Here is a 115,343-nt window from a genome sequence, read left to right as displayed (position 1 = left end):
AGCGTAATTTCTTTGTAACCTTTACTCCAAAGGTCATTAATTTCTTCTATAATACTTTGGTGATCTCTACTTCGTTCTCTTCCTCTTGTAAAAGGAACAACACAAAACGTGCACATATTGTCGCAACCACGAGTAATAGATACAAAAGCTGTAACACCATTGGTGTTTAAGCGTACAGGCGAAATATCTCCATAGGTTTCTTCTTTAGATAAGATCACATTTATAGCGTCTCTACCATCATCTACTTCTGCTAGTAGATTTGGTATATCTTTATAGGCGTCAGGACCAACAACTAGGTCTACGATTTTTTCTTCTTCTAAAAATTTGCTTTTTAAGCGTTCTGCCATACAGCCTAAAACACCTACCTTCATTTTTGGGTTAGTTGTTCTTTTTACTTTGTTATATTTTTCTAAGCGTTTTCTAACGGTTTGCTCTGCTTTATCACGAATAGAACATGTATTTACTAAAACCAAATCTGCATCTTCTAGATTTTGAGTAGTGTTAAAACCTTGGTTAGATAGAATAGAAGCTACAATTTCACTATCGCTAAAATTCATAGCGCAACCATAACTTTCAATAAAAAGTTTTCTTGTATTCCCTTCTTTATTTTCTATAACAAGGTTTTCTCCTTGTTTTTTTTCGTCTATTATTTTTTCCATCTTTAGTTTTCCGTGCAAACGGAATAATTCATTTCCCATAAAATTGGGAATCTGTTAATTGAAATAAATTTCTGTCAATAAGTATGCAAAGATACGATTATTTTAAGTAAAGTGACAAAGTGACAGTGTGTAATTTTTTTGAAATATTTATTAATAATTACCTATTTTTGAAACACTAACCAATACGATAAATAATGACATTTCAAGAATTTGAAAGTAAAGTGCAAAATGCCAAAGCGTTAGATTTTGGTGATATTTTTAATAAAAGTATAGAGCTTTTTAAAAAAGTTTGGGTACAAGGATTAATTATGATGCTTTTAACCATGTTAATTATGCTCCCGTTTTACTTTATTATGTATTTGCCTTTAATAGGAGCCGGAATAATGGACCCTACTTCTTTTGAGTCTGGAGATCCTAATTTCTTTATAATGATACCTTTCTTTCTATTAATGCTAGTTTTTGGTGTAGTAGCAGGTGTAATTGGTTTTGGTATGCGAGCTGGCTTTTATAGAATTTGTAAAATGAAAGACTTAAATGAACTAGGGAAAGAGGATTATTTCTATTATTTTAAAAGGCCTTATTTGGGAAAGCTAATAAAACTATCCCTTGCAATAGTTGGAATTTCTTTTGTTGCTATACTTTTATGTTATTTGCCATTTTTTTATGTAATAGTGCCAATAACATTAATGAATTTGATTTTTGCATTTAACCCAGAACAATCCGTTTCCGAAATTATTAAGTCTGGTTTTGCTTTAGGAAATAAAAAATGGTTCATTACTTTTGGACTCGTAATCGTGAGTTCTATTTTAGCTTCCATTGTAGGTATGATTATGTGTTTTGTTGGTATTTTTGTAACAACATCTTTTGCATATATCCCTGCGTATTATATATACAAAGATGTAATAGGGTTTGAGGAAATGGAAGAAATATCAAAAATTGGAAACGAATAGTAACTTTTCATTTAAATAAAATAGAATGACTTTTCAGGAATTTGAAACACGATTACTAAAAGCGAAAACTCTAGATTTTGGAGCAATCCTGGACTATTCTTTTCAATTGTTTAAAAAGATATGGTTGCAAGGTTTTTTAATGATTCTAATTACAATGATTTTTGGAGTGCTAATCGCTCTAGCATTCGTGTCCATCGGATTTATTCCAAATCCATATGATGTTGCAGATTTTCAAGGATTAAATTTCTTTACTATCTATGCAAATAGCGCTGTAAAGAACTTGCCACAAAGCTTAGTGTTATCTCCTGTTTTGTTAGGCTTGATGGCTGGTTTTTATAGGGTTTGTAGACAAGAGGATTTAATGCAAGAAAAAAAAGACGACCTTTTTTATTTTTTTAAAGGCGAGAATTCTAGAAAGGTTATGGTTCTAGGTGTGGTTTATGCGTTAATTACAGCCGTAGCTCAAGCTCTTTTTATAATACCATATATATATGCTTCTATTCCGTTGTTATATTTTGCTGTTGTTTTTGCGTTTAATGAAGAATTAAGTGAACTTGAAATTGTTAAACTGAGTTTTAAATTAGGAACAAAGAAATGGTTTTTAACCTTTGGATTGGTTTTTATTACTGGTATTATAGCTATGTTAGGTATTTTGGCTTGTGGTGTAGGAGTTCTATTTACGATGCCTCTTATTTATCTTCCAATTTATTTTATATATAAGGAAGTGGTTGGTTTTGATGATTTTGAAGAATTGGACCAAATAGGAAATATTTAACAACAATATTTTTTTAAATAAAAGCCTGTTAATTCAGGCTTTTTTCATTTTTCTTTCTAAAGAATTATAGACCCTAAAAATAATAAATTAGGAACGTGAATTTTTTTTCGCATACCTTTGCATTCTGAAAAAATAGAAATATGGCGAAGAATTTAGTTATAGTAGAGTCACCAGCAAAAGCAAAAACTATTGAAAAATTTCTTGGAAAAGATTTTAAAGTAGAGTCTAGTTTTGGGCATATTGCAGATTTACCTTCTAAAGAATTAGGAGTAGATGTAGAAGGTGATTTTGATCCTAAATATGAAGTATCTAAAGATAAAAAGGCAGTTGTAAAAAAACTGAAAGATTTAGCCAAAAAAGCAGAAATGATATGGCTAGCTAGTGATGAGGATCGAGAAGGAGAAGCAATTGCTTGGCATTTAGCCGAAACTCTAAAGCTGGATAAGGAAAAAACAAAACGTATTGTTTTTCATGAGATTACTAAAACAGCAATTAAAAATGCAATTGAGAATCCTAGAAGCATCGATTATCATTTGGTTGATGCACAACAGGCAAGAAGAGTTTTAGATAGAATTGTTGGTTATGAGCTTTCACCAGTTTTATGGCGAAAAGTAAAAGGAGGTCTTTCGGCAGGACGTGTACAATCGGTTTCTGTTCGATTAATTGTTGAAAAAGAAAGAGAAATTCAAAACTTTAAAGCAGAAGCATCTTATAGAATTGATGCCGAGTTTTCTAATGAAGCAGGGCAATCCTTTAAAGCAAAGCTTCCTAAGAATTTTGCAACAAAAAAAGAGGCTTACGCATTTTTAGAAAGTAATGCAGCAGCAGATTTTAAAGTTGCAGATCTTCAGAAAAAACCAGCGAAAAAAGCACCTGCAGCACCTTTTACTACTTCAACATTACAACAAGAAGCAGCAAGAAAGTTGTATTTTTCAGTAGGTAAAACCATGAATATGGCACAACGCCTTTATGAAGCAGGTTTAATTACCTACATGAGAACAGATAGTGTAAACTTATCGGATGAAGCAAAAAAAGGAGCGCAAGCAGAAATAGAATCTGCTTATGGCGAAAAATATAGTAAACCAAGAAATTACAAAGGGAAATCTAAAGGTGCTCAAGAAGCGCATGAGGCTATTCGTCCTACTAATTTTGCAACACACTCTGTAGCTATTGATAGAGATCAAGCAAGACTATACGATTTAATTTGGAAACGTGCGATTGCATCACAAATGAGTGAAGCACAATTAGAACGTACAAATGTTAGAATAGCATCTTCAAAAAATAGTGAAATATTTACTGCAAATGGGGAGGTTATTAAATTTGAAGGGTTCTTAAAAGTATATTTAGAAGGAACAGATGATGAAGATGTAGAGCAAGACGGTATGTTGCCTGCAATGAAAGTAAATGAAACACTTTTAAATAATTACATAACAGCAACAGAGCGTTACACAAGACCGCCAGCAAGATTTACCGAAGCATCTTTGGTGAAGAAATTAGAAGAACTTGGAATTGGTCGTCCTTCTACCTATGCGCCAACTATTTCTACCATACAAAATAGAAATTACGTTGAAAAAGGAGCTGTAGATGGCGTAGCACGTGATTATACACAGCTTACTTTAGAAAGCGGAAAGGTAAAAGATCTTGTGCTTACCGAAAAAGTTGGATCTGATAAAGGGAAATTAGTACCAACAGATATTGGTATGATTGTAACCGATTTTTTAGTAAACCATTTTGAAAGTATTTTAGATTACAACTTTACAGCTAAAGTAGAGAATCAGTTCGATGATATAGCAGAAGGCAAAAAAGATTGGAAAAAAATGATGAAGTCATTTTATAAGACTTTTCATCCTAAAGTAGAAGACGTTCAAGAAAATGCCGAAAGAGAATCTGGAGAACGTATTTTAGGGGAAGATCCAAAAACAGGAAAACGCGTAAGTGTTCGTTTAGGTAAATTTGGCCCAATGGTACAAATTGGTACTGTAGATGATGAAGAAAAACCAACTTTTGCAAGTCTTTCGCCAGACCAACAATTAACATCGATTACTTTTGAAGAAGCAATGGATTTATTTCAACTTCCTAAAGATTTAGGAACTTTTGAAGGCGAAGAAGTACAAGTAAATAATGGTCGTTTTGGTCCTTATGTAAAGTTTGGGAAAGCGTATGTGTCATTGCCAAAAGGAACAGATCCTTTAAGTGTAGAACTAGATGATGCTATTGTTTTAATAAAAGAAAAGCAAAAAGCAGATGCTCCAATTTATCATTATAAAGAATTGCCAGTGCAAAAAGGAAAAGGTCGTTTTGGTCCATTTATTAAGTGGAACAACATGTTTATTAACGTAAATAAAAAATACGATTGGGATAATCTATCCGATAATGATATTGTAACACTTATTGAGGAAAAAATTCAAAAAGAAATAGATAAAGTTATTCACCATTGGGAAGAAGAAGGAATTAAAGTAGAAAAAGCAAGATGGGGAAGACACAATATAATTAAAGGTAAAACTAAAATTGAATTACCAAAAACAGTCGATGTAACTAAGTTCACTTTAGAAGAAGTGCAAGCTATTATTGAAAAGAACGCACCAAAAAAGAAGGTCGCTAAGAAAAAAGCCCCTGCAAAGAAAAAAACAACAGCAAAAAAGAAATAAATAGTACATGAACTTTAATTTTCTATCACCAGTTTCAGATTCCGTTTTAGCCCATAATGAGTTATTACCAGAACAAGCTCTAGGTCGAAAATTAAAAATACATTCTAATCAAGAAGGGATTCCAGATTTAGAAGGTGTGCAATTGGCTATATTGGGTGTTTTAGAAACTAGAAACGATATTAACTATATTGGTGAAGATTTTAATTTAAATGAGATACGTAAATCTTTCTATGCCCTTTTTCCAGGGAGCTGGAACACAAGTATTGCCGATTTAGGAGATATTAATAAAGGAGAGTCTATAGAAGATACCTATTTCGCCTTAAAAACAACTATTGCTATTTTAGTGCAAAAAGGAGTTATTCCAATAATAATAGGAGGGAGTCAAGATTTAACCTATGCCAACTATCGTGCTTACGATAACATTATACCAATGGTAAATATTGTTAATGTAGATTCTAAATTTGATTTAGGGGATTCAGCTAAACCCATTAAGAATACAAGTTTTGTTGGGAAAATAATATTAGACCAACCGTTTAACTTATTTAATTATTCGGCAATTGGTTATCAAACCTATTTTAATTCGCAGGAAGAAATAGATTTAATGGAGAAATTATATTTTGATGCCTATCGCTTAGGAGAGGTGTCTAATGATATTACCATTGTAGAACCTATTATGCGAGATGCAAATATTGTAAGTATAGATTTAGGAGCTGTAAAATCTTCCGAAGTTAGTTTAAATCAAAAAGTATCACCTAATGGTTTAGATGGTAAAGAAGTATGTGCTATTTCGCGTTACGCAGGAATTAGTAATAAAGTAACTTCCTTTGGCCTTTGGGAATATAATCCATCTAAAGATGATGAAATTACTTCAATGCTTATATCCCAGATTATCTGGTACTTCATAGAAGGAGTAAATTATAGAGTAAAAGATGATGATTTTAAAGATGAAAATAATTATCAAAAATTCATAACATTAATAGAAGATCAAGATTTAGTCTTTTATAAAAGCATAAAAACAGGTAGATGGTGGATAGAAATACCTTTTTTAAATGAAGTGAATAATAAATTAAAAAGACATACGTTATTACCATGCATGCATCAAGATTATGTAGACGCTTGTAATAATATTATACCAGAACGTTGGTATAAAGCATTTCAAAAGAATTGTGTGTAAATATAAAAACACGTTGAAATAGTTGTTTTGTCGTTAAAATGTTTTATTTTTACGACGAAACGTATTTTTTTTATAAAAAAGTTGTTTTTTAAAAAATATATAAATATGTTTACGCTCTTAAATTTTGAGCATAGAATAATTAACCTCGAGTTTTCAATAAATATGAAGAATTTTCTTTTATTAACAGTAGTTTTAGCATTCCTTTCAAGTTGTGGTTCTGGAGACAGAGGCCAGTTAGTTGGTGTTAAAGGAAAAAAATGGCATCCAGAAAAACCTTATGGTATGGAATTAATTCCTGGAGGAGCATTTATTATGGGTAAATCGGATGATGATTTAGCTGGTATTCAAGATGCGCCAACTAAAACGGTTACAGTAAGATCGTTCTATATGGATGCAACGGAAATCACAAACAGTGAGTATCGTAAATTTGTACAATGGGTTAGAGATTCTACCATTAGAACAAAATTAGCAATATTAGCAGACGAAGTAGGAGCTACTCCTGGAGATGGTGGTATTGGAGATTATGCATTTAAAGATGCAGACCCAGAAAATATGAATGCATACGAACAATATATGTATGACAATTATAGTGGAATGGGAGAAACTGGTTACGAAGGAAGAAAATTAAATCACGATGTAGATTTACTTTTTGACACTTCAGAATATCCAGATGAATACTATGTAGAAGTAATGGATACTATGTATTTGCCAATAGAAGAGTCTTATAACGGGCAACGTACATGGGATGTGTCTAAATTTAAATTTCAATACACATACATGGATATTGAAAAAGCTGCTAAAGCTAAAAATAAAGGTCAGAAAAGATCAGAGTTTTTAATTACAGAAGCTGTAGAAATCTATCCAGACACAACAGCTTGGATTAGAGATTTTGCATATTCTTATAACGAACCAATGCACAACGATTATTTCTGGCATGACGCTTACGGAGAATATCCTGTAGTAGGAGTTTCTTGGAAACAAGCTAAAGCATTCTGTGAATGGAGAACTTTATATCACAACGCATACAGAAAAGAAAAAAATCAACATTTTGTAAACGAATATAGATTACCATCTGAAGCAGAATGGGAATACGCTGCAAGAGGAGGGTTACAAGGAGCAACTTTCCCTTGGGGAGGACCTTATGCTAAAAACGATAGAGGATGTTTTATGGCAAACTTTAAGCCTTTAAGAGGTGACTATGCTGCAGATCAAGCTTTATATACGGTAGAAGCTAAGTCATACGAACCTAATGACTTTAACTTATACAATATGGCAGGTAATGTTTCCGAATGGGTAAGTGCATCTTACGATCCTGGTTCTTATGAGTATGTATCTACAATTAACCCTAGTGTTAACGATGTAAATAATCAACGTAAAGTAGTAAGAGGTGGATCTTGGAAAGATGTAGCCTACTATTTACAAGTAAGCTCAAGAGATTATGAATATGCAGATTCTGCAAGAAGTTATATTGGCTTCAGAACTGTTCAGGATTATATGGGTACAGACGTTACAGCTAACGCAAGATAAAAAATAACCAAATTAATTATAAACAATAATAATCAACTTAAAAAGTAGCAATACTAAAAAAACTAAAAATTATGGCACAAAAAGGTAAAATCACAGTAACTAATATGATCTACGGATTAGGAGCAGCAATTGTAATCGTTGGAGCTTTATTTAAAATTCAGCACTGGCCTTATGGTTCTGAAATCTTAACATTAGGTATGATTGTGGAAGCATTAGTATTTACATATTCTGCATTTGAGAGACAAGCAAGTGATTTAGACTGGTCTTTAGTATATCCTGAATTATCAGGAGGAGCTTCATTAGGTGCTAAAAAAGTAAAGGAAGAGCCTAAAGATGCAGAAGGATTACTTTCTAAAAAATTAGATAACTTATTAAAAGAAGCTAAAATTGATGGCGAATTAATGGCAAGCTTAGGAGCAAGTATCAAAAACTTTGAAGGTGCTGCTAAAGGAATTTCTCCTACAGTAGATGGTATTGCTGCACAAAAGAAATACAGCGAAGAAATGTCTTTAGCTGCTGCTCAAATGGAATCTTTAAATAGTTTATATAAAGTGCAAATGGAATCTGCTAGTCGTCAAGCATCGATTAACGAAGAGTCTGTAGAAAATGCAAACAAATTAAAAGAGCAAATGCAATCTTTAGCTTCAAACTTATCTTCTTTAAATGGGGTATATGGAGGAATGCTTACTGCAATGAACAAAAACTAATTAGTTTTATTAACTAATATTTATTAACCAATAAAAACTAATTAACATGGCAGGAGGAAAAGCATCCGCAAGGCAGAAAATGATTAACTTGATGTATTTAGTATTCATCGCAATGATGGCTATGAATATGTCTAAAGAAGTACTTTCAGCATTTGGACTGATGGATCTTAAGTTCGCAGAATCTAATACTGTAGCTACTGAAAAAAATAGCGCATTATTAGCAGATTTAGAAACCAAAGCGGAAGAAAAGAAAGAAGAGTTCGCAGTACCTTTTAATAAAGCTACTCAAGTTAACGCTGTTTCAGATAAATTTTATAAATATATTGGTAGTTTAAAGGCCGATTTATTAAGAGAAGGAAAATATGCTGTTGTACCAGAAACTGGAAAGTTACCTTTCGAAGCAATGGATAAAACAGATATCCTTGACGAAATGTGGTTTACTGGAGATCGTTTAACAAAAAAAGGAGACGAAGTAATGGCTGCAATTGCAGCATACAAGAATGATATTAAAGAAATTCTTGGTGGTGATGTAAAGTATAATAAAGCTATAGAACGTTTTGAAAAACGTTTTTCTACAGCAGATGTTGAAACTAAAGACGGAATAAGTAAAGGATGGTTAGACTATAACTTTCAAGGTTTTCCAGCTATCGCATCATATACAAAGTTAACTGCAATGCAGAATGATGTAAAGATGACCGAAGCAAATATGTTCAACCTGTTTTTAGGAAACAGTTTAGATGAAGCGGTATCATTAAAAAAATATCAAGCTATTGTATTAGCAGATAAGTCAGCATTCTTTGCAGGAGAAAAATTTCAAGGTAAAGTTGTTTTAGGTAAATATGCTAATGTAACACCAACTAAATTATCTGTAAATGGTAAAGAAATTAACATAGCAGAAGCTATTGACTCTACAGGAGCAGCAAAACTAGATTTTACTGTAGGTAACGTTGGAGAACAAGATATTAAAGGGGTATTCACTTTTTTAGAAGATGGTAAGCCTTTAGAAATTCCTATCGTAGGAAACTACGTTGTAGTGCCAAGACCAAATTCGGCAACAATTTCAGCAGATAAAATGAATGTAGTGTATCGTGGTGTTACAAACCCAATGACTATTTCTTTCGCTGGTGTACCTGACAATAAAGTGTCAGCTAGTGGAGCAGGTTTAAGTAAAGGATCTGGAACTGGTAAATATAACATGGTACCAACTACAGGTAAAGAAGTAACTATTAACGTAAGTGCTAAGCTTGATGATGGTTCTTCTGCTTCCGATAGAAAAACATTTAGAATTAAAGATATTCCTAAACCTTCTGGTCAAATGGCTGGTAAAACAGGACAATTTAGTTTACCAAGAAACAATGTTGAGATTGGTAAAGTACAAGCTGTCTTAGAAGATTTTGATTTCGATTTACCTTTAAAAGTAACCTCATTTAAATTTAAAGTTCCTGGTTCACCTAGTGTAACTTGTCAAGGTAATAGACTTAACTCTCAAGCTAAATCAGCTTTACGTAAAGCGAAGCGTGGTTCTGATGTGCAAATATTTGATATCAAATCAAGTAGTAATGGACCAAGAATTAAACCAGCAGCACCAATTATTATTCAGTTGTCTAACTAACCAACTCAATAGTATTATTAATTAAAATTAATTATTGTAAGATGAATTATAAATCTTTTTTATTAACCATTTTTAGTGTAGCCCTAACAACTACAGGGTTTTCGCAAGCAAATATTTTAAATGCGAAAACACCTCAAGAAATAGGGGTTAGAACTGAAGCACAGAAAGCTGTAGATAATGATAAACCATTAGAATACGGTTATGTAGATGATAGAGACATTATGTACTCTAAAATGACTTGGGAGAAAGTGGTTTTAGATGAGCGTGTAAACTTTCCTTTATATTATCCTGTGGATACCAATAATATTGGAAGCAACAGACGTTCTTTATATGATGTTTTAACAAAAGCAATTCGTGAAGGAGATATAGAAAATGTATATGATGATTCTTATTTTACAGCAAAACGTAGTCTTAAAGATTTAAAAGATATAACTTCTAAAGTGGATACTTTAGATATTGGTTACGATCAATTAAATGCAGACGGTTACGTAGATGCAGAATATATTACTAAAAGAGAAATATCTTCTTACGATGTAAGTGCATATTTAATTAAAGGTCTTTGGTACTTTGATAAACGTCAGGGAGAACTTAAATATAGATTGTTAGGTCTTGCTCCAGCAGCAGCCGATGTAAACTTTATTGATAGTGATGACGAAGAGAATAAAGAACCAAACCCTTTATATTGGATATTCTTTCCAGACGCAAGAGATGTTTTACATGAAGCAAAAACATTTAATAATAAAAACAGTGCTGTGCCATTCACGTTCGACCATATTTTAAACTCTAGACGTTTTAACGGCTATGTGTATAAAGAAGAAAACGTTTTTGGAGATAGAACAGTAGATGAATATATTACCGAAAATGCTTTAATGCAATTATTAGAATCTGATAGAATTAAAGATAAAATCAGAAACTTTGAAATGGACATGTGGTCATACTAAGGCTTTCTTAAAATAAAAATAGCGCTCACTAGAAATAGTGGGCGTTTTTTTGTACAGTAAAAATAGTACTTTTGTTATTTATGAAAAATGTAGATTATATAATAGTTGGTAGTGGTTTAGCAGGAATACATTTTTGCGAACAGTTACAAGCAAATAATAAAACTTTTATGGTGTTCGATAATCAATCGCAACACTCTTCTGTAGTAGCAGCTGGATTATATAACCCTGTTGTTTTAAAGAGGTTCACTTCAGTATGGAAAAGTAAAGAGCAACTGCAACTTGCATTACCTATTTATAATAAATTAGAAAAAGATCTAAATATAACTTTAGATTATAAAACGCCAGTGTATAGGAGGTTCTCTTCTGTCGAAGAACAAAACGATTGGTTCACTGCTTCCGATAAAACAGCACTTTCCGAATATCTTTCTATAGAAATTATTAAAAATAATAATTCAGCTATTGATGCTAATTTTGGCTTCGGAAAAGTTTTAGAAACAGGAAGAATAGATACCAAACTATTAATTGAAAGTTATAAAAAACAACTATTAGAAAGAAATCAGTTAGTAGAAGAAGACTTTAATTATGAAGATTTAATTGTAAAGAAAGAACTTCAATATAAGGATATAACAGCAAGACATATCGTCTTTGCCGAAGGTTTCGGAGTGAAAAAAAACCCGTTTTTTAAAGATATTCCGTTAAAAGAAGTAAAAGGAGAATTACTAACCATTCATGCTCCAGATTTAAAAATGGACTATATATTAAAATCTAGTGTGTTTTTAATTCCTATTGGAAACGATTTGTACACCATTGGGGCTACCTATAACTGGAATGATAAAACGAACAACATAACAGCTAAGGGAAAAGAAGAGCTCTTAAAAAAGCTTAAAACGTTTTTAAAATGTGATTTTAAAGTGGTGAGTCAAGTTGCCGGAATACGACCAACTGTTACAGACAGAAGACCACTAGTTGGTAAACACGAAATACATAAAAATATGTACGTGCTCAATGGTTTAGGTACACGAGGTGTTATGATCGCTCCTTATGTAGCAAAACAACTATATCATTTTATTGAAAGTAATAAAGATTTAGAAACCGAAATTGATATTTCTAGATTTAAGTAATTTCGATTACATGTAGATGGGTCCCTATTTTTACTACATAAAAGAGAAAGCTGGTTGCGTTAGCGATTGCAATGGCATCCTTTTTTACGTTAGCTCGAGCGAAATTGCTTTTTTAGCAATTTGATATCGAGAATAAGAAAAAAAGATATAATGAAAAGCGCGACCCTTGTGGTAACGCCCCAAAAAAACTACTTTTTCTTAACCAAATTCTTATCGTAACTCATAAACATGTTTATCCATATATTTCTAGATAAACGCATGATTATTGGAGCAAAAACAACTAATGTTCCAATTATAGAAATAAAAACATAATGTAAAGTTGCATTAAAAACCAAACTACTTATTACAAAAGCAGCTACAGCAAAAGCAATACCAACAGCATAGCTAACATACATTGCTCCATAAAAAAAAGAAGGTTCTATCTTATATTTCGTATTGCAATGTGAACAATTATCATTCATTTTTAAAGTCTTAGATAAATGATACGGGTTTTTATCGCTATACATAGATTCTTGATGACATTTAGGACAAGAACCTGTTAAGATACTATATAATTTTGAGCCTTTGTTAAACATATTATTTATGTACTTTTGCAAATTAGTGGTTATAACAAAATTAGCCAATATTTATTTAATACCTGTAACAATTGTTACCAAACTATGCTTAATATACACAATCTATCTATATCTTTTCAAGGCGAATATTTATTCGAAGAAATTACTTTTAAATTAAATTCTGGCGATCGTGTAGGTTTAATTGGAAAAAATGGAGCTGGTAAATCTACCATGCTTAAAATTTTATCGAAAGAGTTTGAACCAGATTCTGGACAAATAGCATCGGATAAAGATTTAAAAATTGGTTTTTTAAAACAGGATATTGATTTTGTTTTAGGAAGAACAGTATTAGAAGAGTCTTACCAAGCTTTTACCGAAATAAAAAAAATAGAAGCTCAACTAGAAGAAATAAACACGCAACTTGTAGAACGTACCGATTACGAAAGTGAAGCATACCATCAAATAATGGTTGATCTTAACGATTTACAACACCAATACGAAATTATTGGTGGATATAATTACCAAGGCGAAACTGAAAAAATTCTTCAAGGTTTAGGGTTTAAAAGAGAAGATTTTAATAAACTTACCGATACTTTTTCGGGAGGTTGGAGAATGCGAATTGAATTGGCAAAACTACTTCTTCAAAATAATGATTTATTACTATTAGATGAGCCTACCAATCACTTAGATATTGAGTCTATTATTTGGTTAGAAGGCTTTTTAAAAAATTATGCTGGAGCAGTAGTAATTGTTTCACACGATAAAATGTTTTTAGATAATGTTACTAATAGAACTATTGAAATTTCTTTAGGAAGAATTTATGATTATCCGAAACCGTATACGAAATACTTAGTGCTTCGAAATGAAATTAAAGCACAACAATTAGCTTCTCAAAAAAATCAGCAAAAACAAATAGAACAAACCGAAAAGCTTATTGAAAAATTTAGAGCCAAAGCTAGTAAAGCTACTATGGCACAGTCTCTTATTAAAAAGTTAGATAGAATTGATCGAATTGAGGTAGATGAAGATGATAATAGTGTGATGACTCTTAATTTTCCAGTTTCTATAACACCAGGGAAAGTAGTTGTAGAAGCAGATAAAATATCTAAAAATTATGGCGATAATCAAGTGCTTTCTCAGGTTAGTATGATGATTGAACGCGATGAAAAAACGGCATTTGTTGGTCAAAATGGTCAAGGGAAGTCTACGCTAGCAAAAATTCTAGTTGGCGATTTGCAACATGATGGTCATTTAAAACTTGGGCATAATGTGCAAATTGGGTATTTTGCACAGAACCAAGCAGAGTATTTAGATGGTAGTAAAACCGTCTTAGATACTATGATTGATGCTGCAAACGAAACCAATAGAAGTAAGGTAAGAGATATTTTAGGTTCTTTTCTTTTTCGTGGAGACGAAGCAGAAAAATACGTAAGAGTGCTTTCTGGTGGTGAACGTAACCGTTTAGCTCTTGCCAAATTAATGTTACAGCCTTTTAATGTGCTTATCATGGATGAGCCAACCAATCACTTAGATATTAAGTCTAAAAATGTTTTAAAAGATGCTTTACAACGCTTTGAAGGAACCTTAATTCTGGTGTCTCACGATCGTGATTTCTTACAAGGTCTAACCGCAACAGTTTACGAGTTTAAAGACGAAAAAATTAAAAAATATTTAGGAGATGTAGATTATTACTTAGAACAACGTAATGTCGAGAATTTGCGTGAAGTAGAAAAGCGCACGGTAGTGAAATCTACTCCTAAAGAAAAGAAGACGCAGTCTTACGAAGATCAGAAAAAAGTAAAGTCTTTAAACAATAAACTTAGCAATACAGAGTCTAAAATAAATCAGTTAGAAAAAGAGATTAAAGAAATAGATGTCGAACTAGCAGTAAATTATGATGAAGTAGCAGCAAAGCCAGGGTTTTTTGATGTTTATCAAGCAAAAAAAGAGAAATTAACCCAACTTATGGAAACCTGGGAAGAAATTACTTTACAGTTAGAAGATTACGCTTAATTTTTTTAGGTTTTTTTTAACGTTTGAAGGTTAAACTAAAGCATAGTTTTGTAGTCTAATTACAAAACTAAACCAATGCGTAATATTATTTTATCTATTATTGGCATTCTGCTAATAGTTGGCTCTTTTTTCTTTGCTAAAAAACTAATTGCAGATAAAAATAAACCCAAACCAGTACAAGCAAAAATTGTTAAAACGGTATTTACAGATACTGTGCAAAATAGCACCATACCAATTGTTATTGCTGCCAATGGAAGTCTTGAAGCAAAACGTAGATTAGAAATCTATGCAGAAGTACAAGGGATCTTTAAACCAGGAAGCAAACTCTTTAAACCAGGACAGGAATATAGAGCAGGACAGACTTTAATAAAAATAGATGCTGCAGAATATTATGCAAGTGTACAATCTTCAAAAAGTAACTTGTATAATTCTATCGCTGCAATTATGCCAGATTTACGATTAGATTTTCCAGATATTTTTGACAAATGGCAAAACTATTTAAACAGTTTCGATTTAAATAAGACAACTCCGAAATTACCTGAAATGACTTCCGATAAGGAAAATTATTTCATTACAGGGAGAAGCATAGTTTCTAATTACTACAACGTAAAAAATTTAGAACAACGTTTAGCTAAGTACTATATTTCTGCTCCTTTTTCAGGAATTTTAACCGAAGCTTTAGTAACCGAAGGCACTTTAATTAGAAGCGGACAAAAATTAGGGGAGTTTATAGATACTTCTGTTTATGAAATGGAAGTCGCTATTAGTAAAGCTTATGCTAATTTGCTAAAAGTAGGAGAAAGTGTTGCATTAAATAATTTAGATAAAACCGAAACTTATACCGGTAAGGTATCTCGTGTAAACGGAAGCATTGATGCTACTACACAAACCATTACTGCCTTTATAGAAGTGAAGCATGAAAATTTAAAAGAAGGTATGTATCTGGAAGCAAATCTAAATGCAAAAGAAGAGAGTGATGCGATAGAAGTGGATAGAAATCTTTTATTAGAAACCCAACAAATATTTGTAGTTAAAGATACTTTATTAGATGTTATAGATGTAAAGCCAGTATACTTTTCGGATACAAAAGTGGTTTTAAAAAATGTGCCAAACGGAACCATTATACTTAAGAAATCGGTTCCAGGTGCTTATGCAGGAATGTTAGTTAAGCCTTTTGAAGAAAAAAGTAATACCAAAGACAAGCAATAAGCATGAGAAAACTTATAGAATATTTTATAAAGTATCACGTAGCAGTTAATATCTTTATTATTGCTTTTGTAATTTTTGGTTATTTAGGAGTAACTTCCTTAAAGTCTTCGTTTTTCCCTTTAACCGACTCGAAAATTATTAATATTAGTGTTACCTATCCTGGAGCTTCACCGCAAGAGATAGAAGAAGGTATTGTGCTTCAAATAGAAGATAACCTAAAAGGTTTAAAAGGTATTGATCGAGTAACTTCGGTTTCTAGAGAAAATAGCGGAACCATTACTGTAGAAATTGAAAAAGGAGAGAATATTGACTTCATGTTATTAGAGGTTAAAAATGCTGTAGACCGTGTGCCTTCTTTTCCATCAGGTATGGAACCTTTAATAGTAGCAAAACAAGAAGCTGTTAGAGAAACAATTTCCTTTGCTTTAAGTGGTGAAAATATTCCGCTAGTAACCTTAAAACAAATAGGTAGACAAGTAGAAAACGATTTAAGGGCTATCGATGGGATTTCACAAATAGCAATTTCTGGTTATCCTGATGAAGAAATAGAAATAGCTGTAAACGAAACGAGTTTACTAGCTTATGATTTAACCTTTAACGATGTTTCGCAAGCCGTTAGTACAGCTAATATTTTAACTACAGGAGGAACTATAAAAACAGATGCTGAAGAATACCTTATTCGTGCAAATAATCGTTCTTATTATGGTGACGAACTGTCTAATATAGTAGTTCGTGCTTCTAATGATGGCAAAGTGGTGCGTTTAAAAGATGTGGCTATCATACGTGATCGTTTTTCAGAAACTCCAAATGCTACCTATTTTAATCAGAAATTATCGGTAAACATTTCGATAACAAGTACCAATTCTGAAGACTTAATTTCTTCCGCAGATAAAGTAAAAGAATATATAGAATCATACAATCAAAAACATAATAATGTACAATTAGATGTGGTTCGTGATTTGTCTAAAACATTAAATCAACGTACCGATTTATTAACAGAAAATGCCATTGTAGGTATGTTATTAGTACTCTTGTTTTTATCGGTTTTCTTGAATACACGTTTGGCATTTTGGGTTGCTTTTGGCTTGCCAATTTCGTTTTTAGGAATGTTTATTTTTGCAGGACAGTTTGATGTAACCATTAATGTATTGTCACTTTTTGGAATGATTATCGTAATTGGAATATTAGTAGATGATGGAATTGTAATTGCCGAGAATATTTACCAACATTACGAAAAAGGAAAATCGCCAATTGATGCTGCAATAGATGGTACTATGGAAGTAATTCCACCAGTAGTTTCAGCCATCATAACAACGCTACTAGCATTTTCACTATTCTTGTTTTTAGATAGTAGAATTGGTGAGTTTTTTAGTGAAGTAGCAGTCATTGTAATACTTACTTTAGTTGTTTCTTTAGTTGAAGCTTTAATTATACTGCCTGCGCATTTAGCACATTCTAAAGCTTTAAAACCGCAAGTTGAAGTAGAGAATCCTTCAAAAATGAAGCAATTCTTTTCTAAGATGCGAGTAATAAATAAAGCAGGAGATAACTTTATGAACTTTCTTAGAGATAAATTATATACACCTACAATCACATTTGTATTAAATTTTAAATTACTTTCTCTTGGAATTTTTGTTTCCTTGTTAATTTTAACTTTTGGTTCTATTGGTGGCGGAATTATTGGAGTTACTATGTTTCCATCGGTTGCTAGTGATAGAGTATCTATAGAATTAGATATGCCAAATGGAACCAATGAGAAAATTACAGACTCTATTATTTCTATGATAGAAGAAAAGTCTTTTATTGTTAATCAAGAGTTAACCGAAAAATACTTAAAAGGAACCGATAAACAGCTTTTTGAAAATACTATATTAAACATTAGTAGTAGCTCTAGCGCAAGTTTAAGTATTAATTTATTACCAGGAGAAGAACGTCCAGATGCTATAAAATCCTCACTAGTGGCTAATCGATTGAGAGAACTTGTTGGACCAGTAATTGGTACAGAACGTTTGATCTTTGGTTCTGGAGGTAATTTTGGAGGAAGTCCGGTTTCGGTTTCTCTTTTAGGAAATAATATTGACGAACTTAAAGCAGCCAAAATAGAGCTAAAACAAGTTCTAGAATCTAATCCGTTATTAAAAGATATTGAAGATAATGATCCTGCAGGTATAAAAGAAATACGTATTGAACTTAAAGAAAGTGCTTACTTATTAGGCTTAAATTTAAGCACAGTAATGAGCCAAGTGCGTTCTGGTTTCTTTGGTACACAAGCACAACGTTTTCAAAGAGGACAAGACGAAATTCGTGTTTGGGTTCGTTACGATAGAACCAATAGAGCTTCTATTAATGATCTAGACGATATGCGAATTGTAACTCCAACAGGAGAACGAGTAACACTAAAAGATATCGCATCTTACACCATAGAAAGAGGTGACGTTGCTATTAATCATTTAGAAGGACAACGTGAAATACAAGTATCAGCAGATTTAAAAGATCCAAGTACAAGTACTACAGATATTTTGGCCGATTTAAAAAACATAACCATGGTGGAGCTAAAATCTAAATACCCAACCATATCTGCTTCTTTTGAAGGACAAAATAGAGAAAAGGAAAAATTAAATAGTTCTTTGGCAAAAGCAGGGATTCCAATTTTATTCCTAATTTATATTGTCATAGCCTTTACGTTTAGAAGTTATAGTCAGCCATTATTATTAATGCTTTTGGTTCCATTTAGTTTAACAGCAGTTGCTTGGGGACATTGGATGCTAGGTTTTTCTGTTAATATTTTATCCCTTTTAGGTATTATTGCCTTAATTGGTATTATGGTAAATGATGGCTTGGTGTTAATAGGTAAATTTAATACTAATTTAAGAGAAGGCTTAAATTTTGATGATGCGCTTTTAGATGCAGGTAAATCACGCTTTAGAGCTATTTTCTTAACCTCATTAACAACTATAGCAGGTTTAGCTCCTTTACTTTTAGAAAAAAGTAGACAAGCACAATTTTTAAAACCTATGGCCATTTCTATTTCTTTTGGTATTGCTTATGCAACTATTTTAACGCTTTTAGTTTTGCCATTATTCTTATCGTTTAGTAATACTATTAAACAAAAAGTAAAATGGTTAGCCACTGGAAACAAAGTAACAAAAGAAGAAGTAGAACGTGCTATTAAAGAACAAAATGAAGAAAATGAACATTAAAATAACCACATTATTTTGCTTTGTTGTAGGATGGAGTACTTGCTATGCACAACAGGAGTTAAGTCCAGAAGATGCTGTGAGCTATACTTTAGATAATAACTATGGTATTAAAGTGGCAAATAAGGAACTAGAAGTTTCAGAAAACAATACTAGTATCTATAATTCTGGATATTTACCATCTGTAACAGGGAGTGCAGGAGCAACGTATAATTTAGATAATAATGAATCTGAATTTTCAGATGGAAATATAACCAAATTAAATGGCGCGGAAAGTTCTAATTATAACGCCTCTTTAGATGTGAATTATACGTTGTTTGATGGTTTAGGAAGAAAGTATAATTACCAAAGTTTAAAAGAACAATACCAACTTTCCGAATTACAAGTTCGTGAAACTATTGAAAATACAATCATTGAGTTGTTTACCATTTATTATAATGTAGCACAGCTTTCAGAAAATGCAGATACTTTTCAACAAACTTTATCTATTTCTAAAGATCGTTTGGTACGTTCCGAATATCAATTTGAATATGGCCAGAACACAAAACTAGAAGTCTTGAATGCCGAGGTAGATATTAATAACGATAGTATTAATGTAATTAATACGAACCAGCAATTAAATAATACCAAGCGAGATTTAAACTTGGTAATGGGAAATGTTTTAAACGAAAATTTTAAAGTAAATACTGAAATTAATTTTCTTTTAGATATTAATAAAGAAGCGCTACTGCAAAAAGCAAAATCTAGAAATGTTGCATTAATGCAAGCCGATAAGTCGATACAAATAAGTGAATTAGATATTAAATCTGGAAAGTCTTCGTATTTACCAACTTTAGGTTTAACAGGTTCTTACGGATGGAATAAAAATAATAATAATGCGGCATCTTTTTTAGCAGGATCTACAAATACTGGTTTATCTGCAGGGCTTAATTTAAGCTGGAATATTTTTGATGGAGGAAGCACAAAAACATTAGTGAAGAATGCTGAAATAGCGCTACAAAGTCAAGAGATTCAAAAGGAAGAAATACTACTTTCTTTAGAGCGAGATTTTAATAATGCTTGGGATGATTATCAAAATAAGTTAACTATTTTTCGTGTACAGGAGAATAATATAGTAACTGCCCAAAATAATTTTGATCGTTCGCAAGAAAAATTCAAAATAGGTCAAGTAAATTCAATTGAATTTAGACAAGCACAACTAAATCTTCTTAATGCCGAATTAAGCAGGAATCAAGCGAAATATGAAGCGAAACTATCCGAATTACAGGTGTTACAGCTAAGTGGAGAATTGCTAAATATTGCTTATTAAAAGGAGGGATTTATTCTGACTGTGCATTTCATCGAATAAATTTGGATTTTATCTAGTTATCAATTAGTTTCGTAATAGAATTAATCCCAAATCTATTCATTATGAAGACTTTAAAGCTAACCACACTATGTCTTTTTATTAGTACTATTTTATTTGCTAATGTTTCACAAATTGAAAAAGAAGCACTAATAGCTTTGTATAATACTACCCAAGGAAGTCAATGGAATACTTCATGGGATTTAAATAAACCGGTTGCAACTTGGTATGGTGTTACTATTCAAAAGGATAAGGTTGTAGGTCTTAATTTACATAACAATAATTTACAAGGAACACTTCCTCAAGAAATAGGAAATCTTACCAATCTTCAAAATATAAATCTTGGTTTTAATAAAATAAAAGGTCATTTGCCTAAAGCATTCTTTAATTTAAAAGAATTAAGATCGGTAAAATTATTTGTAAATGCTTTTGAAGGAGATATACCTAGCGAAATAGGACAGCTAACTAAATTAGAGGTTTTAGAATTATTTAGTAATACTTTTACAGGAGAAATACCAACTACTATTGGAAACTTAACAAACTTAAAAACGTTAGTATTAGGAAGCAATTACTTAACAGGTAATATACCAACAGAAATTAGTTTATTAGCACAATTAGAAACATTAAGCGTAATAGATAATAAGTTAGTTGGCGAAATACCAGCAGAATTAGGCAATCTAATTCATCTTAAAGAGCTCGTTTTGGCAAGTAATGCACTAACAGGTAATCTACCAGTAGAACTAAATAAACTTACAGAGCTAAACACGATAATGGTTAGTGGTAATAAGTTAAATAAAGATATGGTTAGTATTATAGATCGAAGACCAGAAGACATACAAATGAAACTTCAGTTTATTACAGACTCTGCTTTAGCAACAGAAGAAGATTAATAAGCGTAATTTTATATTTATTAAATAGGCAAAATTTATTTTGCCTATTTTTATTTCATGGAAGAACACTTTTTTCAATGCCCATATTGTTGGCAAGATATATCGATGTTATTAGATAATAGTATTTCTAATCAAAGCTATATTGAAGATTGTGAGGTGTGTTGTAATCCTATTGAAATAAAAGCACAATTTATTAATTTAGAACTTGCTGGTTTTCAGGCAAAAAATATTGAGCAATAATTTTTTTTAAAATTATCCTTGTAATATCTAAAAAGCGTTGTATATTTGCAGTCCGAAACAATTTGGTCGCCATTATGAAGCGAAAGTTAAAAGCTAAGTAAATTGTTTTGATTTAAAATCGCGGGATAGAGCAGTAGGTAGCTCGTCGGGCTCATAACCCGAAGGTCACTGGTTCGAGTCCAGTTCCCGCTACTAGTAAAGCTTCACAGAAATGTGAGGCTTTTTTTATACCGTAAAATGTGAGGTATATCACTTTCTTTTATGTTATCCCTTTTGTTAAATGTTTATTAGTGTAGTTAAAAGATGTACAATTCGGCATACATCTTTTATAGGATGTTTATTTAGATCGTTTTTTTCCAGTAATTTTTTCGATTTTTATTAAAAATACAGCAGGAATTTCATCTTTATAAATTTTACTAGAAAAGTCACTAATAAAATTTGCTTTGGTATGTTCTTTTTCTATAATAATATCTTTAATTCCTAAAGAGAATTTGTGTAAATAGGCTTTTGCATCACTACCAAAATGTTGTTCAAATTTGCCATGCACTAGAACAGATTTCCAATTGGTTACGTCATCCACATCTGAAACGAGCAAAGAAATTGTTGGGTTTTGTCGCATCGCGTTCATTTTGTGTCCATCTCCAGAGTAACATATAATCGCATTGCTTACTTTGTCAAAAAAGTAAGTAATTGGTATCACATAAGGTGCTTTTTTAAAGATGTATCCTAATTGACCAATGTAGTTGTTTTCTAAAATGTATTCCGTTTCTTTTTCTTCTAAATTTTTAAACATGGCTTTTCGTGGTTTTAGTGTTTGAATTATCTATTTTTAAATCTGGTATTTTAATAAGCTCTATTGTTTCCGAAGCCAAAACAACTTTACCATTAGTAGTTTCAATTTCTCTTCTAATCAAATCATTTAATTGGTGTTTAGTATATCTTCTTTTTTTGTAATCTACAATATATCTTAAGTTAAATGAAATCCAGTTGTCTGTTAACGTAGTTGCGAGTGAAGGTTCTACCATAGCATCCTCTATATAATATTTTTTTACAACTTCCTGCCATTGTTCTTTAGACGCTTTAGTATATTCAGCAAGTGTGGTAGTCGCAGCTTTAATGATTATGGATTTTGCCAACGCAATATCAGAACCATAACGAATAGGTAAATTGAACTCGTCCCAAATAAAAGGGAAATCTTTGGAGTAGTTATAAACAGGACCTTTAAATACAAACGCATTACTTAGTTTTACAATTCTACCTGTATAATTATCACTTTCTACCCATTGTCCAATTTCCATCATGGTGGTATAAATACTATCTACGTCAATAACATCTCCTTTTATTCCATTAATTTCAATTCGATCTCCTGGTTCGTATACTTTTACAATAAAAATATATACAGAGCCTGCAATACTTAATATTAATTCTTGTAACGTAAAAGCTAATCCTGCGGAAAGCAACCCTAGTGTAATGGTAAAGTCTTTAATGCTTCCGGTGAAATATAAAATAGTAACAAAAGCAAGTATAAAATAGCCTAGTAATTCTACTCCTTTTTGCGATTTATACCTTACGGAAGTATTCGCTATATTTCGTTTTAAAAACCTTCTAATAAACTGAATACACAATAATACAAATCCAGCGATTATAAGGTATTTAAGTATGCTTTTCACAAGAGGATACTCTAGAAATAATTGCTGTATGGTTTCCATTTTTATATGTCTATAAATCTTCGTAAAGTCTTAATGTATTTTGAAGTGAGGTTATTTTGTTTTGCATGTTTTCTACGCGCTGTAATAAATGATAAACAGCATCTAAACCTTCTAAATTAATATGAAGATCAAAGTGTAAACGGATCAGTTTTTCAACCTCGATAATTTGTGTTGTTTTAATAAAATGATCATTATTTAAAACCACAATTTCAATTAGTTCATATTCCTTTAAATCATGGATAAACGTTGTAGGCACTTTGTAATGCGAGCAAAAGGTGTTGATCGAAATTAAATCTGTTACTTCCATAATTATCTTAGTTTTTGAAGTTCTGTAAATAACTCTTTCTCTTTATCCGTAAGCTTTGTAGGTGTTTTTAGTTGATATGTAATATATAAATCGCCAAATTGTCCTGCTTTTTTGTATTTCGGAAATCCTTTTCCTTTCAACTTCACTTTCGTTCCGTTTTGCGTCTCTGGTTTAATTGTTAATTTAACTTTGCTAGTAAACGTATCCACCATCAAATCGCCACCAAGCATTGCGGTATATAAATCTAAATTTACAGTAGTGTAAAGGTTGTCTTTATTTCTTTTGAATTTTGTGTGATTATGAATGGAAAACTGAATTAATAAATCACCATTTGGTCCACCATTAACTCCTTTTCCACCATGCCCTTTAATCTTAATGGTTTGCCCGTTTTCTACTCCAGCAGGAATAGTAATTCGTATGTTTTTATTATTTACAGTAAGCGTACGCTTGTGCTCTTCATAAACATCTTTAAGATCTAACTGAAGTTCTGCATTAAAATCTTGTCCTCTAAATCTAGAATTCCCTGAACCTCTTCTTCCTGAAGCTTGCCCGCCAAACATATTGCCAAAAATATCTTCGAAATCTCTTTCACTATAACCGCCAGAACCTCCTGCTTGCCCTTGGTACGCCCGTTGCTGTCTGCTTTGCTGTTGTTTTGCTTGTTCGTAGGCTTCCGAGTTTTGCCAATGCTCTCCATACTGATCGTATTTTTTGCGATTTTCAGGATTACTCAATACTTCATTAGCCTCATTGATTTCTTTAAACTTTTTTTCCGCTTCTTTATCATTCGGGTTTAAATCGGGATGATGTTTGCGAGCCAATTTTCTGTAGGCTTTTTTTATGTCTTTTTCAGATGCTGTTTTAGAAACTCCTAAAGCTTTATAATAATCTATAAATGCCATTTATTTCGTTTTATGATTTTCAATATGGTGTTTTAACTTTTGCTTTAACGTATTTAAGTAATCTTGCAAAACCGTAGGGTTTATATCTGGGTGTTCTATGGAGGGAATCGTACTTGGATCTTCCATTAAAAACGTATATAACTCTGGATAGTTAGTCTCAATGTTATAGGTTAGCTCTGTAATTTGCGTTAATAACTCCTGTTCTGTTTTCATGCCTAAACCTGTTTAATACCTATAAAATTACTAATAAAATTATAAGAATAATATGATTAAAATCAGTTTAAGGTGTTAATTATTAGCTAATTATTCTACCATCTTCCATAGTAATAATACGATCGGTACGATTAGCGAAATCTTCGTCATGTGTGACAATTAATAAGGATAGGTTATCCTCTACGCTCAATTTTTTAAATATATTAAAGACATTATCTGCATTATGGCTATCTAAGTTTCCGGTAGGTTCATCTCCCATAATAATTAATGGGTTATTTATAAGCGCTCTAGCAATTGCAACACGTTGTTTTTCTCCTCCAGAGACTTGAGATGCTCGCTTATGTGCTAAATGTTCGATGTTTAATATTTTAAGTTTTTCAAGTGCGTCTTTTTCAATTTCTTTAATACTTTTTTCGCCTAGTTTTTTAGCAGGAAGCATCACGTTTTCTAAAACTGTAAACTCGGAAAGCAAATAATGAAACTGAAATACAAAGCCTATATGTTTATTTCTAATAAACGTTAGTTTTTGTCTGCTTTCTCCGGTTATTAAATCGTTATTCAAATTTAATTCTCCTTCGTATTCTGTGTCCATAGTAGATAGGATGTAGAGTAAGGTAGATTTTCCACAACCAGATTTACCCATTATGGAAACGAATTCGCCTTTATTAATTTTAAAATTAATATCCTTAAGCACATGAAAAAGTACAGGTTTTTTAAAGTATTTATTTATGTTTTTTGCTTCTAGAACTGTTTCCATTATTGTCCTCTTATTATTTTTACTGGATCTATTTTTTTAGCTTTAAGCGATGGTAAATAACCTGCAAAAAAGGTAGAGATGATTGCAAAGGAGAAACCTATTATATAATACCAAACATTAAAATCAATAGGATAGGTATCTACTTTTGCTAATGCATCTGTTTTAAACGGAATAGTGCTAATTATATTCGTGAATATTAAGCCTATTAATAGTCCTAGAATACCACCTATGATACCAATTATCAATGCTTGACTCATAAAAATGTACTGCACATCATTCCCCGAAAAGCCGATTGCTTTTAAGATAGCAATATCATTCATCTTTTCATAAATAAGCATGCTTAAAATATTATAAACACCAAAACCAGCGACGATTAATAAGGCTATAGATACGGCGTAAGTAATAAGGTTTCTAACATTTGTTCCTGTTTCAAATTGTGCATTAGCAGTTTTAATATCTATTGCAGTTACATTAAATTGTTGCTCTGTTTTTTGAGATAAGAGTAGTGCTTTTTCGATATCATAAAGCTTTACATTAATATCTGTGATGTAATTTTGTGCTTCTCCTAAAATACGTTGTACAGTTTTTAAGTTTACAAAACTTTGAATGGCATCTATATCGGAAATGCCACTTTGATAAAATCCTACAATTTTTAAAGGAAATATATCTCCTTTTATCGTGCTTATTTGAACTCTGTCACCAACAGATAATGCCATTTTTTTTGCAATACCAGAGCCTAATAATATGCCGTTTTCTGTGTTTTTAAGTTTTTCGGGAGAACCCGCAATAATATAATCTCTAAAATTAAATAGTCTCGCTTCTTCAACTGGTTGTATTCCTGTTAGATTACCTGCAATTTCAATAGATCCAGCTATGTAAAATATTTGCATTTTTACTTGAGGAATGGCACCTTTTACTTCTTTGTTTTTATTTAAAAAATGAATAATTGGTGAAGCGTTATGAATTTTTTTTTGACTTAATTTAGGTTTAATGGAATGCACCACATTAAAGCTGTTTTTAAACGCATCATAGCCATCTACGGGTTGTTTTTTTGAAGGTTCAATTTCGTTATAAATATGAATGTGAGGGGTTTGGTTTAAAATTAAATCGTCTAGCATATTATTTAAACCTGTCATAAAGCTAACTAAAGTAATGTAAGCGCCAATACCAAAAGTAACACCTAAAGCAGCAATAGCAGTAGACTTAAATTTGGTTATTAGTTGCTTTTTTGCAATGTCTAATATGACGGTCCAGTTTACCATTATTCTGGTTTATATATATAGGTGTCTTTGGTAATCCCACTTAAGACTTCCGAGAATTCCATATTTTCTAAACCTGTTGTAATAGGCACTAAACCATCATCTGTGTTTACTTGGTTGTTATCTGTGATGTAACTTTTTGGAACCGTTAAAATCTTTTTCTTTTTAGATATTATAATATTTGCTTCGCCAGAAAGTCCTGGGTACAGTACTTTTGGGGGTTTTATAAATAGGGCTTCCACTTTAAAAGTTTGATTTCTCGCATCTTTTTTAGGATATATTTTTGAGACTTTGCCTTGTAATACTTTACCTGTATAAGCATCCAACGTTACTAAAACATCTTGGTTTTTTATAATTTTAACGATATCTACTTCATCTACCAACATTTCAATGATAAAGGTAGAAGCACTTCCAATAGAAGCAACAGGTTCCATGGTATTCACTAATTCTCCAGGTTCTTTATAGAGGGCATAAACTTTGCCATGAATAGCACTTCTTACAGTGAAATCTTTCGTGCTAATTAATGCGGTTTGGTAGTTGTTTTGTGCTTGCTTAACACTTATGTTTAAGTGGTTTTTAGTTTGGTTGTATTTGTTTTTAAGTACAGCTAAATTGTTTTTAGACAGTTGGTGGTTTAATTGTTTTGTGTCAAATTCAGCTTTAGATCCAATGTTTTGTTTCCAAAGATTTTGTTGTCTGAAAAAGGTAATCGAATCGTTTTTATACTTCAGAATAGCAGCTTCTATTTCCTCTTTAATTCCAAATAAAATAGCAGCGTTTCCGTTGTAATTTTCTTTTGCTAAATCTAAAGATAGCTTTGCGTTTTGCGTATTTAAAACTGGTGTGTTGTTTATTATTTGAGAGATGGCTTCGTCTTTTTTTATGTTATCACCTTCTTCAACAAAATTCTTCTCTAAAATACCTGCAACAATGGCATAAGCTTGGTATAAACTATCTGGTTGTATAGTGACAGAAGTGTAAACAGACTCTGTTAAATCTTGTTCTGAAGGAAGGATTTTGCCCTCCTTTTTAGAGCAGGAGAAACAAAAAAATAGTAAGGCTATTGCAAATAAATATCTCATTTGGTATTAGTCTATTTTTTTTATAATCCATTGTTTGTTTTTTGTCATAACAGCTACTAATTTTTCAGAAAGGAACTTGGATGATATCACTGGTGCTTTCTTTAAATTTGTAGTCGATAATTCTACAGGAGTAGCTTCTGTTAAATAAGTTATAACCTTTCCGGAAGAATCTATAACTACTTGAAAATAGTTGTATTTCACGATGTCCTTATTAAGCAGGTTGTTTTTACCTAAATCTACTTTAACTAATTCTAATGCGATAGCATAATTATTGGAAAAGGTAGTAGCATTTAAAAACTGAGGTTCAATAACAGTTTTTCCAGATGTATCAATAAATCCATAATAGTTTATACCATCTTTTTGTTGTTGGATTAAGCATCTTTCGTTATTAAAAACCGGAGAAGAGCCAGCTTCTGTTTTTGTTTCCGTTAAATCTTCTCGAAAATCTATAACAATGGAGCCTTCTTTATTTATAAAAGCCCATTGATTATCTTTTTTGATAGCTGCTAGGTCTTCTTTAAATGTTGAAATGTAGTCTATGTTTTCTAAGGTTTGTGTAAACCCAAAAAGAGGGATCAGTAATAGAGCGAATAGTAATATTGTTTTTTTCATGATCTTATTATTTATAATTATATATCTGTCTTTCTTAATTCCATTTCAAGCTTCGCAAGTAGTATTAGTTCGGATTTATTTTTTCCTGAAAAACTATTGGCAATCGCATTAGCAGTTTGTAATATTAATTGATTAACAGATGGAGAAAAAAAATGATTTTGTGCCTTTTTATAGTTTATAAAATCTGCGTAGCATTTTTCTACATCTAAATTGTTTTCACGATGCAGTATATCGAAAATAAATTCGATTTGGTAAGCGCTATCCGTGCCAAATGTATCTTTTAAAGTCTCTGTTTTTAGCCATTTCGATTTAATAATTTCTTTCAAAGTTATCACCTCTAAAGGCGTGATACTTTTATCTGCAGCAGCTATGGCGTAAAATAGATTTCCTAAGTTTTTATAGAAATTTAGAGTTGTTTTGTGCTTTTTTTTCATACTGTAGGTGTTTCCTAAGTATAAATATAATTACCTGTTAGCTATTAAATTATGATATTAATCAGTTATTAGAATTAAATAAGTGTGGTTTAGGACATATAGTTTTGTATTTTTAAAGCAGTATTAAAACATTATAATTATTTATGTTTAAAATAGACCAGGAGATTTTTAATGTACTTTTTGAAGCCGTTTCAGAAGGTGTAATTGTTGTAGATGAAAAACAGAATATTGTTTTTACAAACGCTTCAACAGATCTCATGTTTGGCTATAAAAAAGGCGAACTTATAAACCAAACGTTAAATGTACTTATTCCAAAAAATTATCATGCCGGTCATGGAGCACATTTTAATGGTTTTATGAAACACAAGGAAAGTAGACCAATGGGACGAGGTCGAGATTTGTTTGGAGCACATAAAGATGGAAGCAGCTTTCCTGTAGAGGCTGGATTAAATCCGTTTAAAATGGATGGCGAAGGATACATAATGGCTTTGGTAATTGATATTTCTGTACGTAAACAACAAGAACTAGAAATACAGCAGTTAAATGAAGATCTGGAAGAGAAAGTATTTCAAAGAACCAAAGAATTAAGCGCTACTATAGATGAATTAAAAGGCGTCAATATTAAGTTGGATGCAGAAAATAAAAAACGAATTGAAGCAGAGAACAAAATAAAAAATGCACTTAAAAAGGAAATCGAACTTAACGAACTCAAAACAAAATTCTTATCGCTAGTATCGCATGAGTTTAAAACACCATTAAGCGGTATTTTAACATCCACCATGTTGTTAAGTAAGTATAAATTAGAAGAACAACAAGCAAAGAGAGATAAGCATATTGAAACAATTACCAATAAAGTGCACTATCTAAATAATATATTAAATGATTTTTTATCTATTGAAAAATTAGAAACAGGTAATGTAAATTATAAGTTTAGTACTTTTAAATTAAGTAAAGTTGTAGACGAAGTAGTTTACAATGCAAATATGCTTTTAAAATTTGGACAAAAAATAAGTTATCCAGAAAATATTGATCATATTTCGTTAACACAAGACGAGAAAATTATGGAATTAGCTTTGTCAAACCTAGTGCATAATGCTATTAAATATTCACCAGAAAACTCAACGGTAAAAATAATTGTTCATCAAGATAAAGAAAATACAATCATTCAAATAATCGATAATGGTATTGGAATTCCTGAAAAAGACCAAAAAAATATATTTAACCGTTATTTTAGAGCAGAAAATGCATTGCTAACACAAGGAACAGGAATTGGACTAAACATAATAAAAACCCATTTTGAAAATTTAGGCGGAACCATATCGTTTACAAGTGAAGAAAATAAAGGATCCACATTTATAATTACAATTCCAAATATTGCCCAATAATGAAGAAAATTTTATTAATTGAAGATGATGTTGTTTTAAGAGAAAACACAGCCGAACTTTTAGAGCTTTCTAACTATAATGTCGTTACAGCTGCAAATGGAAAGTTGGGAGTAGAAGCAGCAATTAAAGAGCTTCCAGATATTATAGTTTGTGATGTCATGATGCCAGAATTAGATGGTTATGGAGTATTAGAAACTTTGTTTAAAAATGAAAATACACAAAACATTCCGTTTGTTTTTCTATCTGCAAAAACTGAACGAAAAGATGTAAGAAAAGGAATGGATCTTGGTGCAGATGATTATATAACAAAGCCTTTTGATGAAAATGAACTTATTAGTGCTATTGAAAGTAGAATTGCTAGAGCATCTATTTTAAAAGACATAAGAGATAAGGAGCATACAGAAATAGAAACAGAAGAAGAGGATGAAATAAGAACACTTAACGATCTTAAAAACTATTTTGATGACAATGGAAAACCTTTTCATTTTTTACAAGGCGATATAATTTATAAAGAAGGTCAAAACTCCAATTATATATTTTTAGTAATTCAAGGTATCGTAAAATGTTATAAGTTAGACGAGCAAGGCAAAGAGCTTACAACTGCTTTGTATAAAGAGGATGACTTGTTTGGTTACACCTCGTTTATTCAAAATATAGTGTATCAAGAATCTGCAGCAGCAATTAAAGAAACTAAATTAGTTGGTGTTTCTAAAGATCAACTAAAAGGTATTTTAAATACTAATCATAAAGTGACTTTAGAACTTATACAGTTGCTTACAGACGATTTAAAAGGAGTTAAAGATCAATTATTGGAAATGGCGTATAGCTCTGTAAGTAAAAAAACAGCAAGTACCATTTTAAAATTTTCCGAAAAATTAAATTGCAAACCTAACCAGCCTATAAAAATTTCGCGTAGTGATTTGTCTAGTGCTGCTGGTATTGCCACCGAAAGTCTAATACGAACCTTGTCTAGTTTTAAAAAGAAAGGTTTAATTGAAATTGAAGGTAGAAATATTAAGATTCTAGATATTGAAAAATTAGAACAAATAGTTTAATTTTTTAAAAATAGTATCAAAGTGATATTCGTCATATTTTAAAAAGACTGTTAAAATTAACTTTGTTTTTTTAAGTAGAATACCAATGTATAATATTTTATTACCAACAGACTTTTCTGAGAATTCATGGAATGCTATTAAATATGCTTTGCATTTTTACGAGTATTCCATATGTAATTTTTATTTGCTCCATGTAAATAAACTAAATAATATAGCTATGGATGATACCTCATATATAGCTACTTCGACTACGATACAAGACGAATATATTAAGCCTTCTAAAAAGAAGTTGGTAGCACTTTTAAAAAAAATCGCTAATCAAATACCTAATAATACCAATCATAAGTTTTATACCGTTTCAGATTATAATTTTTTTATTGAATCGATAAGAGAGCAAGTTCAAGAAAAAAAAATAAATACCATTGTAATGGGAACAAAAGGAGCTTCTGGTCTTAAAAAATATATTGTTGGGAGTAATACTGCAGATGTAATAACAAAAGTAAAATGCACCACTTTAGTTGTGCCAGAAAACGCAAAGTATCATAAAATTGAAGAAATAGCTTTTCCTACAGATTATTCTATAAATTATAACCTGCAAACCTTATTTCCGCTTTCCAAAATTTTAGACAGAACCACTTCGCAATTAAGAATTATACATATTAAAACAGAGGCTGAAAAATTAAATACTAATCAAGAAAAAAATAAAGAATTATTAGCAGATTATTTTAATAATTACAAGTATAGTTTTCATTATTTAACAAGTAAAAAAGTGGAAGATGCTGTGCAGTGCTTTATTGAAAGCAGAGATGTAGACTTAATAACTATGGTAGCTAAAAATCTTAATTATTTTCAGCAAATATTATTTCATAATAAAGTTGAAGAAATTAGTTACCATACAGATATTCCCTTTTTAGTAATGCATGAAATTTAAAAAAAAAATGGAACTATGACTTTAGTCATAGTTTCTCATTTTTTATAAAAGTATATTTATAGTGTAATTTAAGGGGTTTATGTTATACTACATGAATTAAATTACTTGCTATTAATCCATGAAAAAGCCAGATTAAAAAATCTGGCTTTTTTTATTTTATGAAACTCTTTTCTTCTTGGTTTACTGATATTTATCATAGTTTTTTTTAGTTTACTTTTTTAATTTTAATGTATTAAAAATAAACACTTTAGGTATGATGAAAATAATGATTCCAACCGATTTTTCCAATAATGCAATGAATGCTATTACCTATGCATTAGAGTTTTTTAAATATCAAAAAGTAGAGTTTTACTTCATGCATGCATATCAAGCTGAGGTATATAATCATGAAGCTTTATTAAGTAGAACAGATTTTAATGATATTTTGAAACGTGTTAAGTTGCAATCAGAAGAGAATTTAGCAGACTTATTGCGTACTGTTAAAGAAATTTCTCCAAATCCTAGATTTACCTATTATACGATATCTGCTTATAACTCTTTGCTTGACGAATCCGATTTAATCGTAGATGGTAAAAATATAGACCTCGTAGTGATGGGAACTAAAGGAAAGAGCAATACAAGAAATATAACCTTTGGAAGCAATACACTACAGGTTTTAAAATATGTACGATGCCCAATATTGGCGATTCCAGAAGATTATAAATATCAACAACCTAAACACGCGCTGTTTCCAACTAATTATTTAATTCCATATAAGAGAAGAGAGTTAAAATTAATATGTGATTTGCTTTCCCCGTTTAGAACAAAAATAGACATGCTATATGTATCTAAAAATGGCAAATTGTCTTTCAGACAGGAAGATAATAAAGCATTTATTGAAGAAACTATTTGTAAAAATAATATAAGCTATTACACTACAGATAATAAAAAGATAGATAGCGCTATTAATACGTATGTTTCCGATAATACTATAGATTTTTTAATTATGGTAAATACACAGCATTCTTATTTAGAGAATATATTATTTCAATCTACTATAGATAAAATAAGTTTAAAACTTGAAGTTCCATTGCTAGTGTTACAAAACTTAAGACGTGAATATTAAAAAAAATAAACACCATGAAAAGAATATTATTACCAACCGATTTTTCTAATAATGCATGGAATGCTATTCAATATGCACTACACTTATTTAAAAATGAAACATGTTTCTTTTACATTTTAAATACATATACTCCAGTTATTTATCAAATGGAATATATGCAAGTTAGCAATGCGCAATTCAGTGTGTTTGATGCTGCCAAAGAAAGCTCTTTAAAAGGTTTAGCTACTATTAAGACCAGAATTAATGAAAAATTTTCTAACCCTAAACATACTATTGAAACCATTTCTGCTTTCAATAATTTAATTCCAGAAATAAAAGAAATCGTAAATCGTGAAAATATAGATTTGGTGGTTATGGGTACGCAAGGAGCTTCCAATGTGCAAGGTGTGTTGTTTGGCTCTAATACGGTTCATGTTTTTAAAAGCATTAGAGTGCCAGTTTTAGCTATTCCTAGTAATTTTGAGTTTGAACCACTTCATGAAATTTTATTCCCAACAGATTATGAGGTAGCTTTTCAAGATAAACAAATGCTTCCATTGGTAGCGATGGCATCAGCATATACCTCTCGTGTTAATGTTTTACACGTTAATTATGGAGAATCACTTTCCGAAAAACAACAAATAAATAAACAAAAGCTAGAACTGTATTTTAAACATGTAGCACATTTATTTCATGATGTGAAAAATAATAATGTGGAAGACGCTATAAATGAATTTCAAAGAAAAGCTAGAATTAATTTTCTAGTAATGATAAATAATAAACACTCCTTTTTTGAAAACTTATTCTTTAAATCAACTATTAATCAAATAGGGTTTCATCTTAATATTCCATTTTTAGTTATTCCTTCAAAATTATAAATATTAAAAATGAAAAAGAATATATTAATACCAACAGATTTCTCTGATAATGCTTGGAGTGCTATAGTTTATGCCTTAAAATTATATGCAAAAGAATCTTGTACCTTTTATTTTTTTAATACTATAAATAATGAGGCTTTAGCGCAAAGAAGCCTTGTTACTGGGCATTTTTTAGAAGAACTAAAAACGAAGGCATGGCAAAAGTTACTCGATTTAAAAGAGCTGGCTATGGTTTCTAATGATACCGAAAATCATGATTTTGAAATTGTTTTAAGTACTGAAAAATTAACTTCAGCTATTTTAAATACGATTAAAGAATATCAAATTAGTCTGGTAGTTATGGGAACAAAAGGAGCATCTAATAAAGACACCATTTTCTTTGGTAGTAATACCATATCTGTTTTTAAAAATATAAAATCCTGCCCAGTTTTGATTGTGCCAGATGAGTATGATTTTGTAAAACCAAAAAAAGTTGCTTTTCCAACAGATTATAATCGTTTTTATAAAGATACAGAACTAGAAGCCTTAAGCGAAATAACCCAGTTATATAATGCTACGATTAAAATAATTCATATTCAAGAAAGAAAAGAGTTAAGTAAAGTACAACAGTATAACCTTAATCAGTTGGATAGATTTTTACAAGATTTTGAGCACAGTTTTCATTGGATGCCAAATTATGCTAAAAAAGCAACAGTAATTAATGATTTTATTGAAGAGTTAAGTATTGATTTACTTGCAATAGTAAACTATCAGCATAGTTTTATTGAAAACCTTATTAAAGAACCAGTAGTGAAAAATATAGGTTCTCATCCTATAATACCATTATTAGTAATTCCAGAATAAATAAAATGTAAACTTTTAAATATATAGCTATGATAACTACAAAAACGCAAAACAAATATTTGGAACTTATGAGTGCATCCGAAATGCACCAAGCATCTAAAAAATGGTATTCCGAATTAAGCTTTATAAAAGATGAACAATTATTTTTAGACGATTTAGTAACAACGTATACTTTACAGCTTATAAATAAAGAAGAATTTGCAGATACTACAGAAATAGTAGACGTTTTAAATAGATCTCAAAAACGAAATAATGAACTCTTAAATATTGTTAGAACGCATACCAATGATTTAGAAGTTTTAGTCGATAATATTAAGCAACCTAAAGAAGAAGTAGGTTATAAAAAAGAGCATAAAGAACTTATAAAAGTGATTAGTGAATTTTTTATCGATTATAAAAATCTAAAAACACAATTGTTTCAAATCTTTAAAAATATTTTAAAAGATGAAAAACAAATTCGTTTACTAAATAGAGAATAAGTGGAAAACAAATCATTTTTAATATTTCAATACGCTTAACTAGTCTTTTCTTTACTATTTATTAATAAATAAAGAGGATGTTTATAAAACGGTAATAACCTTAATAATTTATCCTAGATTAACTATTAATTTTATGAAATAATGAGCATCTTTGTAATGCTAATTTTTATTAGAAATTAAACAAGTTTATTAAACGTATCAAAATATTAAAAATGAACAAGCAAATTGACCAACAAGCAGCAGATAACATAAGAGCCTTGGCTGTAGCTATGGTAGAAAAAGCCAAGTCTGGACATCCAGGTGGGCCAATGGGAGGCGGAGATTTTATGCATATTCTGTATTCCGAATTCTTTAACTACGACCCATCAGATATGACGTGGCCGTTTAGAGATCGTTTTTTTATGGATGCTGGTCATTTATCTACTTTAATGTATGCGCAATATTATCTTTTAGGTAATTATAAAAAGGAGGATGTAGCAAACTTTAGACAATGGGGTTCTATTACTCCTGGCCACCCAGAAGTAGATGTTGCAAGAGGTGTAGAGAATACTTCAGGACCTCTAGGTCAAGGACACACTATGGGAGTTGGAGCTGCAATTGCCGCAAAATACTTACAAGCACGTTCTGGAGATTGGATGAATCATAAAGTATATGGTTTTATTTCTGATGGAGGAATTCAAGAAGAAATTTCACAAGGAGCTGGTCGAATTGCTGGTCATTTAGGTTTGAATAACTTTATTATGTTTTTCGATTCTAATGATATTCAATTATCCACTTCTACAGATGAGGTGACTTCTGAAGATACTGCCATGAAGTATGAAGCTTGGGGATGGAAAGTAATAACTATCGATGGTCATAATCATGACGAGATTAGAAAAGCTTTAACAGAAGCTAATAACGAAACAGAAAAACCTACTTTAATTATTGGTAAAACAATAATGGGTAAAGGTTGTGTTACTGCCGATGGAAGTAAATATGAAGGACATTGTGATTCTCACGGACAACCAATTAGTAAGACCGGTGCAGATTACGAAAAAACATTATTAAACCTAGGTGCAAACCCAGAAAGTCCTTTTGATATTTATGAAGAGGTGCAAGCATTTTATAAAAATATTATAGCTGAAAAAACGGCTCAAGCTGCCAAAAAGAAAGAAGAAATTGCTAGTTGGAGAAAAGCAAACGAAGCATTAGCAACTAAATTAGACTTTTTCTTATCTGGTGAATTACCAGAATTAGATTTTTCTTCAATAACTCATAAAGCTGGTTTAGCAACAAGAGCAGCTTCCTCTGGAGTATTAGGGTATTTAGCCGAAAATGTAGAGAACATGATTGTTTCCTCGGCAGATTTATCAAACTCCGATAAAACAGATGGTTTCCTTAAAAAAACACACGCTATACAAAAAGGCGACTTTACAGGTTCTTTCTTGCAAGCAGGAGTTGCAGAGTTAACGATGGCTTGTATTGCTAACGGATTAGCTTTACATGGAGGAGTTATTCCTGTTGTTGCGACATTTTTTGTGTTTTCCGATTATATGAAACCTGCAATTCGTTTAAGCGCATTACAAGAACTAGGTGTCAAATACGTTTGGACACATGATGCGTTTAGAGTAGGTGAAGATGGACCAACTCACCAACCAATCGAGCAGGAAGCACAAATACGTTTATTAGAAAAACTGAAAAACCATAGTGGGGACCCAAGTTTCTTAGCTTTACGCCCTGCAGATGCCGCAGAAACTAGTGTTGCTTGGAAAATGGCTTTAGAAAACAAAAGCAGACCTACTGGTTTAATTCTTTCGAGACAGGGAATTAAAGATGTAGAGCCACAAGGAGATTCAAGATACAACGAAGCTTTAGCTGCCGAAAAAGGTGGTTATTTAGTAAAAGAAGTAGCAAACCCAGATGTAGTTTTAATCGCAAACGGATCAGAAGTTGCAACCTTAGTTGCTGCCGCTGAAATATTAGAGAAAGAAAATAATCTAAAAGTAAATATAGCCTCTGTAATATCTGAAGGTGTTTTTAGATTACAATCTAAAGACTATCAAAATAGTGTGATTCCTAAAAACAAACCATTGTTTGGCTTAACAGCAGGTTTACCAGTAAACTTAGAAGGTTTAGTTGGTGATGCAGGTAAAGTTTTTGGTTTAGAACACTTTGGCTATTCTGCACCAGCTACCGTATTAGATGATAAATTTGGATTTACCGGAGAGAAAGTAAGCAAACAAGTATTAGAATATTTACAAACAGTATAAAAGAATAGATATGAAATTTTTTATTGACACAGCAAACCTAGAACAAATTAAAGAAGCTCAAGATTTAGGAGTTTTAGATGGTGTAACAACCAATCCGTCTTTAATGGCTAAAGAAGGAATTACTGGAGCAGAAAATATTTTAAACCATTACAAAAAGATTTGCGAACTTGTAGAAGGAGATGTTTCTGCCGAAGTTATATCTACAGATTTTGATGGTATGGTGAAAGAAGGGGAAGCTTTAGCTGCATTACATCCGCAAATAGTTGTAAAACTTCCAATGATTGCAGATGGTGTAAAAGCTTGTAAATATTTTTCAGATAAAGGAATAAAAACAAACGTAACCTTAGTTTTTTCAGCAGGACAAGCTTTATTAGCAGCCAAAGCTGGTGCAACTTATGTTTCTCCATTCTTAGGAAGATTAGATGATATATCTACAGATGGTTTAAATCTTATCGATGAGATTAGAATGATTTACGATAACTACGGATTTAGAACTGAAATTTTAGCTGCATCAATTCGTCACACAATGCATGTTATTAACTGTGCAAAATTAGGAGCAGATGTAATGACAGGACCTTTATCTTCTATTACAGGATTGTTAAAACACCCTTTAACAGATAGTGGCTTAGCTAAGTTTTTAGAAGACTATAACAAAGGAAACTAAAACAAATTCTGTTTCATTTAGAACAGTGTTTATTCAAATAAAAAAGTAGATTGTACCTTAAATACAATCTGCTTTTTTGTTTTAAAAAAATATGTAAATTAAAAATTTATTCTATTCGTAGTTTTTTCTCTTTCTTAAAATGTAGTAATTTTAGACTAATTAAAAAAAAATCATGATTTGGTATTTTATACTTTTCCATATTCTTTCATTTCCAAAGACAGAAGTAAATACAAAAACTACCATTTTAAATTTTGATATTATTTTAAAGGATAAAGTTGTTGGAGAGCTTCAAGCATCTAGAAGTAATAAAGATTCAGAAATTCATTACAAGAGTATAACCAACATAAAGACTAGATTTATTACCGAAATAAATGTAGACTATAAATACAATGTAGTTTTTAATGATAACAGTTTAAAAAAAGCAGATGTTATTATCACCGTAAACAACAAAACACATGCAGAAACTACCACTAAATGGCTGGGGAATCATTATTCTATTATAGAAAATGAAAAAGCGAAAGTATTTAATGCGTCTATTGATTATAGTACGATATTAATGTATTTTGAAGAACCTAAAGGGGTGTCTCATTGTTTTTCTGAAGAAGATGGAACCTTGAATATTATTAAATCTTTGGGGAATCATACTTACAAGAAAATAAATTCTAAAGGAAAAGAAAACATATATTATTATAAAAACGGAAAGCTTACCAAAGCAGAAATTGATGGCGGATTAATTAACTTTCAAATGATTGCTAAATAAGTAATAATATGTAAAACTCTAAATCATTAAAATAACTAAAAAATGAATATAGGATTAGTTTTGTCGGGAGGTGGAGTTAGAGGAGTTGCTCATATTGGAGCAATTAAAGCTTTAGAGGAAGCTGGAATATATCCTACACATATTTCTGGCACAAGTGCAGGCGCAATAGTTGGTTCTTTATATGCAGGCGGATTGACTTGGCAGGAAATTCTTCATTTTTTTAAAACCATTCCTATATTTAGAACCAATAAATTTACCTTTAAAAAACCAGGTTTTATTGATACAGAAAAACTTGCCGATGAATTTCATAGTTGTTTTCCAGAAGATAATTTTAGTAGTTTAAAAAAAAAGCTTTTTGTAGCAGCTACTAATATCGAAACCGGTAAATTAAAGATTTTTAGTTCTGGAGAATTAATAAAACCCATTTTAGCATCTGCTTCTTTTCCTGGTGTTTTTACTCCTGTAAAAATTGAAAATTCACATTATATTGATGGTGGAGTACTTAATAATTTTCCAACAGAACCTTTAAAAGGGATATGTCAATCCATGATTGGAGTGTATGTTAACCCTCTAAAACCAATTAAAGCAAGAAGTCTAAAACATTCGTATTCGGTGTTAGAAAGAGCATATAAAATTATGGCAGAATCTCATTCCATAGCTAAATTTTCAGACTGTGATCTGGTTATTTCTCCAGAAGAACTTGTTCGCTTTGGTACGTTTAATATGAAGAGTATGGATGCCATCTTTGACCTAGGATATACTAATACAAAAGAAAAAATCGCGAAAAATATTTTTAATTTAAAAGGATAGTCTTCTCCTATATTTATAAAATTATATTTTTGTAAAATGGTCGATAATTTTGAAAATGAATATTTCGGGATCGGAATTCAAAACGGAAAAACACCCGAAAACTTAGGAGTGCTTTGGCGTACAGCTCAAAACTTAGGAGCAAGTTATATTTTTACCATTGGAAATAGATACGCCAAACAAGCTTGCGATACACATAATGCAGTAAAGGCTATGCCATATTTTCACTATCCTACTTTTGAAGATTTTTATAACAACATTCCAAAAGGGGCAAGATTAGTTGGCGTAGAATTAGACGACACCGCTATAGCTTTAGAAACTTTTCATCACCCAAGACGTTGCGTGTATTTACTAGGTGCAGAAGATCATGGTTTGTCTAAACAAGCCATAGAAAAAAGCCACTTCTTAATTAAATTTAAATCCCAATTGAGCTTAAATGTATCAGTCGCTGGAAGTATTGTGATGTATGATAGAGGAATAAACAAACCAAGGTCGTAACTTTGCAATCTATTAAAAAGAAATAAAATGAAACATAAAGCAGGTTTTGTAAATATTATTGGAAATCCAAACGTGGGTAAATCTACGTTAATGAATGCCTTTGTAGGTGAGAAATTATCTATTATTACTTCTAAAGCGCAAACAACACGCCATAGAATTCTAGGTATTGTTAATGGTGATGATTTTCAAGTAGTTTTATCTGATACTCCAGGGATTATTAAACCAGCTTATGAGTTACAAGCTTCTATGATGGATTTTGTAAAATCTGCTTTCGAAGATGCAGATGTGTTGATCTACATGGTTGAAATTGGAGAAAAAGAACTTAAAGACGAAGCTTTTTTTAAAAAAATCACTAATTCTAAAATACCAGTTTTATTACTTCTTAATAAAATTGATAAATCCGATCAGGCACAATTAGAAGAACAAGTACAAACGTGGCAAGCAAATGTTCCTAATGCAGAGATTTTTCCAATTTCCGCTTTAGAAGGTTTCAACGTAAAAGAAGTTTTTAATAGAATTATTGATTTAATCCCAGAATCTCCAGCCTTTTATCCAAAAGATCAACTTACAGATAAACCAGAACGTTTTTTTATAAATGAAAACATTAGAGAGAAAATCTTGATGCATTATAAAAAAGAAATTCCGTATGCTGTTGAGGTAGATACCGAAGAGTTTTTTGAAGAAGAAAAAATCATTCGTATACGTTCTGTAATAATGGTAGAAAGAGAAACGCAAAAGGGAATTATAATTGGCCATAAAGGAACTGCTTTAAAACGAGTAGGTGTAGAAGCTAGAAAAGATTTAGAAAAATTCTTTGGCAAGCAAATTCACTTAGAACTTTATGTCAAGGTAAACAAAAACTGGAGAAGCAATCAAAGGCAACTAAAGCGTTTTGGATATAATAATTAATTAGTTTCGGCATGTATGCCTTTACTTCTTAGTGTATCTCGCATAAAAGTATGAAGTTCATACATTTGTGCTGTTCCTGTTTTTTTTCCAATTCTTCCGCCAAAATATAGCGCAAACCAAACAATAATCATAAACAAAGTTACTGCTAATTGTAGGGAATAATTGGTTTCTAAGGACCAGTTGGTGTAAGCCCAAACACCAAACCCAAAAAATAATCCTATAACTATAAAGTGAAAAAACATAAACATAGTCCAAACAGTAGGGTTTGGTCCAAATAAACCATAAATAGTACTGTTGGTATTGTTTTCATTTTTATTTATTTCTAAATGTAATTGTGGAGACCAAAAGTGTTGTTTTGCTTTTGGTATTTTAATAAATACATGATCATCTATCCTAGAAACTATAAAATCTTTTTGTGTTTTTTTAGTAGTTTCAAAATGGTTTAATAGTGATTCGTTATCTAGTTTTACATCAAATTTAAAACGAGGTCTTAGTACTATTTCGTTGCTTAATGACATTTTACAAATTTTTAATGTTTCAATGTACAGTTTTTTCTGTAACTAAACACTACCTTTGCAGGCGCTTACAGGATATGTAATGCAGATAAAATAAAAAATTATGAGTAATATAGTAGCTATTGTAGGAAGACCAAATGTTGGAAAGTCAACATTTTTTAACCGTTTAATTCAACGTAGAGAAGCCATTGTAGATGCAGTAAGTGGTGTAACAAGAGATAGACATTACGGGAAAAGTGATTGGAACGGAAAAGAATTTTCGTTAATCGATACAGGAGGATATGTAAAGGGAAGTGATGATATTTTTGAAACAGAAATAGATAAGCAAGTTGAATTAGCTATCTCTGAAGCAGATGCCATTATCTTTATGGTAGATGTAGAATCAGGAGTAACAGGAATGGATGAAGATGTTGCTAAATTACTTCGTAAAGTAACCAAACCAGTTTTTTTAGTAGTAAATAAAGTCGATAATGGTAAACGTGCAGAAGATGCTGTAGAGTTTTATTCATTAGGTTTAGGGGAATATTATACTGTTGCAAGTATTAATGGTAGTGGTACAGGAGATTTATTAGATGCTCTTGTTGAAGCTTTACCAGAAGTAGAAGAAACACAAGATGAAGTAGACGAACTACCTCGTTTTGCTGTAGTTGGTCGTCCAAATGCTGGGAAATCGTCCTTTATTAATGCATTAATAGGAGAAGATAGATACATTGTTACCGATATTGCAGGGACAACTAGAGATTCTATTGATACGAAATACAATCGTTTCGGATTCGAATTTAATCTAGTAGATACTGCTGGAATTCGTAAAAAATCTAAAGTTAAAGAAGATTTAGAGTTTTATTCTGTAATGCGAAGTGTTAGAGCCATTGAGCACTGTGATGTTTGTCTTGTTGTCTTAGATGCTACTCGTGGTTTTGACGGTCAAGTACAAAATATTTTTTGGTTAGCAGAACGTAATAGAAAAGGTATTGTTATTCTAGTTAATAAATGGGATTTAGTAGAAGATAAAGGAAATAACACTATTAAAGAGTTTGAACGCGCTATAAGAAAGCAGATGGAGCCTTTTACAGATGTACCAATTGTATTTATTTCGGTATTAAACAAGCAACGTATTTTTAAAGCTATAGAAACGGCAGTAGAGGTCTATCAAAACCGAAGCAAGCGTATTAAAACTAGTGAGCTTAATGAAGTAATGTTGCCAATTATAGAAAACTATCCTCCTCCAGCACTTAAGGCGAAATTTGTAAAGATTAAATACATCATGCAGTTGCCAACTCCGCAACCACAGTTTGCTTTTTTCTGTAATTTACCTCAATACGTGAAAGAACCTTATAAACGGTTTTTAGAAAATAAATTACGTGAGAAGTTTGATTTTCATGGGGTTCCTGTTAGTGTTTATATGCGAAAGAAATAACAAAATATAAATTATTAAAGAATAGGCATAATATAAAAGAAAAATCTTCTATGTTATGTCTTTTTTGTTTTTAAAGTTTCACTAAAAAATAAACAGTTCTTTTTTTTAGTAACTTACATTTTTCAATTATTCTTTATGTATAAAATTATTACATTTTTTCTCTTTATCTATTCCATTAATTGTTGGTCTCAAAATAATGGACTTCCAGTAAATCCACAGTTAGGAAAATGTTATGTGAAATGTCATGCAGAGGATATTTTAGATTGGAAAATAATTTCATGTGATTTATTATTAAAAGACAATAAGTTACCAATTAGTATTACTTCAAAAACAGAAGTGATTTCTAATAGAGATAAAAAAATAATAGATAAAAAAATTGTAAAACTTATCAAGAAAGAATTTGTGGTCTTAATTGAGGTTCATCATGATTCTCATGAAAATGAAGGTGTAAATATGAAAGCTTCAAATAAAAAAGCACAAATAATTTTAGAATATTTAGATGGGCTTGATATACCAAAAGAAATGGTTTGGGTTAATTATTTTGGCAATACTAAAGCCAAAAATAAATGTTTAAATAAAACATTTGATTGTGATAAACTTTATCAAGAGAATAGTAAAATTACATATAAAGTTGTTTCGGCAGGCAAGCCAAAAGAAGGGATGTTGTATAAATATGACGATAAAGAAGAAATATATTATTGGTCAGGTTCTAAGAAATAATTTTTTTTCTGAACTTATAACAGTCTTAGTCCGAAGTTTTAACACAGGGCTACCATCCTCCAGAAGCGCCTCCACCTCCAAAGCCGCCACCTCCGAAGCCACCACCAAAGCCACCTCCAGAACTTCCGCCACCAAAGCCACCGCCAAAACCACCAGAACCGCTTCTATACCCTCCACGACCAGAGTTGCTTAATATGATTGCTTCTAAAATACCTCGAGTGGTATTACTACCTCCTCCAAAATGATCAGTGCCATTACCGCCTCTAGGTCTATTTTTAGAAATAGAAATTAAAACAATAATAAAGATGATAAAAAGGAGTATAAAAAAACCAATCGGGAATTCCCCAGAACTAGACTGTCTTGAACCTTGATATTCGCCAGTTAAAATTTCAAAAATAGCATCGGCGCCTCTATTTAAACCACCGTAGTAATCGTTTTGTTTAAAATAAGGAATAATATCCCTTTCAATAATTCGTTTAGACATCGCATCTGTTAATAAATGCTCAACACCATAACCAGTTGCAATGGCAATCTTTCTATCATCTCTAGCTAGTAAAATAAAAACACCGTTATCTTTTTCTTTGCTACCACCAATACCCCATTTATGAGCCCATTGTGTGGCTAAATACATGATGTTTTCACCTTTGGTTGTTGGTATGATTCCAACTACTATTTGTGTCGATGTAGTGTCTGAATATTTAATTAATTTATTTTCTAAAGCAGTTTTTTCGTTAGAGGAAAGCATGCTAATGTAATCGTAAACACTAGTTTGAAATTCTGGTGTTTCAGGTATATCATATTGTGCAGCAATGTTTCCAAAAGAGAATAATGCAAAGCATAAAGCAAGAAAACTATATTTTCTATGTGTAAACTGAAAAAAACGAACTAAATACTTCATGTTTTTTTAACCTTTCGAAATTTCGTTAGAGAGCTCATTCGAATCTAAATTAGCGATAGGGAAATGTTTTTTTAATTGTTCCCCTGCATGTAAAATACCATCTACTAGTCCTTGCTTAAAGTTCCCAGATTTAAAATGATTAGCAATGGTTGTTTTGGTATGGTTCCAAAAGTCTGCTCCTACCAAATCATGAATGCCTTTATCTCCATAAATAGCAAATGCTTTGTTTTGTACAGCAACATAAATTAAAACCCCATTTTGTAATCTAGTATTATGCATTTTTAAAATAGAAAACACTTCTAAAGCACGATTTTCTATGTCGCCTTTAAAAGTGTTTTCAATATGTACACGTATTTCTCCAGAGGTGTTTTTTTCGGCTAAACGAATAGCTTCAACAACTTCTTGCTCTTCTATGGTGCTTAAAAAGTCTTCTACTTTGTTAGACATGATTTTTAGTTAAAATCTACTTCTGGTGCATTTTCACTACCTGGAGCAGATTTAAATAATCCTAGTCCTTGTTTGTTTATAAATCCAGCAACTAGATTTGTAGGGAATTTTTGAATAAAAATATTATAAGCTCCTGCAAGTTCATTAAATCTATTGCGCTCTACATTGATTCTATTTTCTGTTCCTTCTAACTGACTCTGTAATTCTAAAAAGCTCTGGTCTGCTTTTAATTCTGGGTAGCGTTCTACAGAAACTAAAAGTCTTGATAAAGCACCACTTAATCCTTGTTGTGCTTGTTGAAATTTAGCCATGTTTTCAGGGGTTAACGCACTTTCATCTAAATTAATAGTTGGTTTAGTAGCTTCCGCTCTAGCTTTTATTACAGCTTCTAAGGTTTCTTTCTCATGATCTGCATATCCTTTTACTGTAGATACTAGATTAGGAATTAAATCTGCTCTACGTTGGTAAGAGCTTTCTACATTTGCCCATTGCGCTAAAGCAAGACCTTCTTTTTCAATAATTTCATTATTAATTCCAACTCCCCATTTAAATATTGCAAAAGCAATTAAGCCTAATATTATTAACGGAATAAGTACTTTTTTCATAATTGTTCGTTTTAAAGTTGTTCTTTTATTTTAGTTAATTGATTTTTAATTCCTTCTAATTTACTGATTATATCGAAATTAGTTAGTGTTTTTTGTTTTTCTTCTTTTAAGTGTGTTTTGGCACCTTCAAGAGTAAATCCTCTTTCTTTTACTAAATGATATATAAGTTTTAGATTGTTTATGTCTTCTGGAGTAAATTTTCTGTTGCCTTTGGCATTTTTTTTTGGCTTTAAAACATCAAATTCTTTTTCCCAGAAACGAATTAATGAGGTGTTTACACCAAAAGCCTTGGCAACTTCGCCAATACCATAATATCGTTTTTCGGGTAGTTCTATAAACATTAATCTAGAGATTGATTTTCCAAACTTGCATGTTTTAATAACTCATTAAACTCTTCGGCAGTTAAACTGCCATAGTAAAAGTTTATAGGGTTTATGCGTTGTTCGTCTTTAAAAACTTCGTAGTGTAAATGCGGTGCTTCACTTCTTCCTGTACTGCCTACAAAACCAATTAAATCTCCACGTTTTACTTTTTGATTTTTTCTAACATTGTATTTGTACATGTGTGCATATAAGGAAACATATCCATAGCCATGATCAATTCTTATATGCTTTCCATAACCTGCTGCATTGCTGTCGGCACGTTCTACAACACCATCTCCTGCAGCATAAATAGGTGTTCCTCTTGGAGCTGTAAAATCCATCCCCCAATGCATTTTTCGAGCTTTGGTAAAAGGATCTGTTCGCATACCATATCCAGAAGCCATACGTGTTAAGTCTTCATTTCTTACAGGTTGAATGGCAGGAATTGCAGCTAGAAGTTTTTCTTTTTCTGTAGCAAGAATTGCTATTTCGTCTAGAGATTTAGATTGTACAACAATTCGCTTTTGCAATCTATCAATACGTTTGTTACTTTCTATAATTAGTTTAGAATTGTCATAACCTTCAAAGCTTTTGTATCTATTGATTCCTCCAAAACCTGCTTTGCGTTGTTCTTCAGGGATTGGGTTTGCTTCAAAATAATGTCTATAAATATTATTATCTCTATCTTCTACGTTTGCTAAAACAGCTTCTGCTTCATCAAATTTTTTATTTAGTAAATCAAAATTTAATTTTAAATTCTGTAATTCTCTATTTAAAGCTTTTTCTTTAGGAGATTCAAAGTAATTACTAGCAATAAAAAGGAAAAACAAACCAAACAAAGCTGCTGCACTAAAAAAAACAGTTATGTACTTAAAAGTACGTCGTTTTTTACGCTCAATCTTTCTATATGAAAGCGTTTCAGAATCATAATAATATTTTACCTTACTCATTATATAATTTATACTATTTTTGCATGAAATATAAATAGAGATTCTATTTAATATTTATTAGCTAACGACCAAAGATAAAAATTGTTTTGTAATTAAGACAATTTAACAACATCAAAGATTATTAAAAAACAAATGAAGTCTCAAGATATTCGCTCAAAATTTTTAAGTTTTTTTGAAGAAAAAAAGCATAGCATCGTACCATCTGCACCAATGGTTTTAAAAGATGACCCAACATTAATGTTTGTAAATTCTGGAATGGCTCCTTTTAAAGAGTACTTTTTAGGTAATGGCGAGCCAAAAAATACTAGACTTACAGATAGTCAAAAGTGTCTACGTGTTTCTGGTAAACATAATGATTTGGAGGAGGTTGGTTATGATACCTATCACCATACTTTGTTTGAAATGTTAGGTAACTGGTCTTTTGGTGATTATTTTAAAAAGGAAGCAATAGCTTGGGCTTGGGAGCTTTTGGTTGATGTATATAAAATTGATAAGGATATTTTGTATGTAACTGTTTTTGAAGGAAGCGAAGATGCAGATAAACTTGAAATGGATACAGAAGCATATGATATTTGGAAGCAATATATCTCTGAAGATCGTATTTTAAAAGGTAACAAAAAAGATAATTTTTGGGAAATGGGAGAGCAAGGGCCTTGTGGACCTTGTAGTGAAATTCATGTAGATATCCGTTCAGCTGAAGAAAAAGCTAAAGTTGATGGTAAGTCTTTAGTAAATATGGACCATCCACAAGTTGTCGAAATCTGGAATCTAGTATTTATGCAATACAACCGAAAAGCTAACGGTTCGCTTGAAAATTTACCAAACAAGCATATTGATACCGGCATGGGGTTCGAACGTCTTTGTATGGTGTTACAAAATGTGCAATCTAACTACGATACCGATGTTTTTACACCTATAATTCGTGAAATTGAAACCATTACCGATAAAAATTACGGTAAAGACGAAAAAACAGATATCGCTATTCGTGTAATATCCGATCATGTTCGTGCAGTAGCATTTTCTATTGCAGACGGACAATTACCAAGTAATACTGGAGCTGGATATGTTATTCGTAGAATTTTACGTCGTGCGGTACGTTACGGATTTACTTTCCTAGATAAAAAAGAACCTTTTATTTATAGACTAGTAGATGTATTAAGTAAAAAAATGGGAACCGCTTTTCCAGAACTTAAAGCGCAAAAACAATTGATTGAAAATGTGATTAAAGAGGAAGAAGCTTCGTTTTTAAGAACATTAGATCAAGGTTTGGCTATTTTAGATCGTATTGTTGATAATGCTACAGATAAACAAGTTTCTGGTTCAAAGGTTTTTGAACTTAAAGATACTTATGGTTTTCCTGAAGATTTAACCGATTTGATTTTACGTGAAAAAGGGTTTTCGTATAACAAAGGAGAATTCAATAAACGATTAAAAGAACAACAAGGTAGAGGTCGTGAGGCTTCGGAATTGAAATCTGACGATTGGACCGTTTTAATAGAGGATGAAGATCAAGAGTTTATTGGCTATGACCAATTAAATGCAAAGGTTAAAATTACAAAATACCGTAAAGTCGTTTCTAAAAAGGATGGCGAATTATACCAATTAGTATTTAACTTAACCCCTTTTTATGCAGAAGGTGGAGGACAAGTTGGAGATAAAGGTTATATAGAATCTAGCAAAGGAAATGTATTTTATATTGTAGATACCAAGAAAGAAAACAATATAATAATTCATATAACTAAAGAGTTACCAAGTGATGTGTATCAAACTTTTGAAGCTACTGTAGATGCTAAACAACGCTATAGAACCGAGTGTAACCATACAGCAACACACTTATTGCATCAAGCATTACGCGAAGTTTTAGGAGAGCATGTAGAACAAAAAGGTTCTGCTGTACACTCTAAATATTTACGTTTTGATTTTTCACATTTCTCTAAGCTAACAGTAGATGAATTGAGAGATGTAGAAAATTTTGTAAATGCTAGAATTGATGGAAAATTAGCATTACAAGAAAATAGAAACGTGTCTATGGAAAAAGCACTTGAAGAAGGTGCCATGGCGCTCTTTGGTGAAAAATATGGAGATGCTGTTCGTACGATTCGTTTTGGGCAATCTATTGAACTTTGTGGAGGTACTCATGTTAAGAATACAGGAGATATTTGGCATTTTAAAATTACTTCAGAAGGGGCAGTAGCTTCGGGTATTAGAAGAATTGAAGCGATAACTAATGATGCGGTTAAAGATTTTTATTTTGAAAATAACAGAGCGTATTTTGAAATGAAAGATTTATTAAACAATGCAAAAGAACCGGTAAAAGCATTACAAAACTTGCAAACCGAAAATACCGATTTAAAAAAGCAAATTGAAAGCTTACTAAAAGAAAAAGCTAAAAATGTTATTGGTGATTTAAAAAAGGAATTGTCTGAAGTTAATGGGATTCAGTTTTTAGCTAAAAAACTAGATTTAGATGCTGCAGGAATTAAAGATGTATGTTTTAATTTAGGACAAAATCAAACCAATTTATTTTTGTTATTTGCAACCGAACAAAATGGAAAAGCACTGCTTTCATGCTATATTTCTAAAGAGTTAGTGGCCAAAAAAGACTTAAATGCAGGAACTGTAGTTAGAGAACTAGGTAAGCATATTCAAGGAGGTGGTGGAGGACAACCTTTCTTTGCTACTGCTGGAGGGAAAAACCCAGGAGGAATAGCGATAGCGCTTAGTGAAGCAAAAAAATATATAGAATAATATGGAAATTCTGCTATTGATGCAGAATCTATTATGAAACTTCAAACACAAATACCACTAAAGCAAGAGAAAGATAATCTAATAGATTATAACGCTAACCTCTTGCTTTTGGGTTCGTGTTTTTCAGAAAACATAGGAGATAAGTTTGGCTACTTTAAGTTTCAATCTGCGGTAAATCCTTTCGGGATTCTATTCCATCCAAAAGCTATTGCATCTTTAGTTGTTAATGCAATTCAGGGAAAAGTCTATTCCGACGAAGATGTTTTTTTTCATAACGAGCAATGGCATTGTTACGACGCACACTCTAAATTAAGTAATGTGTCTAAAGAAGTTTTGTTAGAAAATTTAAATACACAGATTGAAAGAACAAAAGAACAAATAAACAAAGCAACTCATATTATTATTACTTTGGGAACAGCATGGGTGTACAGGCATCTTAAAAATCTAAGTATTGTCGCTAATTGTCACAAAGTGCCTCAAAAAGAGTTTCAAAAAGAATTACTTACTGTTCCAGAAATTGTAGCTTCTCTTGAAAATATGATTGGTAAAATAAAAAGCGTAAATAGTAAAGTTTCAGTTGTTTTTACGGTTTCTCCGGTTAGACATGTTAAAGATGGTTTTATTCAAAACACCCAAAGTAAGGCGCATTTAATCACTGCAATTCATAATTTGGTGGAAGCCGAAAATCAAATACAATATTTTCCGTCTTACGAAATCATGCTAGACGAACTTAGAGATTATCGTTTTTATAAAGAGGACATGATACATCCTAATAATGTAGCAGTAGATTATATTTGGAATGCGTTTCAGCAAGTCTGGATTTCTTCTGAAACATCAAAAACAATGCAAGAAGTTGCTGTTATTCAAAAGGGGATTCAGCATAAACCATTCCACGCTAATTCGAATGCACATCAGCAATTTTTAAAACAATTAAAAGAAAAGCAAAAAATACTTCATTCTAAGTTTTCGCATATCGTATTCTAAATATACGTAATTCATCGTATTGTTTACACATTCCTTTTGTTGCAATTTTGTCTTATTAATAATCAATAAAATAAGCAACAATGAGAAAATTAAAACAAATTATGCTATTTGTAATGGCAGTGTCACTAGTAACATTAACTTCATGTTCCAACGATGATAATGGAGGAAGCAGTGGAGGAGGAAGTGGAGATGAATATTTAACAGCTAAAGTTGGTGGTTCAAATTTTTCTGCTGCTCAAGATCCATCGGTTATTGTAGGAGCGCAATCTACTAATGGTGTTTTAGCTGTTCAAGGAGGGGATAATAGCGGGAACACAATCTCCATTACTTTACCAAATTATAATGGAGTTGGTACGTATGTAACTGGCGATAGCCTTACTAACCAAAACGGAATTCAGTATTTAGAGATTTCACCAGCTTTAAATTCATGGGCTTCTAATTTTGCAACCGCAGCTTTAGGAACTTTAGATTCTGGTACTATTGAAATAACTTCTGATGATGGAACAACTGTTGAAGGAACTTTTTCTTTTGAAGGTTATAATGCAGATGCAATGACTACTAAAATGATTACAGAAGGAACTTTTAGAGCTAATTTTGATTAAGTTTTATAATAATATTTAAAGCGCTATTTAGTCGTTAAATACGCCTGTGTAATTGTTTAATTACATAGAGGGATCTTAAAAATAAATAGTATCGTTGTTAAGATTTCTAGGTGAAGCGTTATAATTTAATTTATTACGCTTCATCTTTTTTATAATCGTTTTGTCGAAAAAAATAGAATAGTTTAACAAATTACATTACATTTAACTTGCTATTAATCAATTATCTATAAAAGCATCGATCACAATCTTAATTAGTTAAGTTATTGTAGTTGATGCTTTTTTTTATAACTACTATTATAATTTTCATTTTATTATTCTGTGAATTCAAAAAGATATTTTTTTACATTTATTGTTTTGTTTTTTTTGCATAATGCAATCTCTCAAAATAACTATTTAGATAGTTTAACTATTTCTATTGCTAAATATTCCAAAGAAAATCAAATACGGGAGATATTACAAATACCATATGATAAGGCTGTTGGTAATATTGCTGTTTTTGAAAAATTAGCAGATAAGGCTATATTTTTATCTAAGGAAATAAACGACAGTCTACTATTAGCAGCATCTATTGAACAAAAAATATTAGCATTGCATTTTACTTCAAAAAATGAAGAAGCGCTTCAGTTGTCTTTACAGTCTATTAGAATCTATGAAAAATTTAATAAGCAAATTAAAATAGGCGATTTATATAGTGATTTGGGTTGGAAATTAAAATACAGAGATTTAAAAAAAGCGTTTGCTTATATGCAGAAAGGCATTAAAATTAGGGAGAAGTATAACGATAACCTTGATCGACTTTATAGTGCTTATGATAATTATGGTGTGTTGCATGGTTTAAAAAAACAATGGGATAGCGCACTGTATTATCATGAGAAATCATTAAAATTTAGAAAGCATATTAAAGATAGTGTAAGCATTCCTTTTGGTTACTCACATATAGCAAATGTATATTTAAATACAGAGAAGTTTAGCCTTGCCGAAAAGTATTTAGACAGCTCTTTACAGATTAGAGAGCAAAGAAATGATGTGTATGGTATTACAGATTCTAAACTATATTTTGGAGACTTATTTTTTGCGAAAAAAGAATTTAATAAAGCCGCTTTTCATTTTGATCAAGCTTTCCAATTATCTAATACATACAAGTATTTTCCCTTACAAAAATATGCTGCAGAGTATTTGTATAAAAGTTATGATTCTTTGAAAAACTATAAAGAAGCCTTGAAGTATAACCTAATCTTTAACAAATTAAAAGATAGTGTTTCTAATGTGAATACTAATAGTAAAATAGCCGAATTAGAAATTGAATATGAGACAGAAAGAAAAGAAAAAGAGATTTTAACACAAAGAGCAAATATAGCAGAACAAAGCTTGACAATACAGCAAAGAAATTATCAAATTTTCTTGCTAATAGCAGTAACAGTAATTCTTGGGTTTTTAGGTTATTTATTTTATAACCAACAAAAATTAAAAAACCAACAACTTAAAAAAGAGAACGACCTTAAAGAAGCATTAGCAAAAATTGAAACGCAAAATAGACTGCAAGAACAACGTTTACGAATTTCAAGAGATTTGCACGATAATATTGGCGCACAACTTACTTTTATTATTTCTTCTTTAGATAACTTAAAATATGGATTCCATCTACCAGATAAATTAGACAAAAAATTAAGCAGCATAAGCACTTTCACTACTTCTACTATTTACGAGCTTAGAGATACTATTTGGGCTATGAATAAGAGTGAAATTACCTATGATGATTTGCAATCTAGAATTTCTAATTTTATAGATAAAGCCAATTTGATTTCTGAAAAAATATCCTTCTCTTTTAATGCCGAAGAAAATACACAAAAAGATTTAAAACTAACTTCTGTCGAAGGCATGAATATTTATAGAATCATTCAAGAAGCAGTTAATAATGCCCTTAAATACGCATATGCATCTAAAATTGAAGTGTATATCAATAGTACAAATAAGCAGCAACTTACAATTTCTATTTTAGATAATGGGAAAGGCTTTGATTTAAAAAAGGTAGATTTAGGTAACGGAATAAACAATATGAAAAAAAGAGCCAATGATATTCATGCAACATTGCATTTCGAATCGATACCTAATAAAGGAACTGTTATTAAATTAACAAAAGAGTTAAATACGTAATTCATCGTATTTCAAGTAAAGCAAGAAACACATACATTAGTAGAAATATCTTTTTATGAATATTAAAATTGCCATAGCAGACGATAATACTTTTCTTATACATACTGTAAAAGAAAAATTGTCTTTTTTTGACGATCTAAGTTTTAAATTTTCTGGGCTTAATGGATCTGATTTGTTAGTTAAATTAGAAGAAAATCACAATATAGACCTTATTCTAATGGATATTGATATGCCTATCCTTAATGGTATTGAAACCACCGAAATTGTAAAACAAAAGTATCCGCATATTAAAATTATTATGCTTACTGTTTTTGATAATGACGAAAATATTTTTAATTCTATTAAAGCGGGAGCAGATGGCTATTTACTAAAAGAAATAAATCCTAAAGATTTACATAAAGGTATTCTCGAAACGATAAACGGAGGAGCAGCAATGAACCCTTCTATTGCTTTAAAAACTCTGAAACTACTTAGAAATCCAATAGAAATTAATAACAAAACCGAACAAGAAGAAATAAAACTTACAGAAAGAGAAATTGATGTTCTTGAGCAATTAAGTAAAGGATTGAGTTATAATTCTATTGGTAGTAACTTAATTATTTCAACAGGAACTGTTAGAAAGCATATTGAAAATATTTATAGAAAACTGCAAGTGCATAATAAGTTAGAAGCTGTTCAAAAAGCAAAAAAGAATAATCTTATTTAATTCATTTTTTTTATACCTTTCCCTAAAATAGGAAAGATGCGTAAAATCCTTTTAGGTGCCATTATTACCTTGGTAATACTCTTTGCATTCAAACAATGTAATACTAAAAAAGAAGACAAAATTGTACTTCAAGAAAGCTCTATGTTAATACAAGAGCAAATTAAAAACGTTGGTAAACTTGTTGTTACCGAAGGTCACTTTAGCGAAGTTTTTAATTATAAAAATTCTAAAGAAATTTTCGGGCAATATTTTACTTCCAATAAAAAAGCACTAGTTGTGGTAAATGCCGATGTAACTATTGCTTACGATTTAAGTAAAATTGAATTTAAAATAGATTCTGAAAACAAAATACTTACCATTGTTAGTATTCCAAAAGAAGAAATTAAAGTCAACCCAGATTTTGAATATTATGATGTGCAAGCAGATTTCTTAAATCCATTTGAAGCCAATGATTATAATGAGATAAAAGAAATCGTAAAGCAATCTTTAATGAAAAAAGTGGAAGCATCCGATTTAAAAACCAATGCCAAAAACAGACTCATTAGCGAATTGTCTAAATTCTATATCTTAACGAACTCTTTAGGTTGGACGCTAAAATCTAATGAAAACTTTATTGGATCTCAAACGGATTTTCAAAATCTAAAATTATAAATCTAAGTTATAATTATCGAAACTGATTTTAGATAGTTATTAATTTAAATTATTCAATTGCAATCGGTAAAGGAGCTAAGTCTTTTCCATCAAAAGCAGGGTGGTTTTTCTCGTATTTATTAACTTTAAAAATAGAAGAGTTAGTTTCTATTGGGTTTTGATATTGCCATACAATAGTTCCCAATTGGTTAATCTCATATAGCGTTCCTGCTCTACCATTTGTAATTAAAGTGTTTCCATTAGGTAATCTTTTTGCTCCAGAAAGTCGCGAAGAGTATATAATGTCATTTTCATAAGACCAATTATAGGTTTCTGGTAGGTTTATGCTATTGGGTAATAATTCGTAGGTTCCGTTTGGTAATTGTGGAATTAGAATTTCATCAATTGAAGATTTATTCGAGTATTTATTGTTATTAAACACCAGGAAGTTACCTCCGTTATTTGTAGTGTTTCCAAGCCAAGTTACATCATGCTGACCAAATAAGCGTTGGTCTTCAGGAGTTCCCATATTATAAGCTATCGGGTTTCCCCATCGATATAATAAATCGCCTCCTTTATTGCTGTTGCCTCCTAGGTGGGATGCCGCTTCTGCTGTAGATGTGCTATGATCAATAATCCAAAATTCATTAAAGTTTCTTGAACTTACTACAATTTGATCAAATGCTTCAATATATGCAATGGAATTTAGGTGATTAAAATTTGCATCGCCACTAGAAAAATTAATATTAATCAATTCTGGATGATTAGAAACCACTCCGAAGTTTTCTTTTGTAGCATCATAATCTTGAATTAAATGATCCCAAACAGACCATTGCCAAACAATTTCTGCTTGGTTATTTGCTAGCGGATTTATCTCTATAATCTTGCAAGGCCAAACTTTGTTGTCAAAAAGTAAATTTGGATTTCGTCCTTTTTGAATGGCTTCATTTGCAGATTTATATTCCCAAACGATAGCAAGTATATTACCGTTAGGTAACAAGCTTAAATCGTGATGTAATACATAATTAGATGTGTTGTACTCCCAAAACCATATTTGATCTCCTTCAAAGTTTAATATTTCTATTGCTCCAGTTAATCCAGATTCAAATTCGGTATTAGTTTGTCTTAATGCTCTAATTAAATTACCCTCGTCTGTTAAATATGAAACTAAAGCCGAAGTGTTAGATTCCCATTTGTTAACCACAAAACCTTCATTGTTGATAAGAAAAGTATTGTTTGACCCTAAAGGGGATAGTAAGGTGTAAGCATCGTAAATGTCATTCTCATAAATAATTGTGTTTTCACTTAAATCTATTGATGTAGATGTTGTAAAATCATCATCTCCTTTGCAATTAAAAAAAAATAATACACTAAGTGATAATAAAAGCTTTAACAAGTTCTTTTCCATAATTACGATGGTAGCTATTTAAAAAAGTATAATTCTGAAAAATACATAAGAAGAAACTTAATGTGCAAATCAGAATTATACATATATACTTTTGAAATGTTTACTGGTTGTTTACTTTACAATCATTTTAAAAGTTTTGATTTTGTTTTCTATGTTTACTTTAGCGAAATAAACACCTGTGCTAATAGGATTTAGGTTAACTTCGTGCTTTTTTGTAGACAACTTAGAGTATAATACCTCTTGACCTAAACTATTAAATAGTATAAAATCAGACATGTTTGTAGTTGCCTGTAAAGTCAAAATATTTGTATCATAATTAATAAAGTGTTTAAAAGTATTCTGATCAATTTCTTCTATACCTAATGTTTCAGAAACAGTTAAATTGAAAAACATTAAAAGGTTAGCCGATGCAGTTGTCGTTGCGCGAAGTGCTACATAGTATGTGCCATTTGTTGGAGGTGTATATGTTGCAGAAGCTATATAAGCTTGAGAAATTAAATCATTTCCAGTTACGTCTCCAAAAACTCCTGACTGCGTAATTCCCATATAGGTTCCTAGTAAAGATTGATACGTTGCAGTAGAAGATTGCTCATTAGTAACATACAATTCAAAACTTTCGTTAGAAGCAGAGTTTAAGTCAAATGCATTATACATTGCGTCTATTCCGTACGAACTATTAATTGATAGATCCATTTTTTTAGAAAAAATCCAATCATCTTTTGTTGTTTCAGTTGCGCTTTGTGGAAAGACAACCATAAAACTATCATTCGTGCCATCTCCATTTAAATCATTTATGTCCGTGTTATATGACCATACAGGACTAATCATATCTACATCTTCAGTTTCCCAGCAATCTAATATAGTTCCATCTGTAAAACTCTCAGAATATGGAAACATTGCAGAATCCGAACAATCTCTCGCAGATCTAAAGCCAACTGGGCCAACCCAATCACTATCTCCATCAAAACCACCGCAATTAGTACGTATATAAAACTCGTAATTTGTATTAGCAGTCAATCCGGTAAACATATAATTTGGTGTTGTGATGTTTGAAGCGAGAACTCCAGTTCCTTGAGAAAAACCAACTGCTCCCCATTCTATTTCCCATGTTGGAGTACCTGTATTTGTATCAGACCAACCTAAATCAAATGTAGTAGGAGTAGAATTAGCAGTAGCTACAAAAGTCGAAGGAGCAATACATACAGCTATAGACTCCGTTAAAGTAAACTCAAAACCAAAAGAACTCCATCTATTATCCCAAACGATATAATAGGTAGTATTTGCAGTAGTATTAAAGGTAACTTCAGATAAATAATTACCGCCTGGGTAATCTACATCGTCGCTTCCTGAAATACATACCAACGCGCCACAAGTGCCTTCATAAATATGAACTCTAGTATCCCCGTTTAAGTTCGCTGGCAAAATATTGGAAGATACTGTTGCCGATCCAGAGGTTGTAGGGGTATAGGTATACCATTCAGCAGCAGCGCCAGTAGTTGAGCCTCCTGAGCAAATAACAGTTGTGCCTTCAGTTCCGTTTATATTTTGTACAGTGTATGTTCCGGCAGTAATAATTGATGCTCCGGCACAAGTGTCTTGAGCATTCACAAAAAAGGAAAAGGTTAAGAAACAAAAAAGTATTAAAGTAATTTTTTTCATAATATAAAATTTATTGATTAAGCATTACAATATAATATATTATTTAATTTTATCCAGTAACTAGTGTAATTTAGATTTATGAAAAAAAATATAAGCCCATAAACTTTAATACTATTAAACTATAGTTTTTTACTCAAACTTAACCAACCTCCTCCATTAATTGTTTCAATACCATGCGCTTTTAAAATACTAGCAGCACTGCCAGATCGCATGCCACTCGCGCAACAAGTAATTACAGGTTTGTTTAGTTTTTCAATCTCCTTAATTTTACCCGAAATAATTTGTAAAGGAATGTTTTTTGAACCAGGAATTGCTCCTTGGCTATATTCACCTTTTGTTCTTACATCTAAAATGATGGCTCCTCTAGATTTAAAATCTTCAATTTTATCCTTATTATTCCCCAAAAAGAAACTTAATAATCCCATATTTTTTTGTTTTAGGCAAAGTACCAGCAAATTTTTCAAATTATAAGTAACAATAGTTACAGCAAATTTTCTTTATCTTCCTCCACAATATGAAAACAGAAACTAGAAAAAACGAAATAATTACAACCGCAGCTAAACTTTTTAAAGAAAAGGGTTTTAGTGCTGTTACTATGCGAGATATAGCAACAGAAATGGGCATTAAAGCGGCTAGCTTATATAATCACATAAATTCAAAACAAGAAATTCTAAAAGAAATTATTATTTCTTTAGCGGAAGAATTTACCCAAGGTATGGAACTGATTTATAATTCTAAATACAATAGTCTAGATAAATTAAGTCAAATTATAGCGCTTCACGTAACAATTACAAACAATAATACTCCAGGAATGGCATCTTTAAATAACGACTGGATGCATTTAGAAGAACATTTAAATTATTATTTAAAGTTAAGAAACAACTATGAAGCTACTTTTTTAAGCATAATAAAAGAAGGTGTTTCTTCTTCCGAAATCAAGAAAGTTAATCCCGAAATTGTTATGTTTACTATGCTTTCCACTTTGCGCTCCCTTTATCTTTGGATTCCTAAAAAAGAAGACCTCAACGCAAACGATTTAGCAAATAACCTAAGCACAATCCTAATTCAGGGAATTAACAAATAGTTTGCAATATATTTCTTAACTTTGTCAAATAAACTAACAAGTGTTAGTTTGTGTTTTATTCTTGTTGTAACAGGAATTTTTTAATGATTATTAGGATTTTAATTAAAGTAAATACGCTTAAGACGTATCACAATAATGGCACAATTTTATAAGCTTAAAATAAACGAAATATATAAAGAAACAGAAGATACTTCTGTAGTTTCTTTTCATATCCCAACTACATTAGAAAAGGAATTTAAATTTCGTCCAGGACAACATTTAACTCTTAAAGCCGATATTAACGGAGAAGATATTCGTCGTTCCTATTCCCTTTGTTCTAGTCCTATAGATAACCAATGGAAAGTAGCTGTAAAACAAATTCCAGGAGGTATATTTTCAACCTACGTTAATGAAGTCTTACAAACAGGTGATACTCTAGAGGTTATGGCGCCAAGCGGAAACTTTGGAGTAGAAGTACAACCAGAAGCATCTAAAAACTATATATTCTTTGCTGCTGGAAGTGGTGTTACACCAGTTTTGTCTATGATAAAAACCCATTTATCTGCAGAACCTAATGCAACTTGTAAATTATTTTATGTCAATAAAACAGCAAAATCCATTATCTTTAAAGAAGAACTAGAACAACTTAGAAATACATACTTTGGTAGATTAGAAATATATTATTTCTTAACCAAAGAACGTAGAGATATCGAATTGTTCAACGGACGATTTGACGATGAAAAAATGCAAGTGCTAACCAAAACATTTATCGATATTCCAGATACAAACGAAGTCTTTCTTTGTGGTCCAGAAAAAATGGTAAACTACGTTAGTGAATATCTAATTCAAGCAGGATTACCAAAAGAACTCGTTCATTTCGAGCTTTTTGTAACCGGACTTTCAGATGAAGATATTAAAAGAGCAGAACGTTTAGCACAACAAAAAGTAGAAGGAACCGAAGTAATAATCGTAGATGGTGGAAAAGAATTTACTTTCACTATGACTAAAGAATATGATAATATTCTAGACGCAGCCTTAGGCGCAGGAGCAGATTTGCCATTTGCTTGTAAAGGAGGCGTTTGTAGCACCTGTAAATGTGAAGTCAAGGAAGGTACAGTAGAAATGAAAATAAATTATGCTTTAAGCGATAAAGAAGTATCTCAAAATTTGGTGCTAAGCTGTCAAGCAGTACCAACAACAGATAAAGTAATCGTTGATTTCGATGTGTAAAATTCCTGCGAAGACAGGAATCTCAAATAAAAATGTCATTCCGAGCAATAGCGAAGAATCTCATTAAATAATAATTTGGGCGTTACCACAAGGGTCAGGCTTTCCGCTTAAATCTTTTTTGAGAAAAACAAAAAAGGATAACGCTGCAATCCTTAACGCACACACCAACTAAGAATCGTGAATATTCTTAAGTCTTGGTAAATATATAAAGTAATTAATGGCATTTCTGCATAGGCAGGAATCCACTAAAAACTAAAAAACTATTCACTAATAACTAATACAATGAGTGAAGAACAAATAAAAAACCTAGAAGCACAATTCGAAGCTCGAATCGCAAGAGACGAGAAAATCGAACCTAAAGATTGGATGCCAGAAAAATATCGCAAAACGCATATTAGACAAATGTCGCAACACGCACATTCCGAAATTGTTGGCATGCTTCCAGAAGGAAATTGGATTACAAGAGCGCCTTCCTTAAGACGAAAAGTAGCATTGTTAGCTAAAGTTCAAGATGAAGCTGGACATGGTTTGTATTTATATTCTGCTTGTGAAACCTTAGGTGTTTCTCGCGAAGAATTATACGAACAATTACATTCAGGTAAAGCAAAGTATTCTTCCATTTTTAATTATCCAACAATAACTTGGGCAGATATGGGAGCAATCGGTTGGCTAGTAGATGGCGCAGCAATTATAAATCAAGTGCCATTGTGTAATACTTCATATGGACCATATGCAAGAGCAATGGTTCGCGTGTGTAAAGAGGAAAGTTTTCACCAACGTCAAGGATATGAAATCATGATAAAACTGGCAAACGGAACTCCAGAACAAAAAGAATTAGCGCAAGATGCTCTAAACCGCTGGTGGTGGCCAAGTTTAATGATGTTAGGTCCTACAGATGCAGAGTCCATCCATACAGAACAATCCATGAAATGGAAATTAAAACGTAAGTCTAACGACGATTTACGCCAACAATTTATAGATCAAACCGTACCGCAAGCCGAGTTAATCGGGTTAACCATTCCAGATGCCGATTTAAAATGGAATGAAGAAAAAGGAGTGTATGATTTTGGAGAGATTGATTGGGACGAGTTTTGGCAAGTAGTAAAAGGCCATGGACCAATGAATAAAGAACGAATGAAAGCAAGAGTTGACGCTTGGGAAGAGGGAGAATGGGTTCGTGACGCAGCAATGGCTTATGCAGAAAAGAAACATACCTCTTTGAAAAAAGAGGTCTCATAATCGATATTAATGAATTATTGGTATGTCTATATCATGACAAATAAACCTTATGGTTTAATTTATATTGGTGTAACCGATAATATTGAGGAAAGAGTTAAAGAACATAAACTAAAAGTGTATCCAAAATCATTCACAGCTAAATATAATTGTGATAAAATAGTTTATTTTGAAGAGTTCGAACAAGGTAATGAAGCAGAGAAACGAGAAAGACAATTCAAAAAATGGAAAAGAGATTGGAAAATTCAATTGATAGAGGAAATGAATCCTAATTGGACAGATATAAGTATTAATTGGAATCTGAACTATAATAAATTAAGAAAGTAAAATATAATTAACAAGATACCTGTTTTCACAGGCATTAAAATTATGTCAACAAAAAATTGGCCCTTATGGGAAGTCTTCGTAAGAAGTAAAAACGGATTAGAACATCGTCACTGCGGAAGTTTACACGCAGCAGATGAGGAAATGGCATTAGAAAACGCTAGAGATGTCTACACAAGAAGAAGCGAAGGCGTAAGTATTTGGGTGGTAGAATCTAAACACATCACAGCTTCAAATCCTGAGAATAATGGTGAAATGTTTGAACCTGCTCACGATAAAGTATATCGTCATCCAACATTTTATGATTTACCAGATGAGGTAAAGCACATGTAACAAATTCCTGCGAAGGCAGGAATCTCATTATTAATAAGAACTTCACTTCGAGTGATTTGTGAGGAACGAACAAATCGTATCGAGAAGTAATTAAAAAGATACCCACTTTCGTGGGCACTGAAGATGAAACAAAACCTATACAACTACATTCTAGGCATTGCAGACAACAGTTTAATCCTTGGTCAAAGACTAGGAGAGTTAACAGGGCATGGACCAAGTCTAGAAACAGATATTGCATGCACAAATATATCTTTAGATTTATTTGGGCAAGTACGTAGCTATTACCAATACGCTGCAAAAATTGCAGGAGATAAAAGAACCGAAGATGATATTGCAATGCTTCGTAAAGAACGTGAATATGTAAATGTTTTGTTGGTAGAACAACCCAATAGAGATTTTGCTTATACTATGGCACGTCAGTTTTTATTCGATGTGTATCATTTGCTTTTTTTACAAGAATTACAGAAAAGTAAAGACTTAACATTATCTGCTATAGCTAACAAATCGATAAAAGAAGTGAGTTATCATTTGCGTTTTTCAATAGATTGGATAAAACGCTTAGGTGATGGTACAGCAGTGAGTCATCAAAAAATGCAAGATGCTATTGATGGTTTATGGACATACACAGACGAATTATTTCATCAAACCGAAGCAGATAAAGCTATGGTTTCAGAAGAAATTGGTGTAGATGTAACCAAACTAAAAGAAGCATACTACGAGAAAGTACAAGCGGTTTTAAAAGAAGCAACTTTAACTGTTCCAGAATCAAAATGGTTTCAAAAAGGAGGTAAGCAAGGCGTTCATACAGAACATTTAGGATATTTATTAAGCGATTTACAATACATGCAAAGAACGTATCCTAATATGGAATGGTAACACAAATTCCTGCGAAGGCAGGAATCTCATAATCGAAAAAGTAAAAGTTAGTCGGTTAAACATGACGTCACTTCGAGTGATTTGTTAAGAGTAAACAAATTAAAGCGATAAACAATAAAATAAGATTCCCGTTTTCACGGGAAGCGAATATGACAACAACAGAACAAAACATAGAGTCTATATTAATTCCAATACTGGAACAAGTTTCAGATCCTGAAATTCCAGTATTATCCATAATGGATATGGGAGTCGTACGTTCTGCTGTTATCGAAAATAACATAGTTAAAGTACAAATTACACCAACCTATAGTGGTTGTCCTGCTATGGATGTGATTGGTGACGATATTAAAGCAGCTTTAAAAACCGCAGGGTATGATTCCGAAATAGAATTAATTTTAGCACCAGCTTGGACAACCGATTGGATTACACCAAGAGGACGTAAAGCATTAGAAGATTACGGGATAGCTGCACCTTTAAATGCCGAAGCAGATAAAGAGGTATTGTTAAACGGGAAACGATTGGTAAAATGTACTAATTGTGGTTCCACAAATACAAGATTAGTTAGTCAGTTTGGCTCCACAGCATGCAAAGCACAATTTCAGTGTGACGATTGCCAAGAGCCATTTGATTACTTCAAGTGTTTGAAATAATCAAATTCCTGCGAAAGCAGAAATCTCTTAATAGAAAGTATTAATAATACGTCAGTTCGAGTGAAATTGCTTTTTTGCAATTTTGAATCGAGAACATAAAAAAAAAATAGTGTTTTGTCATTCTTGCGAATGTAGGAATCCACAATAAAAGAAAAACATATGAGTAAAAGCATTCTTTTAAAAATAGAAAATAAAATAGCGTACATCACGCTAAATAGACCGGAAGTGTTCAATAGTTTCAATCGTGAAATGGCATTTTTATTACACGACACATTAGATGCTTGTGAAAAAAATAATGACGTTAGAGCAATAGTTCTTTCAGGAAACGGAAAAGCATTTTGTGCTGGACAGGATTTAAAAGAAGTTACAGATCCAGAATTAAATCCTGGATTCAAAAAAATACTAGAAGAGCATTACAATCCAATTATAACTAGAATTAGAAATATTAAAAAGCCTATTCTAGGTGCAGTAAATGGTGTTGCAGCAGGTGCTGGAGCAAACATAGCTTTAGCTTGTGATATTGTTGTTGCACACGAAAAAGTAAGTTTTATTCAAGCATTTAGCCTAATAGGTTTAGTTCCAGATAGTGCAGGAACGTATTTTTTACCAAGATTAATCGGATTTCAAAAAGCGCAAGCATTAGCCATGTTAGGTGATAAGATTGGAGCTGAAGAAGCAGAGAAAATGGGAATGATTTACAAAATGATTCCATTAGAAAATTTTGAAGAAGACGTTAATAAACTCGCTTTAAAATTAGCAAATATGCCAACTTTAGCACTCGGAAAAATTAAAGAAGCATTCAATGCGTCATTAACCAATACTTTAGAGCAACAACTGGCTTTAGAATCTAAATTACAAATAGAAGCAGCAAGTACTAACGATTATGCAGAAGGCGTTGCAGCATTTATTGAAAAAAGAAAACCAAATTTCAAAGGCAATTAAAAATTGGCTTTGTCCCGAACTAGTTTCGGGATCTCATCAAAATAAGTAATCAGTTTTGTTATTCTGCACTTGATGCGGAATCTATAAAAAAAGAAATAAATGAACGTAGGAATAATAGGATCTGGAACCATGGGAAGCGGCATAGCGCAAGTCGCAGCTACTGCTGGTTGTAAAGTAAAGTTATACGATACCAATCAAGCGGCTTTAGATAAAGCTAAAGCGAGTTTAGAGAAAATACTATTGCGTCTTATTGAAAAAGGACGAATGGATACGGAAGAAAAAAACAGAATCCAATCTAACATTTCTTATGTAGATAGTTTAAAAGATTTAGGAGATTCTAATCTTACTATCGAAGCTATTATTGAAAACCTAGAGATCAAGAAAAAAGTATTTTCAGAATTAGAAAGTTATGTTGCAGACGATTGTATAATCGCTTCAAACACATCTAGTTTGTCTATAGCATCCATTGCTGCATCATTACAAAAACCAGAACGCTGTGTCGGAATTCATTTTTTCAATCCAGCTCCTTTAATGAAATTGGTGGAGGTAATTCCAGCCATTCAAACCTCAAAAGAAGTGCTTGAAAAAGCCATTCAAACCATTAAAGACTGGAAAAAAGTAGTAGCAGTCGCTAAAGACACACCAGGTTTTATTGTAAACCGTGTAGCAAGACCTTTTTATGGCGAAGCGTTACGAATATATGAAGAAGGAATAGCCGATTTTGCAACTATAGATCATAGTTTAAAAAGCGTAGGTGGTTTCAGAATGGGACCATTTGAACTCATGGATTTTATAGGAAATGATGTTAATTACACTGTAACCGAAACGGTATTTACAGCGTTCTATTTCGATCCAAGATATAAACCGGCATTCACACAAAAACGTTTTGCTGAAGCAGGTTATTTAGGGCGAAAATCTGGAAAAGGCTATTATGATTATTCTGAAGGAGCTGTAAAACCAGAACCAAAAGAAGATAAAGATGTAGCAGAACAAATATGCAACAGAGTTTTAGTAATGTTAATCAATGAAGCAGCAGACGCACTATTTTTAAACATCGCATCTGCAGAAGATATAGACAATGCCATGACCAAGGGTGTTAATTATCCAAAAGGGTTATTGGCTTGGGCAGATGAAAAAGGTATCGATTGGTGTGTAACTAAGTTAGACGATTTATATAATGAGTACCATGAAGATAGATACCGTTGCAGTCCATTGTTACGTAAAATGAACCAATCGGGTATGAGGTTTTATTAAAAAGGTTTGAGGTATGAGGAAATCGAAGTATCATTTTAAATTTGAAGATTTAGGAATTTACACTAAAGCCATGGAGTTTGGAGAGTTTGTAAGTAAATTAATTAAAAATTTTCCAAAAGAAGAACGATTTGAACTCACATCACAATTTAAAAGAGCTGCAGATTCTATCGCTTTAAATATAGCTGAGGGTTCGAGTGGTACAGATAAACAGTTTTATAATTATTTGGGAAATGCTTGGCATAGTGCTCATGAATGTGTTTCATGTAGTTCTAAAGCGCAAATGAGAAATTATATTTCTGCCGAAGAAGATGAAGAGAATCGAAAGTTGATTACAGAGTTATCTAAAATGATAACATCTTTACGAACTAAAATTTCTAAAAGAATTAAATAAATTTCAATGGAATCCAAGAGTAAACCTATTGCCTCACACCTCATCCCTAAACGCATGTTATCCCAAGACGCCTACAGTACTTGGCTAGGGATCGAAATCCTAGAATGCGAAATAGGTCGCTGTAAAGTAGCAATGACTGTAAGAAAAGAAATGCTAAATAGCATGGGTAAAGCTCATGGTGGAATCAGTTATTCCTTAGCAGACACAGCTTTCGGTTTTGCAGCAAACACACATGGTAAATATGCAGTTTCTATCGAGACAAGCATTAACCACATTGAAGCATTGAACGAAGGGGATTACATAGTTGCAGAATCAGTAATAGAAAACGTAAAAAATAAATTAGGCTTTAATATTATTGAAGTAAAAAGAGGAGATGAATTAGTTGCGCTTTTTAAAGGCGTTGTTTATAGAACTCAAAAAGATTGGGATTAATTCCTGCGAAGGCAGGAATCTCATAATAAAAAGTAAATGAAACTTTGGTACGTCTACATAATGGCAAATAAGCCAAATGGAGTAATTTATATCGGAGTAACTAATAATTTAGGAGAAAGAGTTAAAGAGCATAAATTAAAAGTTTACCCAAAATCTTTTACAGCTAGATATAATTGTGAGAATCTAGTTTATTTTGAAGAATTCGTAAATGGTGAAAAAGCATCAATTAGAGAAATTCAATTTAAGAAATGGAAAAGAGATTGGAAGATTAAATTAATAGAAGAAATGAATCCGAGTTGGGCAGATTTAAGCCTAAACTGGAATCTAGGAAACAAGATATTTAGGAATAACAATTAATAAGATACCTGCTTTCGCAGGCATTAATTATGAAAGAAGCATACATAATAGACGGAATTAGAACACCAATAGGAAATTATAAAGGTACTTTATCTGCTGTTCGTACAGACGATTTAGGCGCTTTAGTAATAGAAGAAGTTGTAAAACGTAATCCAAACATCCCAAAAGAAGCATACGACGATGTTATCATGGGTTGTGCCAACCAAGCAGGAGAAGACAACCGTAATGTAGCACGAATGGCTTCGCTTTTAGCAGGATTGCCATATACCGTTCCTGGCGAAACCGTTAACCGTTTATGTAGCTCTGGATTATCCGCAATCATTCACGCTAATCGTGCCATAAAAACAGGCGATGGCGACGTGTTTATTTCTGGTGGAGTTGAAAACATGACACGCGGACCCTACGTTATGGCAAAACCATCAAGCGCTTTTGGAGGCGATTCTAAACTATACGATTCTACTTTCGGATGGCGATTTGTAAATCCGAAAATGCACGAAATGTATGGCACAGACGGCATGGGAATGACGGCAGAAAACTTAGTAGAAAAATATAATATCTCTCGCGAAGACCAAGATAAATTCGCACTTTGGAGTCAGCAAAAAGCAACCAAAGCACAAGAAAACGGACGACTAGCAAAAGAAATAGTTACTGTCGAAATTCCGCAACGTAAAAAAGATCCTATCCAATTTTCAAAAGATGAGTTTATAAAACCAAGCTCTTCCTTAGAAGTTTTAGGAAAACTAAGAGCAGCATTTAAAAAAGAAGGCGGAAGCGTAACTGCAGGAAATTCTTCAGGATTAAATGATGGTGCAGCGGCAACCATTATTGCGAGTGAAGATGCAGTAAAAAAGTACAATCTTAAACCATTAGCTAGAATTGTAAGTTCTGCAGTGGTTGGCGTCGAACCTAGAATTATGGGTATTGGTCCTGTGCAAGCGTCTAATAAAGCATTAGAAAAAGCAGGTTTAACGATGGAGGATATGGATATCATCGAGCTTAACGAAGCCTTTGCGGCACAAGCTTTGGCATGCATTCGCGCTTGGGGATTGGCAGATAACGACCCAAGAATTAACCCAAACGGAGGCGCTATTGCTATCGGTCATCCGCTTGGTGTAACAGGTGCAAGAGTGGCATATTCTGCGGCTTTAGAATTGCAGGAACAGAATAAAAAATATGCTTTAATTACGATGTGTATTGGAGTTGGTCAGGGATATGCAGCAATTATAGAACGCGTTTAATATGAAAATACTAATTATAGGAGGAAACGGAACCATAGGCAAAAAAGTAACTGAAAGACTTTCAGTAAAACATGAAGTTATAGTTGCTGGACGAAATTCTGGTGATATAAATGTCGATTTTTCAGAATCTAAATCCATTAAATCTATGTTTGAAACTATTGGTAAACTTGATGCTATTGTTGCTATTGCTGGTGATGCAAAGTGGGATAAATTCAAAAATTTATCAGAAGAGGATTTTTATATTGGTATAAAAAGCAAACTAATGGGACAAGTAAATACGGTTCGTATTGGTAAAGAGTTTTTAAATCATAATGGTTCAATTACATTGTCAACAGGAATTTTGGCAGATGATCCAGTGGATATGACAACTAGTGCTGCTATGGTTAATGGAGGAATTCACAGTTTTGTAAAAGCAGTCGCTTTAGAGTTAGAAAACGGTATTAGAATAAATGCGGTTTCTTCAGATTTAGTAGAAGATGCTTACGAAAAATACAAAGATTATTTTCCAGGAAATACACCAGTGTCTATGGACAAAATTGTAGATGGTTATGTAAAATCTATCGAAGGAAAAATTACAGGCAGAATTTTAAGGATTCTGGCTTAACTAATTCCTACGTAGGCAGGAATCTCAGTAAAAAAGAAATAAATTTTGGCTAAGAAAGAACATAGCAAATAAGTGCGTTAGGGATTACAGTGGCATCCTTTTTTGAAGCATGAGAAAAAGATATAACGGAAAGCCCGACCTTTAGGTAACGCCAAAAAAGAATAAAAGTCTAATTTAACAGATACCCACTTTCGTGGGCATTAAGATGGAAAAGATAAAACATTACGTTCAAGGTTCTTGGACAACAGGAAAAGAAGAAGGAACACCAATCTTAGATGCAGTAACTGGTGAAGCATTTACTAGCGTTGCAATAGAAGGATTAGATGTTCCCGAAATTTTAAACTACGGACGAACAAAAGGAGGAGAAGTACTTCGTAAAATGACCTTCCAAGAGCGTGGAAACATGCTTAAAAAATTAGCATTATATCTTACCAAAAGAAAAGATGCGTTTTACGATTTAAGTTATAGAACAGGAGCAACCAAAGTAGATAGTTGGATAGATATTGAAGGCGGTTTTGGTAACCTGTTTGCCAATGCATCATTACGTAAATTGTTTCCTAATCAACCGTATCATGTAGAAGGCGATGCTATCGATTTATCTCGTGGTGGACGCTTTATGGCGCATCATATTATGGTACCTAAAAAAGGAGTTGCGGTACATATTAATGCTTTTAACTTTCCGGTTTGGGGCATGTTAGAAAAATGTGCAGTCAACTGGATGGCTGGAGTTCCTGCTGTGGTATTGCCAGCACCTTCTTCTTCCTATTTAGCCGAAGCAGTTGCAAGAACCATTATAGATTCAGGTATTTTACCAGAAGGTGCATTACAAATCATAAACGGAACGGTTAAAAATATTCTAGATACTGTAGAATCTCAAGATGTAGTTACCTTTACAGGTTCTGCACAAACCGGACGATTACTAAAAGCGCATCCAAGATTAATTCAAGAATCTGTGCCTTTTACTATGGAAGCCGATTCTTTAAATGCGTCTATTTTAGGAGAAGATGCGGTTCCTGGAACACCAGAATTCGACTTGTTTATCAAAGAAGTTAGAAAGGAAATGACGGTTAAAGCTGGGCAAAAATGTACAGCGATTAGACGCATCATTGTTCCTGAGAAATTAGTAGACGATGTGCAAATTGCATTAGCAAAACAACTAGATAAAATCACCATTGGAGACCCAAGATTAAAAGAGGTGAGAATGGGTTCTTTGGTTAGTCATCAACAAGTACAAGCGGTTCGAGATTCGGTAAACGATTTGTCAAAAGAAGCACAAATTGTCTACGGTAATTTAAACGAAATTAATACCATTGGAGCAGATGCAAAAAAAGGCGCTTTTATTAGTCCGATTTTATTACGAGCAGATAACCCATTTCAAAATACTGTCATTCACGAGCGTGAAGCTTTCGGACCAGTAAGTACCATCATGCCGTATAAAAATTTAGAAGAAGCCATTACTTTGGCGCAAATGGGTAAAGGGTCGTTAGTGTCTTCTATTGCTACCAATGACGATAAAATTGCTAAAGAGTATGTGATACATGCAGCATCTCATCATGGTAGAATTTTAGTTTTAAATAGAGAAAGTGCGAAGCAAAGTACAGGTCATGGTTCGCCATTACCATATTTAGTTCATGGAGGTCCAGGACGTGCTGGTGGAGGCGAAGAAATGGGAGGTATGCGTGGCATAAAACACTATTTACAGCGTACAGCCATTCAAGGTTCACCAACAACGATAACGGAAATTACTGGAATTTACCAGCAAAATGCAAAATATAAGGAAGCAGAACTGCATCCATTTCAATACCATTGGGAAGATATTCAACCAGGAATGTCCCTAAAAACACATAAGCGTACATTAACCGATAATGATATCCAGAATTTTGCCAATTTAACTTGGGATCACTTCTATGCTCATACAGATATTACATCTTTAGACGGAAGTATTTTTGAAAAGAGGACAGCGCATGGGTATTTCATTATTTCTGCAGCAGCAGGATTATTTGTATATCCAAATAAAGGTCCTGTAGCAGCTAATTATGGCTTAGATAGTATCCGTTTTTTACGACCATTATACCATAACGATACCATTTATGTGCGTTTAACATGCAAAGAAAAAGTAGATAGAGATGTCGCTTCCGCAGAACATCCAAGCGGTATTGTAAAATGGCATGTGGAAGTTTTTGATGCTAATTTTGAAAACCGTCCCGAAAGTCAGAAAACAGAAAAAGATAGTCCGTTAGTAGCTGTTGCAACCATATTAACGATGGTAGAGAAAAAGCAAGAAAGCTTTGTAGAGATGACTTCGGAAAAAATAAATGTATGTCTTTCAAATTTAAAAGCAGATGCGAAACCTAAATGGGGAATCATGACGCCACAACACATGATTGAGCATTTAGAGTATACCTATAAAATTGCTTCAGGTGAAATTCAAGATTTTGAAATTGCTACACCTTCAATCATTTTAGAGAAAGTGCATCATAGTTTGTATAATTATAAAAAGTTTCCAAAAAACAGTCAGTTTCCACAGTTAGAAAAAGATACATTAGATGATTTAAAGCATGCAGATTTAGAAACAGCAATTGAAAAATTTAAAGAACAAAGAGAAAAGTATATAGAATTTTATAAAGAGAATCCAGAGGCGAAATTGAAGAATTTAGTCTTCGGAGAATTAAATAAATATGAAGCGTATCTTTTAGAACGCAAACATTTGAATCATCACTTTAAGCAATTTGGTCTCTTATAAAGTCACTGCGCACCTGTTACGCAGTCGCATTAATGTTAACGGAAAACTTTAATGCAGTGGCATATATAACAACTAAATGTCCAAAAAATATTATACATACATTCTAACACACGAAAGAAATCACATCTTTTATGTTGGTGTAACAAATAATATGGAACGAAGAATGCATGAACATAAAGCAGCAACCTTTGGAACGCACGTTGGACATTATAATATTAAAAAATTAGTTTATTTTGAAGAGCACTCAGATATACGGATTGCTATTAGAAGAGAGAAGACTATTAAGAAATGGAAAAAAGCATGGAAGAAGAATCTAATAACAGAAAGGAATCCAGATTGGATGGATTTGAGTTTAGATTGGGATCTTTCCAAGTACAATAAGAATTAAAAAAAAATACGAATGCGTAACAAGTACGCATTGACATACTAAGAATATGAACACACCATACGTAAAACTAGTAATTAAAAACGAAGTAGGATACATAGAGTTTTTCCATCCTGCACACAACTCTTTACCAGGAGATGTTCTTGCAAAACTAGCGCAAACTATTACCGGAGCTGGAACTAACGACGCTATTAAAGTTGTTGTTCTTAAAAGTGGCGGAGACAGAACCTTTTGTGCTGGTGCTAGCTTCGAAGAACTCATAAACATCAACGATGCAGCAACAGGAAAAATATTCTTTTCTGGTTTTGCAAACGTAATTAATGCGATGCGTACATGTCCGAAATTTATTATCGGTCGTATTCAAGGGAAAACCGTTGGTGGTGGTGTTGGACTTGCAGCTGCAACCGATTATTGTATGGCAACAAAATTTGCTTCTATTAAGTTAAGTGAATTAAATATTGGTATTGGACCATTTGTTGTCGGACCAGCAATTGAGCGTAAAATGGGATTAAGCGCAATGTCGCAAATAGCAATAGATGCGAATACATTCTATTCGCCAGAATTCGCAAAACAAAAAGGTTTATATACTCATGTTTTCGACACAACAGAAGCATTGGACGAGGCTGTAAAACAAACCGCAGAACACTTATGCACATACAATACAGAAGCCATGCTCGAAATGAAAAAAGTATTTTGGAAAGGAACAGAAGATTGGGATAAGTTGTTAGCCGAAAGAGCGGCAACTAGTGGAAAATTAGTGCTGTCAGAGTTTACAAAAGAAAAATTAAAAGGGTTTAAGTAAGATGATTTATTCTTTTAAAGGTTACACACCAGTGGTGCACAAATCTAGTTTCGTACATCCTTTGGCTGCAGTTACAGGAAACGTCATCATTGGTAAAAACTGTTACATTGGTCCTGGCGCAGCCATTCGTGGCGATTGGGGACAAATTATTTTAGAAGATGGTGTCAACGTACAAGAAAATTGTACCGTTCATATGTTTCCTGGAAAATCTATTACGTTAAAAGAAAGTGCACATGTTGGTCATGGAGCCATTATTCATGGAGCAAATTTAGGACGTAATTGCTTAATTGGTATGAATACCGTAATTATGGATGATGTCGAAATTGGAGACGAATGCATCGTTGGAGCAATGGCATTTGTAAAAGCAGAAACCAAAATTCCAAACAGAAGTTTAGTCGTTGGTAATCCTGCTAAAGTAATTAAACAAGTTAGTGATGAAATGATTGCTTGGAAAACCAAAGGCACCCAATTATATCAACAATTACCAGCAGATTGTCATGAAAGTTTAAAGGCCGTTGCACCTTTAAGAGAAGTGCCAGAAAATATGAAAATACAAGAGGATGTTTATAAAACACTTCGTGATTTTATGAAGAAATAGTTGGGCGTTACCACAAGGGTCGCGCTTTACACTATATCTTTTTTACTTGTTCTCGATACAAAATTGCTAAAAAGCAATTGCACTCGAACCGACGTAAAAAAGGATGCCGTTGCAATCGCTAACGCAAATTGCGGTAAAAATTAAAGAAAGAATAAACTAACAAACGCTAGTTAATAAAGATGTCGAAATTTGAATTAAAAATGCCTAAAATGGGTGAAAGTATTACAGAAGGAACCATTATCAATTGGTTAATAGCTGAAGGAGATACTTTTGAAGAAGGAGATATTATTCTGGAAGTTGCTACAGATAAAGTAGATAATGAAGTGCCAGCACCAGCATCTGGTTCATTGATAAAAACTTTATTTCAAGCAAAAGATGTTGTTCCTGTTGGAGCAGTAATTGCTGTTTTAGAAATTTCAGAAGTAGTAAATTCTTCAAAAAATATAAAGGAATCGTCCAAGCCAGAAGAGTCACGTACTAAAAAAACAAAAGCACTCAAAAAAACAAAATCTATTCAGCAAGCATCAATATCTGCGTCAAATTCTTTTTCTGTTACTAATTCCAACATTTTCTTTTCTCCTTTAATTATAAAAATAGCAAAAGAACACCACATTAGTTTTGAAGAACTTGCACGAATTCCTGCAACAGGTCACGAAGGTAGATTACGTAAAAGTGATGTATTTCAATATATTGAAGAAGGAAGACCATACAAATTTGCGCAGCCAATAGCAGAAAAAGATCCAACCGCATATCGCATTCCGCAATTAGAATTTGATAAAGGAAAAGGTAAAATCATCGAAATGGATAGAATGCGTCAAATGATTGCAGATCATATGGTGTATTCTAAACACACTTCACCGCACGTTACTGCTTATGTGGAAGCAGATTTAACCAATATGGTAAACTGGAGAAACGCTAATAAAATAGCTTTTCAAGAAAAACATGGTGAGCGTTTAACGTTTACACCATTATTTGTAGAAGCAGTAGCGAAAGCAGTAAAAGATTTTCCAAACATTAATGCTTCGGTAGATGGAAATAATATTATTGTAAAAGAAGCTATTAATATTGGGATGGCAACCGCTTTACCAAGTGGAAACTTAATTGTTCCTGTTGTGAAAAATGCGGATACTAAAGATTTAAAAACCATTGCTAGTAATGTAAATGTTTTAGCTGGAAAAGCAAGAGAAAATAAATTAGCAGGAGATGATATTAAAGGAAGCACTTTCACTATATCAAATGTAGGAACCTTTGGTAGCGTCATGGGAACTCCAATTATCAACCAACCGGAAGTTGCCATTTTAGCACTTGGAATCATTAAAAAAAGACCAGAAGTAATTACCACAGAAAAAGGAGATGAAATTGCTATTCGTAGTATGATGTATTTATCCCTTTCTTTTGATCATCGTGTTGTTGATGGGTTTTTAGGAGGTAGTTTTGTGCGAAGAGTAGCTGATTATTTTGAGCAATTTGATGTAAATAGAGAAATATAATACAAACGGATAGGTTTAAGAAAACTTAAGATGAATAAAGACATACTAAAAAAAGGATTTTCAAAACTCTGTACAGCGAAAGCAATGGCAGAATTATATGAAGCTAATTTTAAACAAGTTTCAAAATATGTGCATGCCACTTCTAGAGGTCATGAAGCCATTCAGATTGCTTTAGGAATGCAATTATTGCCTCAGGATTATGCATTTCCATACTATAGAGATGATGCTATGTTATTGTCTTTTGGGCTAGAGCCTCATGATCTTATGTTACAATTGCTAGCAAAAAAAGACGATCCGTTTTCTGCAGGAAGAACGTATTATTCGCATCCAAGTTTAAAAGAGGATGATAAACCTAAAATACCACATCAATCTTCAGCTACAGGAATGCAAACCATTCCTGCTACTGGAGTTGCCATGGGAATGCAGTACAAAGAATTACAAGGTTTGGATGATAAAACACTTAAAGACTTACCGTTTGTCGTGTGTTCTTTAGGGGATGCTTCTGTAACCGAAGGGGAAATAGCAGAAGCGTTTCAAATGGCAGCTTTAAAACAAATGCCAATTTTATATTTAGTACAAGATAATGGTTGGGATATTTCTGCAAATGCAGCGGAGACGAGAGCACAAAATGCATTTGAGTATGCAAAAGGTTTTCATGGATTAGAAGCGATTTCCATTGATGGAGCTAACTTTATAGAAAGCTATGAAGCTGTAGAAAAAGTAATACATACCATTCGAACAGAACGTAGACCGTTTTTGGTACATGCTAAAGTCCCTTTATTAAATCACCACACATCTGGTGTTAGAATGGAGTGGTATCGTGATGATTTAGATGAAGCCCGTTCTCGAGATCCATATCCAGTTATAAAACAACAATTACTAGCTAATGGTTTTACAGATAGTGAGATTGAAGTAATAGAAAATTCCGCGAAAGCGAAAGTAGAAGCAGACTTTAAAAAAGCATTACAAGCAGAGGATCCAAAGCCAGAAGATTTATTTACCAACGATTTTGTGCCTACACCAATAACTGAAGAAAAAGGGGTGAGATCACCAAAAGGGGCAGATAAAGTGGTGATGGTTGATTGTGCATTATTTGCTGTAGAAGAACTGATGCGAAAACACAAAGAATGCTTGCTTTACGGACAAGATGTTGGAGGAAGACTTGGTGGCGTTTTTAGAGAAGCAGCTACATTAGCTCAAAAATTTGGTGATGATAGGGTTTTTAACACCCCAATTCAAGAAGCATTTATTGTAGGTTCTACAGTTGGTATGAGTGCTGTTGGGTTAAAACCAATAGTTGAGGTACAGTTTGCCGATTATATTTGGCCTGGATTAAATCAATTATTTACAGAAGTAAGTAGAAGTTGCTACTTATCTAACGGAAAATGGCCAGTAAGCATGATACTTCGTGTACCAATTGGTGCTTATGGTAGTGGTGGACCATATCATTCGTCTTCTGTAGAAAGTGTAATTACTAATATTCGAGGGATAAAAATAGCCTATCCAAGTAATGGAGCCGATTTAAAAGGATTAATGAAAGCGGCTTATTACGATCCAAATCCGGTTGTGATTTTAGAACATAAAGGGCTGTATTGGTCTAAGGTACCGGGAACTTTAACTGCGACTTCTGTAGAACCTAGTGAAGATTATGTACTTCCTTTTGGAAAAGCATGGCTGTTACAAGAAATTTGGAAACAGGAAAATGTAGAAACTTTAACGATTGTTACTTATGGCATGGGAGTGCATTGGGCATATAATGCTTCCGGAGAATTAGGAATGCGAGATCAAATTGAAATTATTGATTTACGTACCTTATTTCCATTAGATGAAGATACGATTATGAAATCTGTAAAGAAAACAGGAAAGTGTTTGGTGGTGACTGAAGAGCCTTCCAATAACAGTTTTGCTAGAGCCTTAGCAGGAAAAATTCAGGAAGAATGTTTTAGGTTTTTAGATGCTCCAGTAATGACGATTGGTAGTGAAAATATGCCAGCAATACCTTTAAATTCCACTTTAGAAGAAACGATGATTCCTTCTACGGAAAAAGTAAAAGCTAAGATAAATACACTAATTAATTATTAGTTAATTATAAAGGGATAAAATAATGTATTCTGTTTTTCAAATTATTTTGTATATTGAACTCTTAAATTAATAACTTAATAAAACATGAAAAAATACATTTCACTTTTAAGCTTAATCGCTATATTTTTTGTTGGTATGCAACAAACACAAGCACAGGATTCTAGAGTAGCAGAATCAGAGCGCCCTGAAGCAATAGCTAAAAAACAAACTTATGAGTTACATCAATTAGTAGAGTTAACTGGTGACCAACAGGTAGAAACATTTAAAGTATTAGTTGATTTAGCATATAACGAGAAAGGTTTAGAAGGGAATAATGATATTGCTACAGTTCAAAAAGCAAAGTCTACTTTATTAGAAGCTGCAAATACTAAATTAAGACAAATCTTAACTCCAAGTCAGTATGAAGCGTATCAAAAATCTTTGAAAGAATCTTACAAAGAGAAAAAATAATATAATTGTATATAAAAAAAACCACTCTATTAATTTAGAGTGGTTTTTTTGTGCTTATTATTCGTGTAAGCCGGGCGGATATTTCTCCATTATTTTAGTAACAAATTCTTGTATTCTTTCTTCTTTTTTATTTTGTGACAAATAGCCTGTGCCTTGCCCTTGCCATACGAGTTCTTTTTTACTAGCCTCAATTAAATCTATATAAAGTATGCCTTCTGTAGATTTCGATACGGTATTGTAGTTATTCCAATACCAAGGACTCCATCCCCAACCATATCCATAAGGGCCAAAATTGTTATTGTTATAGACATTTATTTTTTCTCTAGATTTTGTAAAAATACTAACTAATAGATCTGGGTTTTCAGACTTTGTAAAACCTTTGGCTAATAGTTCAGATTCTATAGCTCTTAAAATTCTACGTTTGTCTAGATCATTAATTTCGGCTTTGTCAATTCCTGTTTTAAAGAAAGCAAAGGTTTTAAAGTTATTAAAATTTACTTGTCTGTCGTAATCGGAAGCTACTCTAACCGAGTTACACGAAGTGGATATTACTAATAATAGTAATAGCGATGTGATGGATAATAGATGTTTCATAATTGCAGTTTTTTAAATTTTTCTAATTCAATAAAGCATCATCTACGTGATTTGGAAGTGTTACTTTTAAATTAGGTTCTATTTCCATGGCACGTTTAATAGCAAACTCTGCCCCCGAATTTCGTGCCCAACTTCGTCTTGAAATCCCGTTGTTTACGTCCCAGAAGAGCATGGTTTTTAATCGTTTAGATGCTTCTATAGTACCATCAAGAACCATACCAAATCCACCATTTATAACTTCTCCCCAACCAACGCCACCACCATTGTGTATACTAACCCAAGTGGCACCTCTAAAGCTGTCACCAATTACATTTTGTATCGCCATATCTGCTGTAAAGCGAGAGCCATCATAAATATTACTTGTTTCTCTATATGGAGAGTCTGTTCCTGATACATCATGATGATCTCTTCCTAAAACAACATATCCTATTTCTTTTTTTGCAATAGCTTCATTAAATGCTTGTGCAATTTTCATACGTCCTTCGGCATCTGCATACAGTATTCTTGCTTGTGAGCCAACTACCAATTTGTTTTCTTGGGCTCCTTTAATCCATGTAATATTATCTTGCATTTGTTGCTGAATTTCTTCAGGAGAATTTCTCATGATCTCTTCTAAAACGTCACATGCAATAGTGTCTGTTTTCGCTAAGTCTTCTGGCTTTCCTGAGGTGCAAACCCAACGAAATGGACCGAAACCATAATCGAAGCACATTGGCCCCATAATATCTTGAACATAACTTGGGTATTTAAATTCACGCCCAATTGTTGGGTTTTGGGCCATTACATCTGCTCCAGCACGAGAAGCTTCTAATAAAAAAGCATTTCCATAATCAAAGAAATAAGTTCCTTTTGCGGTGTGTTTGTTTATCGCTAAGGCATGACGACGTAATGTTTCTTGAATTTTTTCTTTAAAAAGCTTTGGGTTATTTGCCATCATCTCATTTGCTTTTTCGAATGAGATGTCTACTGGATAATACCCTCCAGCCCAAGGATTATGAAGAGAGGTCTGATCGCTTCCTATATCTATATGAATATTTGCTTCGTCTAATTTCTCCCAAACATCTACTATGTTTCCTAGATATGCTATAGAAATAGTTTCTTTTTCTGTTTTAGCTTTATTAATTCTTACTACTAACTCGTTTAAATCTGTGATTTTTTCGTCTATCCAACCTTGATCTAAACGTACTTGTGTGATTTTCGGATTTACTTCTGCGCAAACAGTAATACAACCTGCAATGTTTCCTGCTTTTGGTTGTGCGCCAGACATACCACCTAAACCAGAGGTTACAAAAAGGTTTCCTTGTGGTTCTTTTTTTATTTTTCTAAACGCATTTAAAACGGTTATTGTAGTGCCATGTACAATTCCTTGTGGTCCAATGTACATGAAACTTCCCGCAGTCATTTGTCCGTATTGTGTTATACCAAGTGCATTGAATTTTTCCCAGTCGTCTGGTTTTGAGTAATTAGGAATCATCATACCATTAGTAACTACAACACGTGGTGCGTTTTTATGACTAGGAAATAATCCCATTGGATGCCCAGAGTACATTACTAGTGTTTGTTCGTTATTCATTTCGGCCAAATACTTCATGGTAAGTCTGTATTGTGCCCAATTAGAAAAAACGCCACCATTACCACCATAGGTAATTAATTCGTGGGGATGTTGTGCAACTGCATAGTCCAGGTTATTTTGAATCATAAGCATGATTGCGGCTGCTTGTTTCGATTTTGCTGGATATTCGTCTATTGGTCTGGCGTACATTTTATAATCTGGACGCAGACGATACATGTAAATTCTTCCGTAGGTTTCTAATTCGTTTTTAAATTCTGGAAGTAATTCTGCATGTTGTTTTTTATTAAAATAACGTAGAGCATTACGGAGTGCTAGTTTTTTTTCTTCAGCAGTTAAAATAGCTTTTCGATTAGGTGCGTGATTTATTTCTATTTCGTATACTTTAGTTTCTGGTAAAATATCTGGTATACCTTCTAGTATTTGCTCTTTAAATGTCTTCATTATAATTTGCTTTACTTTTTTTTAATTGTTTTACCTGAAGTAGAAGAATTATACCCATAAGGACAATGTCTACATCCACTCTCGCAACAGTAACCACGTTTTAAATGGTATTGTGCAGTGAAACATTTGTAGCCTTCTGGAGTTAAGTAATAATCGCCTTCTTCTATTGGAACAAATTTCTTCATGTAACAAATATAATGTAATTTGGTTTGATTTTTGAATGGTGTTAAGTATGATTTTTATTTCAAAATATATGGTTCCTAGAGGGTATACTGGGATTACTATTTTTCCTTTTGTGTTTTTAAAGTATACTAGTTTAATGAAGAATAAGGTTTTAATTAATCATGAAAAAATTCATTTAAGACAGCAGTTAGAATTATTAATTATTCCATTTTATATTTTGTATTTTATTGAGTTTTTAATTGGATTAGTACAGTTAAGAGATTGGCATCAAGCTTATAGAAATATATCTTTTGAAAGAGAGGCTTATATAAATGAAAACGACCTTGATTATTTAAAATCAAGGTCGTTTTGGAAGTTTTTAAAGTATTATTAATTTTTTAAAACTACTTTCTGAATTTTTTGACTTCCGTTTTCAAGAACTGCTTTTACAATATATGCACCTTCCGAAAAATTATTATTATTGAATGTAATTTCAGAAGCATTAATTTCTGTTTGATTAATTAAAGTTCTTCCTAAAAGATCATATACAATAACTGTTTCAATGTTACTGTTTCCAGATTTCACTTTAATGTATTTATTGTTAGGCGCTAAAATTTCTAATCCTGAAATTTCAAAATTATCCACACTTAATGATTCATCAGTATATCTTAATATAAATCGGTCATTGTAAGTTCCTGAATCAATATTAAAACTATAAGGGTTAATTCGTAAATTATGTATTAGGTTTGTGTAAGTGTCTTCAATATAAATAGCTTGATTCGTGTTTTGAAATAATCCGTCTAAAGTATTTATTGCAATAGAATAGTTTCCGTTTTGAGGAATTTCTATACCTAATGCTACAGTATCGTTTTCATCAAAAGGAAGTGATTTTCCTTGTATTCCTAATTCTTCCTCTTCAATTATAGAATAAAACCTGGTGCTAGTTTCGCTTAATTCATGACCATCATAAAGTCTATCCAAACTATTGGAAGCTCCATCTACATAGCCCACAAGTATAGAGTTTGCAGTGTTGTTTGGAGTAATTAAATCTAACCAAATTCTATGTTTTTCAATACTTGAAGAACGATTATTATCTTGAGAGTTTCTATAAAACTGACTGTTGTTTAATGTTTCATTACGCATAATGTTATCAAAGGAAACAGTAGAGTTAACAGGTGCAGTATCTTCCATGAGTACAAAAAAGGATTGTCCAGCTGCTATATCTCCACCAAAACCAGAAGGATTAGATCCAGTGCTATTATAAGCGATATAATCGTTAGGATTATAATTGTAAACAAAGTCTTCATAAAAAGGATCATTAATTGCGTTACTCGGGATGGCTAGATGTCTCCATAAATAAACAGTTCCAGAAATAGCTGGACTTGTATCATCTGCAATTACTGCAGCATTTACAGATATAAAAGTATCTGCAGAAATTGCTGAAGGGTAAGGATTACCAATTAAATTCCAATTGTCATCTAAGTTAGTAGCTATAGTATTACCTCCACCAGCGTAATCTGCTCCGTTGTAGTTACCTCTTGTTATGGCTTTGGTAATTACTCCATTGTTGGGTCTACCTACAAATTCAGGTGTTGACGGTGTCGGTGTTCCTGTTACATTTCTAATGATATATCCTTTACCATTAACCATGTTTTCTGTGGTTGCTTGCCAGTTTCCATAATTTCCAGCACCATTTCCAGGTATTGTTGGTATCCATTCATAAATATATGAAGACCCAGGCGAAACATTAGAAACACTAAACCCTTCAACAGGAGATGACCAATAGATATAATCATATGAACTAGCTATAGTTGCTGTTCTTTGCATATTGATATTTCCATTTCCAGTATTGTTATTAACATTTGGTGCGCCATTGTTAATTTGAATTAAGCTACCATTGTTTCTTATGTTAATGGTTCCATCTAAATGAATCCAATCTGTAACTATTAATTTTGTGTTTGATGATACCTCAAGACTAGCAGAAGATGCAACAGTCAAGTTTAAAGCATTTGCAGGTTGTGGAGGTAAAGGAATTAGATTTACAATATCTGCTACAGGAAAGTCTACATTAGAAACTGCGATATCTGGAATTAGGACACAATCGCTTGATGTTGGTACTCCGTTAGGTTCCCAGTTACCATCTATGTACCAATTGTTATCAATATATCCCATCCATGTTTTACTGGATTGATCTACAATAACATCATCAGAAAAAGTAACTGTATTACCACAAGAAGTATAAGTAACTTCGGCAGTGTAGGTGTCGGGTGTTGTTACTGTTAAAGTTGATCCTGTTCCTATTACTGCAGCTCCTGTGCTTGCAGAATACCATGTTACAGAGTCTGGTGCAATAATAGCTCCATTTGGTACAAATCGCCAAGCTTCGTTGGTTGTTTCCCAGTTAGTGTCTAGACCGTTTCTACATGGAGCAGCAATAGCTTCTCCAGTATTTCCATCTCCTTGTATTCCTACAATGGCATTACCATCATTCCAAGGATAAACGTCACCATTTGCTATTCTTTTTTCTTCAATAAATACTTCAATAATATTTGTAGTTTCATGAAGGACTATCATCCCAGTATACAATCTACTTGCATCATCAAACATTGGAATATCAATCCAAGAAATAATAAATTGTCTACATCCGGGAGTTCCTATTACACGACTTTTAATAGGTGTTCCTAATAAGCCCCTTGGGTCTAAATCGTGATAAACACCATAAATGGTATTGTTAAATAAGGCTCCAGCCAAACTAGGAAGATTTGCGTTAAATGAATAGCCACAATAAGAACCTGGTATATACGAATTATCAAAAGTGATCATACCATTAGCACCAACTAGTGTTTCTGTATATGTATTTCCGTAAAAACAAAAATTAAAACCAAGATTCGTTCTGGCATCAGCCCAAACATCATCATCATCTATTGTTTGTACTCCAGCTCCTCCAAATGTAGGAAACTCATACTCTGGAGCTGGATTTGGGTATGCAATTTGTTCAACAATATAACTGTCTGTTTCTCTTATTGTAGAATGAGCTTGTAACGTTAATGATGGACTGGTACAGTCTAAGCTAAAGCTTGGGTCAGGATCAAAAGGATCAGCTGTAAAAGGATCAACTCCTTGTTCTCCAGCTATTAAAGGGCAAACAGTAGGAGTAGTTATAATATTTGAGCAACCAGTTGTGAATGTTGTGGTAATCCAAACGCCAAAGTCTACTGCATTACAAATTCCTCTTACGAATACATAGTATGTAGTTCCAGCTGTTAATCCAGTAAGATTAACCGTAGTTCCAGTAGTAGTTCCAGAAATATCACCACCAGGAGTTCCTGTAGTATTATCTGTAGAAACAATATATTCATACCCGTTTGCAGGAGCGGGTGCGGGATCTGTCCAACTAATCGTTCCAGTGGTAGTAGATGTAGTAATTCCTGTTAAACTAACAGGGTTGTCTGTACAATTTAAAGGAGTGACTGTTAAAGTGTAATCATGAGTTTCACTATCGTCGTCATAACCACAAGGGTCTGGATCAGAATTTAACCAATCTGATCGTATACGCATTCTATAGTTTCCTGGTGCTGCTGTTCCAAGAACGGTAAAACTACCTATTGTTGGGTCGCTATATCCAGCAGTTTCAAATACCTTTTCATTGGCATCATCAAAATCTGTATCATTATTCCAATCTACCCAAATATTAGTTTCGTAAGTACCTCCAACAAAATTAATAGTAAAATCTACATTAGATCCTGTAAGTTGTTCAACGACCATAGAAGTAAAATCTCCATAGCCAGCTGTTGAAAAACCAGAATTTGTATGGTTAATGTTATTTATAGCTCCTGTTGTAATAAAATCATCAATGTAGTTGCTTGTGTCTGTAGATGATGGAATACAATAGGTTGCTATTAAAGTGGTTTCATTATCAGTAAGTGGGTTTATAGTATTGTAAAGTGGTCCTCCAAAGCAACCAAAATCATTAAAGGAATAAATAAAGAAATAATACGTTGTAGTTGGGTTTAATCCGGTAGCTGTAAAATTTGTATTTTCATCATTATCTACTACGGTTGCTCCAAGTGTCGTATTCCCAATTGCATACGAGGTTGTGTTTGTTGGAGGAGTAGGAGTAGTGCCTGTAGTATTCATTAATACAAGATAGTTGCTGGATGCTGGTGCAGAAGCTGTAAAGCTTCCGTCAATAGAATTATCTGTTATAGTTCCAAACGTTAAGTTTGTTGGTTGTGCTGTTGGTGGTGTACACGCAGAAACACAAGTTCTAGAAATAGTGAAATTTCCAGTATCTGTTGCTCCACCATATGTGTAGTAATCTGCTATATAAATATAATATTCCACACCAAGAATAGGAGTGAAAGTATAGCTTTCAATACCTCCGTTTCCAGTACTATCTTCACAAGTAATATTAGTTAAAGAACCGCAACTACCACTTGCAATAGCCATTTCATGATCAAAACTAGCAGCTGCATCTGTAGTAATAGTAGTCTCTATTCCATCTCCTGTAAAGGTGTACCAAACGCCATAGTCACTAATAGAACAACCCGTGCCACTACTCGCTGCTGTTGAATTATTTGTCGTGCCTGCAATATTATCGCCACAGTTTAATGTTACTGCTGCTGAGCAGTCGTCGTTAGTAGGAGTAGTTGGTGGCGTTGAGCATGTCCTAGAAATGGTAAAGTTACCTGTTGTTGCACTTGTAGAATCCCAATGAGCTATATATATATAATAGTTGGTTCCTATAGAACTAGTAAAGGTGTAACTTTCTGTACCATTTGTAAAATCACTATCTTCACAGCTAATATTTGTTAAGGTGCCACAACTACCACTTACTATGTTCATTTCATGATCCCAACCGCCTGATGAAGTTGATGATATTGTTGTTTGTTGCCCATCTCCAATAAATGAGTACCAAACTCCATAGTTGCTTATTGTGCAACCAGTAGAGATTGTAGTATTAGAACTACCTATGGTTGATCCAGATATATTTGTATCACCACAGTTTAATGTTGTTGCAGTTGAGCAGTCATCGTTAGCTAGAGGTGCTGAAGACGTTACGCATATACTATTTAACGTCATAGGATTATTACCACCAGAAACATTTGCTACTTTTATATAATAAATGCCATTATTTAAAGTTGCATTAATTGTTTCGGTTTGTGCTGAATTATTTGCAGTATCATTGTTTGCACAATTTATTTGTGATAATCCTGTACAAGAAGAAGTTGAGCTTATTAATTGTAAAAATAGGTTTCGATTATTTGATAATGCAGTTATATTTATGTCTAAAGGTCCAGTTGTTACTGTAAAAGTGTACCAGCCTTCCCTTTTAAAGTTCGCAAAACCATTGCAAGAAGCAATATTAGGAAGGTCTTGAGTATTGTCTGAAATATTTCCAGAATCACAAACTCCGTCAATGTTTAGTGTAGTGGCAGTTGCACAACTTGTGCCTTGCCCAAAAGTATTCGTAGAAAATAATAGTAGTAAACAAATAATAGGTAATTTAATTATAAATTGCATTTTTTTGCAACGCAGATTTGCGGTCTTAGAGTGTAGTGTTTTCATCATAAACTTTAAATTTGGAACATAAGTTTATATCAAAAAGATATTGTAAGATAATATTTATGTAGATTTTGGGAATCCTTTAATGTGTTATATTTTGTTTTTTAACGATTTTGATTAAAAAATAACAGAATATTAACACTTATAGCTAAAATAGAATAAAATTAATAATAATGTGTGATTTTTCGTTTAAAAGATGGGTTTAACTGTTAAAATTAATTTAACTTCTGATTTTCAGGTTTTTGTAAAGAATATTTACAAGAATCACGCGTTTGTTTCTGGTAATAAGTTGCATAAACTAAAGTATAATATCATAGAAGCTAAGAATCAAAAAAAAAGAACTTTATTAACCTTTGGAGGTGCTTATTCTAATCACATTGCAGCAGTTGCTGCTGCAGGTAATATTTTTGGTTTTGAAACAATAGGTGTTGTTAGAGGTGAAGAGTTAAAAAATAAAATAAACGGAAACCCTACTTTAAGTTTTGCTAAACAGCAGGGAATGCAATTTCAATTTATTTCACGTGATGAATTTAGAAACAAAGGATCTAAACTATTTATTGAAAACTTAGAGCTACAGTTTGGTGATTTTTATTTAATTCCAGAAGGAGGAACTAACAAATTAGCTGTAAAAGGATGTGAGGAAATTTTAGAAGAAGGAGATGAAGTATACGATTATATCTGCTGCCCTGTAGGAACAGGAGGTACAATATCAGGAATAATTAATGCAAGTTTTCCGCATCAAAAAATTCTTGGATTTCCAGCGTTAAAAGGAGACTTTTTACAAGAAGAAATTACTAAATTTACAACCAAAACAAATTGGGAATTAATAACAGATTATCATTTTGGAGGGTATGCTAAAGCAAACGAAGTATTAATACGGTTTATAAATACTTTCAAAGAAGAACATAAGATACCATTAGACCCCGTTTATACAGGGAAAATGCTTTATGGTATACAGGATTTAATTGCAAAAGATTTTTTTCCGAAGCAATCTAAAATATTAATTATTCATACTGGAGGATTACAAGGTATAGAAGGTATGAATACCGTTTTAAAAAAGAAGAATTTACCATTGATTCAATAAAAAATGAAGAAAATAATTGTAATAAGCTGCCTAACTTTTTTTATGTTTAGTTGCGGCTCCAGTAAAAAAGTTGTTACTAAAAAAGATAAAAGGGAAGTAGTAAATAAGACTACTGAAATAGAACCAAAACAACAAGAAGTAACCACACCAGAAATTACTCCAACTACTCCTGAAGTTTATGCAAATTCTACCGAAGAGTATATTGCTATTTATAGTGATATAGCTCAAGATGAAATGCGTAAATATGGTATTCCTGCTAGTATTACCTTAGCTCAAGGTATTTTAGAATCGGCTTCAGGAAAAGGAAGACTTTCAGTTGAGGCGAATAACCACTTTGGTATTAAATGTCATGATTGGACAGGAGCTAAAATTTATCATGATGATGATGCATCTCAAGAATGTTTCCGAAAATATAATAATTCGAAATATTCCTTTAGAGACCATTCGTTATTCTTAACAGGACGAAAAAGATATAGTAATTTGTTTGATTTTGAACAAGATGATTACCAATCTTGGGCAAAAGGATTACGAGCTGCTGGTTATGCTACAGATAGAAAATACCCTGTAAAGTTAATTAGCTTAATTGAACGTTATCAGTTGTATCGATTTGATGCAGAAGTTTTAGGAAAAAATGCAGCGAATAATGATAAGTATACTGTAGCAAAAGGAGATACTTTATATTCTATTTCTAAAAAATATAAAATTACAGTTCAAGAACTTCAAGAATTAAATGGTTTAAATGATACAGGTTTGTTTGTAGGGCAAGTATTATATGTAAAACCAATACCAAAAGATTATTAAATTTTATGAATTATATACGTAGTAGTGCATTATTTACAGAAGCTGAAAAAGTAATACCAGGCGGAGTAAATTCACCTGTAAGAGCTTTTAAAGCTGTAGGAGGTACACCAATATTTATTAAAGAAGCAAAAGGAGCTTATTTAATAGATGAAGATAATAACCAATATATAGATTATATTAATTCTTGGGGACCAATGATACTTGGTCATGCTTTTAAACCAGTTGTTGATGCTGTTGTAGAAAAGACAAAAAAAGGAACATCTTTTGGGACACCTACCGAAATTGAAACGCAAATTGCAGCATTAGCAGTTGCAATGGTTCCAAATATCGAAATGATTCGTTTTGTAAATTCTGGAACAGAAGCTTGCATGAGTGCAGTTCGCCTTGCTCGAGGTTTTACAGGTAAAGACAAGATTATTAAATTTGCAGGCTGCTACCATGGTCATAGCGATTCGTTTTTAATTCAAGCTGGTAGTGGAGCGGTGACTTTTGGGTCGCCAAATAGCCCAGGAGTAACGGACGGTACAGCAAAAGATACCTTACTTGCAGCTTATAATAATATAGAAAATGTAAAGCAAATTATTGAAGCCAATAAAAACGAAATAGCTTGTATTATTCTAGAGCCAGTTGCTGGTAATATGGGATGTATTCCTCCAAAAAATAATTTTTTAAAACAATTAAGAGAAGTATGCGATGCAAATAATATTCTTTTAATTTTTGATGAGGTTATGACCGGTTTCAGACTTGCAAAAGGAGGAGCTCAAGAACTGTACACCATAAAAGCAGATATTGTTTGTTTTGGTAAAGTAATAGGAGGAGGATTACCGGTTGGTGCTTTTGCTGCTAATAAAGAAATTATGAGTTGTTTAGCTCCTCTTGGTCCTGTATATCAAGCAGGAACTTTAAGTGGAAACCCATTAGCAATGGCTGCAGGTTTAGCTATGTTACAAGAATTAAATAAAGATGCCGAAATTTATAATCGCCTTGCTGAAAAAACCGAGTATTTACATAAAGGAATTACTAAGGTTTTAAACCAAAACAATATAATACATACTATAAATAGAATAGGGTCCATGATTTCTGTGCATTTTGCTGAAGGTGAAGTTTTAGATTTTAAAACTTCAGCCGAAGGAAATAACGACACTTTTAAAAAGTTCTTTCATGGTATGTTAAATGAAGGAATTTATATTGCGCCAAGTGCTTTTGAAACATGGTTTATTACGGATGCTTTAACTTATACCGATTTAGATAAAACAATACGTGCAGTAGATACAGTAGCAAAAACCTTATAAAAATAAAAGCACCTTAAAGGATTTCTCCTTTAAGGTGCTAAAAAAAAACTAACTAACTATTCTTGATTTGCTCCGCCTTTGCGCTTTCCTTTTCTGCTTTTCTCATCCATTTTATGCTTTCTTTTCCCTTGTTGCTTTTCCCATTTAGCATATTGCTCTGCATTTAAAATGCTTTTCATTTTTTGTTTTGTAGCAATTTGAGCATCTAATCTGTCATTCTGCATTTTAAGCATTTCTTCTTTGCTAGGTTTTTCATCCGATTCTTTTCTACTTTTTCTAGCCTCCATTTTTGCTTTTCTAGCTTTGGCATTTTCTAAATTAAGGACACCAATTTCTTTTTGTTGTGCTTCCGTTAGATCTAAATCTAAAGTCATTTTTTTAGTTTGTAATTGAGCCATTTCTTCTGGAGCTAAATCTGCACCTCTATGTTTTCTCTCTTTTTTGTCTTGAGCACTAACTTGAATGGTTACTAAGGCTAATGCTATAATTAATAATTTTTTCATCTGTTTAAGTTTTTATTGTTATTTGCTTCTAGGACACTTAGAAAATGAAAAAGTTTAATTGCTAAAGTGTATTTAACTAGACATTAACATTTTTACTAGTTGTTAAAATGGTTATCTTTGATACTATTAATTAAAAAAAAGAAATAGAAATATGAAACGAATAATAATCCTCTTATTAATAGCTTTTTCTATGTTTTCTTGTAAAAACGAAGCTAAACAAGCCGAAGAAAATGTTGTAGTAAAACCAACAGAAATGGAACAGAATTTAAATAAATATGTGTCCGTAAAACTCACTGCAGATATAAGCGTGCTTACCGAAAACGAACAGAAAATGCTTCCTATTTTAATAGATGCAGCGAATAAAATGAACGATTTGTTTTGGTATGAAGCTTATGGAGATTGTGACGCTTTATTAAACGAAATTAAAGACGTGAACACCAAAAAATATGTGAAAATAAATTATGGCCCTTGGGATCGTTTAAACGGAAATACTCCTTTTATAGATGGAATTGGAGAAAAACCAGCTGGAGCAAATTTCTATCCAAAAGATATGACTAAAGAAGAATTTGATACAGCCCAAATGAAAGATAAGTCTAGTATTTATAATTTTGTTCGTCGTGATGAAAACGGGAAATTATTTACCATTCCATATCATGAAAAATTTAAGCATGAAGTTGCAGAGGTTTCCGAATTACTTTTAGAAGCATCTAAACTTGCAGCAGATACTGGGTTGAAAAAATATTTAGAATTACGAGCGGCTGCTTTATTAAATGATGAATACCAAAAAAGTGATTTAGCTTGGATGGACATGAAAACAAACACGCTAGACATTGTTATTGGCCCAATAGAAACGTACGAAGATCAACTATTTGGAAACAAAGCCGCACATGAAGGTTATGTACTTATTAAAGATCAAGCATGGAGTAAGCGTTTGGCTAAGTTTTCGGCGTACTTACCCGAATTACAAAAAAATCTTCCTGTTGATGCAGCATACAAAAAAGAAACACCAGGAACAGATAGTGATTTAAATGCATACGATGTTGTCTTTTACGCTGGAGATTGTAATTCTGGTAGTAAAACGATTGCTATAAATTTACCAAATGATGAAGAAGTGCAACTAGCAAAAGGTACTAGAAGGTTACAACTTAAAAACGCAATGCAAGCTAAATTTGATAAAATACTTTTACCGATTTCTAATGTTTTAATAGATGAGAGCCAGCGTAAACACATAACGTTTGATGCTTTTTTTGCAAATACGATGTTTCATGAAGTTGCACATGGTTTAGGAATTAAAAATACCATTAACAATACTGGAACAGTAAGAGAATCTTTAAAAGAACACGCAAGTGCTCTAGAAGAAGGGAAAGCAGATATTCTTGGTTTATATATGATTCAACAACTACAAGCTAAAGGGGAATTAAAAGAAGATATAAAAGATAATATGGTAACTTTTATGGCTGGAATATTTAGATCTGTTCGTTTTGGCGCTTCTTCTGCACATGGAAAGGCAAATATGATTCGTTTTAATTTCTTTAAAGAAAAAGGTGCTTTTACTAGAAATGATGATGGTACTTTTAAAGTGAATTTTGATAAAATGGAAGATGCAATGAAAGATTTATCTAACCTAATATTAACATTACAAGGAAATGGAGATTATGATGGTGTAGCTGCACTGGTAGCAGATAAAGGTGTTATTACTTCTAGTTTACAAGCAGATTTAGACCGATTAAGTGCTGCTAATATTCCTGTAGATGTTGTTTTTGAACAAGGAAAAAAGGTTTTAGGTTTATAGGAAGAAAACAGAATTTATTATATAAAAAAAGGCTTTCGAGTAAACGAAAGCCTTTTTTTATAATTTATGTTTTATAGAGAATTTATAAATTCTTCTATTAAATTATAGCCTTCTTCATGTAAAACTGTGGTGCCAATATATGGCATCGAGTAGCCATCTACATAACTTTGCGTTCTAGCTTGTATAGAATATCTATATAAATAAATGTCTGTAGCATCAAAAGATGTTTCTAGTCTAAAATCTAGACTGGTAGTAGGGTTGCAAGTTCCTCCTGGAGAATGGCAATGCGCACAGTTTACATCGAAATATGCTCTAGCTCTTTGTGTAACAGTATAATTTCTATCATCTTCCCAATCTGGTAATACACTAATGCTAGAAGGATCTGTAAGATTTGTTAAGTAATTATTATCAATAAAATCTTGTAATTGGTTATTAAAATTCATGGAACGTAATTTAGGTCCAATTGGTGTAATAACATCTGCATTACTATGGCAAGTAAAACAATCTGTATTCGAAGGTATTTTGTAATTTAAATTCTTCGTTTCTCCAGCACCATCAATATAACTATATGCTACCACACTTCCATCTAAATCTAGAGTAGCTTCCGTTTGTGTATCATTCCAGGTGTAATTTCCAGTTTCCCATACACCGTTTTGTTTAATTAAAATTCGGGTTTCCATGATTCGTTTTCCTAATGTTTCATCACGTTCATCATTAAAATAATAGAATGTTTTTGCAATAACCGTATTGTCTGGAAATGTAGGTAAACCATTATCTACATGTTGCATTGCTTCTCCAGAAGGTAAAGCGATTAAACGTTGTTTATGCGAATAGTCTGTAAATAAAGGAGTAATTAAATCATATTCAAAAGCATAAGGACCAGGAGTTAATTCTGCAATATCTCCAGCGAAAATATGTAAATCAGATAGGTTGTTTAAAAATTGAGCTACCACTATTGGAGCAGTAGTTGTAAAACTTACCACTTCAGTTTGTAAACTAACATTATCGCTACAAATAGATTGAATATAAACATCATAAGTTGTATTCGCTTCCAATCCAATTAGCGTAGCCGTTTTTTCCGTAGTTTCCATGGTTGTACCTAAGCCAATTGTAAAACCAGAAATCCCATATTCTAAATTATAGGATGCAGGTGTATTACTGTCCTCCCAAGTAATAGTAGTGCTTTCGTGCGTTGTATTACTAAATTGAAGGTTTGTTGGTGTTGTACATTGTGCAATAAAGTCGTCATCAGGATCATTAAAACAAGATACTAATGTAAATGCAACTAATAAGGTTAAAATTACTTTCTTCATAAATGATAATTAAATAGCTGTCGTGAAAGTAATAAAATAGATATAATAATGAATAAAAAATGCCTATAAATTTTATTTATAGGCATTTAAAAGTAATTAATATGATACTAATTAAGTATTAGTTTTTTTGTTGTGGATTCTTTATCTGTTTTAACAACTGCTATATAAATGCCTTTTCTTAATTTCTTTAAATTTAAAGCTTGTAGATGCTGTAGGTTTGACTTTTTATATACCTCTTTTCCTAAAACATCATAAATAATTAATGAATTATTTGTGGTTGTTTCTGTTAAAAAATTAATATTTACAATTCCATTATTACTAGGGTTTGGATATATTTTAAAGAGTTCTAATTTGTTTTCAGTAATGCTTAAAGGATTTGTACTAACAGCATATTCTAATAAAGCACCTAAAGATCCTTTGGTAACTTGAGTTAAAAATGTAGGATCCATATTTGCTAAAACATCTGTAGTTGTATGCGCATGTGTTGTTTCGTTTGTTTCATATAAGCCAGTAATAATTTCTCCATTATTTTCAAAAGGAATATAATCGGAAGCGTAGGCATATGAAATTACTGTATTTAAGTTAGAATATAATTCAACACAGTTTGCTAGAATAGTAGTCATTGCTGAAGAAGCACTATTGTTTGCAGGTGGATTACTTCGGTCTTCCTCACATGTTATGGTGTCATTTGTTTCTCCATTTACTCCGCCTACTTGGTCTAAATTAAATACTAAACGTATATCTAAGTTTTCTGGATTTACTGTATTATTTACATAATATTGACTACCTATTAACCCTTCTTCTTCGCCACTAAAATGTATAAACTTAATGGAGTATTCTGTATCTATATCTTTTAATAATCTTGCTACTTCTAATATTAATGTGGTACCACTTCCATTGTCGTTTGTTCCAGGACCATTAATAGTATCATAATGGCCATCAATAATTATGAAGGTGTCAGGGTAAACGGTTCCTGTTTTAGTAACTATAATATTATTACTTGTTCCAGAAGAGTATGTAAAAGGTTGTAAAGTAATATCTGTGTAGCCTAAAGCTGTGTATCTAGAAGTTATCCAATTTTGAGCGTTCGTTAAAGCTGTTGTTCCAACTTCTTTTACCCCAAAGTTTTCAAAAGTAGTTAAATCTGCAAGTATATTAGAAGCAGAAACATTATCTACAACACTTTGATAATAGGTGTTGTATGTTTGTGCATAGGTAGAAAGGCTAAAAATAAATAATGCAGTTATTTTGAGTAAAGTTAGTTTCATATATTAAAATTTAGGCTAAAATAGAGTATTTTTAATAATCTATTAGTTAATTGATTTTACAAGTAATATGTACTGTGGCTTCGGTACCTACTCTCATGGTTCCAAATTCTTCTCCTAGATTATAATCAAATCTATTTATAATTAAATTACCATCGAAGGTGTTTTTAGAAAAAGTAAAGGGGATTTCAACTTCTTTTGTAACACCATGAATAGTTAGGTTTCCTATGGTATTATAACCGTTTTTTGTTTTTGTTACAGCGGAAGAAATAAAACAAATTTCAGGATATTTTTCTACATCAAAAAAATCAGAATTACGTAAATGCGCATCTCTTTTTTTATTTTTAGTATTTATTGTTGTTGCATCTACACAAATATTAAAACTGGCGTTTTCTAAAGCCGAAGTGTTTAAAATAAAATCTCCTTGCATTCCAGTAAAAGTTCCTTTTACTTTAAAGATTCCTCCTCCTGTAATATGAAAATTAATTTCAGATTTTTCTTGATTTATAGTCTGTTGTGCTTGAATTGTAGCGTAATTAGTTAAAAAAAATACAGCTAATAGAAATGTAATGTTTTTCATGTTCTTCTGTTTTAGTAGTAAAATAGTCGAATTAAAGCTACAATAATTTCAAAACAATAAAGAATAATTAACTTTAATTAACGATACATTTTATTTCAATTTTCACCATTTCTCCAATTGCAAATGGATTTTCGTTTTCGCCAAGATGATAATCGGTTCTGTTTATTTTAAAGGCTCCAATAAAAATATTGTTTTTATAGGTGAAAGGGATATTTACATCACGAGAAACACCTAACATCGTTAGTTTTCCTAAAGCTGTATAGCCTGTTTTTGATTTCTGGATATTAGACGAAGTATAACAAATCGTAGGATTGTTTTCTACATAAAAAAAATCTTCAGAACGTAAATGTGTATCTCTTTCTTCGTTTTCTGTATTTATTGTTTTAGCTGAAATACAAACATCTATTTCTGATTTACTTAAGTCATCGACATCTAACTTAAAAATTCCTGTCATTTCTTTAAATGTACCTTTAACATTACTAACAATTAAATTGTTGATTTTAAAATTAACAATAGATTTTTCGGTGTTAATTTCTTGTGCCAGAAAAGTAAATGGAAACAAAAATAAAAGCACTAGTGCAATGGATAACTTTTTCATTTATTAAAAGTTTTAAATCTAGTTGTTGCTTTAGGGAGAATTTGTAATTAAATATAATAAAAAAAAAGGAACTCCATTTTAGGAGTTCCTTTTATATAATTTTAATTTGTAAATAATATTAACAACCCATTGTACCAAAAGAGACAACAAGTTCTTGGTCTGTTTTTTCTCCTTTTGCATTTTCAGCAGGTTTCCATGAACCTTGTGTTTCTAAAATAAGGGATTTCATTGTTTCATCTACAAGTGGGTAACTGCTAGATCTGTCTAAGCTTATATTTTTAATTCCTCCTTCTTTAGTTACTGTAAATTTTAATTTAGCAGCTTGTAATGTATTAGGATCTACTTTCGCTTTTAATCTAGCATCTAAACTATTTTCTCTTAAAAACTTTTTTAAAGCATCTTTTCCATGTTTGTAAGTTGCTTCTTTTTCTGGTACAATGGTTAAATGTGGAGAATCGTTGCTGTACTCTAATAAACCTGTTACTTTATTCTTTTTTTGAAAAACAATATTTATTAAAAAATTACTACCATAATTGGCATTTTGTAAAAGATTTAATTGTGCTTCTGTTAGTTCTTTGTTTGTTGTAATTTCACGCGTATCTGTTTGAATATCGTTTTCAACGATAATAATTTCAGCATATTTTAATATTTCAATAGCATGGATGGTTTCTTCATCATAAAAAGAATGAATAGAAGTTGCATTATCGATCACACTTTTTTTAATAGGAGCAAATCTAGAGCCAACATCGTAAATAAATTCATCTTCGGTTAAAACGTTAAATGCAATTGGGCCATAGTTTTCCGCTTCATTTATATTGATGCTTTCCTTTTTAATTTTATTAGAAACAGTATTTAAAGCAATTTTATTAGCGTCTTTGGTACTCGCTTTTTCTGTTTTAAAATCTTGCCAGTTTATACCAAAAGCGGTTAAGCTTAATGTAACAATAACAGCTGCAAAAATTAATATAGTCTTTTTCATGTCTTTAAATTTAGTGATTAATAAATAGATTGTATTTCTGTTCGTTTTGATGTTACAAATTTAAGAGGGTTTCTAGTTAAAATATGTCAAAAGAATGTAAAAGAAGTGTCAACTATTGTAAAAAGTCGAGAAATTATATGTTATTTACAGTACCATATGAATACTAATACTGCATATTTATTTAGAAGCTTCGGGTTATTATTATTTTTTATTAGCGTTATATCTTGTAATACTAAGAAGAAAGATAACTTCTCAGAAACGGTAAAAGTGTCTTTACGCGAAGTTGGGCATCATTTATTATTAGCCAATCAGGATTCGACTACTTTGGTGAAACCAGTTATTGCTTTAAGTGAAAATAAATTTCAAGTAACTTTTGAGAATACCATCGCTATTCAACCAGACAGTTTGGTTGCGATTATTAAAAATAGTTTTGAAAGAGCAAAATTACCACAACATTATATCACCGAAGTTACTTTATGTAATAATCAAGAAGTAGCCTACAGCTATATCATGAATTATAATGCTGAAAATAATATTATACCATGTAAAGGAAGAGAGCTACATAAAGAATGCTATCAAGTTACAGTGCAATTTGAAGATGTTAATAATTCAAGTAAAAGCAAAACCAAAATTTTATACGTGCTTTTTTTAGTGTTTTTAGTATTACTTGTACTATTTGCGTATAGAAGAAAACCAAAGCATATTTCTGAAGAAAAGGATTTAAATTTCACCTCTTTAGGAAAGTTTCAATTTTATCCAAAAGAAAACAAGCTTATTAAAGAAAGTGTAGAAATTAGCCTTTCTAAAAAAGAGTGTGAAATACTGGCTATTTTTGTAGGACAACCAAACCAAATTATTAAAAGAGAAGAACTCATAAAAAAAGTTTGGGAAGATAATGGGGTTGTGGTTGGCAGAAGTCTAGATACCTATATTTCTAAGCTTCGAAAAAAACTGCAAGAAGATGAGACTATAAAATTAACCAATGTTCATGGTGTTGGTTATAAGTTGGAAGTGGTTTCCTTATAAATCAAAAAAAAAGGAACTACATTTCTGTAATTCCTTTTGTTATAATAAGGTTTCTATCTTCGCAGAAATTAAACAATCTCTACAAACAAACCTTCTTCTGTTTTTGCAACTTTTGCAAGATTGTTTTTAGTTAGCTCTTTAATGGTTTTATCCCATTTTTTATTCGATAAACCAGACTTTCCTTTTAAATCGTTTAATTCTAATTTCTCAGCAGCTTTCAACGTTTTTAAAACTTCTTTTGCTTCATCACTAATTGCTAAAGCTTTTTTCTCTGGTCGCATTTGCGGAAAGAATAAAACTTCCTGTATACTTTGGTTATTGGTTAAAAACATGATTAATCTGTCCATACCAATTCCCATTCCAGAAGTTGGAGGCATACCATATTCTAAAGCACGTAAAAAGTCATGATCTATAAACTCGGTAGCTTCATCATCTCCTTTAGCTGCCAATTTTAATTGGTGTTCAAAACGTTCCCGTTGATCAATAGGATCATTCAATTCCGAATAGGCATTTGCTATTTCTTTTCCACAAACCATTAACTCGAAACGCTCGGTAAGTTCTGGGTTGTCTCTATGTTCTTTACATAACGGGCTCATCTCTTTTGGGTAGTCTGTAATAAAGGTTGGTTGAATGTAGTTTCCTTCACATTTTTCACCAAATATTTCATCAATAAGCTTTCCTTTACCCATGGTTGCATCTACAGCAATTCCCATGCCTTTTGCAGCCTCTCTAATTTCATCTTCTGTTTTTCCAGTAATATCAAAACCAGTAAAATGCTTAATAGAATCTGCCATAGTTACTCTAGCATAAGGCGCTTTAAAGTCTATTTCGTGTTCTCCAAAAGTAGCCTTAGAAGTTCCGTTAACAGCAACAGCACAGTGTTCTAATAATTGTTCACAAAAATCCATCATCCAATTGTAATCTTTATAAGACACATAAATTTCCATGGCTGTAAATTCTGGATTGTGCGTTCTGTCCATTCCTTCGTTTCTAAAGTTTTTAGAAAACTCATAGACACCGTCAAAACCACCTACAATAAGACGCTTTAAGTATAACTCGTTAGCAATTCGCATGTATAATGGAATATCTAAAGAATTGTGGTGTGTAGTAAAAGGTCTTGCTGCTGCTCCACCAGGAATTGGTTGTAAAATTGGCGTTTCTACTTCAAAATATCCAGCGTCATTAAAAAAACCACGCATGGCATTAAAAAGTTTGGTTCTTTTAACAAAAACTTCTTTTACTTTTGGGTTTACTACTAAATCGGCATAACGCTGTCTGTAACGTAATTCTGGGTCATTAAACGCATCGTGTAAATTTCCTTCAGCATCTTCTTTTGGTAGCGGTAAGGGTTTTAAAGCTTTACTTAAAAGCGTAAAGTCTGTAACACGAACACTTTTCTGTCCCACTTTTGTGGTAAATAATTCCCCTTCAATACCAATAAAATCACCAATATCTAGTAATTTTTTATATACATCATTGTACTTGCTTTTGTCTTCGCTAGTACAAATTTCGTCTCTATTAAAATACACTTGTATTCTACCTTCACTATCTTGTAGCTCAGCAAAACTAGCATTTCCTTGAATACGTCTTGACATTAAACGTCCAGCAATGTTTACTTTATCTCCTTCTTTAAATTCCTGTTTTATTTTATTGGTAAGGTGTGTTAAAGGGTATAAATCTGCAGGATATGGGTTAATGCCTAAATCTCTTAATTTGGCTAACTTATCTCTTCGTACTAATTCTTGTTCAGATAACTGCGACATGTAATTTTTATATTTTTTAAGAAGCTACAAAGATACACTAAAGCTAGTAATTAGAAAACGCTTTTTTGGGCATTCTTTTTTCGAAATAAAAAAGCCGTGCTTTCACTAGTCGCTCTTTTCAAGGAGCTCCAACATGCGTTCAATCACTAATGCAAAGTGTAACAAAACACAAACCTTTGCGTCCAATAAATACATCAATCAATTAAATCAAAATCAATGAGTTTTTGGAGAGTCTTATTAGCTATTTTATGCCCACCATTATCTGTTATAGGTAAAGGTTGCGGATCTATATTAATTGTTTTTCTATTGTGGCTTTGTGGATGGGTTCCTGGAGTTATAGCTGCACTAGTTATTTTAAACAATCCGGAAAGATAAAATACGTATCTTTGTTTTGTAGAACTAAAATTTATACTATGAAACAATTTATACTAGCAATTGCCAGCGTTTTTTTATTAACCAGTTGTAATTTCACCGAAGAGATTAGCTTTAATCCAGATGGTTCTGGAGAATTTATTATGAGCTATGATATGAGTGAAGTCATGAAAACCATGGAAGAAATGGGAGGCGGTAAAAAAGACAATGGGAAAGAAAAAATGAAACTAGATAGTGTCATGTATTTTAAAGATATGCTAGTAGAAAAAGCAGATAGTATTGCTACTTTATCCCAAGAAGAACAAGATAAATTAAAATCTTTAGAGAGTATTGTTATTAAAATGAAAATGGATGAAGAAGAAGGGCTTTTTGATATGGGATTTGGTTCTACATTTACTAGTTTAAAAGAACTACCTGAGGCTTTAAAGAAAATTGAAGAAGCCAAAAAAATGAATTCTGAAAACAATGCACAAATGGGGAAAATGGGAGAAAGTGCTGTAGCAAAAGCATCTGAAGATATTTTTGAATATGTAGATTTTGCATATGACGGAAAAACGTTTTCTAGATCTATTAAAGAAGGTTTTCAACAATCGGAAGCAGATATAGAAGAGTTGAATGAAGAAATTGGCCAAATGGGAGATTCTAAAGAAATGTTTGAAGCCATGAGTTATACTTTGGTGTATAATTTTCCGAAGAAAATAAAATCGGTAACCAATAAAAATGCAGTGATAAGTAGCGATAAAAAATCGGTTTCTTTAAAAATGAATTTTATTGACATGATAAAGTCACCAGAAGCAATGACTTTAGATGTAGAATTAGAAGAGTAAAGCATTGAATAAAAATATAGAATTACAAGATTTAGGATTACAAGATTATAAAGATACTTGGGACTATCAAGAGTCTTTATTTAAATCGATAGTGGATGCTAAAATTAAAAATAGGAGAGAAGAATTAACTTTACCAACAAACAACTATTTTTTATTGGTAGAGCATCCTCATGTGTATACCTTAGGTAAAAGTGGCGACATGTCTAACCTGTTAGTAAACGAAAAACAACTTGCAGAAAAAGGAGCAAGTTTTTACAAAGTAAATAGAGGAGGCGATATTACTTATCATGGTCCAGGACAAATTGTAGGTTATCCTATTTTAGATTTAGATAACTTTTTTACAGACATTCATAAATACCTTCGTTTTTTAGAAGAAATGATTATTCTCACTTTAGCAGAATATGGTTTAAAAGCAGAACGAAGTCCAGGTGAAACCGGAGTTTGGCTAGATGTAGGAACTCCTTTTGCTAGAAAAATTTGTGCTATGGGAGTTCGTGCTTCTCGTTGGGTAACCATGCACGGATTTGCTTTAAATGTAAATGCAGATCTTGGTTATTTTGATAATATGATACCTTGTGGTATACGAGGAAAAGCCGTTACATCGTTACATGTAGAGCTTGGAGTAAAAGAAGTGAATGTTGCAGAAGTAAAAGAAAAATTACTGAAACATTTTACGGTACTTTTTGAAGCTGAGTTTATAAAACAAAAAACCGAAGTTTAAACTTCGGTTTTTGTTAAATATATTGGGGTTTTTAATTAACCTTCAGCATTAAAGAACACTTTGTAGTAGTACATTTTTTTATCTTCGTCGTAACCACGTTCTAGATATTCTTCGGCAGCATCTGGAGCATCAATATCTAGTTTTATTTGAATATTTGTATCTAATTTTATATCTGTTTTAATTTTCTTTTTATCCTTTTTTACAACCGCTTCTGCTAAATCAAATTGGTTTCGTAGTAATACGTTTTGTTCGCCTTCGTATTCCTTTTTAAAATCTTCAAAAAGCTGTATGTGGTTTTCGTCTTTAAAAACTTCTTCTTTAAAATTTTCAACGTTAATAATTTCGTTTTCTTTAAAATAGTCAATGGTTTTTGCAAGAAAGATGTTTCGTTCTTGTTCGCCAAAACTGGTTTTTAAAATTTCGGTAGAAAATTCACTACACATGTCTAAATAGTTATGTGTATGATTATTCATGTCATCTGCATATTTAATATTTAAGAACTTATCTAACCAATATTGCGCATCATAACTATTATTATCTACACTTAAAATAATATTGCCTTCCATGTCTGATTGGTTTAAAATAAGACAACCTTTATCTACTTTTTTAGAAGAAATTCCTTGTTGTACCAAAACATCATAACTATTGTTTTCTAAATAGGTTTGAAAGAAATTAGTTTTGTTTTCAATTTTAAAAATACCAATAGCATTGGTAACCATTTCTTTGTATTCTATACCTTCAAAAAGAGCAACCAAAACATCTCCAGTTTTTATTTGTGCAGAATCGCTTTGTTCGTATAAATGCTTTACAATATTTTTTGAAGTTTCAATAAAAGCATCATCATCACTAAAAATATTTTTAGCATAGTTATTAATTTCATTTAGTGCTACATTAGAATGGTGGTTAAAACGATAACTCTGTACCACAGACCCAAAAGGTCTTAGTAAAAACGGAAGCATAAGCTCATAACTTTGTTCGTCAAAATGTACTTCTTTTTCTGAAAAAGCATTTTTTGTATCGTTATGTTTATTACCTACTTTATGAATAATAAACTTGGAAATAGTTGCAGTTTTACGTGTAATCATCTTGCTAATTTTAAGACTACAATACTAATCATTTTGTTATAAAAAAGGCATAAAAAAACCGAAGCATTTTACTTCGGTTTTTAGTATATTGGTAATAAATATTAATATGCAATTCCGTAATAATCGCAAACGGCATAGTAATCGTTTATGTCTACTCCTGCTTGGTTAAGCTCGTTGTATACTTGTTGTTTATTATTTCCTACTCTACCAGTTGTAGTACTTGTAGATTCAATGATAATAATTTTCACACTATCTATATCTCCTGCAGTTATAGTATAGTTGTTACCATCCCAATTCTCAAAGTCAATATAATAGGTGCCAACTGTTATAAATGGTCTAGTTACATAATCTGCAGCAACTCCACCTCCTGGCATTGGATAATCATATCCACTTGCCGTATGATAGCCTAAGATAACATCATCATTAAGTACATCTTGTGTAATTGCAGGTACAGTTAAAATAAATCTAGTCCCATCTAATGTAGATGTATCATAAGTAATAGTCTGTACATTGGCATTACCATCTGCACCATTTAAGCCATCTGTACCTGCAGGACCAGTTAATCCCACTGCGCCATCCTCGCCATCTTCTGTAGAGCAAGAAAAACTAAAAGCTACTAAAAGGGCTAAAAGAAAATACTTTGTTTTTGAAATTGTTGTTTTTGAAAGTTTCATAATTTTTAAATTTATTGGATTAATATATGTTTGCTGTTTAATGTGATATTCTGTTTGAGGTTAACACCATTCTTAAAAAAAAAGCCGAAGAAACTTTCTTCGACCTTTAATCAAGCAGTTTCCTGCTTTGCTATAGTAACCCAAAAAAAACACTATAGTTTCATTTGTTTTTTAGCATGTATACTTTTTTATGTTTTATAAAGTGAAAGGTTAACAGAAAATAAAAAAGCTTCAGAAGTTTTTCTGAAGCTTTTTTGTTTGAAGACTACTTCAAATAAAATAAATAGATAATAGCAGGTCGTTTTTAGGGTAGATAAATTCGGTTGTATTTTGTTTAAAGATTTAATAATACACCAGCATTTATAACTACTTGGCTATAATTACTAGCAACAAATTTAGGCTCTAAATAGACTTTTAGCTTGTCTGTAAATTGGTAGGTTGCTCCAGCACCAATATTGCCTCCAATTGCACTGTCAGTAACTTGTTCTGTTTCATAGTCAAAAAAGGCATCATAATATGAGTTACCAGTTTTATAGCTGGAAAAGTTTACTCCAACTACTGGATATACTTTTAATTTGCTTTCAATAATATTAAAATAGTAATGCGCATTTACGTCACCAGCAAATAGACTTCTTTTGTAACCATAAACTTGATTTCCAAAAAAGTAAGAAGCACTTGGTGTAATAGCAATATTATCTGTGATATTAAATACACCTTTAAGTGTAACTCCTGGTCCAGAAATTTTTTCGTTATATCCTAATCCTCCACCAATAGCAATTTGTGCTTGCATTTGTGTGGCAAATAAAAAGATTAGTACGCATACGAATAGACTGTTTTTTGTTTTCATAATTGGGTTGTTTGTTAATTGTACATTTTTACTAATCTTCATTGTATTGAAGACGTTGTTTTTGTGAATTGTTTTTGTGAATTTCATTTAATACGTGTTTTTTTGGGTTATAAGTATTAATGTGTATCGCTATAAGAGGTTAACATTTTTACATCATTTTTTTATAATCACTACCATTAATAGTTAGATTGCTTTTTTCTAGGGCAATACATTTCATAACCATATTTTGATCTTTTCTTTTGCTAGTATCTGTTATATTCATTTCCATGGTTAATCCATTAATCATAGACATCCAAGATTGATTTAACCCTTTTTTTACTTTTGCTTGATAAAATGCTTTCGAAAAAGTAACGCCAGCATCTTGTGTAACCCAAACGTTTCCATTGTAATCTTTGCCTTCTACTTTATATTCATGGCAAGTAAAATTTAAGATGTTTTTTGTTTTACCTGTAGGTGTAATTTTTACATCTTGCTCTTGCATTGCATCTTCTGTCATACTATCTAAATCTATTGGTATAGACATTTGTGTTTTTTGGTTATTTATTTCCATAAACATCGTTGCTTTTTTAGTAGAGATGTCCATGACAGTAATCATTTTAGTAATATTATTTCCTAAATCCATACTAGTGCCAATATAATTAGCGTCATTATTTAAAAAATAGTTGATATTCGTATTGTGTTTATTACTTTGAATTTGCATTACAAACTTGTGTGTAAACGTATACGTTTTTTGAATGGCTGAAGTACTATTAACTTGTCGTTGTTCTCTTGTAGTTTTGCCTGCTTTTTTTTCTAAAGTATGCGCCTCAGCTCGTTCTGCTACGTTACCTAATTCTTTTAAAAGTTGCGTTTGTGTGTTTGTGGTGACACAAAACGATAGCATTATTAGTGATAATTTAAAAAATTTCATGATTATATGTTTTTAGATTTCGCTCTTTTAATAGCAAAGTTTATCAGAGGTTAACATGGGATATAAAAAATAAAGGAGAAGAGATATCTGTTAGAAAACTAAAGAGTTATGTCAAAAAAAGTTAATTTAGCAGTAGTGTGTTAACCTTTAATACTTAGTTACATTAAATGCATAGAGTACAAGAGAATATTACTATTGAAGATTTAAAACAGGGCTCCGATATATTGTTTAGAAAAATATATGAAGACAACAGAGATAAGTTTTTAAATTTTGCTAGAAAGTATAACTTATCTCAAGAAGATAATATAGACATCTACCAAGATGCATACATTGTCTTTTATAATAATGTTATGCAAGGTAAAGTACAAGAGTTTACAAGCAGTATTTCTACCTATTTATTTAGCATTGGGAAGTATTTAATTTATGATAAAATGAAGAAAAACAATAAGACAATTAATCCCGATTTTGATTTGTCTATTGTTAGAGAAAAGGAAGAACTTATAGATTCCGAATTAGAAATGGACTCGCAAGAACTTACTACAGAACAAGTTTTATTAAAAAAGTATTTTGTTACTCTTGGAAAGAAATGTCAAGAATTATTAACCTTATTTTATTATAGAGGTTTTACTATTAAAGACATTATTGAAGCTGGAGATTACACTAGTGAAAACGTAGTGAAAAGTGCAAAGTCCAGATGTATGAAAACCCTAAAAGATAGAATTAACGCAAAAGATTATTAGCAATGAAAAATCAAGACCTTCTATATCATTATTTTTCTAACAGTTTAACTGCAGAGCAGGAAAAGACGTTTGAAAATTTATTAGAAAATGATACCGAATTTAAAACACAATTTTTATTTGAACAAAACTTAAAAGAAGTAATTAAAAGTAATGAAATAGATACTTTAAAAACAAAACTTCAAGGGTTTGAAAATGATTTATCTTCAACCGAAACTACAAGGATTGAGTTTTTTGATAGCGAAACATCGAAAAGAATAAAACCAATTTTTAATTATAAAAATTTTGCTATTGCTGCGTCAATAGCCTTGTTAATGGGATGGTTTGGTTATCATTCGTTTTTTGGTACTGACTATACAACTATGTATGATACTAATTTTAGTGCGTATCCAAATACAGTATATACTATTACTAGAGGAGATACCGAAAATACTTTAGAGCGTGAAGCTTTTGTTGCTTATGAAAGTAAAGATTATAAAAGTGCTATTGAAAAATTAGATGCAATTCCTGCTGATGCTAAAAAGGATTATTTTAATTTCTATAAAGGACAGGCGTATTTAAATTTAGAAGATCTAGTAAATGCAAAAACATTTTTTACGCTTGTTGTACAAGATAACAAAAGCTTCGTTGGTGAATCTACATGGTATTTGGCATTAATTTCTTTAAAAGAAGAAAATAAAGCAGAAGCTGTAAAGTACTTAGAAAATCTTATTACTAATTTTAACTATAATAAAGAAAAGGCACAAGCACTTTTAAAAGACCTTAAATAATAGTATCACTTCGAGTGATTGCAATTTTTTATTGCAATTGTATCGAGAAGTTGTAACAAAAAAGGATTTTGGTTATGGTTTGTAAGCTTTATCATTCCACACTGTATACGGTATACATAACTTTATATTTTTGATTTTGTACGTTTTCTAAATATTCCACCTGCTATAATAAAAACAATTCCACCTAAAATATACCATATCAAATTACTACTAGAAGCTAAAGCGGTTGTGTTTCCAGAAATTACAAATCCAGACCAATAATATGGATGTATTAAAGCATTCTGTTTATTAGTGTTTAAAAAAGCGATTTGTGCTTTTTGTAAAGCGCTATTTTTAGGTTCTTTTTTAGATAGGTTTTTATAAAAAGAATCCATAATCTTTAGTGCAGAAGCATCGTTAATTTTCCATAAAGTACTAGAGATACTTGATGCTCCACTAAAATAAAATCCGCGAGCAAGACTCATAAAACCTTCACCACGTTTCAAGTTTCCAATACCACTTTCGCAAGCACTTAAAGTTACTAAATTGGTGTTCAGGTTTAAATTATACAAATCGCTTACATATAATAAGTTATTATTGGTTGCATTTGGTTGAAATGCTAAATAAGAATATTCTGGAGTTTCATCATCTAAAATAGCATGTGTTGCAAAATGAAGAATGCCGTATTTGCTGCTTTCGGTATTAAAATTTTCGAGTGTAGCTTGGTTGCTAGTTAATGTTTTTCCTTTAAAATAATTTAAAATATCTGTTGCTTCTGCAGTATTGTTGGGTAATGGTAATAAGGTAGAAGAAGCATTACTAAAACTAGGAGCAAAGGCAAGGACTTCATTGTTTACCACTTCTTTTTCGATAAGCTGTTTTAGTAAAGTAGCAGAATTAGCATAACTAATGGCATGGTCTTCTACTAAATATTTGTTCTTTGTTGTATCTGTATTTAGACTGGAAAACGGAATGTAATTCAATAAACCATCTGCTACAATGATTATGTTTTTAGGATTTATATTTGCCAAACTCGGAGCAACTAATTTTTCATATAAAGTATATGTTTTGCTATTTAAGGTTTTTAAATTTGACTTCGGATTGTTAAGCATTTGGTAGATGCCAATAATCTCGTCTTCTAAATTGGTGTATATTTTATGACGCTGAATGGTTTTTGAGCTCTTGGTAATTGCAATGGTATAAATAGCATGGTTTCCATAAAAATAGGAAAGCAATACATCTTCTGGTTTTAATAGATCTTGCACTTGATCTGCAGAAATAACTTCCGAATTATACTTTAAATTAAAATAACTTTTGTAGTTGGTTTCAATGGTAGTTATTAAATCTCTGTATTCGTTTTTTAATTGAAATAATTGCTCTTGTAATACATCATTTGCAGATCTATTGATCTGTTTTTCGGTATGATTTATTTTAGATTTTAATACTTGCTCTTGCTCAATAATTTCTTTTGGAATATTTGCAAAAGTTGTTGCTTTAGTGCTTAAAAGTGCTTCTAGTAAAAGTGCGGATTTACTTTTTTCAGAATAAAAGAAAGCCTTATCTATTAGCGAATCTTGCTTCGTTTTTTGATATAGGTTATAGGTTGCTTCTAACCCAGACTCGAAAATAGGAAAAGCTTCTTCCATTAAAAAGAGCTTGTCGGTATTGTTTTTAAAACTTGGTTTTAATAGGTCTAAGGTTTGTATGGCTTCATTTACAGTTTCTAAACTTCCGGAAGGATTGGCTAGTGCATTTAAAATTTCAGCTTTATTCTTTAATATTTTTAAAAGAGTAGTTTGATTAATAGTGGAAGGATTTACGTTGATTGAAAATTGCTGCAATGCAAGATTATAATTTTCTAAAGCTTTTTCTGGCTGATTAAATTTTGCATGTAGCAAACCTAAGTTGTTATACGCTTCTGCAATAGTATTATGAGGTTGGTTTAGCCATTTTTGCTTTATAAGTTCTAAAGCTCTTTGGAGTTCTTTTTCTGCTTCTAGATAGTTGTTTTCTGCTTGTAGAATTTTGGCCTTTGCTTCGTGAAAAACATTCCATCTTGGGTGATTTTCAGAAAGATTATCTTGCATGATTTTTAGGTAGTAAGTAGAACTATCTATTTTTTTTGTAGTCAAATAATTTTCTAGTAAGTGGTTTGCTTCGGTAATGATACTGCTAGAGTTTCCGTTATTGTTCAAGTTGAACGCTAGCGATTTTTTAAAGTAGGAATTAGATAAGGTATATTGTTTTTGACTTTTTAAAACTTCGGCTAGTAAACTATAGTTTCTATTAATTTTATAAAGATCATTTGCTTTTTTTGTTTCTAATATATGAATATTCTTTGTATAGTATTCTTTTGCTAAATCATACTTGCCATCATTAAAATACATTTTGGCTATAAAACTATAGGCGCTGGTTAATAGGTCTAGATGATATACATTTAATTCCTTTTCTTTTAATGCTTCTGTTGTGTTAATAATAGTAAGAAAGGCATTCCGAGATTTTTCATTATTATTTAATAAATAATAATAGATGCCTTTATCTTGGTTTATTGAATTTGTATAAAACAGGACATTTTCTATTTCTTTTAATTTGGTTTCGTTTTTTAAAACAATAGAATCTAGTTGTTTGAAATTCGCTTTCATTCTCTCTAAATCGTAAAAATGTGCAGCACTTTTATTGGATGCATTTATACTATGTATTAGAGTTTCAAAGTCGTTTTTGTTTCTGGCAAGTTTATTTATTTCATTGTAATAATGATAAGCGGAATCTTGTTGAGCGTATATAAATTGATTAGCTTTAATAAACAAAGAGTAAATATTACTAGAATAAATAGAGTCGTTTGTGCTTTGTCCAAAGAAATTAGTTGTAGAAAGAAAAAGGAGGAATAAAAACAGTTTGTTTTTCATAAAAAAAGTCTTCAAATTTAATTGAAGACTAATTTACAAATATTTAAAGTATTAATAAACTGTTATTTATCACTGAGGAGTATAAAAATCAGCTAGAAACGAATAACTGTTATTTTCTGTTTGCACGCTAATCATTGCTTCTCCTATAAAACCTTCTTGTCCAAATTGGAAAGGTTGATACATTCCTGTATTGTTTGTATCTGGTATGGTGCTTATTAACGAATTTGGGGTTGTGTTTACCAAAGTTTCTTCATCTTCTGTAGAAGTTATAGTTAAACTCATTTGATTAGTTCCTGGCTGTAAAGCAATCGAGCCAATCGTATTATTTACAATTAAGCATAAACATGGTGAAGGAGCAGGAGGAATTGGAGGAATTGGGTTAATAATTAAAAATGCCTCTGTAGGACTTACAATGGTGTCCGATTCCATGTCATTGGTTTCAATAGTAGCATATGCTTCCGCTATATGGTTTTGGGTAATGTCATAAGCGGGATCCGAATCTGGAATTTGTTGCCAAACAGCAATACTGTCATTTAGTCTTGTGTTTTCACTTTCTAAATAGTATTTACGTAAGTCGCCTTCGTAAATATAGTTGGTAGAAGTAAATAACGGATCTTCTTCGTTTTGTGGAAAGATGTCGTCTTCGTCACAACTAATGTTGGAGAACATAATAAAGGATAATAGTACTAGTACTACATAACGTGTTTTCATAATTTTAAATGTTTTTTGGGTTACACTGTAGCTAGTTAATAGTAAGGAGATGCTAAAGTTAACATTTTCTCAAAAGAAACATAAAAAAAAACGGGTTATTTTGTTTAACTGTTTGACGTTTAGTTTATTTGGTAAATAAGGATAGCGTCGTTTTCTCCTTTGGTAACAAACTCTAGATTTCGGTCTTTATCTAAATTATCTAAAGCAATTGCAGAGTTTCCATATACTGGGAAATTGTTTTGTAGTTTACCATTGCTATCATATAAGTACACTTTTTGCGTTTGCAGGTCTGTTGCAGAAACATAAATCTTATCGTTTATATAAAAAAGTTTTGGGGTGTCATAATTACCAAAATCTAAATCTAAAGTTTTACTTTTTATAGTTAACTTGTTTTCAGATTGTGCGACTAATGTTTTTGTAGTAGTTGCTAAATGGTGTTTACTACCAAGATTTAGGTTTTGCTCATTGCTAGTACCATTGGTATTAAAACTTACCAATTTTCCATCTTTGGTTGTGGTTGTAAATTTGTTATAATAAAGGTATAACGCTTGATTAGAAAAAGAGTACTTGCTTTTTGGAGTTACTCTTGTTTTTCCTATTCTGTCTAAAATATATAACCTATTGTCTGTTTTAAAGGTTAAGTAGTCTTTACGTCCTATTCTAAAATGTTGTGGTTGGTGATTAATGGTGCTTTCTGCAGATTTAAATGTAAACCCTTTTACTGTTTTTCCTTTGGCATCATACATTAATATATTTTTTCCTTGGGTTACTACTAGTCTGTATTTTTTATTGTTATCATAATCGAAAACCGAAAGTGGTTGTGTAATTACATCATTAAACTTTAAAGGAAAAGGAGCGACGTTTTTTCCTGTTCTATCTAAAACATAAACGCGATTTGGAGTTGCAAATACTAATTGCAACCTTCCGTTTTTGTACATGTCTATTTGTTGTACTTTACCTAAAATAGGACCTTGAAGTTGCTTTTTCCAAAGCACTTTTCCTCGATTAGAAATTAAATATAGAGTGTTATTTATGTCTTGAACTACAATATCTTTTTGTTTGTTAATATGATTGTCTACTAGTTGTGGATTATTTAATAAGTCGGCATCTAATTTTATATTGTATAATTCAGTAACCGAATTTTCTCTAACCGTTATTTTGTTCTTTTTAATAATAGCATTAACATGTGCAAAATTGGTGTCGTATACAAATTGTAAAGCAGAAGTTTTATAATCACCTAATTTTAGATTTAGATCTTTTTCAAGATTGTTTTCTAAAATATTTTTTAAAGCAGAAGGATTAGCAACCATAAGTAAAGATGAAGCATTAGTAAGCTGTTCTTTAGTGTTTTTGTAGTATGCTTTTTCGTTGTATGTTGTCTTGTTTTGATGGTTGACAATTATATTTTCTAAAGCTTCTTTGGTACTTGTAAAAAGAAAGTAGTCGTTTATATTGGCATAAAAATTCGCGTCTTTAAAAGTAATTAATGGCGAAAAGGTATTGCTAAATAAGGCTGTTTTGCTAAAATCGTAAATGTTTGTTTGTCTAAACGTTTCTACTAAATTTTGATCGTTAAGTAAAGCGTCTTTGGTAGCTATAACATCTAATGAGTTTAAAAATACAGCTTGGTTTTTTCCTTCGTAAATAACACCAACTTCAATAATATTATCAAAAAGGGATGTTTCTGTTGCTAGTGTATCTACTTTGTTGTATTGTTTTAAATTTTTATTTAGAATAGAAAAATCGTTAAATGTAAAGCTCATAAAACCATCTGCATTACTTGGAGTAAGGTTTGCAGTTTTATTTTCTTTAGCAATGGTGTTTTTAAAAATGTTAATTAGGTGCTTTGTGGAGTCTGTTGCTTTGGTAATGCCGTTTAAAATAATTGCATCTTGATTTATATCTGCATCAACAAGCGTGTAGTTTGTAAAGTTTTTAAAAAGAATTTTGTCGTTAATAAAAACTGATTGTATTGGTGGTTTGTGGCTATTGTTTACTAGAATAGAAAAAGGTTTTTTAGTATCACCTATTTTTAAAATCGTTTTTAATTCATCGTCTTTATTTGTCGTAATTAAAGAAGCTTCTAGAATATCTTTGCTAGAGGAAGCTACAAAAACACTATCAATAACAGTGTTGTAGGTAACACTTTTGTCTATTTGTGTTTTGTGAATGGATAGGTTTTCAAAAAGATATGCTTCAATACTAATATTTGGTAGGGAATCTATTGCAAATAAATCTGGTGTTTGTTTCGTGATAACGGTGTATTGCAAACTGTCTTTTTCATCATAATTAAAACAAATTAAAAGCGGATTTACGGTGTTTAAATATTTTAGATTTTGAATTTTTTTTGTTAAATCAGTATAGGATTTACTTGTATTTAATCCTTCTAAAAAATCATTATTATTGAAATTGCTTTTTAAACTTTCTAAATTGTTTACTTGAATAATTACCGAAGCGTTTTCTGGAATATAATCTGTAGTATTTATGTGCTTATTTTTTGTATTACAACTAATAAGTAAAAGGCTAAGAAGGAAAAAACTCCAAATTTTGTTCATATAATAAAGGGATTTTTACAAATATAAGAAGTGTGATTAAGTATTTAATGTTATAAGTGTACTAAAGTATGTAAAGTTGTATGCTTCAAAAATTTTACGTGTTAAAAGTATATAGGTTAAAGGTAATAAGATCCAAATATGGGTTTTTATTTACTAAATGTAACGAGCAATTCATATTTCTAAACGTAATTGTTCTGGTAATAGTCTAAAGGATTTTCTATGGTATTTGGTTATTCCATACTTTCTTATGGCTTCTCTGTGTTCTTTTGTAGGGTATCCTTTGTTTTGTTTCCAATTGTACATCGGAAATTCTTCATGAATTTTATGCATATACGCATCTCTATATGTTTTTGCTAATACCGAAGCAGCAGCAATACTTAAAAATTTACCGTCTCCTTTAATAATAGTCTCATGCGGTATATCATTAAAAGGCTTAAACTTATTCCCATCTACAATGATAAAATTGGGCTTTTGTTTTAAACTAGCAATAGATTTATGCATAGCTAATATAGAAGCATTTAGAATGTTTATTTCGTCAATCTCATCTTCAAAAACATGTGCAAAACCAAAACAAATGGACTCTGTCTCTATGATTGGTTGTAATAAATCTCGTTTTTTTTCGCTTAGTTGTTTCGAATCGTTAAGCAGTTTGTTTTTAAAATTATCAGGTAAAATTACTGCAGCAGCAGTTACTGGACCAGCTAAACACCCTCTTCCAGCTTCGTCTGTGCCGCATTCAAATTTAACATTCGAGTAGTTTAATTTTAGCATTTAAGTAATTGTTAAGAATAACACGTTGTTATAAATTGTATAATTGTAATTAATACCTATTAGATATTTGCTATTTTTGGCAAAAAAAAGACAAGTCGGCTTTAGGTTGTTGCAAGGTCTAAAAAATAATTATGAAGCAAAAAATTCTGATATTCTTTTTATTAAGTGTTTTTCATTTTGGGCATGCGCAAGTATTACCTAAAAAAAAATTAGATAAAACCGAAATTAATGAAACTAATCAAATTAATACGATTAGTGATTCTTCTTCAACCAGAGCGAATAGAGAATCTAGTACAGATAACACTAAAGACCCAATAGCAAAAATACAAGACTACTTAATAATCTCTCACAAAAGAGATACAGTGCACGTAGATACAACACTAACTATAAAAAAGGAATATAAATTTAATTACTTACGAAAAGATAATTTTGAGTTACTGCCATTCTCTAACGTTGGTCAAACCTATAATAAACTTGCGTATAATTTTAATAGTGATAAACTCATGCCCTTGTTTGGTGCCAGAGCAAGACACTTTAATTATATGGAAATTGAAGATATAAACTACTATCGTGTTCCAACACCATTAACAGAGCTGTATTACAAAACCGCTTTTTCACAAGGACAGCAAGTAGATGCTTTTTTTACCGTCAATACATCGCCTCAATTAAATTTTTCTATAGCATATAAAGGTTTACGTTCCTTAGGGAAATACCAGCATATTTTAACTAGTACCGGAAATTTTAGATTTACAACAAGCTACAATACTAAAAATAAACGGTATACAGCTAATGCACACTTTGTAGCTCAAGATTTGCTAAATGAAGAAAACGGAGGATTAAAAGATGATAATATTATTTTCTTCGAGTCTGGAGATTCCGAATTTAAAGATCGAGGTGTTTTAGAAGTTAATTTTGAAGATGCCGAAAGCATTTTAAAAGGCAAACGTTTTCATTTAGATCATCAATACAATTTAATACAACCAAAAGATTCTATAGCATCAAATACGGTGTCTATAGGTCATATTATTTCTTTTGAAGATAAATTTTTTCAGTTTGAACAGGATGATGAAACCGATTATTTTGGTGAATCCTTCCGATCCAGTGATTTAAAAAAACAAGTGAAACTAGAAAATTTTTATAACCAACTACACGTAAATTATACCAATAAAACGCTTGGAGCCTTACAATTTAACATTAGTCATAACGATTATAATTATGGATATGATAATTTGGTGGTTCTTAACGGAAACACCGTAACGAATCGATTAAAAGGACAAGTGCTAGCCATAGGCGGATCCTATAATAAAAAGTTTGAAAAATTTCAATTAGAAGGAGAAATAGGAGCAAACATAGCAGGAGATTTTAATGGTAACTTTTTAACAGCAAAAGCAACATACCCAATAAACCAAGATGCTGTGGTAAGTGCTAAAATTAATACAAACTCTAAAGCGCCTAATTTTAACTTTCAATTATTTCAAAACGATTATATTAACTACAATTGGGAAAACAATTTTAATAACACTAAAACGCAAGAAATAGAATTGCAATTACAGTCTAATAAAATTGCAGATGTTACTTTGAGTTTTTCAAATATAGACGACTACACTTATTTTAAAAGTAATCCAACCGATAGCCTAATAAAACCTTACCAAAATAATGCAACAATAAACTACTTTAAACTAAAAGTAGAAAAAGATATTAAGTATAAAAACCTAGGTTTATACAATACCATATTATATCAAAACGTAAAAGACGAAAATAATACTTTAAACGTGCCAGAATTTGTAATGCGTAATACATTATACTATTCTAATACATTCTTTAATAACGAGCTTTTTTTACAAACCGGAATCACATTTAGCTATTTTACTAAATACTATATGAATGGATATGATCCCGTTTTAGCAGAACTCTATGTGCAAGACCAAAAAGAATATGGAGCATTTCCAAGATTAGACTTCTTTATCAATGCCAAAATTCGTCAAGCAAGAATCTATTTAAAAGCAGAACACTTTAATTCCGCATGGACAGGCTACGACTATTACTCCGCGCCAAACTATCCTTATAGAGATTTTGCTGTGCGTTTCGGTGTTGTTTGGAACTTCTTTTTATAACTATTATAGCGTTCCGCTACTTATCCTATGGGCTAAGTATCGTCAGGCTCTCCGCTATATCTTTTTGTTACTTGTTAGTATTTCAATAATCCATCCTACTATTTTCTAGTTATTTTTTAAAATAGTTTGTATTGTATTAGTATCGCAAAAAGGATGTCGCTTCTATCCTTAACGCGATATTGGAGTTCGGTTAGAATATTAGACAAAAAAAGTTTATTTATAAAGTCTTGAGAATAAGCTTCTAAAAGGGGTTAGGAAAAATAATTAAAAAAAAGCTTAAAAAAGTTATTGTTGTAAAGAAAAAGGTATCTATATTTGCACCCCGCTACGGAAATAGAGATATTAAAAATAGCGATAAAAAAGTTCTAT

At 31.8% G+C, this 115,343-nt stretch carries 109 protein-coding genes and 1 tRNA gene (1 of these 110 running past the window's edge); 70 read left to right on the top strand and 40 right to left on the bottom strand.

Annotated elements, in window-relative coordinates:
* Window positions 1-659, bottom strand: the 5' end (the start) of a protein-coding gene (miaB, locus tag Q4512_RS04480; RefSeq protein ID WP_303422039.1) for a tRNA (N6-isopentenyl adenosine(37)-C2)-methylthiotransferase MiaB. Its footprint begins 790 nt before the window's first position; the window shows 659 of its 1,449 coding nt (coding positions 1-659); the start codon lies at window positions 657-659; the stop codon falls past the left edge of the window.
* Window positions 660-853: 194 nt separating this feature from the next.
* Here miaB and Q4512_RS04475 point away from each other — a divergent pair, with 194 nt between their 5' ends.
* The 9 genes from Q4512_RS04475 to Q4512_RS04435 all read left to right on the top strand — a co-directional run bounded on the left by Q4512_RS04475 (window position 854) and on the right by Q4512_RS04435 (window position 12,114).
* On the top strand, window positions 854-1,609 hold the full coding sequence (locus Q4512_RS04475) for a hypothetical protein (RefSeq protein WP_303422036.1): 756 nt from the start codon (window positions 854-856) through the stop codon (window positions 1,607-1,609).
* A gap of 25 nt (window positions 1,610-1,634) precedes the next feature.
* Complete coding sequence (locus Q4512_RS04470) at window positions 1,635-2,384, top strand: hypothetical protein (RefSeq protein ID WP_303422034.1); 750 nt, start codon at window positions 1,635-1,637, stop codon at window positions 2,382-2,384.
* Window positions 2,385-2,524: 140 nt separating this feature from the next.
* Window positions 2,525-5,032, top strand: a complete 2,508-nt coding sequence (gene topA, locus Q4512_RS04465) for a type I DNA topoisomerase (RefSeq protein WP_303422032.1) — start codon at window positions 2,525-2,527, stop codon at window positions 5,030-5,032.
* Window positions 5,033-5,039: 7 nt separating this feature from the next.
* Window positions 5,040-6,206 carry a formimidoylglutamase gene (locus Q4512_RS04460; protein ID WP_303422030.1) on the top strand — a complete coding sequence of 389 codons (1,167 nt, stop codon included), beginning with the start codon at window positions 5,040-5,042 and terminating at the stop codon, window positions 6,204-6,206.
* Between the two features lie 162 nt (window positions 6,207-6,368).
* Window positions 6,369-7,733, top strand: a complete 1,365-nt coding sequence (gene gldK, locus Q4512_RS04455) for a gliding motility lipoprotein GldK (RefSeq protein WP_303422027.1) — start codon at window positions 6,369-6,371, stop codon at window positions 7,731-7,733.
* A gap of 71 nt (window positions 7,734-7,804) precedes the next feature.
* Window positions 7,805-8,440, top strand: coding sequence for a gliding motility protein GldL (gene gldL / locus Q4512_RS04450; protein ID WP_303422024.1), 636 nt, complete (start codon window positions 7,805-7,807; stop codon window positions 8,438-8,440).
* A 46-nt stretch (window positions 8,441-8,486) separates the two neighbouring features.
* Window positions 8,487-10,052, top strand: a complete 1,566-nt coding sequence (gene gldM / locus Q4512_RS04445) for a gliding motility protein GldM (protein WP_303422021.1) — start codon at window positions 8,487-8,489, stop codon at window positions 10,050-10,052.
* A gap of 41 nt (window positions 10,053-10,093) precedes the next feature.
* Window positions 10,094-10,993, top strand: coding sequence for a gliding motility protein GldN (gene gldN, locus Q4512_RS04440; protein ID WP_303422018.1), 900 nt, complete (start codon window positions 10,094-10,096; stop codon window positions 10,991-10,993).
* 80 nt (window positions 10,994-11,073) lie between these two features.
* Window positions 11,074-12,114, top strand: a complete 1,041-nt coding sequence (locus Q4512_RS04435; protein WP_303422015.1) for an FAD-binding oxidoreductase — start codon at window positions 11,074-11,076, stop codon at window positions 12,112-12,114.
* A 188-nt stretch (window positions 12,115-12,302) separates the two neighbouring features.
* Here the strand turns inward: Q4512_RS04435 and Q4512_RS04430 are convergent, their stop codons facing one another.
* The gene (locus tag Q4512_RS04430; protein ID WP_303422013.1) at window positions 12,303-12,689 is read right to left on the bottom strand and encodes a DUF983 domain-containing protein; all 387 of its coding nucleotides are present in this window, start codon (window positions 12,687-12,689) and stop codon (window positions 12,303-12,305) included.
* An 84-nt stretch (window positions 12,690-12,773) separates the two neighbouring features.
* Between Q4512_RS04430 and Q4512_RS04425 the strand changes: the two genes are divergently transcribed.
* The 7 genes from Q4512_RS04425 to Q4512_RS04395 all read left to right on the top strand — a co-directional run bounded on the left by Q4512_RS04425 (window position 12,774) and on the right by Q4512_RS04395 (window position 21,754).
* On the top strand, window positions 12,774-14,681 hold the full coding sequence (locus Q4512_RS04425) for an ABC-F family ATP-binding cassette domain-containing protein (RefSeq protein WP_303422011.1): 1,908 nt from the start codon (window positions 12,774-12,776) through the stop codon (window positions 14,679-14,681).
* Window positions 14,682-14,756: 75 nt separating this feature from the next.
* Window positions 14,757-15,890, top strand: a complete 1,134-nt coding sequence (locus tag Q4512_RS04420) for an efflux RND transporter periplasmic adaptor subunit (RefSeq protein ID WP_303422009.1) — start codon at window positions 14,757-14,759, stop codon at window positions 15,888-15,890.
* A 2-nt stretch (window positions 15,891-15,892) separates the two neighbouring features.
* Entirely contained in the window at window positions 15,893-19,090 is a 3,198-nt protein-coding gene (locus Q4512_RS04415) for an efflux RND transporter permease subunit (RefSeq protein WP_303422007.1), read from the top strand.
* The gene (locus tag Q4512_RS04410) at window positions 19,080-20,396 is read left to right on the top strand and encodes a TolC family protein (protein ID WP_303422004.1); all 1,317 of its coding nucleotides are present in this window, start codon (window positions 19,080-19,082) and stop codon (window positions 20,394-20,396) included. Before Q4512_RS04415 ends, Q4512_RS04410 begins: the two co-directional genes overlap by 11 nt.
* Before the next feature lie 101 nt (window positions 20,397-20,497).
* The gene (locus Q4512_RS04405; RefSeq protein ID WP_303422001.1) at window positions 20,498-21,322 is read left to right on the top strand and encodes a Two component regulator three Y domain protein; all 825 of its coding nucleotides are present in this window, start codon (window positions 20,498-20,500) and stop codon (window positions 21,320-21,322) included.
* Between the two features lie 57 nt (window positions 21,323-21,379).
* Window positions 21,380-21,562: a CPXCG motif-containing cysteine-rich protein gene (locus tag Q4512_RS04400; protein ID WP_303421999.1), complete on the top strand. Its 183-nt coding sequence runs from the start codon at window positions 21,380-21,382 to the stop codon at window positions 21,560-21,562.
* 119 nt (window positions 21,563-21,681) lie between these two features.
* Window positions 21,682-21,754: transfer RNA gene (locus tag Q4512_RS04395), tRNA-Met, on the top strand.
* A 145-nt stretch (window positions 21,755-21,899) separates the two neighbouring features.
* Here the strand turns inward: Q4512_RS04395 and Q4512_RS04390 are convergent.
* The 10 genes from Q4512_RS04390 to Q4512_RS04345 all read right to left on the bottom strand — a co-directional run bounded on the left by Q4512_RS04390 (window position 21,900) and on the right by Q4512_RS04345 (window position 28,837).
* Window positions 21,900-22,355, bottom strand: a complete 456-nt coding sequence (locus tag Q4512_RS04390; RefSeq protein ID WP_303421996.1) for a pyridoxamine 5'-phosphate oxidase family protein — start codon at window positions 22,353-22,355, stop codon at window positions 21,900-21,902.
* Window positions 22,348-23,271, bottom strand: coding sequence for a mechanosensitive ion channel family protein (locus Q4512_RS04385; RefSeq protein WP_303421993.1), 924 nt, complete (start codon window positions 23,269-23,271; stop codon window positions 22,348-22,350). The genes Q4512_RS04390 and Q4512_RS04385 overlap by 8 nt, the downstream gene beginning before the upstream one ends.
* 10 nt (window positions 23,272-23,281) lie before the next feature.
* The gene (locus tag Q4512_RS04380) at window positions 23,282-23,578 is read right to left on the bottom strand and encodes a chaperone modulator CbpM (RefSeq protein ID WP_303421990.1); all 297 of its coding nucleotides are present in this window, start codon (window positions 23,576-23,578) and stop codon (window positions 23,282-23,284) included.
* Window positions 23,579-23,580: 2 nt separating this feature from the next.
* Complete coding sequence (locus Q4512_RS04375; protein ID WP_303421987.1) at window positions 23,581-24,480, bottom strand: J domain-containing protein; 900 nt, start codon at window positions 24,478-24,480, stop codon at window positions 23,581-23,583.
* The gene (locus Q4512_RS04370) at window positions 24,481-24,693 is read right to left on the bottom strand and encodes a hypothetical protein (RefSeq protein WP_303421985.1); all 213 of its coding nucleotides are present in this window, start codon (window positions 24,691-24,693) and stop codon (window positions 24,481-24,483) included.
* Between the two features lie 82 nt (window positions 24,694-24,775).
* On the bottom strand, window positions 24,776-25,450 hold the full coding sequence (locus Q4512_RS04365; protein ID WP_303421981.1) for an ABC transporter ATP-binding protein: 675 nt from the start codon (window positions 25,448-25,450) through the stop codon (window positions 24,776-24,778).
* Window positions 25,450-26,712 (bottom strand): FtsX-like permease family protein, encoded by a 1,263-nt coding sequence (locus tag Q4512_RS04360; protein ID WP_303421979.1) that lies wholly within the window; start codon window positions 26,710-26,712, stop codon window positions 25,450-25,452. Before Q4512_RS04360 ends, Q4512_RS04365 begins: the two co-directional genes overlap by 1 nt.
* Window positions 26,712-27,791 carry an efflux RND transporter periplasmic adaptor subunit gene (locus Q4512_RS04355; RefSeq protein ID WP_303421977.1) on the bottom strand — a complete coding sequence of 360 codons (1,080 nt, stop codon included), beginning with the start codon at window positions 27,789-27,791 and terminating at the stop codon, window positions 26,712-26,714. Before Q4512_RS04355 ends, Q4512_RS04360 begins: the two co-directional genes overlap by 1 nt.
* A gap of 6 nt (window positions 27,792-27,797) precedes the next feature.
* Window positions 27,798-28,403: a WG repeat-containing protein gene (locus tag Q4512_RS04350; protein ID WP_303421974.1), complete on the bottom strand. Its 606-nt coding sequence runs from the start codon at window positions 28,401-28,403 to the stop codon at window positions 27,798-27,800.
* A 17-nt stretch (window positions 28,404-28,420) separates the two neighbouring features.
* On the bottom strand, window positions 28,421-28,837 hold the full coding sequence (locus Q4512_RS04345; RefSeq protein WP_303421972.1) for a hypothetical protein: 417 nt from the start codon (window positions 28,835-28,837) through the stop codon (window positions 28,421-28,423).
* 143 nt (window positions 28,838-28,980) lie between these two features.
* Here Q4512_RS04345 and Q4512_RS04340 point away from each other — a divergent pair, with 143 nt between their 5' ends.
* From Q4512_RS04340 to era, 13 genes are all read left to right on the top strand, one after another.
* Window positions 28,981-30,222, top strand: a complete 1,242-nt coding sequence (locus Q4512_RS04340; protein WP_303421969.1) for a PAS domain-containing sensor histidine kinase — start codon at window positions 28,981-28,983, stop codon at window positions 30,220-30,222.
* Window positions 30,222-31,277 (top strand): response regulator, encoded by a 1,056-nt coding sequence (locus Q4512_RS04335; RefSeq protein ID WP_303421967.1) that lies wholly within the window; start codon window positions 30,222-30,224, stop codon window positions 31,275-31,277. Before Q4512_RS04340 ends, Q4512_RS04335 begins: the two co-directional genes overlap by 1 nt.
* An 85-nt stretch (window positions 31,278-31,362) precedes the next feature.
* Window positions 31,363-32,208 carry a universal stress protein gene (locus Q4512_RS04330; RefSeq protein ID WP_303421965.1) on the top strand — a complete coding sequence of 282 codons (846 nt, stop codon included), beginning with the start codon at window positions 31,363-31,365 and terminating at the stop codon, window positions 32,206-32,208.
* Window positions 32,209-32,461: 253 nt separating this feature from the next.
* The gene (locus tag Q4512_RS04325) at window positions 32,462-33,313 is read left to right on the top strand and encodes a universal stress protein (protein ID WP_303421963.1); all 852 of its coding nucleotides are present in this window, start codon (window positions 32,462-32,464) and stop codon (window positions 33,311-33,313) included.
* 14 nt (window positions 33,314-33,327) lie between these two features.
* Entirely contained in the window at window positions 33,328-34,170 is an 843-nt protein-coding gene (locus tag Q4512_RS04320) for a universal stress protein (RefSeq protein ID WP_303421961.1), read from the top strand.
* Window positions 34,171-34,179: 9 nt separating this feature from the next.
* Window positions 34,180-35,013, top strand: a complete 834-nt coding sequence (locus Q4512_RS04315) for a universal stress protein (RefSeq protein ID WP_303421959.1) — start codon at window positions 34,180-34,182, stop codon at window positions 35,011-35,013.
* Between the two features lie 29 nt (window positions 35,014-35,042).
* Window positions 35,043-35,492, top strand: a complete 450-nt coding sequence (locus Q4512_RS04310; RefSeq protein ID WP_303421957.1) for a hypothetical protein — start codon at window positions 35,043-35,045, stop codon at window positions 35,490-35,492.
* Window positions 35,493-35,704: 212 nt separating this feature from the next.
* Complete coding sequence (locus Q4512_RS04305; protein WP_303421955.1) at window positions 35,705-37,741, top strand: transketolase; 2,037 nt, start codon at window positions 35,705-35,707, stop codon at window positions 37,739-37,741.
* A 10-nt stretch (window positions 37,742-37,751) separates the two neighbouring features.
* The gene (fsa, locus tag Q4512_RS04300) at window positions 37,752-38,405 is read left to right on the top strand and encodes a fructose-6-phosphate aldolase (protein WP_303421953.1); all 654 of its coding nucleotides are present in this window, start codon (window positions 37,752-37,754) and stop codon (window positions 38,403-38,405) included.
* 172 nt (window positions 38,406-38,577) lie between these two features.
* Window positions 38,578-39,165 carry a DUF6134 family protein gene (locus Q4512_RS04295; RefSeq protein ID WP_303421951.1) on the top strand — a complete coding sequence of 196 codons (588 nt, stop codon included), beginning with the start codon at window positions 38,578-38,580 and terminating at the stop codon, window positions 39,163-39,165.
* A gap of 42 nt (window positions 39,166-39,207) precedes the next feature.
* On the top strand, window positions 39,208-39,975 hold the full coding sequence (locus Q4512_RS04290; protein ID WP_303421948.1) for a patatin-like phospholipase family protein: 768 nt from the start codon (window positions 39,208-39,210) through the stop codon (window positions 39,973-39,975).
* Window positions 39,976-40,011: 36 nt separating this feature from the next.
* A complete protein-coding gene (locus Q4512_RS04285) occupies window positions 40,012-40,470 on the top strand; it encodes an RNA methyltransferase (RefSeq protein ID WP_303421946.1) in 459 nt (152 codons plus the stop codon).
* Between the two features lie 27 nt (window positions 40,471-40,497).
* Complete coding sequence (era, locus tag Q4512_RS04280; protein ID WP_303421944.1) at window positions 40,498-41,379, top strand: GTPase Era; 882 nt, start codon at window positions 40,498-40,500, stop codon at window positions 41,377-41,379.
* On the opposite strand, the gene Q4512_RS04275 is transcribed toward era, so the two are convergent.
* Window positions 41,376-41,897, bottom strand: coding sequence for a GTP-binding protein (locus Q4512_RS04275; RefSeq protein WP_303421942.1), 522 nt, complete (start codon window positions 41,895-41,897; stop codon window positions 41,376-41,378). The two genes, era and Q4512_RS04275, sit on opposite strands and share 4 nt — an antisense overlap.
* A gap of 100 nt (window positions 41,898-41,997) precedes the next feature.
* On the opposite strand from Q4512_RS04275, the gene der reads away from it, so the two are divergent.
* Complete coding sequence (gene der / locus Q4512_RS04270; protein WP_303421940.1) at window positions 41,998-43,311, top strand: ribosome biogenesis GTPase Der; 1,314 nt, start codon at window positions 41,998-42,000, stop codon at window positions 43,309-43,311.
* A gap of 135 nt (window positions 43,312-43,446) precedes the next feature.
* On the top strand, window positions 43,447-44,031 hold the full coding sequence (locus tag Q4512_RS04265) for an OmpA family protein (RefSeq protein ID WP_303421938.1): 585 nt from the start codon (window positions 43,447-43,449) through the stop codon (window positions 44,029-44,031).
* A 49-nt stretch (window positions 44,032-44,080) separates the two neighbouring features.
* Here the strand turns inward: Q4512_RS04265 and Q4512_RS04260 are convergent, their stop codons facing one another.
* From Q4512_RS04260 to Q4512_RS04240, 5 genes are read right to left on the bottom strand one after another with little or no spacing between them, the layout of a single operon-like run.
* A complete protein-coding gene (locus tag Q4512_RS04260) occupies window positions 44,081-44,929 on the bottom strand; it encodes a YgcG family protein (protein ID WP_303421936.1) in 849 nt (282 codons plus the stop codon).
* Window positions 44,930-44,935: 6 nt separating this feature from the next.
* Window positions 44,936-45,376, bottom strand: coding sequence for a TPM domain-containing protein (locus Q4512_RS04255; RefSeq protein ID WP_303421935.1), 441 nt, complete (start codon window positions 45,374-45,376; stop codon window positions 44,936-44,938).
* A gap of 5 nt (window positions 45,377-45,381) precedes the next feature.
* Window positions 45,382-45,981: a LemA family protein gene (locus tag Q4512_RS04250; RefSeq protein ID WP_303421933.1), complete on the bottom strand. Its 600-nt coding sequence runs from the start codon at window positions 45,979-45,981 to the stop codon at window positions 45,382-45,384.
* A gap of 11 nt (window positions 45,982-45,992) precedes the next feature.
* Window positions 45,993-46,322, bottom strand: a complete 330-nt coding sequence (locus Q4512_RS04245; protein ID WP_303421931.1) for a MerR family transcriptional regulator — start codon at window positions 46,320-46,322, stop codon at window positions 45,993-45,995.
* Window positions 46,322-47,293: a M23 family metallopeptidase gene (locus tag Q4512_RS04240; protein ID WP_303421929.1), complete on the bottom strand. Its 972-nt coding sequence runs from the start codon at window positions 47,291-47,293 to the stop codon at window positions 46,322-46,324. Before Q4512_RS04240 ends, Q4512_RS04245 begins: the two co-directional genes overlap by 1 nt.
* Window positions 47,294-47,425: 132 nt before the next feature.
* Here Q4512_RS04240 and alaS point away from each other — a divergent pair, with 132 nt between their 5' ends.
* The 6 genes from alaS (at window position 47,426) to Q4512_RS04210 (ending at window position 55,138) form a co-directional block, all read left to right on the top strand.
* Window positions 47,426-50,041, top strand: a complete 2,616-nt coding sequence (gene alaS / locus Q4512_RS04235) for an alanine--tRNA ligase (protein ID WP_303421927.1) — start codon at window positions 47,426-47,428, stop codon at window positions 50,039-50,041.
* A gap of 33 nt (window positions 50,042-50,074) precedes the next feature.
* The gene (locus Q4512_RS04230; protein ID WP_303421925.1) at window positions 50,075-51,025 is read left to right on the top strand and encodes a GSCFA domain-containing protein; all 951 of its coding nucleotides are present in this window, start codon (window positions 50,075-50,077) and stop codon (window positions 51,023-51,025) included.
* A gap of 80 nt (window positions 51,026-51,105) precedes the next feature.
* Entirely contained in the window at window positions 51,106-51,627 is a 522-nt protein-coding gene (locus Q4512_RS04225; RefSeq protein WP_303421923.1) for a DUF6252 family protein, read from the top strand.
* Between the two features lie 363 nt (window positions 51,628-51,990).
* Entirely contained in the window at window positions 51,991-53,781 is a 1,791-nt protein-coding gene (locus tag Q4512_RS04220) for a tetratricopeptide repeat-containing sensor histidine kinase (RefSeq protein WP_303421921.1), read from the top strand.
* A gap of 55 nt (window positions 53,782-53,836) precedes the next feature.
* Window positions 53,837-54,487, top strand: coding sequence for a response regulator transcription factor (locus Q4512_RS04215; RefSeq protein WP_303421920.1), 651 nt, complete (start codon window positions 53,837-53,839; stop codon window positions 54,485-54,487).
* 36 nt (window positions 54,488-54,523) lie between these two features.
* Entirely contained in the window at window positions 54,524-55,138 is a 615-nt protein-coding gene (locus Q4512_RS04210) for a DUF4230 domain-containing protein (protein ID WP_303421918.1), read from the top strand.
* A 49-nt stretch (window positions 55,139-55,187) separates the two neighbouring features.
* On the opposite strand, the gene Q4512_RS04205 is transcribed toward Q4512_RS04210, so the two are convergent.
* The 3 genes from Q4512_RS04205 to Q4512_RS04195 form a co-directional block, all read right to left on the bottom strand.
* Window positions 55,188-56,525 (bottom strand): aryl-sulfate sulfotransferase, encoded by a 1,338-nt coding sequence (locus tag Q4512_RS04205; RefSeq protein ID WP_303421916.1) that lies wholly within the window; start codon window positions 56,523-56,525, stop codon window positions 55,188-55,190.
* 111 nt (window positions 56,526-56,636) lie between these two features.
* Window positions 56,637-58,184 carry a T9SS type A sorting domain-containing protein gene (locus tag Q4512_RS04200; protein WP_303421914.1) on the bottom strand — a complete coding sequence of 516 codons (1,548 nt, stop codon included), beginning with the start codon at window positions 58,182-58,184 and terminating at the stop codon, window positions 56,637-56,639.
* A gap of 119 nt (window positions 58,185-58,303) precedes the next feature.
* Complete coding sequence (locus Q4512_RS04195; protein WP_303421912.1) at window positions 58,304-58,609, bottom strand: rhodanese-like domain-containing protein; 306 nt, start codon at window positions 58,607-58,609, stop codon at window positions 58,304-58,306.
* Window positions 58,610-58,698: 89 nt separating this feature from the next.
* Here Q4512_RS04195 and Q4512_RS04190 point away from each other — a divergent pair, with 89 nt between their 5' ends.
* The 21 genes from Q4512_RS04190 to Q4512_RS04090 all read left to right on the top strand — a co-directional run bounded on the left by Q4512_RS04190 (window position 58,699) and on the right by Q4512_RS04090 (window position 77,664).
* Window positions 58,699-59,268: a TetR/AcrR family transcriptional regulator gene (locus Q4512_RS04190; protein ID WP_303421910.1), complete on the top strand. Its 570-nt coding sequence runs from the start codon at window positions 58,699-58,701 to the stop codon at window positions 59,266-59,268.
* A 135-nt stretch (window positions 59,269-59,403) separates the two neighbouring features.
* A complete protein-coding gene (locus tag Q4512_RS04185) occupies window positions 59,404-60,477 on the top strand; it encodes a 2Fe-2S iron-sulfur cluster-binding protein (RefSeq protein WP_303421908.1) in 1,074 nt (357 codons plus the stop codon).
* Between the two features lie 282 nt (window positions 60,478-60,759).
* Window positions 60,760-61,716, top strand: a complete 957-nt coding sequence (paaA, locus tag Q4512_RS04180; protein ID WP_303421907.1) for a 1,2-phenylacetyl-CoA epoxidase subunit PaaA — start codon at window positions 60,760-60,762, stop codon at window positions 61,714-61,716.
* A 9-nt stretch (window positions 61,717-61,725) separates the two neighbouring features.
* Window positions 61,726-62,040: a GIY-YIG nuclease family protein gene (locus Q4512_RS04175; protein WP_303421905.1), complete on the top strand. Its 315-nt coding sequence runs from the start codon at window positions 61,726-61,728 to the stop codon at window positions 62,038-62,040.
* Window positions 62,041-62,082: 42 nt separating this feature from the next.
* Window positions 62,083-62,370, top strand: coding sequence for a 1,2-phenylacetyl-CoA epoxidase subunit PaaB (paaB, locus tag Q4512_RS04170; protein WP_303421903.1), 288 nt, complete (start codon window positions 62,083-62,085; stop codon window positions 62,368-62,370).
* A gap of 123 nt (window positions 62,371-62,493) precedes the next feature.
* Window positions 62,494-63,246, top strand: a complete 753-nt coding sequence (gene paaC / locus Q4512_RS04165; RefSeq protein ID WP_303421901.1) for a 1,2-phenylacetyl-CoA epoxidase subunit PaaC — start codon at window positions 62,494-62,496, stop codon at window positions 63,244-63,246.
* A gap of 149 nt (window positions 63,247-63,395) precedes the next feature.
* Window positions 63,396-63,896, top strand: coding sequence for a 1,2-phenylacetyl-CoA epoxidase subunit PaaD (gene paaD / locus Q4512_RS04160; RefSeq protein WP_303421899.1), 501 nt, complete (start codon window positions 63,396-63,398; stop codon window positions 63,894-63,896).
* Between the two features lie 159 nt (window positions 63,897-64,055).
* Window positions 64,056-64,838 carry an enoyl-CoA hydratase-related protein gene (locus Q4512_RS04155; RefSeq protein ID WP_303421897.1) on the top strand — a complete coding sequence of 261 codons (783 nt, stop codon included), beginning with the start codon at window positions 64,056-64,058 and terminating at the stop codon, window positions 64,836-64,838.
* A gap of 99 nt (window positions 64,839-64,937) precedes the next feature.
* Window positions 64,938-66,092, top strand: coding sequence for a 3-hydroxyacyl-CoA dehydrogenase NAD-binding domain-containing protein (locus Q4512_RS04150; protein ID WP_303421894.1), 1,155 nt, complete (start codon window positions 64,938-64,940; stop codon window positions 66,090-66,092).
* Between the two features lie 13 nt (window positions 66,093-66,105).
* Window positions 66,106-66,483 carry a four helix bundle protein gene (locus tag Q4512_RS04145; protein ID WP_303421892.1) on the top strand — a complete coding sequence of 126 codons (378 nt, stop codon included), beginning with the start codon at window positions 66,106-66,108 and terminating at the stop codon, window positions 66,481-66,483.
* Window positions 66,484-66,489: 6 nt separating this feature from the next.
* The gene (locus Q4512_RS04140; RefSeq protein WP_303421890.1) at window positions 66,490-66,915 is read left to right on the top strand and encodes a hotdog fold thioesterase; all 426 of its coding nucleotides are present in this window, start codon (window positions 66,490-66,492) and stop codon (window positions 66,913-66,915) included.
* Between the two features lie 36 nt (window positions 66,916-66,951).
* A complete protein-coding gene (locus Q4512_RS04135) occupies window positions 66,952-67,272 on the top strand; it encodes a GIY-YIG nuclease family protein (RefSeq protein ID WP_303421888.1) in 321 nt (106 codons plus the stop codon).
* A 29-nt stretch (window positions 67,273-67,301) separates the two neighbouring features.
* On the top strand, window positions 67,302-68,510 hold the full coding sequence (gene pcaF, locus Q4512_RS04130; RefSeq protein WP_303421886.1) for a 3-oxoadipyl-CoA thiolase: 1,209 nt from the start codon (window positions 67,302-67,304) through the stop codon (window positions 68,508-68,510).
* A 1-nt stretch (window position 68,511) separates the two neighbouring features.
* A complete protein-coding gene (locus Q4512_RS04125) occupies window positions 68,512-69,114 on the top strand; it encodes a short chain dehydrogenase (RefSeq protein ID WP_303421884.1) in 603 nt (200 codons plus the stop codon).
* Between the two features lie 205 nt (window positions 69,115-69,319).
* The gene (paaZ, locus tag Q4512_RS04120; protein WP_303421882.1) at window positions 69,320-71,857 is read left to right on the top strand and encodes a phenylacetic acid degradation bifunctional protein PaaZ; all 2,538 of its coding nucleotides are present in this window, start codon (window positions 69,320-69,322) and stop codon (window positions 71,855-71,857) included.
* A 76-nt stretch (window positions 71,858-71,933) separates the two neighbouring features.
* Entirely contained in the window at window positions 71,934-72,245 is a 312-nt protein-coding gene (locus tag Q4512_RS04115; RefSeq protein ID WP_303421880.1) for a GIY-YIG nuclease family protein, read from the top strand.
* 46 nt (window positions 72,246-72,291) lie between these two features.
* A complete protein-coding gene (locus tag Q4512_RS04110) occupies window positions 72,292-73,044 on the top strand; it encodes an enoyl-CoA hydratase/isomerase family protein (protein ID WP_303421878.1) in 753 nt (250 codons plus the stop codon).
* Window position 73,045: 1 nt separating this feature from the next.
* Complete coding sequence (locus Q4512_RS04105) at window positions 73,046-73,642, top strand: transferase hexapeptide repeat family protein (protein WP_303421876.1); 597 nt, start codon at window positions 73,046-73,048, stop codon at window positions 73,640-73,642.
* Between the two features lie 179 nt (window positions 73,643-73,821).
* A complete protein-coding gene (locus tag Q4512_RS04100; RefSeq protein ID WP_303421874.1) occupies window positions 73,822-75,132 on the top strand; it encodes a dihydrolipoamide acetyltransferase family protein in 1,311 nt (436 codons plus the stop codon).
* Between the two features lie 30 nt (window positions 75,133-75,162).
* Complete coding sequence (locus tag Q4512_RS04095; protein ID WP_303421872.1) at window positions 75,163-77,214, top strand: thiamine pyrophosphate-dependent enzyme; 2,052 nt, start codon at window positions 75,163-75,165, stop codon at window positions 77,212-77,214.
* A gap of 84 nt (window positions 77,215-77,298) precedes the next feature.
* Window positions 77,299-77,664 carry a hypothetical protein gene (locus tag Q4512_RS04090; protein ID WP_303421870.1) on the top strand — a complete coding sequence of 122 codons (366 nt, stop codon included), beginning with the start codon at window positions 77,299-77,301 and terminating at the stop codon, window positions 77,662-77,664.
* Window positions 77,665-77,721: 57 nt separating this feature from the next.
* Here Q4512_RS04090 and Q4512_RS04085 read toward each other — a convergent pair whose 3' ends face one another.
* From Q4512_RS04085 to Q4512_RS04075, 3 genes are read right to left on the bottom strand one after another with little or no spacing between them, the layout of a single operon-like run.
* Complete coding sequence (locus Q4512_RS04085) at window positions 77,722-78,258, bottom strand: DUF4136 domain-containing protein (RefSeq protein ID WP_303421869.1); 537 nt, start codon at window positions 78,256-78,258, stop codon at window positions 77,722-77,724.
* 22 nt (window positions 78,259-78,280) lie between these two features.
* The gene (locus tag Q4512_RS04080) at window positions 78,281-80,272 is read right to left on the bottom strand and encodes a urocanate hydratase (RefSeq protein WP_303421867.1); all 1,992 of its coding nucleotides are present in this window, start codon (window positions 80,270-80,272) and stop codon (window positions 78,281-78,283) included.
* Between the two features lie 11 nt (window positions 80,273-80,283).
* On the bottom strand, window positions 80,284-80,457 hold the full coding sequence (locus Q4512_RS04075) for a DUF5522 domain-containing protein (protein WP_303421865.1): 174 nt from the start codon (window positions 80,455-80,457) through the stop codon (window positions 80,284-80,286).
* A 47-nt stretch (window positions 80,458-80,504) separates the two neighbouring features.
* On the opposite strand from Q4512_RS04075, the gene Q4512_RS04070 reads away from it, so the two are divergent.
* Window positions 80,505-80,828: a hypothetical protein gene (locus tag Q4512_RS04070; RefSeq protein WP_303421863.1), complete on the top strand. Its 324-nt coding sequence runs from the start codon at window positions 80,505-80,507 to the stop codon at window positions 80,826-80,828.
* Here Q4512_RS04070 and Q4512_RS04065 read toward each other — a convergent pair.
* Complete coding sequence (locus Q4512_RS04065; RefSeq protein WP_303421861.1) at window positions 80,825-85,957, bottom strand: GEVED domain-containing protein; 5,133 nt, start codon at window positions 85,955-85,957, stop codon at window positions 80,825-80,827. The two genes, Q4512_RS04070 and Q4512_RS04065, sit on opposite strands and share 4 nt — an antisense overlap.
* 238 nt (window positions 85,958-86,195) lie before the next feature.
* Here Q4512_RS04065 and Q4512_RS04060 point away from each other — a divergent pair, with 238 nt between their 5' ends.
* From Q4512_RS04060 to hemL, 3 genes are read left to right on the top strand one after another with little or no spacing between them, the layout of a single operon-like run.
* A complete protein-coding gene (locus Q4512_RS04060; protein WP_303421860.1) occupies window positions 86,196-87,083 on the top strand; it encodes a 1-aminocyclopropane-1-carboxylate deaminase/D-cysteine desulfhydrase in 888 nt (295 codons plus the stop codon).
* 3 nt (window positions 87,084-87,086) lie between these two features.
* Window positions 87,087-87,884 (top strand): glucosaminidase domain-containing protein, encoded by a 798-nt coding sequence (locus Q4512_RS04055; protein ID WP_303421859.1) that lies wholly within the window; start codon window positions 87,087-87,089, stop codon window positions 87,882-87,884.
* Between the two features lie 5 nt (window positions 87,885-87,889).
* Window positions 87,890-89,176, top strand: a complete 1,287-nt coding sequence (gene hemL, locus Q4512_RS04050) for a glutamate-1-semialdehyde 2,1-aminomutase (RefSeq protein WP_303421858.1) — start codon at window positions 87,890-87,892, stop codon at window positions 89,174-89,176.
* Between the two features lie 56 nt (window positions 89,177-89,232).
* On the opposite strand, the gene Q4512_RS04045 is transcribed toward hemL, so the two are convergent.
* Window positions 89,233-89,679: a hypothetical protein gene (locus Q4512_RS04045; protein WP_303421857.1), complete on the bottom strand. Its 447-nt coding sequence runs from the start codon at window positions 89,677-89,679 to the stop codon at window positions 89,233-89,235.
* Window positions 89,680-89,830: 151 nt separating this feature from the next.
* On the opposite strand from Q4512_RS04045, the gene Q4512_RS04040 reads away from it, so the two are divergent.
* The gene (locus Q4512_RS04040) at window positions 89,831-91,471 is read left to right on the top strand and encodes a dipeptidyl-peptidase 3 family protein (RefSeq protein ID WP_303421856.1); all 1,641 of its coding nucleotides are present in this window, start codon (window positions 89,831-89,833) and stop codon (window positions 91,469-91,471) included.
* A gap of 71 nt (window positions 91,472-91,542) precedes the next feature.
* Here the strand turns inward: Q4512_RS04040 and Q4512_RS04035 are convergent, their stop codons facing one another.
* The 5 genes from Q4512_RS04035 to Q4512_RS04015 all read right to left on the bottom strand — a co-directional run bounded on the left by Q4512_RS04035 (window position 91,543) and on the right by Q4512_RS04015 (window position 96,206).
* Window positions 91,543-92,784, bottom strand: coding sequence for a fibronectin type III domain-containing protein (locus tag Q4512_RS04035; protein ID WP_303421855.1), 1,242 nt, complete (start codon window positions 92,782-92,784; stop codon window positions 91,543-91,545).
* Between the two features lie 107 nt (window positions 92,785-92,891).
* Window positions 92,892-94,052, bottom strand: a complete 1,161-nt coding sequence (locus Q4512_RS04030) for a M20/M25/M40 family metallo-hydrolase (protein WP_303421854.1) — start codon at window positions 94,050-94,052, stop codon at window positions 92,892-92,894.
* Window positions 94,053-94,098: 46 nt separating this feature from the next.
* Window positions 94,099-94,629: a YceI family protein gene (locus Q4512_RS04025; protein ID WP_303421853.1), complete on the bottom strand. Its 531-nt coding sequence runs from the start codon at window positions 94,627-94,629 to the stop codon at window positions 94,099-94,101.
* 73 nt (window positions 94,630-94,702) lie between these two features.
* Complete coding sequence (locus Q4512_RS04020; RefSeq protein ID WP_303421852.1) at window positions 94,703-95,227, bottom strand: YceI family protein; 525 nt, start codon at window positions 95,225-95,227, stop codon at window positions 94,703-94,705.
* A gap of 118 nt (window positions 95,228-95,345) precedes the next feature.
* Entirely contained in the window at window positions 95,346-96,206 is an 861-nt protein-coding gene (locus tag Q4512_RS04015; protein WP_303421851.1) for an energy transducer TonB, read from the bottom strand.
* 156 nt (window positions 96,207-96,362) lie between these two features.
* Between Q4512_RS04015 and Q4512_RS04010 the strand changes: the two genes are divergently transcribed.
* Window positions 96,363-97,232, top strand: a complete 870-nt coding sequence (locus Q4512_RS04010) for a winged helix-turn-helix domain-containing protein (protein ID WP_303421850.1) — start codon at window positions 96,363-96,365, stop codon at window positions 97,230-97,232.
* 68 nt (window positions 97,233-97,300) lie between these two features.
* Here Q4512_RS04010 and lysS read toward each other — a convergent pair whose 3' ends face one another.
* Window positions 97,301-98,995, bottom strand: coding sequence for a lysine--tRNA ligase (gene lysS / locus Q4512_RS04005; RefSeq protein ID WP_303421849.1), 1,695 nt, complete (start codon window positions 98,993-98,995; stop codon window positions 97,301-97,303).
* A 216-nt stretch (window positions 98,996-99,211) separates the two neighbouring features.
* Here lysS and Q4512_RS04000 point away from each other — a divergent pair, with 216 nt between their 5' ends.
* From Q4512_RS04000 to lipB, 3 genes are read left to right on the top strand one after another with little or no spacing between them, the layout of a single operon-like run.
* Window positions 99,212-99,370 carry a YqaE/Pmp3 family membrane protein gene (locus Q4512_RS04000; protein WP_303421848.1) on the top strand — a complete coding sequence of 53 codons (159 nt, stop codon included), beginning with the start codon at window positions 99,212-99,214 and terminating at the stop codon, window positions 99,368-99,370.
* A 38-nt stretch (window positions 99,371-99,408) separates the two neighbouring features.
* Window positions 99,409-100,194 carry a hypothetical protein gene (locus Q4512_RS03995; protein ID WP_303421847.1) on the top strand — a complete coding sequence of 262 codons (786 nt, stop codon included), beginning with the start codon at window positions 99,409-99,411 and terminating at the stop codon, window positions 100,192-100,194.
* A 4-nt stretch (window positions 100,195-100,198) separates the two neighbouring features.
* Window positions 100,199-100,915 carry a lipoyl(octanoyl) transferase LipB gene (lipB, locus tag Q4512_RS03990; protein ID WP_303421846.1) on the top strand — a complete coding sequence of 239 codons (717 nt, stop codon included), beginning with the start codon at window positions 100,199-100,201 and terminating at the stop codon, window positions 100,913-100,915.
* Window positions 100,916-100,950: 35 nt separating this feature from the next.
* On the opposite strand, the gene Q4512_RS03985 is transcribed toward lipB, so the two are convergent.
* The 4 genes from Q4512_RS03985 to Q4512_RS03970 form a co-directional block, all read right to left on the bottom strand.
* The gene (locus Q4512_RS03985; RefSeq protein ID WP_303421845.1) at window positions 100,951-102,000 is read right to left on the bottom strand and encodes a nucleoid-associated protein; all 1,050 of its coding nucleotides are present in this window, start codon (window positions 101,998-102,000) and stop codon (window positions 100,951-100,953) included.
* 101 nt (window positions 102,001-102,101) lie between these two features.
* Entirely contained in the window at window positions 102,102-102,674 is a 573-nt protein-coding gene (locus Q4512_RS03980; protein ID WP_303421844.1) for a hypothetical protein, read from the bottom strand.
* Between the two features lie 334 nt (window positions 102,675-103,008).
* On the bottom strand, window positions 103,009-103,608 hold the full coding sequence (locus Q4512_RS03975; RefSeq protein ID WP_303421843.1) for an outer membrane beta-barrel protein: 600 nt from the start codon (window positions 103,606-103,608) through the stop codon (window positions 103,009-103,011).
* Window positions 103,609-103,669: 61 nt separating this feature from the next.
* Window positions 103,670-104,431 carry a DUF4412 domain-containing protein gene (locus tag Q4512_RS03970; RefSeq protein ID WP_303421842.1) on the bottom strand — a complete coding sequence of 254 codons (762 nt, stop codon included), beginning with the start codon at window positions 104,429-104,431 and terminating at the stop codon, window positions 103,670-103,672.
* A gap of 167 nt (window positions 104,432-104,598) precedes the next feature.
* On the opposite strand from Q4512_RS03970, the gene Q4512_RS03965 reads away from it, so the two are divergent.
* Together Q4512_RS03965 and Q4512_RS03960 are read left to right on the top strand one after the other, a co-directional pair.
* Window positions 104,599-105,171, top strand: a complete 573-nt coding sequence (locus tag Q4512_RS03965; protein ID WP_303421841.1) for a sigma-70 family RNA polymerase sigma factor — start codon at window positions 104,599-104,601, stop codon at window positions 105,169-105,171.
* A 2-nt stretch (window positions 105,172-105,173) separates the two neighbouring features.
* On the top strand, window positions 105,174-105,938 hold the full coding sequence (locus Q4512_RS03960) for a tol-pal system YbgF family protein (RefSeq protein WP_303421840.1): 765 nt from the start codon (window positions 105,174-105,176) through the stop codon (window positions 105,936-105,938).
* 122 nt (window positions 105,939-106,060) lie between these two features.
* Here Q4512_RS03960 and Q4512_RS03955 read toward each other — a convergent pair whose 3' ends face one another.
* The 4 genes from Q4512_RS03955 to Q4512_RS03940 form a co-directional block, all read right to left on the bottom strand.
* Window positions 106,061-108,823, bottom strand: coding sequence for a CHAT domain-containing protein (locus Q4512_RS03955; RefSeq protein WP_303421839.1), 2,763 nt, complete (start codon window positions 108,821-108,823; stop codon window positions 106,061-106,063).
* A 69-nt stretch (window positions 108,824-108,892) separates the two neighbouring features.
* Window positions 108,893-109,534 (bottom strand): hypothetical protein, encoded by a 642-nt coding sequence (locus tag Q4512_RS03950; protein WP_303421838.1) that lies wholly within the window; start codon window positions 109,532-109,534, stop codon window positions 108,893-108,895.
* A gap of 119 nt (window positions 109,535-109,653) precedes the next feature.
* Window positions 109,654-112,089 carry a ribonuclease HII gene (locus tag Q4512_RS03945; RefSeq protein WP_303421837.1) on the bottom strand — a complete coding sequence of 812 codons (2,436 nt, stop codon included), beginning with the start codon at window positions 112,087-112,089 and terminating at the stop codon, window positions 109,654-109,656.
* A 171-nt stretch (window positions 112,090-112,260) separates the two neighbouring features.
* Window positions 112,261-112,860 carry a ribonuclease HII gene (locus tag Q4512_RS03940; RefSeq protein ID WP_303421836.1) on the bottom strand — a complete coding sequence of 200 codons (600 nt, stop codon included), beginning with the start codon at window positions 112,858-112,860 and terminating at the stop codon, window positions 112,261-112,263.
* Between the two features lie 131 nt (window positions 112,861-112,991).
* Here Q4512_RS03940 and Q4512_RS03935 point away from each other — a divergent pair, with 131 nt between their 5' ends.
* Window positions 112,992-114,974 (top strand): putative porin, encoded by a 1,983-nt coding sequence (locus tag Q4512_RS03935; protein WP_303421835.1) that lies wholly within the window; start codon window positions 112,992-112,994, stop codon window positions 114,972-114,974.
* Window positions 114,975-115,343: the final 369 nt, after the last annotated feature.

Source organism: Oceanihabitans sp. 2_MG-2023 (assembly GCF_030547245.1).
Lineage (GTDB): Bacteria > Bacteroidota > Bacteroidia > Flavobacteriales > Flavobacteriaceae > Oceanihabitans.
Note: the sequence above shows the minus strand (reverse complement) of the source record. Positions and strands in the feature narration are given on the sequence as shown.

Bases quoted from the DNA above. Each gene is read 5' to 3' on its own strand.
- Q4512_RS04475 (WP_303422036.1), top strand. From the start codon at position 854: ATGACATTTCAAGAATTTGAAAGTAAAGTGCAAAATGCCAAAGCGTTA.
- Q4512_RS04470 (WP_303422034.1), top strand. From the start codon at position 1,635: ATGACTTTTCAGGAATTTGAAACACGATTACTAAAAGCGAAAACTCTA.
- topA (WP_303422032.1), top strand. From the start codon at position 2,525: ATGGCGAAGAATTTAGTTATAGTAGAGTCACCAGCAAAAGCAAAAACT.
- Q4512_RS04460 (WP_303422030.1), top strand. From the start codon at position 5,040: ATGAACTTTAATTTTCTATCACCAGTTTCAGATTCCGTTTTAGCCCAT.
- gldK (WP_303422027.1), top strand. From the start codon at position 6,369: ATGAAGAATTTTCTTTTATTAACAGTAGTTTTAGCATTCCTTTCAAGT.
- gldL (WP_303422024.1), top strand. From the start codon at position 7,805: ATGGCACAAAAAGGTAAAATCACAGTAACTAATATGATCTACGGATTA.
- gldM (WP_303422021.1), top strand. From the start codon at position 8,487: ATGGCAGGAGGAAAAGCATCCGCAAGGCAGAAAATGATTAACTTGATG.
- gldN (WP_303422018.1), top strand. From the start codon at position 10,094: ATGAATTATAAATCTTTTTTATTAACCATTTTTAGTGTAGCCCTAACA.
- Q4512_RS04435 (WP_303422015.1), top strand. From the start codon at position 11,074: ATGAAAAATGTAGATTATATAATAGTTGGTAGTGGTTTAGCAGGAATA.
- Q4512_RS04430 (WP_303422013.1), bottom strand. From the start codon at position 12,689: ATGTTTAACAAAGGCTCAAAATTATATAGTATCTTAACAGGTTCTTGT.
- Q4512_RS04425 (WP_303422011.1), top strand. From the start codon at position 12,774: ATGCTTAATATACACAATCTATCTATATCTTTTCAAGGCGAATATTTA.
- Q4512_RS04420 (WP_303422009.1), top strand. From the start codon at position 14,757: ATGCGTAATATTATTTTATCTATTATTGGCATTCTGCTAATAGTTGGC.
- Q4512_RS04415 (WP_303422007.1), top strand. From the start codon at position 15,893: ATGAGAAAACTTATAGAATATTTTATAAAGTATCACGTAGCAGTTAAT.
- Q4512_RS04410 (WP_303422004.1), top strand. From the start codon at position 19,080: ATGAACATTAAAATAACCACATTATTTTGCTTTGTTGTAGGATGGAGT.
- Q4512_RS04405 (WP_303422001.1), top strand. From the start codon at position 20,498: ATGAAGACTTTAAAGCTAACCACACTATGTCTTTTTATTAGTACTATT.
- Q4512_RS04400 (WP_303421999.1), top strand. From the start codon at position 21,380: ATGGAAGAACACTTTTTTCAATGCCCATATTGTTGGCAAGATATATCG.
- Q4512_RS04390 (WP_303421996.1), bottom strand. From the start codon at position 22,355: ATGTTTAAAAATTTAGAAGAAAAAGAAACGGAATACATTTTAGAAAAC.
- Q4512_RS04385 (WP_303421993.1), bottom strand. From the start codon at position 23,271: ATGGAAACCATACAGCAATTATTTCTAGAGTATCCTCTTGTGAAAAGC.
- Q4512_RS04380 (WP_303421990.1), bottom strand. From the start codon at position 23,578: ATGGAAGTAACAGATTTAATTTCGATCAACACCTTTTGCTCGCATTAC.
- Q4512_RS04375 (WP_303421987.1), bottom strand. From the start codon at position 24,480: ATGGCATTTATAGATTATTATAAAGCTTTAGGAGTTTCTAAAACAGCA.
- Q4512_RS04370 (WP_303421985.1), bottom strand. From the start codon at position 24,693: ATGAAAACAGAACAGGAGTTATTAACGCAAATTACAGAGCTAACCTAT.
- Q4512_RS04365 (WP_303421981.1), bottom strand. From the start codon at position 25,450: ATGGAAACAGTTCTAGAAGCAAAAAACATAAATAAATACTTTAAAAAA.
- Q4512_RS04360 (WP_303421979.1), bottom strand. From the start codon at position 26,712: ATGGTAAACTGGACCGTCATATTAGACATTGCAAAAAAGCAACTAATA.
- Q4512_RS04355 (WP_303421977.1), bottom strand. From the start codon at position 27,791: ATGAGATATTTATTTGCAATAGCCTTACTATTTTTTTGTTTCTCCTGC.
- Q4512_RS04350 (WP_303421974.1), bottom strand. From the start codon at position 28,403: ATGAAAAAAACAATATTACTATTCGCTCTATTACTGATCCCTCTTTTT.
- Q4512_RS04345 (WP_303421972.1), bottom strand. From the start codon at position 28,837: ATGAAAAAAAAGCACAAAACAACTCTAAATTTCTATAAAAACTTAGGA.
- Q4512_RS04340 (WP_303421969.1), top strand. From the start codon at position 28,981: ATGTTTAAAATAGACCAGGAGATTTTTAATGTACTTTTTGAAGCCGTT.
- Q4512_RS04335 (WP_303421967.1), top strand. From the start codon at position 30,222: ATGAAGAAAATTTTATTAATTGAAGATGATGTTGTTTTAAGAGAAAAC.
- Q4512_RS04330 (WP_303421965.1), top strand. From the start codon at position 31,363: ATGTATAATATTTTATTACCAACAGACTTTTCTGAGAATTCATGGAAT.
- Q4512_RS04325 (WP_303421963.1), top strand. From the start codon at position 32,462: ATGATGAAAATAATGATTCCAACCGATTTTTCCAATAATGCAATGAAT.
- Q4512_RS04320 (WP_303421961.1), top strand. From the start codon at position 33,328: ATGAAAAGAATATTATTACCAACCGATTTTTCTAATAATGCATGGAAT.
- Q4512_RS04315 (WP_303421959.1), top strand. From the start codon at position 34,180: ATGAAAAAGAATATATTAATACCAACAGATTTCTCTGATAATGCTTGG.
- Q4512_RS04310 (WP_303421957.1), top strand. From the start codon at position 35,043: ATGATAACTACAAAAACGCAAAACAAATATTTGGAACTTATGAGTGCA.
- Q4512_RS04305 (WP_303421955.1), top strand. From the start codon at position 35,705: ATGAACAAGCAAATTGACCAACAAGCAGCAGATAACATAAGAGCCTTG.
- fsa (WP_303421953.1), top strand. From the start codon at position 37,752: ATGAAATTTTTTATTGACACAGCAAACCTAGAACAAATTAAAGAAGCT.
- Q4512_RS04295 (WP_303421951.1), top strand. From the start codon at position 38,578: ATGATTTGGTATTTTATACTTTTCCATATTCTTTCATTTCCAAAGACA.
- Q4512_RS04290 (WP_303421948.1), top strand. From the start codon at position 39,208: ATGAATATAGGATTAGTTTTGTCGGGAGGTGGAGTTAGAGGAGTTGCT.
- Q4512_RS04285 (WP_303421946.1), top strand. From the start codon at position 40,012: ATGGTCGATAATTTTGAAAATGAATATTTCGGGATCGGAATTCAAAAC.
- era (WP_303421944.1), top strand. From the start codon at position 40,498: ATGAAACATAAAGCAGGTTTTGTAAATATTATTGGAAATCCAAACGTG.
- Q4512_RS04275 (WP_303421942.1), bottom strand. From the start codon at position 41,897: ATGTCATTAAGCAACGAAATAGTACTAAGACCTCGTTTTAAATTTGAT.
- der (WP_303421940.1), top strand. From the start codon at position 41,998: ATGAGTAATATAGTAGCTATTGTAGGAAGACCAAATGTTGGAAAGTCA.
- Q4512_RS04265 (WP_303421938.1), top strand. From the start codon at position 43,447: ATGTATAAAATTATTACATTTTTTCTCTTTATCTATTCCATTAATTGT.
- Q4512_RS04260 (WP_303421936.1), bottom strand. From the start codon at position 44,929: ATGAAGTATTTAGTTCGTTTTTTTCAGTTTACACATAGAAAATATAGT.
- Q4512_RS04255 (WP_303421935.1), bottom strand. From the start codon at position 45,376: ATGTCTAACAAAGTAGAAGACTTTTTAAGCACCATAGAAGAGCAAGAA.
- Q4512_RS04250 (WP_303421933.1), bottom strand. From the start codon at position 45,981: ATGAAAAAAGTACTTATTCCGTTAATAATATTAGGCTTAATTGCTTTT.
- Q4512_RS04245 (WP_303421931.1), bottom strand. From the start codon at position 46,322: ATGTTTATAGAACTACCCGAAAAACGATATTATGGTATTGGCGAAGTT.
- Q4512_RS04240 (WP_303421929.1), bottom strand. From the start codon at position 47,293: ATGAGTAAGGTAAAATATTATTATGATTCTGAAACGCTTTCATATAGA.
- alaS (WP_303421927.1), top strand. From the start codon at position 47,426: ATGAAGTCTCAAGATATTCGCTCAAAATTTTTAAGTTTTTTTGAAGAA.
- Q4512_RS04230 (WP_303421925.1), top strand. From the start codon at position 50,075: ATGAAACTTCAAACACAAATACCACTAAAGCAAGAGAAAGATAATCTA.
- Q4512_RS04225 (WP_303421923.1), top strand. From the start codon at position 51,106: ATGAGAAAATTAAAACAAATTATGCTATTTGTAATGGCAGTGTCACTA.
- Q4512_RS04215 (WP_303421920.1), top strand. From the start codon at position 53,837: ATGAATATTAAAATTGCCATAGCAGACGATAATACTTTTCTTATACAT.
- Q4512_RS04210 (WP_303421918.1), top strand. From the start codon at position 54,524: ATGCGTAAAATCCTTTTAGGTGCCATTATTACCTTGGTAATACTCTTT.
- Q4512_RS04205 (WP_303421916.1), bottom strand. From the start codon at position 56,525: ATGGAAAAGAACTTGTTAAAGCTTTTATTATCACTTAGTGTATTATTT.
- Q4512_RS04200 (WP_303421914.1), bottom strand. From the start codon at position 58,184: ATGAAAAAAATTACTTTAATACTTTTTTGTTTCTTAACCTTTTCCTTT.
- Q4512_RS04195 (WP_303421912.1), bottom strand. From the start codon at position 58,609: ATGGGATTATTAAGTTTCTTTTTGGGGAATAATAAGGATAAAATTGAA.
- Q4512_RS04190 (WP_303421910.1), top strand. From the start codon at position 58,699: ATGAAAACAGAAACTAGAAAAAACGAAATAATTACAACCGCAGCTAAA.
- Q4512_RS04185 (WP_303421908.1), top strand. From the start codon at position 59,404: ATGGCACAATTTTATAAGCTTAAAATAAACGAAATATATAAAGAAACA.
- paaA (WP_303421907.1), top strand. From the start codon at position 60,760: ATGAGTGAAGAACAAATAAAAAACCTAGAAGCACAATTCGAAGCTCGA.
- Q4512_RS04175 (WP_303421905.1), top strand. From the start codon at position 61,726: ATGAATTATTGGTATGTCTATATCATGACAAATAAACCTTATGGTTTA.
- paaB (WP_303421903.1), top strand. From the start codon at position 62,083: ATGTCAACAAAAAATTGGCCCTTATGGGAAGTCTTCGTAAGAAGTAAA.
- paaC (WP_303421901.1), top strand. From the start codon at position 62,494: ATGAAACAAAACCTATACAACTACATTCTAGGCATTGCAGACAACAGT.
- paaD (WP_303421899.1), top strand. From the start codon at position 63,396: ATGACAACAACAGAACAAAACATAGAGTCTATATTAATTCCAATACTG.
- Q4512_RS04155 (WP_303421897.1), top strand. From the start codon at position 64,056: ATGAGTAAAAGCATTCTTTTAAAAATAGAAAATAAAATAGCGTACATC.
- Q4512_RS04150 (WP_303421894.1), top strand. From the start codon at position 64,938: ATGAACGTAGGAATAATAGGATCTGGAACCATGGGAAGCGGCATAGCG.
- Q4512_RS04145 (WP_303421892.1), top strand. From the start codon at position 66,106: ATGAGGAAATCGAAGTATCATTTTAAATTTGAAGATTTAGGAATTTAC.
- Q4512_RS04140 (WP_303421890.1), top strand. From the start codon at position 66,490: ATGGAATCCAAGAGTAAACCTATTGCCTCACACCTCATCCCTAAACGC.
- Q4512_RS04135 (WP_303421888.1), top strand. From the start codon at position 66,952: ATGAAACTTTGGTACGTCTACATAATGGCAAATAAGCCAAATGGAGTA.
- pcaF (WP_303421886.1), top strand. From the start codon at position 67,302: ATGAAAGAAGCATACATAATAGACGGAATTAGAACACCAATAGGAAAT.
- Q4512_RS04125 (WP_303421884.1), top strand. From the start codon at position 68,512: ATGAAAATACTAATTATAGGAGGAAACGGAACCATAGGCAAAAAAGTA.
- paaZ (WP_303421882.1), top strand. From the start codon at position 69,320: ATGGAAAAGATAAAACATTACGTTCAAGGTTCTTGGACAACAGGAAAA.
- Q4512_RS04115 (WP_303421880.1), top strand. From the start codon at position 71,934: ATGTCCAAAAAATATTATACATACATTCTAACACACGAAAGAAATCAC.
- Q4512_RS04110 (WP_303421878.1), top strand. From the start codon at position 72,292: ATGAACACACCATACGTAAAACTAGTAATTAAAAACGAAGTAGGATAC.
- Q4512_RS04105 (WP_303421876.1), top strand. From the start codon at position 73,046: ATGATTTATTCTTTTAAAGGTTACACACCAGTGGTGCACAAATCTAGT.
- Q4512_RS04100 (WP_303421874.1), top strand. From the start codon at position 73,822: ATGTCGAAATTTGAATTAAAAATGCCTAAAATGGGTGAAAGTATTACA.
- Q4512_RS04095 (WP_303421872.1), top strand. From the start codon at position 75,163: ATGAATAAAGACATACTAAAAAAAGGATTTTCAAAACTCTGTACAGCG.
- Q4512_RS04090 (WP_303421870.1), top strand. From the start codon at position 77,299: ATGAAAAAATACATTTCACTTTTAAGCTTAATCGCTATATTTTTTGTT.
- Q4512_RS04085 (WP_303421869.1), bottom strand. From the start codon at position 78,258: ATGAAACATCTATTATCCATCACATCGCTATTACTATTATTAGTAATA.
- Q4512_RS04080 (WP_303421867.1), bottom strand. From the start codon at position 80,272: ATGAAGACATTTAAAGAGCAAATACTAGAAGGTATACCAGATATTTTA.
- Q4512_RS04075 (WP_303421865.1), bottom strand. From the start codon at position 80,457: ATGAAGAAATTTGTTCCAATAGAAGAAGGCGATTATTACTTAACTCCA.
- Q4512_RS04070 (WP_303421863.1), top strand. From the start codon at position 80,505: ATGATTTTTATTTCAAAATATATGGTTCCTAGAGGGTATACTGGGATT.
- Q4512_RS04065 (WP_303421861.1), bottom strand. From the start codon at position 85,957: ATGCAATTTATAATTAAATTACCTATTATTTGTTTACTACTATTATTT.
- Q4512_RS04060 (WP_303421860.1), top strand. From the start codon at position 86,196: ATGGGTTTAACTGTTAAAATTAATTTAACTTCTGATTTTCAGGTTTTT.
- Q4512_RS04055 (WP_303421859.1), top strand. From the start codon at position 87,087: ATGAAGAAAATAATTGTAATAAGCTGCCTAACTTTTTTTATGTTTAGT.
- hemL (WP_303421858.1), top strand. From the start codon at position 87,890: ATGAATTATATACGTAGTAGTGCATTATTTACAGAAGCTGAAAAAGTA.
- Q4512_RS04045 (WP_303421857.1), bottom strand. From the start codon at position 89,679: ATGAAAAAATTATTAATTATAGCATTAGCCTTAGTAACCATTCAAGTT.
- Q4512_RS04040 (WP_303421856.1), top strand. From the start codon at position 89,831: ATGAAACGAATAATAATCCTCTTATTAATAGCTTTTTCTATGTTTTCT.
- Q4512_RS04035 (WP_303421855.1), bottom strand. From the start codon at position 92,784: ATGAAGAAAGTAATTTTAACCTTATTAGTTGCATTTACATTAGTATCT.
- Q4512_RS04030 (WP_303421854.1), bottom strand. From the start codon at position 94,052: ATGAAACTAACTTTACTCAAAATAACTGCATTATTTATTTTTAGCCTT.
- Q4512_RS04025 (WP_303421853.1), bottom strand. From the start codon at position 94,629: ATGAAAAACATTACATTTCTATTAGCTGTATTTTTTTTAACTAATTAC.
- Q4512_RS04020 (WP_303421852.1), bottom strand. From the start codon at position 95,227: ATGAAAAAGTTATCCATTGCACTAGTGCTTTTATTTTTGTTTCCATTT.
- Q4512_RS04015 (WP_303421851.1), bottom strand. From the start codon at position 96,206: ATGAAAAAGACTATATTAATTTTTGCAGCTGTTATTGTTACATTAAGC.
- Q4512_RS04010 (WP_303421850.1), top strand. From the start codon at position 96,363: ATGAATACTAATACTGCATATTTATTTAGAAGCTTCGGGTTATTATTA.
- lysS (WP_303421849.1), bottom strand. From the start codon at position 98,995: ATGTCGCAGTTATCTGAACAAGAATTAGTACGAAGAGATAAGTTAGCC.
- Q4512_RS04000 (WP_303421848.1), top strand. From the start codon at position 99,212: ATGAGTTTTTGGAGAGTCTTATTAGCTATTTTATGCCCACCATTATCT.
- Q4512_RS03995 (WP_303421847.1), top strand. From the start codon at position 99,409: ATGAAACAATTTATACTAGCAATTGCCAGCGTTTTTTTATTAACCAGT.
- Q4512_RS03985 (WP_303421845.1), bottom strand. From the start codon at position 102,000: ATGATTACACGTAAAACTGCAACTATTTCCAAGTTTATTATTCATAAA.
- Q4512_RS03980 (WP_303421844.1), bottom strand. From the start codon at position 102,674: ATGAAACTTTCAAAAACAACAATTTCAAAAACAAAGTATTTTCTTTTA.
- Q4512_RS03975 (WP_303421843.1), bottom strand. From the start codon at position 103,608: ATGAAATTCACAAAAACAATTCACAAAAACAACGTCTTCAATACAATG.
- Q4512_RS03970 (WP_303421842.1), bottom strand. From the start codon at position 104,431: ATGAAATTTTTTAAATTATCACTAATAATGCTATCGTTTTGTGTCACC.
- Q4512_RS03965 (WP_303421841.1), top strand. From the start codon at position 104,599: ATGCATAGAGTACAAGAGAATATTACTATTGAAGATTTAAAACAGGGC.
- Q4512_RS03960 (WP_303421840.1), top strand. From the start codon at position 105,174: ATGAAAAATCAAGACCTTCTATATCATTATTTTTCTAACAGTTTAACT.
- Q4512_RS03955 (WP_303421839.1), bottom strand. From the start codon at position 108,823: ATGAAAAACAAACTGTTTTTATTCCTCCTTTTTCTTTCTACAACTAAT.
- Q4512_RS03950 (WP_303421838.1), bottom strand. From the start codon at position 109,534: ATGAAAACACGTTATGTAGTACTAGTACTATTATCCTTTATTATGTTC.
- Q4512_RS03945 (WP_303421837.1), bottom strand. From the start codon at position 112,089: ATGAACAAAATTTGGAGTTTTTTCCTTCTTAGCCTTTTACTTATTAGT.
- Q4512_RS03940 (WP_303421836.1), bottom strand. From the start codon at position 112,860: ATGCTAAAATTAAACTACTCGAATGTTAAATTTGAATGCGGCACAGAC.
- Q4512_RS03935 (WP_303421835.1), top strand. From the start codon at position 112,992: ATGAAGCAAAAAATTCTGATATTCTTTTTATTAAGTGTTTTTCATTTT.